Raw genomic sequence first — 113,808 nt, forward strand, 5'->3', positions numbered from 1 at the left:
GACCCTGGCCGTGGCCGCCGAGTGCCGGGTCGACCCCGAGGGCGACCTGGGCATCGGCAGCGTCCACTTCCCCGAGCCGCACCTCGTCGGCGCCGGCCGGCGCACCGCCCAGCGGACGCTCGCCTCGCGTGCGACGGCCGGGATGCTGCGGCTCGGGTACGGCACCCGGCGTGCGTACTGGGAGCGGATGCACCATGAACTGGACATCATCGCCCACCACGGATTCGCCTCGTACTTCCTGACGGTCGCCCAAGTGGTCGACGACGTAAGAAAGATGGGGATCCGGGTGGCCGCGCGTGGCTCCGGGGCCGGATCGCTCGTCAACCATCTGCTCGGGATCGCGCACGCCGATCCGGTCGAGCACGGGCTGCTGATGGAGCGCTTCCTGTCCAAGGAGCGCGTCGTGCTGCCCGACATCGACATCGACGTGGAATCCGCGCGGCGGCTCGAGGTGTACCGGGCGATCATCGGCCGGTTCGGTACGGAGCGGGTGGCGACCGTCTCCATGCCGGAGACCTACCGGGTGCGGCACGCGATCCGTGACGTGGGTGCCGCACTGTCCATGGACCCGGCCGAGATCGACCGGGTGGCCAAGTCGTTCCCGCACATCCGGGCGCGTGATGCCCGTGCGGCGCTGGAGGAGCTGCCCGAGCTGAAGCGGCTCGCGGGGGAGAAGGAGAAGTACGGCAGGTTGTGGGAGCTGGTGGAGGCGCTCGACGCCCTGCCGCGCGGAATCGCCATGCACCCGTGCGGGGTGCTCCTGTCCGACGCCTCCCTGCTCGCCCGTACGCCGGTGGTGCCGACCAGCGGTGAGGGGCTGCCCATGTCGCAGTTCGACAAGGAGGACGTGGAGGACCTCGGGCTGCTCAAGCTGGACGTGCTGGGCGTGCGGATGCAGTCGGCGATGGCGCACGCGGTCGCCGAGGTGGAGCGGGTGGCCGGGGAGCGGATCGACCTGGACGCGGTGCCGGCCGGGGACCCGGAGACGTACCGGCTGATCCGGTCCACCGAGACGCTGGGGTGCTTCCAGATCGAGTCGCCGGGACAGCGGGACCTGGTGGGCCGGCTCCAGCCGAGCACCTTCCACGACCTGGTCGTGGACATCTCCCTGTTCCGGCCCGGGCCGGTCGCCGCCGACATGGTGCGGCCGTTCATCGAGGCGCGGCACGGGCGGGCGCCCGTGCGCTACCCGCACCCGGACCTGGAGGAGTCGCTGAAGGGGACGTACGGGGTCGTCGTCTTCCACGAGCAGGTCATCGACATCGTCGCCGTCATGACCGGCTGCGGCCGGGGTGAGGCCGACCGGGTGCGGCGCGGGCTGTCGGACCCGGAGTCGCAGGGGCGGATCAAGGTGTGGTTCGCGCAGCAGGCCGCGGCCAGGGGGTACGGCGCGGAGACGATCCAGCGGACCTGGGAGATCGTGGAGGCCTTCGGGTCCTACGGCTTCTGCAAGGCGCATGCCGTGGCCTTCGCCGTGCCCACCTACCAGTCGGCCTGGCTGAAGGCGCATCACCCGGCCGCCTTCTACGCGGGGCTGCTCACGCACGACCCCGGGATGTACCCGAAGCGGCTGCTGCTGGCCGACGCCCGGCGGCGCGGGGTGCCGATCCTGCCGCTGGACGTGAACGTCTCCGGGGTCGCACACAGGATCGAACTGGTGTCTGAATCCAAGGGGGTGTGGGGGCTGCGGCTCGCCCTGTCCGACGTGCACGGCATCAGCGAGGCCGAGGCGAAGCGGATCGCGGACGGGCAGCCGTACGCCTCCCTGCTGGACTTCTGGGAGCGGGCCCGGCCCAACCGGCCGCTCGCGGGACGGCTCGCCCAGGTGGGCGCGCTGGACGCGTTCGGCGCCAACCGGCGCGATCTGCAACTGCACCTGACCGAGCTGCACCGGGGTGCCCGGGGCGGTGGCGGCGGGCAGCTCCCGATGGCGGGCGGCCGGAAGACCGCGCCGGCCGGCCTGCCGGACCTGACGTCGGCGGAGAAGCTCAGTGCCGAGCTGGGCGTGCTGTCCATGGACGCCTCGCGCAACCTGATGGACGACCACCGGGAGTTCCTCGAGGAACTGGGCGTGGTCTCCGCGCGCCGGCTGCGCGAGGCCCGGCACGGTGAGGCCGTGCTGGTCGCGGGCGCCAAGGCGGCCACCCAGACCCCGCCGATCCGTTCCGGCAAGCGGGTCATCTTCTCCACCCTGGACGACGGTACGGGCCTGGTCGACCTCGCGTTCTTCGACGACTCGCACGACGCCTGCGCCCACACCGTCTTCCACTCCTGGCTGCTGCTGGTGCGCGGAGTGGTGCAGCGGCGCGGCCCGCGCAGTCTGAGCGTGGTCGGCTCCGCCGCCTGGAACCTCGCCGAACTGGTCGACGTGCGGCACGAGGAGGGGCTCGACGGGGTCGCGGCCCGCCTGGCCGGAGCCGACGGCTCGGCGGGGGACGGGCCGTCGGCACGGAACGGGTCGTCGGCGGGGGACGGGTCGGGGAACGGTCCGTCGGTGGGGGACGGTTCGTCGGCGGGAGACGGCGGCGGACCCTCCCGGGCCCGGCTCGCCGGTTCCGACGGGCTGCCCGCGCCGGCCGGTTCCGCGGCCCGGGACCCGATGGAGGGCCGGACGATCCGCATGCCCACGGGGTACGAGATGCACCCCTGGGCCGATCTGCGGCCCGCCGGCGAGGACGCCGCGCAAGGGCCCGCGGCGATACGGAAGTTGTGGCACCAGAGTCCGGGGAGTGCGGGATGACCATCCTCTGTGTACGTTTCCAGCTGCCGCCGATGTACGAGGCGGCCCTGCCGGGACTGCTCGGCCTCCTCGAGGAGTTCACCCCGGTCGTGGAGGCGCTGCCACCGGACGGGGGGCTGGCCGATCTGCGCGGCGCCGAGCGGTACTTCGGGCGCAGCGCGGTGGAGCTGGCCTCGGTGCTCCGGGTGCGGGCCCTCGCGCGGTACGGCGTCGACTGCGTGATCGGCGCCGGACCAGGGCCGATGCTGGCCCGCGTGGCGCTGCGCGCCGCCCGGCCCGGGGTGACCTGCGCGGTGCCCGAGGACCCGGACGGCATCGCGGAGTTCCTCGCCGGGCGGCCGGTGTCCGTGCTGCCCGGCATCGGCGCGGCGACCGCCCGCACCTTGAACGAGTACGGCCTGGACACCCTGGGCCGGGTCGCCGCCGCGCCGCTGTCCACGCTCCAGCGGCTGGTCGGGGCGAAGGCGGGCCGGGAGCTGCGCGAGAAGGCGAGCGGCATCGACCGCGGCCGGGTCGTCCCGAACGCCGTCGCGCGGTCGCTGGTGACGGAACGGGCCTTCGGCATCGACGAGCTGGACCCCGGCCGGCACCGCAAGGCGCTGCTGTCGGCAGCCGAGGAGATCGGTGTCCGGCTGCGCGCGGTGGAGAAGGTCTGCCGCACCCTGACCCTCACCGTGCGGTACGCCGACCGGTCCTCGACCACCCGCAGCCGCACTCTGAAGGAGCCGACCGCGCACTCGGCGGCCCTGACGAAGGCGGCCTACGGCATGTACGAGGCGCTCGGCCTGCAGCGCGCCCGGGTCCGCGCGCTCGTCCTGCGCGCCGAGGGCCTGGGCCCCGCCGATCAGGCTTCCTGCCAGCTCACCTTCGATCCCGTGGACGAGAAGGTCCGCAGGATCGAGGAGGTCGCGGACCGCGCGCGGGCCAGGTTCGGGCCGCGGGCGGTGATGCCGGGCGCGCTGGCGGCGTGACCCGGGCCGCCCGAGCCTCAGTTGGCCCAGGGCGGAGTGAGGGTCGTGCCGTCGGTGAGCTGTGCCTCCAGGCCGACGGAGGTGGTGACCCAGGAGATCGCGGTGTGGTCGGTGGGGTTCTCGACGGTCAGGGTGGCACCGGGGTTGATGATCACCGTGTCGCCGGCCGAGATGCGCTCGGCGCGGCCGTCGAGGGTGATCAGCAGTTCGCCGACGAGCAGAAGGAAGATCTCCTCCCGGCTGACGGTGTGGGCGGGTGCCCTGGTCCCGGCCGGGATCTCGCCGCGCCAGGCGCACAGCTCCTTGCTGCCGGAGCGCGGGGTGGCGTACGAGACGAAGCGGGCTCCGTGGATCTCATGGGTCACGGCCTGCGAGGAGCGGACGACGGGCATGGGTGATCTCCGTTCGTGAAGACAACTAGTCAAGTGGCTTGTCTATATGGTCAAGTTACTTGACTGTTCTGTCAAGGGTGTTCAATGCCCCTGTGCAGAACTCCGAAGCCATGGCCCTGTCCGCCGCCCTGCTCGCCGTGGCGGGCGACCTCACGCAGCGCATCAACGACGGGGTGGCCGCCCGGGGTTTCACGGACATCCGCCCCGCCCACGGCTTCGCCTTCGCCCGGCTCGCTCCCGGCGGGGCCACCGCCACCGAACTGGCCGCTCACCTCGGGGTGACCAAGCAGGCGGCGAGTCAGCTGGTGGACGAGATCGTGCGCAAGGGGTACGCGGAGCGGCGGCCGCATCCCGGGGACGCACGGGCTCGGCTGGTCGTCCTGACCGAGCGCGGCCGGGCCTGCACCCGGGCGGCGGAGGAGGCGGCCGTCGACGTGGTCGGGGGGTGGGCCGAGCTGATGGGTGAGGGTGAAGTGCGCGCACTGTGGGGCCGGTTGGCGCGGATCGCCCCCCACGGCCCGATCAAGCCAGCGTGGTGACGGCCCGTCAGGGGGCGGGATTGCGGGGGCGGGTAGCGGGCCGGGGGGCGTCGGTTATCACTGGAAGTTTTTACTGACGCGTAACTTCACACTTGCACTACTCGCCCGTAACTTGACGAATGAACAGCATCCCGTGATCCGGATCACAGGGTTAGGCCGTGCACCTCCCTTGAGCCGCAAGGAGATCACACGATGCTGCCCTGGAAGCGAGTGCTCAGACCCCTCGCCGCGCTGCTCCTCACCGCCGCCGTCGCCGTCGTCCCCGCCGCCACCGCCAGCGCCTCCGACGCGCCCGACAGCGGATCCCTCCAGGCGAGCGAGGCCGGGAGCGGGGGCGGGTGGAACGACTACTCCTGCAAGCCCTCTGCCGCCCACCCCCGCCCGGTCGTCCTCGTCCACGGCACCCTGGGCAACTCCGTCGACAACTGGCTGGGCCTCGCCCCCTACCTGAAGAGCCGCGCGTACTGCGTCTACTCCCTCGACTACGGCCAGCTGCCCGGGGTTCCGTTCTTCCACGGCCTCGGGCCCATCGACAAGTCCGCGGGGCAGCTTTCCGCCTTTGTCGACAAGGTGCTCGCCGCGACCGGAGCCGACAAGGCCGACCTGGTCGGACACTCCCAGGGCGGCTTGATGCCCCGCTACTACCTGAAGTTCCTCGGCGGGGCGGACAAGGTGAACGCCCTCGTCGGCATCGCCCCCGACAACCACGGCGCCACCCTGAGCGGGCTGACCAACCTGCTGCCGTACTTCCCCGGAGCCGAAGACCTGGTCAAGGCCACCACCCCCGGCCTCGCCGACCAGATCCCCGGCTCCGACTTCCTCACCAGGCTCAACGCGGGCGGTGACACCGTCCCCGGAGTGCACTACACGGTCATCGCCACCAAGTACGACGAGGTGGCGACCCCCTGGCGCAGCCAGTACCTGAGCGGTTCCGACGTCCACAACGTCCTGCTCCAGGACCTGTGCTCGCTCGATCTCTCCGAACACGTCGCGATCGGCCTGCTCGACCGGATCGCGTTCCACGAGGTGGCCAACGCGCTCGACCCGGCGCACGCCACCGCCACCACCTGTGCGTCGGTGTTCAGCTGACCCACCGCCGGGGCCCGTCCGGCCTGAGCCGCCCGACGGGCCCCGGAACCCCTACCGGCGGTGGCCGCCACCCGCCGCGCGCCGCCGCACGGACAGGAACAGCGCCGCCGACCCGGTCGCCAGCGCCGCCGCGCCGCCGATCGCGAGGTACGAGGTGCCGGCGGAGGCACCCGTCTCGGCGAGGTTCTCCGAGGTCCCGGCCGCCTTCGGCCGGCTGGCCGGGGCCACGGCGGACCGGCTCGGACCGGCGGTGGGCTCCGCCGAGGTGCGGGCGTCGTCGTCCCCGTGGCCGTGGTGCTCGACGGTCGACTTGTCGCTGCCGGCCTCGATCTGCTCGTCCGAGGGGGCGGAGGCGGTCGGCGCCGAGGTGGTCCCGGTGCTGCCGCCCGCGCCACCGCCCCCCTCCGCGCCACCGCTCCCGCCGCCGAACACCACGTCCGAGCAGGAGTAGAAGGCCTCGGGGCTGTCCGAGCGCTGCCAGACCGCGTACAGCAGCTGCCGGCCGGACCGCTCGGGCAGCGTGCCGGAGAAGGTGTAGAAGCCGCCCGAGGGCACCGGGTCGGTGGCCGTCGCCACCGGGTGCGCCAGGTCCAGGTCGGACCAGGCGAGCGGCTTCGCCGGGTCGTAACCGGACTTGGTGAGGTAGACCTTGAACGTCCCCTTGTGCGGGGCCGTCACGCGGTACTTGAAGGTGTACGAGCCGCTGCGCACGCTCGTCGCCGGCCAGTCGGCGCGGGCCAGGTCGAGGCCCTTGAACTCGGCGTTGTTCGCGCTGCACAGCTTGCCGTCCGGGATGAGCTGCCGGTGCCGTCCGGCGGCGTTGCCGATCCGGATGCCGTTCCAGTCGTACAGCGCCTGCGTGCCGCCGGCCGCCACGGCCGCCTTGCACGCGGCCGACTTCGGGCTCTCCGGCCCCTCCGCGTAGCACTGCGAGACCCGGCTGACGGGGTCGCCCATCGAGCCGTGCGCGGACGCGGGGGTGGCGGCGAGTGCGGTCAGGGCGAGCGGTGCCAGGCCGAGCACGGCGACGGCGGACGCCCTGGCCTTGCGGCTGGTGGACATGCGGAACTCCTCGGAACGGTCCGTGGGGTGGGGTGAATCCCGTGGGGGTGATCAGAAGCTAGCCCCGAAGAACCGCGAATTCGCCTGCTGAGGGCGGTGGGAGGAGATCCTTATGGTTCGCTTAAGGAGGCGCTCAGGCTCCGCTCAGGCAGATACCGTGCGTGCATGACCGACAGCGCCGACGGGGTACGGATACGTGGTCGTGGAGCCCCGGGCCGACGCCCGTACGGCCGCACCTACCGCAAACGGCTGGACCGAGGGCTGGATCGAGACGTCCAGACGGCACTGGACCGAGACGTCCAGGCGTCAGCCGTCGGGCCACCAGGTTCGTGCGATGGACCGAGACGTCCAGGCGTCAGCCGTCGGGCCACCAGGTTCGTGCGATGTCCTTGCGCACCTCGGGGCGCCCTGCGGGGCGCTCTTCCGCCTCCTCGCGGAGTCGGCGGGTGTCCGTCCTCTTCAGGGGCTTCTGCACGGTCACGCGGCGCATGGCTGCCTCCTTCAGCGCCCACCGAGTTCCGTGTTCTCACGGGGACAGGCGCTTTTGGGGAGAGTTCCTCATCGGTTTCGGTTTGTCAGTGGCGGCTGTCACGTCCGCACTGTCAGTGGCGTGTGTCACTTTGAGGTCATGACGAGCGAGAACCGGCACACGGTTGCAGACGCCCCGGAAGTGGACTGGGATGCCCTGTCCGCATCCTTCGACGAGGAGCCGGACCACGGCCTGCGGGACCCCGCGGTACGGGCCGCCTGGGCGGCCAGGCTGCGATCCTGGCTGCCCACCGGCCCCGCCGACATCCTCGGCCTGAGCTGCGGCACCGGCACCATGTCACTCCTCGCGGCCGAACAGGGGCACCGGGTGACCGTGGCGGCAGTGGTGTGACCGCCGGGCGGGATCCCGGCCGGGCGTCGCGGACCGGAACCCGGGCAGGGCGGCGACGGGCGGTCCGCGGTGGCCGGGGTGTGTCAGCTCAGCAACTGTGTGAAGCCGTCCTTGCGGGCCGCCAGTGCCTCCAGCGTGTCCAGGGCGGCCACTGCGGCGGACGCAGCCTCCGGGTCCGTCTCGCCGAGCCCGCTCTCGGCGAACTCGTCCTCGTCCAGCCGTCGTACGTCCCGGCCGTCGGCGGAGCGCCACAGGTCCAGGTCGAGGTCCTCCACGACGAGGTCGGTGCCGGACAGCACCGCGGGGCGGGTGACGTCGCAGTACCAGCCCTTCACGGCACCGTCCGCGGCGCGGACCTCCTTCACCGAGTACCAGCGGTCCCGCCAGTAGTACTCGGTGAACACGTCACCGGGCTCGAACCGCACGAACCCGAAGTCGCGCACCCCGGAGCCCGCCCAGGGAGCACGCACGGCGATCCGCACGCCGTCGTCGTGCAACAGCTCCGCCGGGTAACGGATCTTCGTGCGCCCCGCCTTGACCAGGACGACCTCCAGCCGGTTCACCGGCTCAGCCGAGTTCGCGGACATAGCGCACCTCCGTCGCACACTTCTCGTACCCGAGCCATTCGTTGATGGCGATCATCGGGGCGTTCCCGGTGTCGTTGCCGGTGAAGGCCTCGGTGACACCGGCGGCGCGGGCCCGGTGCAGCCCATGGATCTTGGCGAGCTTGGCCAGGCCCCGGCCGCGATGGGCGCGGGCGGTGCCGGTCATCGCCGTGACGTAGCGCGTGTCGCCGTCGGTGTGGGCCACGGTGAAGGCGACCGGACGGCCGTCGGCACAGGCGACCGTGGTCAGCTCCCGGTCCAGCAGCGGGTGGTTCCAGGTCTGCGCGAGCCAGGCGTCGTAGTCCGTGAACTCGGCCTGGATGTCGCCCGGTTCGTCCAGCACCGTCTCCGCGTCCAGGTCGAACAGCGGCCGGGGATCGCCGGCGAAGTCGGCGGCGGTGCGCAGTTCCACGCCGGCCGGGACCTCCAGCGGCGGCGGAAGGGTGCCGTGCGCCAGGTCGAGCCGGAGGAAGAAGCCGCTGCGGCCCTGCCGGTAGCCGCGCCGCTCGGCGAAGGCCCGGTTGGCCGGCTCGTCCAGCGCCCACGCGAACAGCTTGGTCGCGCCCAGGGACGCCAGGTACTCCTCGGCGGCCTGCACCAGCAGCCGGCCCGCACCGCGCCCGGTCCGGTCCGGCCGGACGTAGACGTTCAGACAGCCCTGGCCCGGTTCCGGGCTGTCATGGGCCAGATAGACCTGGGCCGTGCCGATCACCTCACCGTCCTCCTCCGCCACCAGCGGCCGGTAACGGGCACCGGGGTGGCTGTGTACGGCCGTGTGCCGGACCGACTCCGGCGTGAACAGGATGTACGGGAGGGCGAGGCGACGGACGCGGACGAAGCCCTCGGCGTCGGCCTGGTCGGCGGGGCGTAGATCACGTACGAGGACGGTCATGGTGAGGCACCGTACGGGGCGGGGAGGCGGGGCTGCCTCTCATTTTCCGGCGGGTGCGGGAGAATCGGCCTCGTGAGCCTGAAGATCCGCATCGATGACAGCGCGCCTCCGTACGAGCAGGTGCGGGCGCAGATTTCCGAGCAGGCACGGTCCGGTACGCTCCCGGTGGGGTACCGGCTGCCGACCGTGCGGGGGCTGGCCGAGTCCCTGGGGCTCGCGGTGAACACGGTGGCCAAGGCGTACCGGGCGCTGGAGGGCGACGGGGTGATCGAGACGCGGGGGCGCAACGGCACGTTCGTGGCTGCCGCCGGCTCGGCCGCGGAACGGGAGGCGTCGTCGGCCGCGCAGGCCTATGCGGAGCGGGTGCGCCGACTGGGGCTGGGGGAGGACGCGGCACTGACCGCGGTACGCGACGCCCTGCGGGCGGCATACGGGGAGTAGGGGGCGCCGGGCGAGGAACCGGGGCCGGGCAGGGTCCGGCACCGCCGGGCTGCGCCGTCGTGGCCGACCGCCGTTGCGGCGGCGAAGAAGAAGCCGGCGGGGAACGAGCCGGCGGGGAGCGCGTCGGGACGCGAGTGGCCGGTGGGGAGCAGGTTGGTGTGGGAGGGGCCGCTGGGGGAGTGGCCGGTGGGGAGCAGGTCGGCTTGGGGTGGCCGCGTGGGAGTGGCCGGAGGGGAGTCGGGGGGTGGGTCAGGGAAGTCTGGTGGGTTCCGGGGTGCGGGTGACCGTCAGGCCTGCCCGCGATGCCGCCCGTCCGAACACCACCGCATCCTGGACCGCCGCGCCCCCGGGGTCGTTGTTGAAGTACGCGTACACGTCCTCCTGGTCCGACCAGGTCGTCGCGATGCGGTCCACCCAGGTCTCCAGGGACCGCCTGCCGTAGCGGGGCCACGGCTGGGCGCGGCCCTGGTGGAAGCGGACATAGCCCCAGTCGGCGGTGCGCCACAGCGGAGCGACCGGGCGGGCCAGCACGTCCGCCCAGCACAGGGCAGCGCCCCGGGACTCCAGGACCCGCCGCAGTTCCGGCGTCCACCAGGAGTCGTGACGGGGCTCCACGGCGACCCGGGTGCCGGACGGGAAGCGGGCCAGACAGGCGTCCAGCAGGGCGGGATCGGCGCGCAGGGTGGGCGGGAGCTGGAGGAGGACCGGGCCCAGGCGGTCGCCGAGCCCTTCCGCATGGCTCATCAGGCGGTGGACCGGCTCCTCGGGTTCCTTGAGGCGCTTGATGTGGGTGAGATAGCGACTGGCCTTGACCGCGACGACGAAGTCCGGCGGCACGCGGTCCCGCCACGCCTCGAAGGTCTCCCGCGACGGCAGCCGGTAGAACGCGTTGTTGATCTCCACGGTCGCGAACAGCCGGGTGTACTCCTCCAGCCACAGCCGCGCCGGGACCCCGGCCGGATAGACCAGGTCCCGCCAGTCCTTGTACTGCCACCCCGACGTGCCGACGAACAGGGTCATACCCTCATGAAAGCACTACAGGTACAGGCCCGCGTCCGCGCCCTCGCGGGCTCCCGGCACCGATGTCGGGGCGGTCCCGCGGCGCAGCGCGTACAGCTCGGCCAGGGTCGCCCCGTCGCGGCCGACGCCCTCCTCGGCGCCGAGCCAGTTGACCGCCTCCCGGCGGGTCAGCGGGCCCACCTCGATGCGGGCCAGGCAGCGGCCGGGGCGCACCACGGCCGGGTGCAGGCGCTCCAGGTCCTCGTTGGTCGTGACGCCGACCAGGACGTTGCGGCCCTGGCCGAGCAGGCCGTCGGTGAGGTTCAGCAGCCGGGACAGGGCCTGGCCCGCGGTGTGCCGGGCCTCGCCGCGGATCAGCTCGTCGCAGTCCTCCAGCAGCAGGAGCCGCCAGCGGCCCTTGCCCGCGCCGTCGTCCTCGCCGATCGCGATGTCCATCAGATAGCCGACGTCGGAGAAGAGGCGCTCCGGGTCCAGGACACAGTCGACCTGGCACCAGTCGCGCCAGGAACGGGCCAGGGTGCGCAGCGCGGAGGTCTTGCCGGTGCCGGGCGGGCCGTGGAGCAGCAGCAGCCGGCCGGCGATGTCCTCGGGGGTCGTCTTCATCAGGCGGTCCATCGCGTCCGCCACCGGCGCCGTGTAGTTGGGCCGCACCTCGTCCCACGTGCCCGCCGAGATCTGGCGGGTGGTGCGGTGCGGGCCGCGCCGCGGGGAGACGTACCAGAACCCCATCGTCACGTTCTCCGGCTGTGGTTCCGGCTCGTCGGCCGCGCCGTCCGTGGCCTGGTCCAGGATCCGCTCGGCCAGTTCCGCGCTGGTCGCGGTGACCGTCACGTCCGCGCCCCGGTTCCAGCGGGAGACCAGCAGGGTCCAGCCGTCCCCCTCGGCGAGGGTCGCGCTGCGGTCGTCGTCGCGGGCGACCCGGAGCACCTGGGCGCCCTCCGGCAGCAGGGTCGCGCCCGAGCGCACCCGGTCGATGTTCGCGGCGTGCGAGTACGGCTGCTCGCCCGTCGCGAAACGGCCGAGGAACAGCGCGTCGACGACGTCGGACGGCGAGTCGGAGTCGTCGACGTGGAGCCGGATCGGCAGAGCGTCGTGCGGGTTGGCAGCCATGCCGCCATGATCCGGCACGGATGCCGTCCGCGCACGGCATTTCCACCGCAAAACGCTCCGCCGGAAGAAGGGTCCGGTACCGCGGGTCCCCTGTGGCCGGCCGGCCACGCGCCGCGCGGGCTCGGGGCCGGAACAGCGCCGTGCGGTGCACGCGGTGCCGTGCTCGCCCGGGTGTTCCCAAGACCTGCTCCCCGGCGGGCTCCGGCCATTACTGTGTCCTCGATGCGACGTGATGGGTGGGATGCGCGGAATCGGCGGTGGCGGCTCGCCGCCCTGCTCGGTGTGGGTGCGGCCGTGCTGGCCCTGGCGGTGACCCTGATCGGCACGCTGCCCGGCGGCCCGAGCACCGCCGGCACCACACGCGACGGCGACAAGGTGCACGGCACCCCGGCCACCCCGGCCGGAAAGCCGGAACCGTACGTCGGCTGGGGCTTCACGCACACCCAGTACAGCGCCGACCAGGGTCCGGCGGCCGCCACCGCACGCGTGCAGCAACTCCTCGGCCAAAGCCGCGGGCTGCCGCAGAACCAGCACATCATGGGCTGGGGCGCCGACAACCCCGAACCGGTCGAGGGACACTACGACTTCGGCGCGCTGGACCGCCGCATCGACTTCGTCCGCGCCTCCGGCGGCACCCCGGTGATCACGCTGTGCTGCTCACCGGACTGGATGAAGGGCGGCAGGGCCGGCGCCGGCCGCACCGACTGGAGCCAGGCCGCGCTGGAGACCCCGCCCACCCCCGGCCACTACCAGGACTTCGCCGACCTCGCCGCGACCGTCGCCCGGCGCTACCCGGACGTGCGGCACTTCATCGTCTGGAACGAGTTCAAGGGCTTCTGGAACGACGCCGAGGCCCGCTGGGACTACGAGGGTTACACCCGGATGTACAACCTCGTGTACCGGGCGCTGAAGAAGGTCGACAAGGACATCATGGTCGGCGGCCCGTACCTGGTCATGGACAGCGTCGACCCACGCGACCCGAACGCCTCCACCGCGCTCGAGGGTGCCTGGGGCGCCATGGACCGGCGGGTCCTGGACGCCTTCTCCTACTGGAACGCCCACAAGGCGGGCGCCGACTTCACCGTGGTCGACGGCTCCAGCTACACCCGGGACGACGAACTACTCCCGGACGAGTTCGCGGCCACCGGGAAACTCACCGCCGTCAGCGCATGGGTACGGCGGCAGACCCACGACCTGCCCCTGTGGTGGGCCGAGTACTACGTCGAACCCGGCGACGGCAACGACGAGCGCAAGGGCTGGTCCGAACCGCACCGGGTCGCCGTCCAGGCCACCGGCATGATCGCCATGGTGCGGGGCGGCGCCGACACCGGCTTCTACTGGAACCCGGAGGAGAGGACCGGCGGTTGCCCCGGCTGCCTGTGGTCCCCGACCGACACCGCCGGCGGCGGAAAGCCCCTCCCCATGTACGGCCTGGTGACCCGGTTCGCCGCGGAGTTCCCGCCGGGCACGCGGTACGAGACCGTCTCCGTCGCCCCCGACGACGCGCCCAACGTCCGCGTCCTGGCCACCGACAAGACCGTCCTCGTCGTCAACACCCTCGGCCGGACGATCGACGCCCAGGTCGACGGCGAGCGGTTCGACCTGGGCGCCTACGAGGTGAAGTGGCTCGACCGCTGAGCCGCCCCGCCCTCACTTCATCGTCAGGAACCGCTGCACCAGCGAGGCCAGCACCACCGCCAGCAGCGGCAGCGAGAACCAGAAACTGCCCTGGAGCAACCGCAGCTGGCGCACGCTCGGCCGGACCGCGACCCGGACCAGCTCGCGGACGGCCAGCAGCACGACCAGGACGACGGCGGCCAGCGCCCCGACCACCGACCAGGGCGTCCACGTCACCTGCGGCCCGATCGGCCCCGGAGCCGGCTCCGGCACCGGGGCCGCCGGCTGCTTGCGCAGCGCATAGACGGTGACGTCGTCGTTGGTGAGCACCCTGGTCAGCTCCTGCCGGGCGTCCAGGTTCCCGATCAGCCGGGGCGCCCAGGTCACCGGGTAGCCCGCGTCCATCTCCAGATAGGTCACCTGACTCCGGTTGATCATCAGATAGGAGTTCGGACCGGCGTCCTTGAGCGCCTTGACCAGGCCCGACACCAGCATCGGGTCGACCGGCGCGAGCGTCGGCACATAGTTCACCCGCTCCATGTCCCGTGCGCCCCACGGCAGCGCCGGCGTCACGTCGTTGACCTCGTCCTGGGTGAGCCACAGCAGTCGTGCCGTCGGCTTGTCGTGGGCGTACACCCAGTTCATCGCGGCGACCTCGCCGGGCCGGGTCCGCTCGAACGGCTCGTTGCCCCAGCGGGCCACCAGGAAGCCGCCCATCAGCAGCAGCCCGGCGAGCAACGCGGCCGGCACGGCGAGCCACCGCCGCTCCTGTGCGCGTTCCCGCGCCGTGGCGCCGGCGCGCGGGAAGAGCGCGAGCCCGCCGAGCAGGGCCGCACCCGGCACCGCGAACATGAAGACCCGCAGCGCCATCTCACCGCCGTAGGACTGCATCCCGAAGCCCAGGAACGGTACGAAGGTGAGGACCAGCAGGGACCGTTCGCGGTACCGGAGCCGGCGGCGGCGCAGCCAGCCCCAGCAGGCCAGGGCCAGCACCGAACCGGCCAGCAGCACCCGCACGTAGAGCACCAGCTTGTGGGTCGGATCGCCGCCCTGGATACGGCCGGAGACCGACGTCGAGACATTGCTGCCGACGCCGCCGATCCCGCCGAAGAGGTCGTCGAAGTGCCCGGACCAGTACGGCTCGGCCATGAAGCCGACCCAGACCGCGACCAGCACCGCGAACAGCAGCGGCAGGCCGCGCAGTTCGGACCGGCCGAGCAGGACGAGGGCCGCGAGCACGCCCAGCATCACGAACGGGGTGAGCTGGTGCGCCGGCACGCTCGCCGCGTAGAGGCCGATCAGCACCAGCAGCAGCACGGCCCGCTGGCGCCGGCCGGCCGGCTCCACCTCGGCCTCGCCGGGGCGGAACTTCGCCCAGATCACCCGGGGCGGCCGGAACCAGACCAGCAGGATCGCCACGAACGCCAGGTACAGCAGATAGGTGAAGCCCTGCGGGGAGAAGTAGTCCTGGCCGACCCAGCCGCTCAGCACGAAGATCCACACGCCGGTCCATTTCGCCCGCCAGCTCGCCCGCAGGGTCCGGGCCAGCAGGAACATGGGTGCCAGGTAGGCGAGTTGGACGGCCGTCGGCCACCAGCGGATGACCTCGGTGAAGTCGGACACCCCGCACGACCGGCCGACGAAGGCCGCCACCGCGAAGAAGCCCGGCCAGCTCCAGCGGGCGTCCAGGTCCGGTACGGCCGAGCCGGTCCGGTCGATGTAGTCGATGAACCCGAGGTGCTGCCAGGCGGTCGGGAACCGCGGCTCGGCCTCGATCACCGCGGGCAGCGCGTGCAGCGAGACCACGGTGGCCAGCAGTGTGACCAGCAGCAGCGCCCGGTGCTCGCGGCGCAGCCAGAGCAGCGCGGCGAACACCGTGATCAGCAGCGCGGCCCCGGCCAGGGTCGGCAACGGCAGCACCGAGACCAGTCCCAGTCCGCCCATCCGGTCCAGGTCCGTCTCGCCGAGCCGCAGCGCCGGCCCCCAGTACAGCAGCAGCGCGGCGACCAGCAGACAGCCGAGGACGACACCGGCCCGGGTGGGCAGCGGGCGCCCGCGGGCGGGGGCCGACGCCGGCCCGCCAGGCACGGCGCCCCCACGCACGGCGTCATCGGCTGCGGCGCCCTCGGGCACCGCGTCCTCGGGTTCGGCGTCCTCGCGTACGGCGTCCACCGGTATGGAATACACCGGTCTGGCGTCCTCCGGTTCCGCTCCCGCCGGTTGGTGCCCGGCCGGCAGCGGAATCCGGGTGCCCGCGGGAGGTGTGCCCGGCCCAGGGCGGACGTCCGGCCGGCGCTCCACATGGTCGAAGTCGACCGGGATGCCGAGGGCCAGGGTGTCGGGATCCAGCGCCCAGGCCGGGCCGGGCCGGTGCTCCGCGGCGGCGGCCGGGTCGACGGCGGTCGTCTCGCCGGCGTGCAGCCGGGAGTGGGGGAGCGAGGTCCCCAGGTCGGCGAGGTCCCCGTCCGGTGCCGTCGCTTCGGGCGCGTCGGCGGGCGCGGTCCTGAGCGTCTTCCACAGCCTCGGCGCCGCGATCGCCGCGATCACCGCGAGGCTGGCGGCCTCGGCGACGCCCGCGCCGGTCAGCCCCATACGGGGCAGGAGCAGCATGGTCAGGCCCAGTGTGAGCACGCACAACAGGCCCTGCAGCCAGGCGAGTCCGGCGGTGCGGCTCCGTGCGCGCAGCACCGCGAAGTACGTCTCGATGACGACCCTGAGCACGGATCCGACCGCGAGCCAGCGCAGCAGCGGGGTCGCCGCGTCCGCGTAGCCGCCGCCGAAGACACCGAGGATCAGGGGCGCCCCGATGATCCACAGGCCCGCGATCGGCAGCATGATCCGGGCCATCCGCTTGAGCGCGGCCCGGGTGTTGGCGGCCAGCCGGCCGGGGTCGTGCGAGCCCTCGACCGTCAGGGACGCGCCCATGTTGATGGCGAGCAGGTCGGTGGTGCCGCCGATGGTGGTGGCGATGTAGAAGAAGGCGTTCTCCGCGGAGCTGACCTGCGAGGCGACCAGGACCGGCACCAGGTAGACCACGGCGAGCGAGAACAGCGAACCGGTGTAGTCCCCGGCCAGGAACCTGCCGACCTGCTTCGGCGTGGGCGGTTCGACGTGCCCCGCGGTCGCCTCGACGTGCCGGGGCACCAGCCGCCGGAAGACCAGCCAGCCCAGCGGCACCACCGACGTCGCGATCGCGGCCACCCAGGAGACGAACACCCCGGTGGCCGGAATGGCGACGGCGAACGCGACGAGCAGGGCCAGCTTCACCGCCGAGAACACGGTGTTGCCCACCGGGACCCAGGTCGCGCTGCGCAGCCCCGTCAGCACGCCGTCCTGAAGGGTGAGCACGTTCCAGGCGATGACGGCCAGGACGAAGCCGAGCCCGTTGACCGTCCCGTGCAGGAACCGGTACGACGGCCCCCAGGCGTCCAGGGTCAGCAGGAAGACGCCGCCCGCGAGCGCCACGATCAGGGAACTGCTCGCGTACGTACGGAAGATGAGCCTGCCCGTACGCCGTCCGGAGACCGGGATGAACCGGGCCAGGGCGCCGGTCAGGGTCACGGCGGTCAGCCCGGCCAGGAACTTCATCGCGGCGATGGCGGCCGAGCCCTGGCCGACCGCCGACTCGGAGTAGTAGCGGGCGGCGGCCAGCCAGAAGCCCAGTCCGAGCACGGCGGAGATGCCGGTGTTCAGCATCAGCGCGTACGCGTTGCGGAACAGCGGGCTGCCGCCCGCGGACCGGCCGGTGCCGGGCAGCCGCAGCCGGCGCCCGTTCTTCTCGGGCGCCGGCGCGCCGGGCGTCGCGGTCTCGGTCGTGGTGGTCGTGTCAGACACGGGTACGGATGGCCTTCCGGCGGACCTGGCGGGCTCTGCGGACGAGGGCGTAGCCCTTGGTGAGGGCGCGGTCCCTGGCGAAGGTGCGGGCGATGGCACGGCCGTCGAGCAGCCGCTCGAACTCCCCGGGGTCCGTGCTCCGGCGGACCGTGAGCCGCCGCAGCGCGTACGGGCCCTGCCGGCGGCGGGCGAGTCCGTTGCCGACGGCGAGCGCCTGGGCGTACCCGGCAGCGCGCACGGCCAGGCGGACCCGGCGGCTCGAGTAGCCGTACGGGTAGGCGAACGACACCGGGGGCGCGCCGAGTTCGGTCCTGACGATCTCCGTGCAGCGGGTCAGCTCCGTGCGCAGCGCGGGGCCGGGGAGCTGGTCGAGCTGCGGATGGGTGTGGCTGTGCCCGCCGATCTCGACGCCTGCCGAGGCCAGTTCGCGCACCTGGTCCCAGTCGAGCATGGTGTCCAGGCCGCCCCCGGTGTGGTGGGTGCCCCTCAGCCAGCCGGTGGTGACGAACAGGGTGGCCGGGAAGCCGTGTCCGGCGAGTACGGGCAGCGCGTGCCGGTGCACGCCCTCGTAGCCGTCGTCGAAGGTGATCAGCACCGGCCGGGCGGGCAGCGGGCGGCCGGAGCGCCAGCGGGCCGCGAGGTCGGCGGTGCTGACCGGGGTCAGACCCAGGTCGGCGATGAGCGCCATCTGTTCCGCGAACGCCTCCGGCGGGACGGACAGCGCGCGGGTGGCGTCGTTGGGTGCGTCGGCGACGGAGTGGTACATGAGGATGGGCACGGGCGCGTCATTCATGCGCACCGCCGGAAGCCGCCACGCCCGAAGCTGGTTCGCCGCTTGCCGGGGCCGGTGTGCTCGCGGTCGGTTCGCCGCTTACGGGGGTCGGTGTGCTCGCGGTCGGTTCGCTGTTTGTGGGGGTTGGTGTGCTCGGGGTCGGTTCGCTGTTTGTGGGGGTTGGTGTGCTCCGGGTCGGTTCGCCGTTTGCCGGGATCCGTTCGCTCGAGGTCGGATCGTCGCTCTGCGGGATCGGTGACGACGAGAAGGCCGTACCGGCGCGCCGCGCGCGCAGGCTGCCCACCGCGTAGCCGCCGGCGGCGCTCAGCACACCCGCGACGATCGCGCCCGCCCGTCCTGCTCCGCCGCGCCGGCCGAGCAGCGCGTCCCGCAGGCCCCGGGCGACCCCGGCCGGCAACACGCGCGTGGTGTACCGGCGTTCGGACTCCAGGCCCTTGTCCGCGCCGACGCTCCTCGTCACCAGCGCCTTGGACAGGCCCTCGGCATACGTGCGGGTGCGGAAGTAGGCGAAGTGCTCGCGGGGTGCGGGCACCCGGTGGTGGATCACCGCACGGTCGTCGATGAGCAGGACGGCGTCGGGGCGGGCCCGGGTGAGGCGGATGCACAGTTCCGTCTCCTCGCAGCCCAGCGGGCGGCGGTCGCCGTCGCGGCCGATGCCGGTGGCGAAGCCGCCCGCAGCCTCGAACGCCGTACGCCGGAAGGAGGCGTTGCCGCCGAGCACGTTGCGCACCCGGACCCGGCCCGCCGGCAGCCCCCGGTAGGTGCAGCCCACCACCCAGTCGAACTCCTCCGGGAACCAGGCCGGCCGCCGGCCCGACGCCCAGACCGGCTCGGTACGGCCGCCGACCGCCAGCACCCGCGGATCGGCGTACCCCTCGGCGAAGCGGCGCAGCCAGTCCCGTTCGGCGACGGCGTCGTCGTCCAGGAAGGCGATGACCTCGCCGCGGGAGGCGGCGATGCCGGTGTTGCGGCCCGCGGAGAGGCCGCGCGGCCCGGCGTTGGGCAGTACCCGGATGCCGTCGGTCGCCTTGTACTCGTGGTCCAGCCGGTCCTTCAGGGCCGGGTTGTGGTCCACGACCAGGAGCGTCTCCAGCGCCGGGTACGACTGCGCGCGCACCGAGGAGACCGCCGCGAGGATGTCCCGCCAGCGGTCCTCGGTGTACACGCAGATCACGACGGAGATGCCGGGATCCGTCAAGACACCTCTCCCCCGACCGTGTCGAGCAGCGGGGAGTGGTGTTCCTGGCGGCGCAGCTCGCGCCGGTTGGAGCGCTCGCCGAGGATCACCTTCAGCACCCGGAACCCGTCGCGCACGGCCCGCAGGTTGCTGGTGCCGTGGATGCGGAGGTACTCGTGGCTCGGGATCTCCTGGACCTTCAGGCCCGCCTTGACCACTCTGATGTTCATCAGCGTCTCGACCTCGAAGCCGGTGCAGTCGAGTTCGATCTTGTCCAGGCAGTGCCGCCAGAACGCGTTGTACCCGTAGCACAGGTCGGTGTACCGGGCGCCGAACTTGCGGTTGACGATGGTGCACAGCGCCCAGTTGCCGAGCTTGCGGATGAAGGTCATGTCGTCCGTGCCGCCGCCGTTGGCGAAGCGCGAGCCCTTGGCGAAGTCGGCGCCGGATACCAGCGCGGAGACGTACGACACGATCTCGCCGCCGTCGGCCGAGCCGTCGGCGTCGACCATCACGATGATGTCGCCGGTGCAGGCCTCGAAGCCGGTGGTCAGGGCGTCCCCCTTGCCCTTGCCCTGCTGGCCGACCACCTTGACGTCCGGCCGGAGGGAGCGTGCCACGTCGACGGTGTCGTCCGTGGAGTTGCCGTCCACCAGGACCACTTCGTGGATCCAGTCGGGCAGCGTCTTGAAGACGTAGGGCAGATTCTCCGCCTCGTTCATGGCGGGGATCACCACGCTCACCGGCGGAGTGATCGCCAGGTGAGAGGAGATGGGGCGGTAGTGGGCGGCGAACAGAGGATCTTGACCCGCACTGGGCGGGCGCAGAACGGAACTCATGTCGGTGTTTCCCTCTCGTCCGGCGGACCGCCCGCCCGGGGGCGGCCCGGCTCTGTGTCCGGTTCGAAAGGGGGGTTCTCGTCTTCGGCACGGCGAGCCGGTCTCCGGGCCGGTGCCCGGAGCGGTCTCCCTGTCCGCAGAAGAGCTGGCAAAGCTGGCCGGCCTGCCGGAAAACGACGGCAGCCGGTCGCGCGGCACGACTCGGTCACAGTTGCGGTCACCGAGCACGGCACCCCCCTACCGCGCCCCGCTCCGGAGCCGCCGTGGCCCTGAGCCCTCCCCTGAGCCGTGTGCCGACGATCCGGTGCGGGTGAGATGTATGACGGTATTGACGGTTGAACCCGAAACGCAAGACCCGGAACGGTGCCTTACGTTTTTACTGGTTTGACCCTTACATAACCTTGGCCCACCTCGTTCACTTCTGCGGGCGTTTTCCGGAAATTCGCTCCCGGAGCAGCACCAGGAGGAGGAGCACCAGGCTCAGCCCGGTCACCGCGACCAGGCCGCCGCGTGCCGACCAGCGGTGCACGGCCAGCATGCCCTGGGCAACCAGCATGTTCACGGCGACCGAACCCGCAAGAGCGGCCACCGCGCGGCCGAACGGATCCAGTCCGCGCAGTGCGGCGGCGATCGCCACGGCCGGCGCCATGAGCAGGAAGAACAGCGTGCACGGGGCGCGCAGCGGTGTGGCGGTGTCGGCGAGCGCGAGTAGCGCACCGGCCACCGCGACGGCGGTGGCGGCCCCGGCGAGCAGCGGCGACAGGTCCCTCCCCGGTCCTGGCCGTGCCCGGCCGGCGTCCGCTGCGGAGCCGTCCGGCGAAGGTGTCTTGATGCGTAAGGTCTGCATTGGCGACTTTGCCCCCCGACGCGCCGGATGCCGGGCTTCAATGTGGCGCAGACCCCGGTGGGCCGTCAAGAAGACGGCTCCTCGCACACAAACGTTCCCTTCCGGTCGGTTGACCCGGCGTCAACTGACCTGACATGCACACGTAATACATGCACGGTGAACGATGTGAGCCGATCCGGTTGAGACCGAAAAAGTTTTGGCATGGACACTTCCCGTCAACACGCGTAGTTGCTACGAAAGTTGAGGCAGAGATCCTGCTAAAGGGAGGTTCCATGAGACGTTCCCGACTTACCGGATTCGTGACCTCGCTCCTTCTCGCCGCCGGCCTCGGTCTCTCCGGGGCCGCTTCGGCGCAGGCCTCCTCGACAGCCGCGGCCGGCGGCTATGTGGCGCTCGGCGACTCCTACTCCTCCGGGGTGGGCGCCGGCAGCTACATCAGCTCCAGCGGCAGCTGCAACCGCAGCACCAAGGCGTACCCGTACCTCTGGAACGCCGCCCACGGCCCGTCCTCGTTCGCCTTCAACGCCTGCTCGGGCGCGAAGACGGACGACGTGCTCGCCAACCAGCTCGGCTCGCTGAACTCGTCCACCTCACTGGTGTCCATCACCATCGGCGGCAACGACGCCGGATTCGCCGACGTCATGACGACCTGTGTTCTCCAGTCCGACAGCGCCTGCATCTCGAAGATCAACACTGCCAAGGCGTACGTCGACTCCACGCTCCCCGGCAAGCTGGACACCGTCTACAACGCGATCAGCGCCAAAGCCCCGTCGGCCCGGGTCGTCGTCATCGGCTACCCGCGCTTCTACCTGCTCGGCCAGTCCTGCCTGGGCCTCTCCGAGGCCAAGCGGTCCGCGATCAACGGCGCCGCCGACTACATCGACGCCGCCGTCAAGGCCCGCGCCACCGCCCACGACTTCGTCTTCGGCGACGTGCGCACCACGTTCACCGGCCACGAGATCTGCTCCAGCAACTCCTGGCTGCACAGCGTCAACTGGCTCAACATCGGTGAGTCGTACCACCCCACCGCGGCCGGCCAGTCCGGCGGCTACCTGCCGGTGCTCACGAACGCGGCGTGACCCGTACGGGCTCGCCCGTGAGGGTGAACGTCCCGGGGCGTCGCTCAGGGCGAACCGGACGGTGAGGCGGAGGCCCCGCCCGACGGGGTCTCCGTCGCCGCCGTACAGGTGACCGAGAACGGCACCGCGTTCGACGTGGCCCGCACCGGGCTGCGCACCTCCACGCTGATCTCGTTCGTGACCGTCCCGCCCCCGGGATACGCCCTCACCGTCACCTGCTGCTGCCGGGTGCGCGGCCCGGCCGCCGGGAACGGCAGCGTCTTCCAGCCGGGGTCCGACACCGACCCGTGCGCGAGCACCCACCGGTACTCCACCTGCGCGGGCAGCCGCCGCACCGTGAACGCCGCCGTGAACTCCGGCGCCTGCCCGTCCGCAGGCGGACAGGTCCCGGCGTACGTCGTGTGCGCGCCGGTCAGGGTGACGGTCACCGACTGGGCCGGCCCGCCGCTCGCCGAAGCGCTGCTGTGCGCGGGTGACGCGCCCCCCGTGTCCGTGTTCGCGTCCGTGTCGGTGGCGGCACTCGGTGTGGGGGAGCGCACCTCGCGGCTCGCCCCGCCCTTGCTCGCGGTGTCGGTCTCCCGCCCGTCACCGTGGTCGCGGTGCAGCAGGGCGTACGTCAGTCCCGCCAGTGCCAGCGCGACCGCGACCACCCCCGCCACCAGCACGACTGCGGCACGGCGGTTGCGCTCCGTTCCCCGCTCCGGCCCTCGCCCGGGAACGGCTGCCGTGGTGCCGGGTCCGGGGTGTCCGCCGGGCAGCGGCACCGGCGTGGTGCCGGCCGGCTCCGCGGGCCGGGCCGCCGTCGTCGGCGTGTACGGCGTGTACGGCGACGCCGTGGGCGCGGTGTCCGACCGGGGCGTCCCGCCCGCCGCGACCAGCCGCAGGTCCCGCTCCGCCTGCTCGGCCGGCAGCCGTTCCGCGGGGTCCTTGCGCAACAGCCCTCTGATGACGGGCGCGAGCGGACCCGCCCAGCGCGGCGGCGGCAACTCCTCGTCCACCACCGCCCGCAACGTGCTGAGCGGGGTGTCCTGCCGGAACGGGGAGATGCCCTCGACGGCCGCGTACAGCAGCACACCCAGCGACCACAGGTCCGACTCCGGGCCCGGCGTGCGCCCCAACGCGCGCTCCGGCGCGAGGAACTCGGGCGACCCGATCACCTCACCGGTCATGGTCAGCGCGGAACTGCCCTCCACCGTGGCGATCCCGAAGTCGCTGAGGACCACCCTCCCGTCGTCGGCCAGCAGCACGTTGGCCGGCTTCACGTCCCGGTGCAGCACGCCGGCGGAGTGCGCGGCGCGCAGCGCGGACAGCACCTCGGCACCGATGTGCGCGGCCCGCTGCGGCGGCAGCGGACCGTCCGACTCCAACTGGTCGGCGAGCGACAGCCCGCGCACCAGCTCCATCACGATCCACGGCCGGCCGCCCTCCATCGCCACGTCGTACACCGTGACCACGTTGCGGTTCGCGACCCGGGCGGCCGCCCACGCCTCCCGCTCCAGGCGTGCGTACATCCGCTCGACCTCGGAGGCGGGCAGCCCGGCCGGGGCCCGCACCTCCTTGACGGCCACCTCGCGGTGCAGCACTTCGTCGCGGGCGCGCCAGACGGTCCCCATCCCGCCCTCTCCGAGCGGGGACAGCAGACGGTAACGGCCCGCGATCACACGTTCACGGCCCGGCTCTTCGGACACGGGCGCCCCCCAAGGCATCTCGCGCGAATTCTCCACAAAAGTAGCTCAGCCCAGCGCGGATGCGGCCCCCTTGAGCACCAATCCGGTACCCAGCGCGACGACGACGAGCGCGGACACCAGCGGCAGGGTCCGGCGCACCAGGGCTGCCATCGGGTGCGCGGTCCAGCGCGGGCGCCGCTCCAGCACCCGTGCCGCACCCGAACCCAGCCGTACGACGGCGAAACCGGCCGCCGTGAGTGTCAGCGCGAGCCCCGCTCCGTAGGCGGTGACCAGCAGCAGCCCGAACCACGCCTTGCCGAGCGCGGCGGCACCGACCAGCACGACCACCGCGGACGGACTGGGCACCAGCCCACCGGCGAACCCGAGCAGGATCGTGCCGCGGACTGTGGGCGCGACGGGGTGGGTGTGGGTGTACCCACCGTGGCTGTGGGTGTGGCCTCCATGGGTGTGGCCCCCATGGGTGTGGCCTCCATGAGTGTGGCTCCCATGGCTGTGATCGCCGCTGTGGGTGTGCTCCCCCTGGCCGTGACGGTCGCTGTGGCTGTGGCTGTCGTCCTGGTGGTGAGTGTGGCTGCGGCTGGCGTCGTGGTCGTGGGTGTGGCTGTCGTCGCGGTCGTGGTCGTGCTCGTGGTGGTGATGGTGGTCGGAGCCCTGGCCGGCGGAGCCGTCCGCGCCGACCACGGCCAACTGCCGCTGCCTGACCTCCTCGTGCGGGTGCGGGTGCGGGTGAATACGTGCATGGGCGTGTGAGTGGGGGTGCGCGGGGCCCTGTGCCCGGAGGTGCCAGGCCCGGCGGAGCAGGGTGACACCCGCCGCCAGCACCAGGGCGCCACTGGCCAGGCCGAGCCAGGCGATCACCGTCGGCGTGGCGGCGGAACCGGCCGTGACCAGCAGGCCCAGGGCGACCACGCCGAGGGTGTGGGTCACGGTGACCGACGCGGCCAGCGGCAGCACGTCCCGGAGCCGCGCGCGGCCCCCACGAGCCGCTGCCGTGGCGGCCATCAGGGTCTTGCCGTGGCCCGGCGCGAGCGCGTGCATCGCACCCAGCGCGACCGCGATGAGCAGGGCGAGGGCCGCGAAGCCGATGGTGAGGTCCTGCCGGGCCACCAGGTCGTCCAGGGCTCGGGTCCAGCGGTCGGCACCGCGGGGGAGCACCCCGGCACCCGGGGCGGCCTGCGCCGCCACGTCGTCGGCGAGGGCGGGACCGCCGGTCCGTACCCGCAGCGATGCCGTGCTCGTGTCGGCGGGCGAGGACAGCAGGTCCTTGGGATAGGCGGTGAGTTCCCGCGACACCGACGTCTTCGGCACGTCCGTCGCGGTGAGCGTCATCCGGTCGCCCCGCGCGGTGATCTCCCGCCAGCCGGGCCCACCGGCGGCGCCCGCGCCGTGGAAGCCGAGGGTGACGGTGCCGCCGCGGGGCAGTGGCGCGGTCAGCCGGCACACCACACGCAGGGTGTGCAGCCCGGCCTGGCCGGGACGCAGGTGCGCGCTGCTGCGGGCGGCCGTCAGCGTGGTCGTACGGCCGTCGACGGTGAGCCTGCTGCCCGTGGCGGCCCGCGTGCACCGCTGTTCGGCCCACGCGGTCGGTCCCAGCCGCTCGAACTCGGGCTCGACCTGCGTGGCCGGGATCTCGGCCAGGTCCTCCACGTGGTCGATGCGGAGCTGCCCGGGAGCGGCGACGAGGCCGTCGTAGCGGTTGACCGTGAAGTTCCCCAGGGGGTGGGCGCCCGCGGTGCCGGCCGGCAGGAGCGCGAGGCCGCACGCGGCGAGGAGGACGCACAGCAGACGTGGCTTCACTTGGTCTCCTCCAGCGCCTTGCGGGCCTGCGCGGCGCCCAGCGGGGAGAAGCCGGGGTTCAGCTTCAGGGCCGAGGCCAGCGAGGCGCGGCCGGCCGCACGGTGGCCGGTGGCCAGTTCGACGACTCCGCGGTGGTAGCGGAAGACGGCGTTGCGGTAGCCGGTCTCGGTGGCCCGGCGGGCGTACGGCAGGGCCTCGTCGTCGTGGCCGTTGACGTGCAGTGCCCAGGCGAGGGCGTCCGCGGTGTGCACCGTGTGCCGGCGTGCCCACTCGGCGCGGGCCGCGCGCAGGGCGGCCGCCTTGTCACCGTGGTCGGCGGCGGCCAGCGCGGTGTCCAGGTCGGCGTTGACGCCGTTGGCGCGGGCCAGCCCGGTCCAGGCGTCGACGAGCGCGTACTGCCGGCGGGCGCGCGCCCGGTCGCCGGCCGCGCCCCGGGCCTCGTACAGCTCGCCCAGTTCGACGAGCGGGCCGGGCAGCGGGGAGCGGGCGACCAGCGCCTCCATGTCCTTGATCGCCGCGGAGCGGTCGCCGTTCGCCGCCCGCGCGCGGGCCCGGCCTTCGAGCGCCGGGAGATAGGCGTCGTCGGCGGCCAGGGCGCGGGCGTAGTAGTGGAGTGCGGTGCTGTAGTCGCCCTGGTTCCAGGCGAGCTGGCCGAGCTGCGTGGCCACGTACGCGGTGTCGCCGGGGGCGGTTGCGGCGGTCAGGGCCTGCTGGAGGACCCGGCGTGCCGTACCGACGTCCCCGCGCAGCTCGTGCACGTACGCGTACCGGGTGAACACCGGCACGCCCGGCTTGCGTGTGTCGGCGGTCCTCGCGGCCTCGGACGCGTCGGTGTACCGGCCGAGTTCGACCAGGGCGTCGACCCGGGAGGACAGGGCGCGCTCGCTGTACGGGTTCTGCCGCAGGGCCGCGTCCGCCTGGGCCAGGGCGCCGGTGAAGTCGTGCCGGGCGGCGGCGAGGGCGGCGCGGCCGGCCAGGGCCTGGTCGTTGTCCGGTGCCAGCGACAGGGACCGGCGCAGCGCCTGCTCCGCCTGCGGGTACCGGGAGGGATCGGCCCTGGTGCGCGCCTGCTCCACGTAGGCCAGGCCGAGGGTGGCCCAGCCGCCGGAGTCCTTCGGCTGGGCCCGCAGATGTGTCTGGAGCGCGGCGATGCCCGCGTCCAGGTTCCCGCCGCCCAGGACAGCGGGGTCGACGGCATCGGCGACGACCGGCTCGGACGCCGGCGTCCGCTCCGCACCGAGGGCGAGCGCACCGCCGGTCAGCGCGACCGCCAGCAGGGCGGCGCACCCCAGCATCCGCCCGGCCCGCCGACGCCGTCCGGCGTCCCGCACCCGCCGCACGGCAGCGACCCGCTCGTCGTCGCCGGGTCCGTCGCCCTCGCCCCTGCGGGCGGTTCCGGGTTCGGCGCCGCCGTCGTCATCGTCCCGGGTCAGGCGTTCCCCGGCGGTCCCGCCCGCCGGCGCCGGCACCCCGTCACCGGCGCCTCCGCTCCGCGTGCTCTCCGTGTCCCGGGTGCCCTCCATGTCCTGTGCGTCCTGTGCGTCCTGTGCGTCCTGTGCGTCCTCCGTGTGTCCGGCCGTCCCGGAGGTCTCCGTCACCGGAGCTGAAGGCGGTGCCGTGCTCGGGCTTCGGCCGTCGTTCTCGTCGTCCTGCGTGCGCGGGCCCATGCCCTCTCCTCCGTCGGTCGTGTGGGAGGCGCGGCCCGCCGTGGGGGAGGGGGAAAACGGGCCGCGCCGGTCTCGAGGGGTGCGCGTGTCAGTACGCGCGCTGCATGCGCCGGCGCCACCACGCCAGGGCGGTGACGATCAGCAGGATCCCGGCCGCACCGGAGGCCGCGGAGGCGGCGATCAGCACGGTGTCGCCGGAGCCGCCGGAGGAGGAACCGGCCGGCTGCAGGGCGTCACCGAGCTGGCTGCGCACGTCCGCGCCCGCGGTCGTCCCCTTGGCGAGCCGGCCGCGCGAGCCGGCCGTGGGCTCGGCGACGTACGGGAAGTACTTCTCGAACTTCTTGTCGTTCTTGTCGACCGCGTCACCCAGGTCGTTCTTGGAGCCGACCAGTTCGCCCTCGACGACCTGCAGCGCCTCGTCGATCACGTCGTCGCTGAGCCGGCGGCCGTTCGGGAAGCCCGCGTTGTCGCCGTCCAGGACACCGAGCCGCTTGGGATGCATGGCCGGCTTGATCGAGGTGTTCAGCCGCAGCTGCTCCGAAGCCTTCACGTTCGGCGGCTGGTTGAGGCCCTTGACGCCCTTGAGGAACACGTCGACCAGGTCGTTGCGCGGCTCGGCCGGCGCCTTGATCTTGTAGATCCCCTCGATGAGCTTCGGCAGCTCCGGGTTGGTGACGTTCTTCAGGAACTGCGCGTCGTACCAGGGCTGGGACGCGTTGAACTTGTCCTTGTCCTTCTGCGGGTTCACGACCTCGTTGACCAGCGGATTGCCGAGGCGCGAGACCTGGCTGTAGTAGCCCTGCGCGTTGCGGCGCTGGGTGGTGGACCAGATGCCGACGATCGGCTGGTGCGACGACTCGCGGATCAGGTCGTTGGGGACCTGGAGGGCGATCGTGTTGACGTTGTAGCCCTTGAGCGTGTCCCGGCCGACCTCGGTGAGGTTGCCGCCGTACAGCAGGTCGAAGACGCGGAGGTCCAGGAAGAACGGGTCGTCCGCCTGGCCGGCGAAGGTGGCCGCGCCGCCCGCCGTCTTGTGCACCGCCTGCGCCCGCAGTTTGCCGTAGTCCGGCATGGACGCCTTGCCGACGTTCGACGGCGCCACCGGTACGTCGTCGGCGAGCTTGGTCTTCGACATCTCGTGCTGGTTCTTCAGCCGGATGAGGTCGATGTCGTACGTCTGCGTGATGTTGAGGTCCGGGTCGTCCAGGCTGGTGACCGGACCGGTGTTGTAGAGGAACGTGTTGCCGTTCTTGGTGTGGGTCTTGAAGGTGTAGCGGAACACCAACTCGCCCTGTGCGTCCCCGTTGTTGTCGATGTGGAGGTCGTACTGGGCGTCGTCGGCGAACGTGTAGAAGTTGGGGCCGCCCGCCGGCTCCTCGAACGGGATCCAGTTCGCCACGATCGTCGTGGTGTCGGGCTTGTCCGGGCTGACGAACGCGTACAGGTCCGTGTTGTCGTACTGCGGGGTGCCCGAGATCAGCGGGGCCTCCCGGTGGGAGGAGGCGGATGCCGCCCCGGGTTCCAGCGTGGCGACGCCGGCGGCTGCGAGCCCTCCGGCTGCCAGCGCGCCACAGATGAGCGTGACCAGGCCCGTGCGTCCCGTGCCGCTCCTGGAGAAGAGAGGTGTCATGCCGTCCGTCCTCAGTGCCGACTTGCTTTGACGGACGGGTATACGGAGCCGGCACGCGATTCGGATTGGTCGGCGGCAAAAAACTTTTCACCGGCCCGGGACCCGCGTTTTCGGCGCGTTGATCCGTAAGTCCTTGGGGAGGTGTGTCTCGGTGCGGATGCGCGGTGCGCGAGGAAGGGCCGGCTGCGGCCACGGAGAGGGGGCCCGCATGCAGGCGGACGAGCTGCTGCTGCTCGTGGCGGGCGGTGACCAGAGGGCGTTCGAGGAGCTGTACGGGCTGGTCTCCGGGCCGGTCTTCGGACTGGTCCGGCGAGTGGTCCGCGACCCCGCCCAGTCCGAGGAGGTCGCCCAGGAGGTGCTGCTCGAACTGTGGCGCTCCGCCGCCCGGTTCGACCCCGGCCGGGGCAGCGCGCTGTCCTGGATCCTCACCCTCGCCCACCGCCGAGCCGTCGACCGGGTGCGCAGCGCCCGCGCGGCCGGGGAACGCGAGCAGCGGGAGGCGCTGCGCGCCGGGGAACCCGCGTTCGACCAGGTCGCCGAGGAGGTGGAGGCTGGTCTGGAACGCGAGTGGGTGCGTCGCTGCCTGAACCGGCTCACCGCCCTGCAGCGCCAGTCGGTGACCCTCGCCTACTACGACGGCTACACCTACCGCGAGGTGGCCGAGCGGCTCTCGCTGCCGCTCGGCACGGTCAAGACGCGCATGCGCGACGGACTCACCCGGCTGCGCCAGTGCCTGGGAGGCACCGCATGAGCATCCTCGGCAAGCTGCTGCGCCGGGAGGACCTGCACTCCCTCGCCGCGCCCTACGCGCTCGACGCCCTGGAGCCGGGCGAGCGGCGCCGCTTCGAGAAGCACCTCGCGGGCTGTGACCGCTGCGCCGCCGAGGTACGGGACCTGGCCGAGGACGCCGTACGGCTCGCCTGGTCCGCGGCGGCACCCGCGCCCGCCGCCCTGCGCGACCGGGTGCTGGCCGCGGTACGCACCACCCCGCAGGAGCAGCCGCCGGCCCGCGCCTCCCGGCAGGAACAGGCACCGGCCCGCGAACGCGCCTCCCAGCTGCCCCCGCACGTCTGGGGCGCCCAGCCCCCGCCGGGACGCACCCGTACCCCACGGTCGCGCCCGTTGTTCGCCCCGTTCGCCACCGTCACCGCCGCTGCCGCCCTCGTCGTCGCCTCGCTCTTCGCGGTCCAGGCGCACCGCAGCGAGGACCGGCTCGCGGCCGAGCAGGCCCGCGCACGTGAGATCGCCCACGTTCTGGCCGCTCCGGACGCCCGCGCGGCCGGCAGCGAGGACGCGCGCGGCCGCAGTATCGGAGTAATCGCTTCCGCCTCCGAGCGGGAAGCCGTCGTCACCCTCAGCGGATACGGCACCCCGCCCGGCGGACGCGTACACCAGCTCTGGCTCATGCGCCCCCGCGTGCAACCGCGCTCCCTGGGGCTCTTCCGGGGCGACACGCCCTTGGTCGCGAAGGGCCTCGAGACCTCCTCGACGTCACTCGCCGTAACCGTCGAGCCTGACGGAGGGTCAGCGCAACCTACCGGCCAGCCCATTGTCCAACTCACCCTGAAATCGGTCGGATTCGGAGAGTAGTCAAAGGGGGATGGTCAACCCCCTTATAGGGAAGGTGAATCCTGTGGCCGAGATACACGCATGCCCCGCTGGGGCGATAGGGTTACTCTGCCCGGGCCGGGTGGACTCGTACGGGTGGGGAGTGTCATGGAGCAGATAACAGTGCGCAGCAGGGCCAGGGTCCCTGCGATCACCTGCGGGAGCAGCGCGACCAGTTCGCGCCTCGACCGCCACCTGTCGGTGCTGGCGGGTCCCGCCATACCGCAGCGCGAGACGGTCGAGGCGACCTCGCTGATGCTTGAGCTGACGGCGCGCGACTCCGTGCACCAGCGCAGCGACCGAGGTGCGCGGGTCCGCCGCGTCTCCCTCTTCGCGCCGCTGCGCCGACTGCGCCGTTCGCTGTTCGGCAGTCACTGAGCGGTCCCCGAACCGGCCACTGAGCGGTCCCCGAACCGGCCACCTGAGCGGCCGCCGCTCCGGGGCGCCCGCGCTCAGGCCGCCACACCGTCCCGGCGCAGCGCTGCGATCTCGTCGTCCGTCATCCCCACGGCACGCAGCAGTGCCCCGGTGTGCTGCCCGAGCGCGGGCACGTCACCCATCCGTGCCTCGTCCCCGCCCGGCAGCGTGATGGGGGGCAGCAGCGCCTTCAGCGGCCCGACCGGCGATCCCACCTGACGCCACCGCTCCCGGGCCGTCAGCTGGGGGTGCTCCGCCAGCTCGTGCAGATCGCGCAGCCGCGCACAGGCGATGCCCGCCTTCTCCAGCCGGGCCAGTGCCTCCTCGGCGTCCAGCACCGCCAGTGCCTCCGCGACCAGGGCGTCGGTCCGCTCCCGGCGCGCCACCCGCGCGGCATTCGTCGCATATGCCGGGTCCGTGCCCAACTCCGGGCGGCCCATGACCTGTTCGGCCAGCCGTCGCCACTCCCGGTCGTTCTGCACCGACAGCAGCACCCGCCCGCCGTCCGCCGTCGCATAGGCGTCGTACGGCGCGATCACGGCGTGCGCGAGTCCGGTCCGCGCCGGCGGCTCGCCCCCGTGCATCGCATGGTGCAGCGGATGCCCCATCCACTCGGCGAGCGCCTCCAGCATGGACACCTCCACCGGGCCGCCCCGCCCGGTGGTGCCGCGCCGCACCAGAGCGGCCAGCACCCCCGAGAACGCGTACATCGCCGCCGCGATGTCCGCCGCCGGGATCCCCGCCTTCACCGGCTGCTCCGGCGTCCCGGTCACCGACACCAGCCCCGCCTCGCACTGCACGAGCATGTCGTACGCCCGCTTGTCCGTGTACGGCCCCGAACCGCCGTAGCCCGAGATGTCCACGGCGATCAGCCGCGGGTGCGCGGCGCACAGCGTGGCCGCGTCCAGGCCGAGCCGGGCCGCCGCGCCGTGCGCCAGGTTCTGCACGAACACGTCCGCGTCCGTGACCAGCCGCCGTACGACGTCCAGACCGCGGGGGTCCTTCAGGTCCAGCGCGATGGACTCCTTGCCGCGGTTGCACCACACGAAGTGCGACGCGAGACCGCCGGCCGCCGTGTCGTACCCCCGCGCGAAGTCGCCGCCGTCGATCCGCTCCACCTTGACGACCCGGGCGCCCAGGTCGGCGAGCTGCCGGGTCGCGAAGGGCGCGGACACGGCCTGTTCGACGGCGACGACGGTGAGTCCCGCCAGGGGGAGGGGCTGCTGCAGGGGCTGGTCCATCGGTGGGTCCATCGGCTGATCCATGACCGGATCATGGCCCCTGAGCGGCGGCTCTGTCAGCAGTGCGGCATCACTCGGCTCGCGCGTACCTGCGCACGGCGAGCGGCAGGAACACCGCGATCAGGGCGAGGCTCCAGGCGAGCGACCCGGCGACGGGATGGGCCACCGGCCAGGCCGCGCCCGCGGGCACGGGCGCGTTGCCGAACAGGTCGCGCAGGGCGGTCGTCACCGCGCTGATCGGATTCCACTCGGCGAGCGTGCGCAGCCAGCCGGGCAGGTTGTCGGTCGGGATGTACGCGTCGGACAGCAGCGGCAGCACGAAGGAGGACGCGCCCAGCTGGCCCGCGGCCTCCTCGCTGCGGGTCAGCAGGCCCAGCCAGATCCCGGCGCAGGTGCAGGCGAACCGGAAGAGCAGCAGCAGCCCCACGGCCGCCACCGCACCGGCCGCGGACCCGTCGACCCGCCAGCCCACCGCGAGCCCGGTCACCAGCAGCGGCACGGTTCCGGCGGTCGTGACCACGAGGTCCGCGACGGCCTGTCCGAGCGGTACCGCGGCCCTGCTCACCGGCATCGTGCGGAACCGGTCCATGACGCCGCGGTGGGTGTCCTGGGCGGCCTGGAACATGCCGGTCATCAGGCCTCCGGCGGCCGTCGCGACGAGCAGACCCGGCACGAGGAACGAACGGTACTCACGGCCGGGCATCGCCAGTGCGCTGCCGAACACGTAGCCGAAGAACAGCAGCAGGTTGACCGGCATCATCTGGGTCAGGACGGCCAGACCGGGGTTGTTGCGGACCCGGCGCAGCTGCCGGCCCGTCATCGCCAGCCCGTCGGGCACCAACATGCTCATGCCACCAGCTCCTTGCTGTCGGTGGTCTCCCCGGTGAGCCGCAGGAAGACGTCGTCGAGGGTGGGCGGCCGGATGCTCGCGTCCAGCAACGGCACACCGGCCGCGTCCAGTTCGCGCACCAGCCGGGGAAGGGTCAGGGTCGGGTCGGTGCTGACCGCGCCGACGGCGTTCCGCTCGCGGTCGGACACCGGCTCCCTGCCCGTCAGCCGGTCGAGCACGGCCGCGGCCCGCGGCATCGCCTCGGCGTCCGCGACCACCGCCTCCGCGTACGACCCGATGAGGGCCTTGAGCCCGGCGGGCGAACCGGTGTGGGCGATCCGGCCCCGGTCCACCAGGGCGATGTCGTCGGCGAGCCGGTCGGCCTCCTCCAGGTACTGCGTGGTCAACAGCACGGTCGTGCCGTCCGTCTTCAGCTCGTGCACGGCCTGCCAGATGCGGGCGCGGCTGGCCGGGTCGAGTCCGGTGGTCGGCTCGTCCAGGAAGAGCACGTCGGGCCGCCGCAGCAGGCTCGCCGCCAGGTCCAGGCGGCGGCGCATGCCGCCCGAGTACGTCGCCGCCCTGCGGTCCGCGGCCTCGGCCAGGCCGAAGCGCTCCAGCAGTTCGTCGGCCCGGGCGGCCGGTCCCCGCACCCGGTGCAGCCGGGCGAACAGCCGCAGGTTCTCCCGGCCGGTGAGGTCCCCGTCGACCGAGGCGTACTGCCCGGTGACCCCTATCCGGCTCCGCACGGCCGCCGCCTCCCGGACGAGGTCGTGCCCGGCGACCCGGGCCGAACCCCCGTCCGGCCGCAGCAGCGTGGTCAGCAGTCGCACCGCCGTCGTCTTGCCCGCCCCGTTCGGCCCGAGCAGCCCGCAGACCGTGCCCTCGGCGACGGCCAGATCCAGCCCGCGCAGGGCGTGCACGGTGCCGAAGCGCTTCTCCAGCCCCTCACTAAGTACAGCGTACGTAGAAGACATGTGCTGACCATAGCGCACTACGTACGTCGTACGTAACTACGATGGTGAACCGAGGTGATGACCGATGACCGTCCGAGGGGCCGTCCCCGCAGTGATCTGGGCGCGCCCCGAGCGCACGGGCCGGGGCCCGAAACCGGCCTACACGCGCGACGACATCGCCGCCGCGGCCGTCCGGATCGCCGACGCGCAGGGGCTCGACGCGGTGTCGATGCGGCACGTCGCCGCCGAGCTGGGCTGCGGCACCATGTCGCTGTACAACTACGTCCCCCGCAAGGAGGACCTGTACGAGCTGATGGTCGACGCGGTCAGCGCCGAGCACGAGCTGTGGGAGCCGAACGGCGACTGGCGGGCCGACATGCTCCGGGTGGCCCACCAGACGCGCGCACTCATGCACCGGCACCCGTGGGTACCGCGGCTGATGTCACCGGTGTACGGCTTCAGTCCGCACGCCCTGCGCTATCTGGAGCACTGCCTGGCCTGTCTGGACCCGTTGCAGGCGGCCTACGGCACCAAGCTGGAGCTGGTCGCGATGCTCAACGGCGTGGTGACGACCTATGTCCGCAACGAACTCGACACCGCCGAGCGGGTGCGCGCCCTGCCCTGGTCGGAGGACGAGGAGAACGCGGTGCGGATCGCGTATCTCGCAGGACAGATCGCATCGGGGGCGTATCCGCGGATGGCGGCGGCGTTCACCGAGGACGCGGGTCCGGTCGATCTGGAGGCGGTCTTCGAGCGGGCGCTGGATCGCGTGCTGGACGCGTTCACGCCGCGCGGGCCCGGGGGATGACCCGCGGCGGGTGACTCCGGGGTTGCCGCAGGACCGGCTAGAGCAGGGCGAACTGGCCGTCCGGGCCCTCCTCGTGGTGGTCGAGGACCGAGGCGGGGCGGCGGGACGGTTCCGACGGCGGAAGGACGCCCGCCCGTCCCAGATCGGTCGCCGAGACCGTTGCCCGCACTTCCAAGCCGGCCCGCAGTGGCCGGAGTTCCGCCAGCAGGGCCAGCACCGTGATCAGCTCCAGCAGCTCCGACGTCCAGCCCTGCGGCCAGAGCGCGGGACGGATCGCGGCCAGGGTGCCGGGCTCGGCCGGGTCGGTGCGGACGGCGAACCAGGTCTCCAGGACCCGGGTTCCGGCCAGCTCGAAGTCCCACGCCTCCGGCGGGACGGGGGAGATGCGGCCCTCGTCGAGGTGCAGGGTCTCCTCGTCGCGGTCGTAGGAGAGGGTGACGGGGCGGCTGGGCAGGGGGGCGCGGACGTACGGGCGGCGGCCGCCCGGCAGCTTGGGGCGGTCGCCGTCGCGGCGCATCAGCCACAGCATGCGGCGGCCCAGGTCCACCCCCGCCGACCACAGGCCGGGGTCGTCCGTCAGCGGGACGGTCAGGTCCGGGCGGACCGCCGCCAGGATCCAGGCCAGCACGTCCGGGGCCGTGGGGCGGGCGCCCAGCCGGACGCCCAGGTGGTCCAGCAGGCCCGGGGCCAGGTTGGGTTCGCTGCCGCCGGGGCGCCGGTACAGCGGGCGGATGCGGCCGGTGCGCACGGTGGGCAGGAGTGACGTCGCCAGCAGCGGGGTGTCCTCGGCGCCCGTCTCCACCGTGAACACCTGGAGGGGGTCCGCCACCCGCCACAACTCCGGGCGGGCCGTGTCGATCAGCCGGTGGTCCGGGATCAGCCACTGCTCGTCGAAGGGCGCGGCCAGGACCCGGACGGGCTCCGCACAGGCGCCCTCCGCGCGGGCCAGCCGTCCCGTGCCGCCGGCCCCGCCGGGCAGCTGGCCCACGGCCGAGGTCAGCGTGCGGGCCCGGGTCGGCTCGAACAGGGCCTCCCGGTCCGGGCCATCGGCCTTCAGCAGGGCGTCCCACCGGGCCCTCAGCGAGGCCGGATCGGGCCCCTGCGGCCAGGCGCGGCCCGGCCGCAGCGGTGCGACGGACCACGGCATGAGGTCCGCCAGCGGCGGAGCGTCGTCGTGCGTCACGCAGGGCATGGTACGGCCTGACCGCCACTCGCCATCAGGTCGCCTCGAGAGTGACGGTGAACGAGAAGCGGTCGCCCCGGTAGTGGATGACCGCCACGTCCAGCACCCGGCCGTCGGCGTCGTACGTCACTCCCGTGTAGTGCAGGATCGGGCTCAGCAGCGGGACGCGCAGCAGCCGCGAGGTCTCCGGGTCGGCGAGGCGGGCCTCCACGGTGTCCGTGATGCGGCCGATGTCCGCCTTCACGATGTCCCGGAGCACCTTGGTCATCGGCCAGCGGACCAGGTCGTCCGGGTCGATGCGCGCGGCCAGTTCGGGCCGCACGTGGTTGACGGCGTGGTTGGTCGGCTCGCCGGTCTTCGCGTCGCTGCGCAGCCGGTGGTACGTCGCCACCTCCGGCACGTCCGGGAAGTACTCGGCGAGCCCCGGCGGCACCGGCACGCGCCCCTGGTCCAGCAATTCGGCCGTCATGCCCGACTGCTGGGCCACGATCGCGTCCACCGAGCCCAGCAGCCGCACCGGCGCCCCGCGCCGGACACCGGGCTCGATGAACGTGCCGCGCCGCCGGTGCCGGCTGATCAGCCCCTCGTCCTCCAGCTCCTTCAGCGCCTGCCGCATGGTCAGCACGCTCACGCCGTAGTGCTCCGCGAGCTGTTCCTCGGTGGGCAGGCGCAGCGGGTCCTCGGGCGAGCGGCCGAGTATCGAGGCACGCAGCGACTGCGACACCTGGTACCAGAGCGGCAGCTTGCGGTTCAGGACGATCGAGTCCGGGGCGAATGAGGTCACGCGGCTATCCGTACCTGTCGGAGAACGTTCGGCGCAACGCGCGCGTCACACCCGGAAGTGCCGTTCCAGGCCCTGCCACACGTCGTCGTAGCGCTGCTGCAGGTGTCCGGCCCCGGCCGCCTGCGGGGTCAGGATCACCGGCCAGCGGGTCTCGAACATGAAGGCCAGGCCGTCGTCGATCTTCTGCGGCTTCAGCTCGGCCGCACCGGCCCGGTCGAAGGTCTCCCGGTCCGGGCCGTGCGCCGACATCATGTTGTGCAGCGAGCCGCCACCGGGCACGAAGCCCTCGGCCTTGGCGTCGTACGCACCCTCGATCAGGCCCATGTACTCGCTCATCACGTTCCGGTGGAAGTACGGCGGCCGGAAGGTGTCCTCGCCCACCAGCCAGCGCGGTGCGAAGACCACGAAGTCCACGCCCGCCAGGCCCGGTGTGTTCGAAGGCGAGGTCAGCACCGTGAAGATGGACGGGTCCGGGTGGTCGTACGAGATGCTGCCGATCACATTGAAACGGCGCAGGTCGTAGACGTACGGCACATGGTTTCCGTGCCAGGCGACCACGTCCAGGGGAGTGTGGTCGTAAGTCGCCGTCCAGAGGTTGCCGCAGAACTTGTTCACCACCTCCACCGGACCCTCGGCGTCCTCGTACGCGGCGACGGGGGCGCGGAAGTCACGCGCGTTGGCCAGCCCGTTGGCGCCGATGGGGCCGAGGTCGGGCAGCTGGAACGGCGCCCCGTAGTTCTCGCAGACGTAGCCGCGAGCCGTCGGGCTCTGCCCGCCGTCCGGTGCGGTGTCCAGCAGTTCCACCCGGAAGCGCACCCCGCGCGGGATCAGCGCCACATGTGCCGGCTCCACATGAAGCCGGCCGAACTCGGTATGCAGCAGCAGGCCGCCCCGCTCCGGCACGATCAGCAGTTCCCCGTCGGCGTTCGAGAACACCCGCTCCATCGAGGCGTTGGCGTGGTACAGGTGAACGGCCATGCCGGTGCGCTGGGTCGCGTCGCCGTTGCCGCCCAGCGTCCACAGGCCGGCGAGGAAGTCGGTGCCCGGCGCGGGGTCCGGCAGCGGGTTCCAGCGCAGCCGGTTGGGGTCGGGCACCGTCTCGGTGAAGGGGGCCGTGCGCAGCGCGCCGTTGTCGGTGCGGGTGAACGCGGGGTGCGCGGCCGACGGGCGGATCCGGTAGAGCCAGGAACGGCGGTTGTGCGCCCGCGGCTCGGTGAAGGCCGAGCCGCTCAGCTGCTCCGCGTACAGGCCGAGCGGCGCGCGCTGCGGCGAGTTGCGGCCCTCGGGCAGGGCGCCCGGCACCGCCTCGGAGGCGTGCTCGTTGCCGAACCCGGTGAGATACGTCAGCCCCTCGGCGGTCTTCCTGGCGTCCCCGCTCATGATCGCTCCCTTTGCGCTCCCGATTCCTATGCATCACCGTAGGAATGGATGGAGGGCTGCGCAAGAGGGCTGCCCGTCCTCCCTCCCAGGGAGGACGGGAACCAGACTTCAGGGGGATACGGGGGGAGGGGGCGTTGTCCTACGCTCCTGATCCATGTCGTGGACGAAGTGGAGGCGTGGACGGCTCGCCGCGCTCGTGGTGTGTGTCCTGCTGCCGCTCGGCGCGGCGGCCTGTGCGACCGGGGAGGCGCACGGGGGCACGGTCTCGTCCTCGCCGGTGGGAGAGGTGCTGGACGACACCGACGAGACGGGCCGGAACCTGCGTGAGATGACCAAGGCGGACGCGCCCGAGGTCGGCATAGAGGTGACCCCGGCCGCCGGGAGCGGCTGGGACGTGCGGCTGGCCTTCCGCCGCTTCCGCTGCTCGGCGCCCGGCGCCCAGCCGGCGGCCGTCCGCGGCAGGGGACTCGTCTCCCTCTTCGTCGACGGCCACCGGGTCGCCCGGCTGCGCACGCCGGCGTACCACCTGGCCGCCGGCGTCGTCCCGCACGGCACCCACCACGTCACCGCGCGGCTGTACGCCGACGACGGCACGGTGTGGGCCGTGCACGGCAAGCCGGTCGAGAGCACCGCCGACGTCACGGTGTCGGACGCGCAGCCGTAGACCGCCGCCGGGTGAGTGCAACGACCACCGTTCTTCGTACTGTGGGGCGAGGTTCACCTGACACCGGCGGAAAGGCATCATGAAGCCCGTGCCCCACGCGACATCCCTCCGTCGTGCGCCCGTCCAGCGGCGCAGCGCCGAACGGCTGACCAGGATCCTGGACGCCTGCGCCGAACTCCTCGACGAGGTCGGCTACGACGCCCTGAGCACGCGCGCGGTCGCCCAGCGCGCAGGAGTGCCCATCGGCTCGGTCTACCGCTTCTTCGGCAACAAACGGCAGATGGCCGACGCCCTCGCCCAGCGCAACCTGGAGCGGTACGTGGAGCGCGTCACCGAGCGGCTGCGGCAGGCGGGCGGCGACCACCCCGGCGGCCGGCCGGGCGGGGCCGGGAACGCGGGGGACTGGCGGGCCGCCATGGACGCGGTGCTGGACGAGTACCTGGCGATGAAACGCACCGCTCCCGGTTTCTCCCTGGTCGACTTCGGCAACCAGATACCGGTCGGCGCGCGGAACGGCGAGCCCAACACCCGGGTCGCCGACCGGCTCACCGACCTGCTCTCCGGAGTCCTCACCCGCACCCCGGACGAGGGTCTGCGCCGGGTCTTCCTGGTCGCCGTGGAGAGCGCCGACACCCTCGTCCAACTTGCCTTCCGGCTCGACCCGCAGGGCGACGAAGCCGTCATCACCGAGACCCGCGAGCTGCTGCGGGCGTATCTGGGGCGCGTGCTCGACTGAGCCGGGCGCCGGCATTCCCGAACTGTTCGGCTCCGGGACTCCCCGCCGTGCATACCGGTCGGTATGCTCACCGCGAGCCTGTCCGTGCTCGGGCGACCCGCCGCCGACCCCTCGGGAGGACCCGTGTCCCGCACCGCCCTGCGAATCTGCCCCCTGTGCGAGGCCACCTGCGGGCTGACCCTCACCATCGAGGGCACCCGCGTCACCGGCGCCCGCGGCGACCGTGACGACGTCTTCAGCAAAGGCTTCATCTGTCCCAAGGGTGCCTCCTTCGGTGCCGTCGACGGCGACCCCGACCGGCTGCGCACCCCGCTCGTCCGCCGGGACGGCGCACTGCGCGAGGCCACCTGGGAGGAGGCCTTCGACGCGGTCGCCGCCGGACTGCGCCCGGTCGTGGAGGAGCACGGCCCGGACGCCGTCGGTGTGGTCCTCGGCAACCCCAACGTGCACACCATGGCCGGCGCCCTCTATCCGTCCGTCCTGCTCGGCGCCCTGCGCACCCGTAGCCTGTTCACCGCGTCCACGGTCGACCAGATGCCCAAGCACGTCTCCAGCGGACTGCTGTTCGGCGACCCGAACGCCATCCCGGTGCCGGACCTGGACCACACCGACCATCTGCTCCTCATCGGCGCCAACCCCCTGGAGTCCAACGGCAGTCTGTGCACCGCCCCCGACTTCCCCGGCAAGCTCAAGGCCCTCAAGGCCCGCGGCGGCCGGCTCACCGTCGTGGACCCGCGCCGCACCCGCACCGCCAAGCTCGCCGACCGGCACCTGGCGATACGGCCCGGCACCGATGCCCTGCTGCTCGCGGCGATGGCCCACACCCTCTTCGCGGAGGACCTGGCCGACCTCGGGCAGCTGGCCCCGCACGTCGAAGGCCTCGACGAACTCCGCGGCGCCCTCGCCGACTTCAGCCCCGAGGCCGTGGCCCCCGCATGCGATCTGGACGCCGGTGTCGTCCGTGCCCTCGCCCGGGAACTCGCCGCGGCCCCCACCGCCGCCGTCTACGCCCGCATCGGCAGCTGCACCGTCCCGCACGGCACCCTGGCGAGCTGGCTGGTCGACGTCCTGAACATCCTCACCGGCAACCTGGACCGCCCCGGCGGCGCCCTCTTCCCGCGGGCCGCCACCGACAGGACGCCCCGCCCGGCCGGCCCCGGCCGCGGCTTCGCGCTCGGCCGCTGGCACTCCCGGGTCGGCAGGCACCCGGAGGCCAAGGGCGAGCTGCCGCTCTCCGCGCTCGCCGAAGAGATCGACACCGCGACCGAGGAGGGCACGCCGGTCCGTGCGCTGATCGCCGTCGCCGCCAACCCCGTGCTCTCCGCGCCCGACGGCGACCGGCTCGACAAGGCCCTGGGCTCCCTGGACTTCATGGTCAGCGTCGACCCCTACCTGAACGAGACCTCGCGCCACGCCCATGTCGTACTGCCCCCGCCGCCGCCCTCCCAGAGCCCGCACCACGACTTCGCCTTCAACACCCTCGCCGTGCGCAACCAGGTCCGCTACACCCGCCCCGCGGTCCCGCTGGAGCCCGGCCGCATGGCGGAGAGCGAGATCCTCGCCCGGCTGATCCTCGCCGCCGCCGGCATGCACGGCGCCGACCCGGGGGCCGTCGACACGATGGTCGTCGACCAGACCCTCGGCAAGGCCGTCCAGGACGAGCACTCGCCGGTGCACGGCCGCGACCCGCGCGACCTCGCCGCCCTGCTCACCGGCGACACCGGCCCCGAACGGCGGCTCGACCTGATGCTGCGCCTCGGCCCGTACGGCGACGGCTTCGGCGCCCGGCCCGACGGGCTGACCCTGGAGAAGCTGCTCGCCCACCCGCACGGCATCGACCTCGGACCGCTGCGCCCCCGCCTGCCGCAGCCGCTCAAGACCCGCAGCGGCAAGGTGGAGCTGCTGCCCGAGCCGATCGCCGCCGACCTGCCCCGGCTGCGCCGGGCGCTGGCCGAGCGGCCCGAGGGCCTCGTCCTCGTCGGCCGCCGCCATCTGCGCTCCAACAACAGCTGGATGCACAACGTGCCCGCCCTCACCGGCGGCAGCAACCGCTGCACCCTGCACATCCATCCGGACGACGCGGCCCGCATCGGCGTCCTGGACGGAGCGGCCGTACGCGTCAAGGGCGCCGGGGGAGAGGTGGTGGCCCCGGCCGAGGTCACCGACGGCGTCCGGCCCGGAGTGGTGAGCCTGCCGCACGGCTGGGGACACGACCGGCCCGGCACCCGGCTCAGCCATGCCACGGCCGACCCCGGCGTCAACGTCAACCAGCTGCTCGACGGCAGCCTGCTCGACCCGCTCTCCGGCAACGCGGTGCTCAACGGCATCCCCGTCGAACTCGTCGCACTGCCGTGACCAGGACTTTTGCGCTTATTGCTCGTACGTCAACCACTTGTTAACGCCGTTTGAACGGACCTAACGTCATCGCACCGCCGACCCCCAGGTGGGATGTTCAAGGGCGAACGTTAGGTATCCATTCATGCTGACCATCCTCGGCTTCGCCATGATCGCGACCTTCCTGGTCCTGATCATGCTGAAGAAGATGTCGCCGATCGCGGCGCTCGTGCTCATACCCGCGCTGTTCTGCGTGTTCGTGGGCAAGGGCGCCAAGCTCGGCGACTACGTCATCGACGGCGTCACCGGCCTCGCCCCCACCGCGGCGATGCTCATGTTCGCGATCGTCTACTTCGGTGTGATGATCGACGTGGGCCTCTTCGACCCGGTCGTACGGGGCATCCTGAGGTTCTGCAAGGCCGATCCGCTGCGCATCGTCGTCGGTACGGCGGTCCTCGCCGGGATCGTCTCCCTGGACGGCGACGGCTCCACCACTTTCATGATCACCGTCTCGGCGATGTACCCGCTGTACAAGCGTCTGAAGATGTCCCTGGTGGTGATGACCGGCGTGGCCGCGATGGCCAACGGCGTGATGAACACGCTGCCGTGGGGCGGCCCCACCGCCCGGGCCGCCACCGCGCTGAAGGTCGACGCCGGCGACATCTTCGTGCCGATGATCCCCGCCCTCGCCGTGGGCCTGCTGTTCGTCCTCGCCCTCGCCTACGTCCTCGGCCGCCGCGAGCGCAAGCGGCTCGGCGTGCTCACGCTGGACGAGGTGCTGGTCGAGGAGCAGGAGACGGTCCTGGTCGGTGCCGGTTCCGGCACGGAGACCGGGCAGGCAGGCGGCTCCGGGCAGGCAGGCGGCTCCGGGCAGGCCGGCGGCTCCGGGCAGGCCGGCGGCTCCCGTGCGGGCGTGGAGCTTCCCGGCGAGGGCGAGGGCGAGGACGAGGGCTTCCGGGTCCTGGACCCCGACCGGCCCACCCTGCGCCCCGGCCTGTACTGGTTCAACGCGCTGCTCACGGCCGTCCTGCTCACCGCCATGATCATGGAGTGGCTGCCGATCCCGGTGCTGTTCCTGCTCGGCGCGGCCCTCGCCCTGACCGTCAACTTCCCGCACATGCCGGACCAGAAGGCCCGCATCGCCGCTCACGCCGAGAACGTCCTCAACGTGTCCGGCATGGTGTTCGCCGCCGCCGTCTTCACCGGCGTCCTGCAGGGCACCGGCATGGTGGACCACATGGCCACGTGGCTGGTCGGCAACGTACCCGACGGCATGGGCCCGCACATGGCCCTCGTCACCGGCGTACTGAGCATCCCGCTCACCTACTTCATGTCCAACGACGGCTTCTACTTCGGCGTCCTGCCGGTGCTCGCCGAGGCGGGTCACGCACACGGCGTCTCCTCGCTGGAGATCGCCCGCGCCTCGATCGTCGGCCAGCCGCTGCACATGTCCAGCCCGCTCGTCCCGGCCGTCTACGTCCTGGTCGGCATGGCCCGGGTCGAGTTCGGCGACCACACCCGGTTCGTCGTCAAGTGGGCCGCGCTCACCTCGCTCGTGGTCCTCGGCGCGGGACTCCTTTTCGGCATCATCTGAACACATCGGGAAGGACTCGCCCCATGGCGCCCGGTGGGAACCGCGGCTGGCTGCTCCGCCTCGTCATCGCCTTCGGCTTCGCGCAGGGGGCGGTGTCGATGGCCCGGCCCGCCGTCTCCTACCGGGCCCTCGCGCTGGGCGCCGACGAACGGGCGGTCGGTGTCATCGCCGGCGTCTACGCCCTGCTGCCGCTCTTCGCCGCCGTACCGCTGGGCCGCCGCACCGACCACGGCCGCTGCGCACCCCTGCTCCCGGCGGGCGTGGTCCTGATAGCCGGCGGCTGCGTCCTCAGCGGAGCCGTGAACTCCCTGTGGGCGACGGCCCTGTGGAGCGGGGTCATGGGTGTCGGCCATCTCTGCTTCGTGATCGGCGCCCAGTCACTGGTGGCCCGGCGGTCCGCCCCGCACGAACAGGACCGCAACTTCGGCCACTTCACCATCGGCGCCTCCCTGGGCCAGCTCGCCGGGCCCGCCGCTGCGGGCGCCCTCATCGGCGGCCCCGGCATGGGGCGCAGCAGCGTCCTCGCCCTCGTCGTGGCGGGCGCCGGTGCGGCGGCCTCGTTCACCGCGCTGTGGCGCATCGAGGACGGTAGGCCGCCGGCTCCCGCCCGCGGCACGGCGAACCGGTGCCGGTGGCCGCCACCCTGCGGGCCCGGGGCGTGCCCGCGGGGATGCTGATCAGCCTGTCGGTGCTGTCCGCGACCGACATCCTCACCGCCTACCTGCCGGTGGTCGGCGCGCACCGGGGCATCGCCCCCTCGGTGATCGGCGTGCTGCTCAGCCTCCGGGCCGGCGCCACCATCGCCTGCCGGCTCGTCCTCACCCCGCTGCTCCGGCTGCTCGGGCGGCCCGCGCTGCTCACCGCGACCTGTCTCCTCGCGGCCGTGCTGTGCGCGGGGGTCGCGCTGCCGGTGCCGGTGTGGGCCCTGGCGGTGATCCTCACGGCCCTCAGCTTCTGCCTCGGCGTGGGCCAGCCGCTGTCGATGAACGTCCCGGCACGAGCCTGAACGTCCCCGGCGCGACCCCGAACGACCCCGGCATGAGCCCGACCGGGTGGCGCGGGAGCGGCCCGGGCGCTCCGGATTGCGCCGCACGGGCGATCTCTGACGGCGCGTCGGGCGTCGGTGCCGCACGGCGCGCGGTGTATGACGCAGAGTCCAGGCGAAAGAGCGATTTGTATGAAAATCGTCTGAACTCGGAGGATTGCGCATGCCCACCCTGACACTCCCACGTGCCGTCGGCTCCCGCGCGGGCGCCACAGTCGTTCTCACCGCCCTCGCCGCGGCGGGCGCGTCATGGGTGGCAGCGCCGAGCGCGGTTGCCCAGGGCGAGAACGGCGACATCCGGATCCACAACGCGCGTTCGACCAACCCGCCGTCGTTCGTCGGCTCGGCGAAGGACGATCCGGTGGTCTGCAAGTTCTTCCTGGAGGCCGTCAACTTCGACACGTTGACCACGATCGCGTACACCATCACGCCGCAGCCCCCGCTGCCGACGGCTGCCACGGTGACGGGCATCATCCAGCTCGCCGGCGGGGCGGGGCACACCGACCCGCTGGGCCTGGCGGACGGGCAGTACAAGATCAGCTGGACGGTGGGGGCGCCTCCCGCCCTGAAGGAGAAGGTCTTCCGCGTCAACTGCCACGACGGCAAGCTGAACGGCGAGCACGGCCCGGACGGGCAGATCGCCGACCACCAGCAGCAGAACGACGGCGCCTGGGGCCAGGGCGGCGACCACGACGGCCCCAAGGGCGGTGTGCACGCGGGCGGCGGCGGCCTCATCGACACCGCGGCCGCCTACGCACCGGTGGCCGGCGCGGCCGCCGTGGGTCTGGTGGCCCTCGGTGGAGTGGTGTACGTCCGCAAGGCCCGCCGGCGGCCCCATGGTGTCGCGTAGGTACCGACGCAGGCCCTGGCACCGGACCCGCGCCTACCGCCTCGCCAGGACGGCCCTGCTCGTGGTCGTCCTGGTGACGGTGGTGCGGTGCGGCGGGCACGGCGGACCGGCGGCGCCGGACCGGCCGGGCGGCCCGGACGCGGTGGCGGCCCACGGCGGGAGCGCCGCCCGGGCCGACGGACGAGGCGCCGGCCGGGAGGGCTCCGAGACCTCCGGCCCCACGTCCTCCGCCCCTCCGGCGCCGCCGCCCCGGCCGCTGCCCCGGTCCCGGCCGACATCCTTCCGCGTGGCCTCCCTGGGGATCGACGCCCCGGTCACGCCCCTCCGGCTCGACGGGAACCGGCAGTTGGAGTCGCCGCCCGTAGAAGCCCCCAGACTGGTCGGCTGGTACGAGGGCGGCCCCACGCCGGGCGAGCCGGGCACCGCGATCGCCGTCGGTCACCGCGACACCAGGGTCGGTCCCGCCGTGTTCGCCGGCCTCGCCCAGGTCAAGCCCGGCAAGCCCGTCGAGGTACGGCGCGCGGACGGCCGTACCGCCGTCTACACCGTGGACCGGGTGAAGGTCTTCGACAAGGCCGGCTTCCCCGACAAGGAGGTGTACGGCTCCAGCGGGCGCCCGGAGCTGCGGGTGATCACCTGTGGGGGCCTCTTCAGCCGGCGCACGGGCTACACCAGCAACGTGGTGGTCTTCGCCCACTTCTCCGCCGTGAAGTGACCGGCGGGCCGGCCGGTGTCCGCACCGGTCGGCCCGTTCGCCATGATGTCCCGGAACGTCTGCGGCTCAGGACCGTCTGGCGCACGAAAACTATCGCCGCTAGTTTGTGTGCCGGACGACGCAGACCCGCCGGGAGGAAGCACCATGAAGGCACACGACGGCCTGTACATCGACGGCGCCTGGCGCTCCGCCGAGAGCCCGGACGTGATCGAGGTCGTGAACCCCGCCGACGAGCAGATCATCGGCCGGGTCCCCGCGGCCGGCCCCCTCGACGTGGACACCGCCGTACGCGCCGCGCGTGCCGCCCTGCCCGCCTGGTCCGCCACGCCCCCGGCCGAGCGCGCCGCCCGCCTGACCGCCCTCCGGGACGCTCTCGCCGCCCGCAAGGACGAGATCGCCGAGACGGTCACCGCCGAACTCGGCTCGCCCCTGGGATTCTCCCAGGCCGTGCACGCCGGCGTGCCGATCGGGGTCGCGGGCTCCTACGCCGACCTGGCCGCGGCCCACCCCTTCGAGGAGAAGGTCGGCAACTCCACCGTCCTGCACGAGCCGATCGGCGTGGTCGGCGCCATCACCCCCTGGAACTACCCCCTCCACCAGATCGTCGCCAAGGTCGCCCCGGCACTCGCCGCCGGCTGCACGGTCGTCCTCAAGCCCGCCGAGGACACCCCGCTCACCGCCCAGCTGTTCGCCGAGGCGGTCCACGAGGCCGGTGTGCCCGCGGGCGTGTTCAACCTGGTCACCGGGCTCGGCCCGGTCGCCGGACAGGCCCTCGCCGAACACCCCGGCGTCGACCTGGTCTCCTTCACCGGCTCCACCGCGGTCGGCCGGCAGATCGGCGCGGTGGCCGGCGCGGCCGTGAAGAAGGTCGCCCTCGAACTCGGCGGCAAGTCCGCCAACGTCATCCTGCCGGACGCCGACCTCGCCAAGGCCGTCAACGTGGGTGTCGCCAACGTCATGTCCAACTCCGGCCAGACGTGCAGCGCCTGGACCCGCATGCTGGTCCACCGCGACCGGTACGAGAAGGCCGTCGAACTGGCCGCCGGCGCCGCTGCCAAGTACGGCGACCGCATCGGCCCGGTGGTCAGCGCCAGGCAGCAGGCGAGGGTGCGCGGATACATCGAGAAGGGCATCGCCGAGGGCGCCCGGCTGGTCGCGGGCGGCCCCGAGTCCCCGCGCGAGAAGGGCTACTTCGTCAGCCCGACCGTCTTCGCGGACGTCACCCCGGAGATGACGATCGCCCAGGAGGAGATCTTCGGTCCGGTCCTGTCGATCCTGCCCTACGACGACGAGGAGGACGCCCTGCGCATCGCCAACGGCACGGTGTACGGCCTCGCGGGTGCCGTCTGGGCCGCGGACGAGGCCGCGGCCGTGGCCTTCGCCCGCCGCATGGACACCGGCCAGGTGGACATCAACGGGGGCCGGTTCAACCCCCTCGCGCCCTTCGGCGGTTACAAGCAGTCCGGAGTCGGCCGGGAACTCGGCAGCCACGGACTCGCCGAGTACCTGCAGACCAAGTCCCTCCAGTTCTGAGGAGTCCGACACTCATGGCCGTACGAGCCGCCGTCCTGCCCGCCATCGGCGCCCCGCTGGAGATCACCGGCATCGAGCTGCCCGACCCGGGCCCCGGACAGGTCCGGGTCCGCCTCGCCGCCGCCGGTGTCTGCCATTCCGACCTGTCCCTGTCCAACGGCACCATGCGGGTGCCGGTGCCGGCCGTCCTAGGCCACGAGGGCGCCGGCACGGTCGTCTCCGTCGGGGAGGGCGTCACCCACATCTCGCCCGGCGCCCCCGTCGTCCTCAACTGGGCGCCCTCCTGCGGAAGCTGCCATGCCTGCGCGCTCGACGAGGTCTGGCTCTGCGCCAACGCGATGAACGGCGCCGCCGGCGTCCACGCCCGCACCAGCGACGGCACCGACCTCCACCCCGGCCTGAACGTGGCCGCGTTCGCCGAGGAGACAGTGGTCCCGGCATCGTGCGTGCTGCCCCTGCCGGACGGGGTTCCGCTGGTCGACGCCGCCCTCCTGGGCTGCGCCGTCCTCACCGGATACGGCGCCGTGCACCACTCGGCGCGGGTCCGGGCCGGCGAGAGCGTCGCGGTGTTCGGCGTCGGCGGGGTCGGCCTCGCCACCCTCCAGTCGGCCCGGATCGCGGGCGCGTCCCGGATCATCGCCGTGGACGTGTCGCCGGCGAAGGAGGACCTGGCCCGCGCGGCCGGTGCCACCGACTACGTCATCGCCTCCGACACCACCCCCCGCGAGATCCGCGCCCTCACCGGCAAGCAGGGCGTCGACGTCTCCGTGGAGTGCGTGGGCCGCGCGGTCTCCATCCGCGCCGCCTGGGAGTCCACCCGCCGCGGCGGCCGTACGACGGTCGTCGGCATCGGCGGCAAGGACCAGCAGGTCGTCTTCAACGCCCTGGAACTCTTCCACTGGGGCCGCACCCTCTCCGGCTGCGTCTACGGCAACACCGATCCGGCCCGCGACCTGCCGGTGATCGCCGGACACGTGCGCGAAGGACGCATGGACCTGGCGGCCCTGGTCACCGAACGGATCGGCCTGGACGGCATCCCGGCAGCCTTCGAGAACATGCTCGCGGGCAAGGGCGGCCGGGCGCTCGTGGTCTTCTGACCCCCGTCCCCCGACCCCGTTTCCCCGACCCCCGTCCCCGTTTCCCCGACCCTCGCCCCCGACCCTCGCCCCCGGCCCTCGTCCTCCGGGCTCGCCCGCCCGGGCGGGCCCCGCTCGTCCTCCGAAGCTCAGGACACCTTCTCGGGTCGCGGCTGTCCGGCCGCGACCCGGGTCGTCCGGCCGTCCCGGGCCCGGGACCGCGACACCGCCACACCCGCCAGACACAGCACCCCGCCGGCCAGCGTGAGCACCCCGGGCACCTCGCCGAGCGTCAGCCACGACATCAGCACCACCAGCGCGGGCACGGCGTACGTGGTCGCACCCATCCGGCTGGCGGTGGTACGGGCGAGGGCGTAGGCCCAGGTGGTGAAGGCGAGCGCGGTCGGGAAGACGCCCAGGTAGACCATGTTCAGGGTGGCCGGCACGGGGGCGTGGGCGACCTCGTGCGCCAGTTGCCCGGCGAACGGCAGGCAGCCCACCGCGCCGACCAGACACCCGAACGTCGTCACCTGCAAGGCGCTCGCCTGCCCCAGGGCGGGCTTCTGCGCGACGACCCCGAAGGCGTACGCGACGGCCGCGAGCAGGCACAGCAGCACGCCGAGCACGGACGAGCCACCGCCGCCGGACATCGAGAGCCCCACCGTCACCGCGCCGGCGAAGGACACGGCCATGCCGGCCAGCAGTCTCGGCGGCATCGGATCACCGAGCAACCGGCTGCCCAGCAGGGCGATCAGCAACGGGCCGACGTTGACGACGAGCGCCGCCGTACCCGCGTCCACCTGCTGCTCGCCCCAGTTCAGGACGACCATGTACAGCCCGAACCACAGCAGCCCCGACAGCAGGATCCCGCGCCAGGCCGACCTCGGCGGCAGTCCCTCCCGGCGTACGGCCCAGATCACCCCCAGCGCGATCACTCCGGCCGCCAGCCGGCCGAGGGCCAGCGCGCCGGGGGAGTAGGCCTGGCCCGCACTCCGGATCGACACGAAGGCGGAGGCCCACAGCAGCACGGAGACGGCCGCGGCGGCCGGCGCGAGTATGTGGGCACGGTTCCGGATGACGTTCATCATGCTCCCGAGGCTAGGCAGCGGACACAACCAGGTCCGGCGGAAATCGGACGGCGCCTTGCAGGGGCGCCGGGGACTGCGCGATCGGCGGGGGTGAGGCGCCTTGAAGGGGCGCGGGGAACTGCGCGATCGGCGGGGGTGACGGCGCCCTGAAGGGGCGCGGGGAACTGCGCGACCAGCCACGACGGGCCCGCGTCCGGCACGCGACGGAACTGCCCGCCACGACGGGCCCGCGCCCGGCACGCGGCGGAACTGCCCGCCACGACGGGCCCGCGTCCGGCACGCGGCGGAACTGCCCGCCACGACGGGCCCGCGCCCGGCACGCGACGGAACTGCCCGCCACGACGGGCCCGCGCCCGGCACGCGGCGGAACTGCTCGCCACGACGGGCCCGCGCCGGGCACGCGGCGGTGCTCCTCTCCCCGGCGGCCGGACGATCAGCGCAGCGCACTGGGCGGGATGCCGAGCAACGAACCCAGCACCCGCTCCCCCGACGCCGTCACCTTCACCGCCCGCCCCGACCCGATCCGCACGCACCACCCCACGTCCAGCGCATGCCGGCACAGCGCGGCCCCCGCCGCCCCCGCGAGGTGCGGCCGCCGCTCGGTCCAGTCGAGGCACGCCCGGGCCGGCGACCGGCGGCCGGAGAGGTCCAGCGGGACACCTGCCGTACGGAACCACTCCACCCCCGCGTCCGTCAGCGCGAAGCCCGTGTCCTGCCGCAGAAGCCCCCGGAGGGTCAGCGCGTCCGTGACCGCGATGCCCAGCCGCCCGGCGAGATGGTCGTAACAGGTACGGCCACGCGCCATCGCTGAGTCCGCGCTCGATTCCCGCAGGGTGCGGGCGGGCTGCCCTGCCTCCGCGGGAGGCACCTGCGCCGCGAGGTCCTCGACGAGCTGCGCCACGCGCGCGCCGGCCAGCCGCACGTACCGGTGCCGGCCCTGCCGTTCCTCCGCGAGCAGCCCGCCGGCGACGAGCTTGCCGAGGTGCTCGCTCAGTGTCGACGCGGCCACTCCGGCGTGCCGGGCCAGTTCGCCGGCCGTCCAGGCCCGCCCGTCGAGGAGGGCCAGCAGGCACGCGGCCCGGGTCCGGTCGGCGATCAGCCCGGCCAGCGAGGCGAGGCCGGCCGCCCGGGGGTCCTTGATGCTCATGCACCCAGCATGGGGCACCGACATTTCGGCACCGGCCGAACCGTCCTCACGCGCCCACGCCTACGCCCCCGCGCTCGCCAACGCCCCCGCGCCCGCCCACGCCCCGCGCCCGCCCACGCCCCCCCGCACCCGAACCCAGACCCGCACCCGAACCCAGACCCGCACCGGAGCCCAAGCCCACACTCAAGCCCAACCCGATCACAGCCCCGAACCCGGACCGGCCCCCAGACCTCAACCCGAACCCCAGACCCCGACCCGAACCCCCACCCCCCGGCGCTACATCACACCCGCACCTGCTCGTACTGCTGCGCGAGTCCGTCCAGCAACGCGCCCAGGCCCGTCTCGAAGGCCCGTTCGTCGATCTTCTCCTGCTGCTCGGCGAGGAGGTGGGCCTGGCCGAGGTGGGGGTAGTCGGCCGGGTCGTACGCGCTCGCGTCGTCCACGAAGCCGCCCGCGAACGAGCCGAGTGCCGAGCCCATGATGAAGTACCGCATCAACGCGCCGATGGACGTCGCCTGCGACGGCGGCCAGCCGGCGTCGACCATCGCGCCGTAGACCGCGTCGGCGAGCCGCAGCGCGGCCGGGCGGCGGCCGGGGCCGCGGGCGAGGACCGGGACGATGTTCGGGTGGTCGCGCAGGGCGGCCCGGTAGGAGACCGCCCAGTCGTGCAGCGCGGTCCGCCAGTCCCTGCACTCCTCGAACATGGACAGATCGACCAGCGCGCTCACCGAGTCCGCCACCGCCTCCAGGATCTCGTCCTTCGTGCGGAAGTGGTTGTAGAGCGAGGGCCCGCTCACCCCCAGCTCGGCGGCGAGCCGCCGGGTGGAGACGGCTGCCAGACCCTCCCGGTCCACGAGTTCCCGGGCCGTCTCGACGATCCGGTCGGTGCTGAGGAGGGGCTTGCGCGGTCGGGCCATGGCGCACATAGTAGGGCTGCGGTCAGAAACTAGCAGTGCTAATTTAAATGTACGGTTTTCAAGATCCGACGACGGATCCGTTCGGTAGGGGTGATCTCGTGGTGAACCTGGGGCTCAGCGAGGAGCAGACGGCCGTACGGCAGCTCGCCCGGAACTTCGTGGCGCGCGAGATCGCCCCGCACGTGGTCGCCTGGGACCGCGCCGAGGAGGTCGACCGGGGCATCGTGAAGAAGCTCGGCGAGGTCGGCTTCCTGGGTCTGACCGTGGATGAGGAGTACGGCGGCTGTGGCGGCGACCACCTCGCGTACTGCCTGGTCACCGAGGAACTGGGCCGCGGTGACTCGTCCGTGCGCGGCATCGTGTCCGTCTCCCTCGGCCTCGTCGCCAAGACGATCGCCGCCTGGGGGAGCGAGGGTCAGAAGCGGCGCTGGCTGCCGGGGCTCACCGCCGGCGACCTGGTCGGCTGCTTCGGCCTCACCGAGCCCGGCACCGGCTCCGACGCGGGCAACCTCAGTACCCGGGCCGTGCGTGACGGCGGCGACTACGTCGTCAACGGCACGAAGATGTTCATCACCAACGGCACCTGGGCGGACGTCGTCCTGCTCTTCGCCCGCTCCACCGACGCTCCCGGCCACAAGGGCGTGTCCGCCTTCCTGGTCCCCGCCGACACCCCGGGTCTGACCCGCCGGACCATCCACGGCAAGCTCGGTCTGCGCGGCCAGGCCACCGCCGAGCTGGTCCTGGAGGACGTCCGCGTGCCGGCGTCCGCGATGCTCGGGGAGGAGGGCAAGGGCTTCTCCGTCGCGATGTCCGCGCTGGCCAAGGGGCGGATGTCGGTGGCCGCTGGCTGCGTCGGGATAGCCCAGGCCGCGCTGGACGCGGCCGTGCGCTACGCCGGCGAGCGCGAGCAGTTCGGGGGGCCCATCGCCCGGCACCAGCTGGTGCAGGAACTGATCAGCGACATCGCCGTCGACGTCGACGCGGCCCGGCTGCTGACCTGGCGGGTCGCCGACCTCATCGACCGCGGCGAGCCGTTCGCCGTCGAGTCCTCGAAGGCCAAGCTGTTCGCGTCCGAGGCCGCGGTCCGCGCCGCGAACAACGCCCTCCAGGTGTTCGGCGGCTACGGTTACATCGACGAGTACCCGGCCGGCAAGCTCCTGCGCGACGCCCGCGTGATGACCCTGTACGAGGGCACCAGCCAGATCCAGAAGCTGCTCATCGGCCGTTCCCTGACCGGGATCTCGGCCTTCTGAGGCAGCGGAGCCGCCTGCCGGGGACGACCCCGCCGAGAGGGTTCCCGGTGGCTGCGCTAAGCGCTCGCTCACCGTCGGCGGTATGGTGGTGCTCCTGTCATCGAGAGGGGCGAGCGAGCGAATGAGTACCGCGGAGGAGACGACCGGCGGCGAAGTGGAGCCGTGGGAAGAGGTCACCCCGGACGCGGCCCGGCGGCTGCTCGTCGCCGCCGTGGAGGCCTTCGCCGAGCGCGGCTACCACGCGACCACGACCCGCGACATCGCGGGCCGTGCCGGCATGAGCCCGGCCGCCCTCTACATCCACTACAAGACCAAGGAAGAGCTGCTCCACCGGATCAGCCGCATCGGTCACGACAAGGCCCTCGACATCCTGCGCAGCGCGGCGCAGCGGGAGGGCACCGCGACCGAACGGCTGGCCGACGCCGTCAGCTCCTTCGTCCGCTGGCACGCGGGACGGCGCACCACCGCGCGGGTCGTGCAGTACGAACTCGACGCCCTCGGTCCCGAGGCCCGCGCCGAGATCGTCGCGCTGCGCCGCCAGGTCGACGCCGAGGTGCGCGGGATCGTCGAGGACGGCGTGGCCTCGGGCGAGTTCGACGTGCTGGACGTGCAGGGCACCACGCTCGCCGTGCTGTCGCTGTGCATCGACGTGGCCCGCTGGTTCACCGTGGACGGCCCGCGCACCCCCGAGGAGGTCGGCGCGCTCTACGCCGACCTCGTGCTGCGGATGGTGGGGGCGCGCTAGCGGGCCTGCGGGCTCAGAGGTAGTAGCGGGCGACCGACTCCGCGACGCACACCGGCTTGTCGCCGCCCTCGCGCTCCACGGTGAAGGCGACGGCGACCTGCACGCCACCGGTGACGTCCTCGACGCCGGTGATCTTCGCGGTGGCGCGCAGCCGGGACCCGACGGGGACGGGGGCCGGGAAGCGGACCTTGTTCGTCCCGTAGTTGACGCCCATCTTCACGCCCTCGACCCGGATCAGCTGGGGCCCGAAGAGCGGCAGCAGTGACAGGGTCAGGTAGCCGTGGGCGATCGTGGTCCCGAACGGCCCGGTGGCGGCCTTCTCCGGGTCCACGTGGATCCACTGGTGGTCCCCGGTCGCCTCGGCGAACAGGTCGATCCGCTTCTGGTCGACCTCCAGCCAGTCGGTGTGGCCCAGCTGCTCGCCCACGGCCGCCCTCAGCTCATCGGGGGAGGTGAAGGTCCTCGGTTCTGCCATGTTCCCGGCCTCTCGCTCGCGTCTCTAAGCAACTGCTTAGCATGGTCGGGTGGGGAGCGTCTGTCAACGGACCGGCGGCCGGGTGGGTGGGCGGTCTCTGTAATCTCTGCGGAGTGCCCCAGATTCCCGAGAAGATCCACGAGCTGACCGTGGGCCAGCTGGCCGCGCGCAGCGGTGCCGCCGTGTCCGCCCTGCACTTCTACGAGGCCAAGGGGCTGATCTCCAGCCGGCGCACCTCCGGAAACCAGCGGCGCTACGGCCGCGACACCCTGCGCCGGGTGGCGTTCGTCCGTGCGGCCCAGCGGGTCGGCATCCCGCTCGCCACGATCCGGGAAGCGCTGGCCGAGCTGCCGGAGGAGAGGACGCCGACCAAGGAGGACTGGGCGCGGCTGTCCGAGAAGTGGCGCTCGGAGCTGGAGGAGAGGATCCGGCAGCTGAACCGCCTGCGGGATCATCTCACCGACTGCATCGGGTGCGGATGTCTGTCGCTGGAGACGTGCGTGCTTTCCAATCCGGACGACGTGTTCGGCGAGCGGCTGACGGGGTCGCGGCTGCTGGCGGAGCGGCCCGGGAGCTAGGGCGCCGCTCCCGGGTGCGGGTGGGGATGGCCGGTCGCGCAGTTGCCCGCGCCTCCTGCGGGGCGGTTCCGCCGTCTTCCGGGTGCGGGTGGGGATGGCTGGTCGCGTAGTTGCCGGCGCCCCTTGCGGGGTGGTGGCTCACTCGTATTCCGTGCCGCCCTTGCGGGTCAGGTAGGCCGGGCTCACGGACTTGGCTATGGCACGGCCCCCGGTCACCGTGCTGTAGCGCTCCACGGCGCTCCGTATCACCACGCCCTCCCGCACGTGCAGCCCCCGGCCGGACACCGTCTCCCGCCCGCCGGTGAACTCCAGGACCCGCTCGAGGTCGTACGGCCCCGCGTACAGCCGCGGCACCACCGGCAGCTCCCCCTCGAGGAGTTCCGCCGCGTCCAGCCAGCGCACGGCTCCGTCCACCTCCGCCGACACGTCGAACGCCGCGTACCCGAGCGTCTCGCGGCGCCCGTCGGCCCCGTACGTGAGGTCCTGCACCCCCGCCCCGTACACCTCGCCGAAGACGCCGACCCGGGCCGCGCCCAGCCGCTCGCAGAGCCGTGCCGCCGCCTCGGCGACCCCGTGCGCGCGCACCGCCCGCCAGTACAGGTTGCGTGGATCCTCCTTCAGCGCCAGGGACTTGGCGCCGAAACCCTTGGAGGAGACGTACACCTTCCCCTCCCCGGCGACATAGGTCAGCAGGCACGCCGAACCGTGCAGCTTCTCCGTCAGCACGACCTGTTCGCCCGGTGCGAAGATGCCCGGGTAGCGCTGGATGTTCTCGATGTCGACCCAGGGCAGCAGGTCCGGCGCCGGTTCGACGTCGCCGCTCATCGTGGGCGGGATCGGCGGCACCCACTTCGTGATGCCCAGCCGCTCCGCGAAGTCGGTGCCCTCGGCCGCCGCCCGCGCCAGGTCCACGTCCGCGAGTTCCTCCGGCCGGCACACGATGCCCTGGGACAGTTCACCGCGCAGCCGCACCGCCTTGACCCGGTTCGCCTCGCCGCCCGCCAGTCGTCCGGTCAGCCCCAGCTCCTCGATCAGCCCGGCCGGGAGGACGGCCTGCTCGGGGATGTAGACGGCGGTCTCACCGGTGCGGTACGCCCCCTTGGCGACGACGGCCCGGTACAGACCCACCTGGGCCAGCTCCAGCGCGTCGGCGTTCGGATGCTCGTGGACGGTCAGCACTTCGGCGGTGACGCGCAGCGTCGACATCACAACTCCTCGGGGACATGGGCGGGTCCGAGCCCGTCAGGCGTCTTTCATCGCCTCCCACTCTCCGGGCGGGAAAGGGGTGGAGCGAGCCGATTTGCGTCTGGTAGCGTCGCGATCTTCGGCCGGCGGAGACGCCGTGCACGGAGTCACGACGGGACCGCCCCATGCCCTCGACCGCCCTCACCGCCGCGCTGGCGGACATCGACACCGTCTTCAACGGCTTCGCGAGCCCGCGTGAGACCCCCTGCCCCCAGTGCCACGTGGACGAGGAGACCGCGTACCTGCGCACCCCGTACGTGCCCGTGCCCCTGAAGGTGGTGCAGTTCTACCTCTACGAGGTACCCGACCACTTCGACGACCACGAGGCCTCGATGCGCCGTCTGCTGCCCCCGGCCGCACGGGCCCTGGCCGAGGGCACCCTGGACGTCATCGGTCACCTGGCGATCGGCCTGGCCAGGGTGGACTGGCGGTCCTGGCCCCCTCGGCAGTCCGCCGCCCTCGACGTCTTCCTGCACGCCTGGTGGCAGGACGTCCTCGCGACGACCGACCCGCCCTACGCTGTCGAGGACGTCTTCGACACCTGCGCCACGATCGCCCGGTCCGTGGCGCCCTTCCTGGACTCGTGGTGCGACGGCCCCGCCGCCGACGCGCACCTCGTCGCCTGCGCCGACAGCTGGCTCTACGACCTCCTGAGCGACCGGTCCCCCTTCCCCTGGTGGTACGACGAGGAGGCGGGAACCGCCGAACTGCGCACCTGGCTGTCCGGTCCCGGCGCCGCCCGCCTGCGCGCCCTGGGCGAGCACGACCTCGCCATCCGCTGTGAACTCCTCGCGCTGCCCGAGGACGAGCTGTGGCGCCACCCGTACTGGTCCGGCGCCTCCGCCGGCGACTGAGCGTGGGGCCCCGCGGCAGCGGCCCGCGGCCACTTCTCGGAAGGGGTGCGGCATCCCCTGCGCACCCCCTTTGCCAGGTGCCGGCCCGCCATCGGGGCCGCACCCGGTGACACCCGGCCGTTCAGGCCGACATCAGCAGGCGTTCCCGCCTGGCGAACTGCAGGGCCTGCGGGCTGAGCACGGGCCGCGGTACCAGGATTCCGCAGTCGGCGCAGACAGGTCCCGAGGACGGCTCGTGGTCCAGGCCGTACCTCCAGACCAGCCGCTCCCCGCCGCACACCGGGCAGCACGAACCCGGTTCCCGCTCCAGCGCGGCGATCAGCCGGCGCAGCACCTCCGCCAGCGGGGCCCCGGGGTGGACCAGGGGGTCGTCGCACCAGGCCACGCCGAACCCGCCCCAGGTCAGCCGGTGCCAGTCGTCCACGCTGCCCGGCCGGCGCAGCCCGTCGTGCTTCTCCTTCTTCCGCCGCTCGGTGAAGTCGGTCTCGTAGGCGAGCCAGACGTCACGGGCCGCCTCCAACTCCTCCAGCGCGGCCACGAGCCGCGCCGGATCGGGGGAGCGATCCTCCGGTCCGAACCCCGCCCGGGAACACAGATGGTCCCAGGTCGCCCGATGCCCGTAAGGGGCGAACTTCTCGAGGCACTTGCGCAGCGAGTACCGCCGCAGTGCCAGATCACAGCCCGGATCGCGTACCTGTCTCGCCAGACTCCGGAAACCTGCCATCGCCCTGCACCTCCGTCACACCTGCACCTGTACTCCGGTCACTTCGGCGTCGTCGCACGGACGTCGCCGAATAGACGTATCGACAGGCGATTCGGCTCCATCTCTTCTCGGGATCTGCTTGTGCACTCCAGAAAGTGACGCATGTTCATCTTTGAACTTGGGGATACCGGCGGTAACGTTCGGCCACCCCAGTCGCTTGGAGCTGCCATGCCACGGCGAACCCCACGTACCGCCCTTGACAGACTGAGAACGTTCCGCCGACTCCCCGGGTTCCTGAAGACCGCGTCCGTATGCGTCCTGATAGCCGGTCTTCTCTCTCCCCTCACCCAGACCGCATCGGCGGCGGCCGGCGCCACGGCCGCCAACGACTACTGCGGCGGCCGGTGTTCCGACATCGTCCCGCCCGGTGAGAACGGCAACGCGACGCTCGCGCAGATCCTGCTCAACCAGGTCTTCGGCACCCAGCCCGCACACGCCGAGGACCAGCTCGGCCCGTACGCCGGCCTCGCCACCGGCTACCCGGGCCTGACCGACGCCAAGATCAACACCTTCTTCAACGACGCCTCCTTCGGCGTCCCTTCCGACCAGGTCGCCTCCACCGAGAAGCCGGCCGGCCGCAGCGACGTGACGATCGTCCGCGACAAGAAGACCGGTGTGCCGCACATCACGGGATCCACCCGCTACGGCACCGAGTTCGGTGCCGGTTACGCGGCGGCCGAGGACCGGCTCTGGCTGATGGACGTGTTCCGGCACGTGGGCCGCGGCCGGCTGACCTCCTTCGCGGGCGGAGCCGCCGCCAACCAGGGCCTGGAGCAGCAGTTCTACCGCAACGCCCCCTACACCGAGGCCGACCTCCAGGCGCAGATCGACAACGCCGTGGCCCACAACGGTGCCCGCGGCCAGCAGGCCCTCGCCGACGTCAACGCCTACCTCGCCGGCGTCAACGCCTACATCGACGCCTCCGACAGCGGCCGTTACTTCCCCGGTGAGTACGTCCTGACCGGCCACAAGGACTCCATCACCAACGCCGGCACCATCGAGCACTTCAAGGTCACCGACCTGGTGGCGCTCGCCTCCGTGATCGGCTCGCTGTTCGGCTCCGGCGGGGGCGGCGAGGTGAACAACGCCCTGTCGCTGCTCGCCGCCCAGGCCAGGTACGGCGTCGAGGAGGGCACCCGGGTCTGGGAGTCCTTCCGTGAACGCAACGACGCCGAGGCCGTCCTCACCCTCCACGACGGCCGGAGTTTCCCCTACGGTGCCAGGCCCGCCGACGCCCAGGGCCAGGCCCTGCCCGACGCCGGCTCCGTGACCCAGGAACCGCTGGTCTACGACCGCACCGGCAGCGCGGCCACAGCCGCCGCGAAGAGCACCTCGGCGAGCGCGGCCAGGGGCACGCTCAGCTCCGCCAGGCGCGGCATGTCCAACGCCCTCGTGGTGAGCGGCGAGCACACCGCGAGCGGCCACCCGATCGCCGTCTTCGGGCCGCAGACCGGCTACTTCGCCCCGCAGCTGCTCATGCTCCAGGAGATCCAGGGCCCGGGCATCAGCGCCCGCGGCGCCTCCTTCGCGGGCCTGAGCATGTACGTCGAACTGGGCCGCGGCCAGGACTACTCCTGGAGCGCCACCACCTCCGGCCAGGACATCATCGACACCTACGCGGTCGAACTGTGCCAGGACGACTACCACTACCTCCACCACGGCACCTGCACCGCCATGGAGAAGGTCGAGCAGAAGAACGCCTGGAAGCCGACCACGGCCGACGGCACCGCCGCGGGGTCGTACACCATGCGTGCGTGGCGGACCGCGTACGGTCCGGTGGAGTACCGGGCGACCGTCGGCGGCAAGAAGGTCGCCTACACCACCCTGCGCTCCTCCTATCTGCACGAGGCCGACTCGATCATCGGCTTCCAGATGCTCAACGACCCGGACTACGTCAAGGGCCCGCAGGACTTCCAGAGCGCCGCGCAGCACATCAACTACACCTTCAACTGGTTCTACGCCGACTCCCAGCACACCGCGTACTACAACAGCGGTGACAACCCGGTCCGGGCGAGCGGCGTCGACGCCGAGTTCCCGGTGTGGGCGCGGCCGGAGTACGAGTGGCGGAACTGGGACCCGGCCACCAACACGGCCGACTACACCCCGGCCTCCGCGCACCCCGGCTCGGTCGACCAGGACTACTACGTCTCCTGGAACAACAAGCAGGCCAAGGACTACACGACCGCGTCCTGGGGCGACGGATCCGTGCACCGCGGCAATCTGCTCGACGACCGGGTGAAGAAGCTGGTCGCGGCCGGCGGGGTGACCCGTACGAAACTGGTGCAGGCCATGGCCGACGCGGGCCTCGCCGACCTCCGCGCGGAGGACGTGCTGCCCGAGCTGCTCAAGGTCGTCAACTCCTCCCCGGTCACCGACCCCGCGGTCTCCGCGGCGGTGGGCAAGCTGCAGACGTGGCTGACCGCGGGCGCCAGGCGCACGGAGACGTCGGCCGGCTCGAAGACGTACGCCCATGCCGACGCGATCCGCATCCTGGACGCGTGGTGGCCGTTGCTCGTCAAGGCGGAGTTCCAGCCAGGACTCGGCGACGACCTGTACGCGGCGATCACCGCCAACCTGCCGGTCGACGAGGCGCCGTCCGCCGGACACGGCCCGACCGGCTCGCACGCCGGAAGCTCCTTCCAGTACGGATGGTGGTCGTACGTGGACAAGGACCTCCGGGCGGTGCTGGGCGAGTCCGTGCAGGGCGGTCTCGCGCGGAAGTACTGCGGTGGCGGCAGCCTCGGCGCCTGCCGGGACGCCCTGACCGGCACCCTGAAGCAGGCGGCCGGGCTGACCGCCGCGCAGGTGTACCCGGGCGACGACCAGTGCTCGGCCGGCGACCAGTGGTGCGCCGACTCGATCGCCCAGCGCACCCTCGGCGGCATCAAGCACGGCAGGATCAGCTGGCAGAACCGGCCGACGTTCCAGCAGGTCGTGGAGTACACGTCACACCGGTGACAGCAGGCCGGCCTACGGCCAATGGCAAACGTCCGTGGGCCGACGTCCGTAGGCGTACGGACGTCGGCAAACGACCGTAGGTAAACCCGCCCGGCGACGAACGGTCGTCGGCAAACGGTTGTTGGCCAACGAGCGGCGGCCAACGAGCGGCGGCCGACGACCGTAGGCAAGCGTCCGTCGGCGGCGGGTCAGGTGATGCGGCCCGCCGCCAGTACCACCCGCGCCAGTTCGGGGTGCACGATGTCGCTGTGCGCCCCGGACGGCGCGCCGCCGCGTCTGACCACGGCCGCCGCGTCCACGTTCACACACCCCGACGCGGGCAGCCGGCCGGCGAGTGCGGCCGCCAGATCCAGGCGGGCGGTGCCCGGCACCGCCTGCACCCCGTCGTGTCCCATGGCGCCCCACGCCGGCCCCAGCACGGCCGCGATCTCGTCGCCCGCGCACGAGCGGTCGTCCCCGGCGAGCCGGGAGGCCAGCGGATAGAACGTGCCGAGAGCCGCGTCGAAGTGCGAGTGGCAGCACACCAGCGGGCCGTCGATGCGCCGCTGCCGGTCCCGGAGTGCCCCCGACCGGTCCGGGGCGTGCGGCAGCCGGGCCGCGAACGCGTAATGCGAGAACGCGCCCTGGAGCAGGGTCACCGACTTCACCGCGGTCACGTCCGGGGGCAGCCCGCGCAGCGCGAACGCCACCAGCCGGCCGCCGAAGCTGTGCCCCACCAGGTGCACCCGGACCCCGGGGGCCGCCCCGGCCAGCTGTCCGAGCAGCGGCCCGAGTCCGTGTTCGCCGACCGTGCCGGCCCGCCGTTTCATCTGGTAGTACGTCACCTGCCGCAGCAGCTCCTTGGCGCCGTCCCAGGGATTCGGCAGGCTGAACCGGGCACCGCTCGCCGACGCGTCGAGCGCGGCCAGGGCGTCCGCGAACTGCTCGCAGGCGGTCACCGGATCCCCGTCGAACACGGCCGGTTCGCCCGGCTCGTCGGTGTCGGCCGCCCCTGGCCGCTCCCCGGCCGGCAGCAGCCGTGCCAGCCGCCCGAACTCGGTCAGGCCCTCGGTCCCGCCGGACGGTTCGTCCAGCATGCGGGCCAGCTGGTCCACGATCGCCGCCCGGCCGGGGAACGTCTCCAGCAGTGCCCGCCGGGTGTCCTTGTCCAGCGCCGGACGCGGCGCCGCCGCCACCGCCTCCCCGGCCGCCACGGACCTCGGGAAGTCCGGGACGGGCTCGTCGCTGAACCGCATCGACGGCCAGACCACGCCGACGTACCCGAGCCGGGCCCTCGGGGCCAGCTTCGGGACCGGGGCGAAGAAGCGGCGGTACAGCCGGGTCGCGCCCGAGCGGTCGTTGTTCCAGCCGTGCGAGAAGACGATCAGGTCACGGACACCGTGCTCCCTGACCTGGGCCAGCAGCCGGTCGCGTTCGGCGCCCTCGGCGTCCCCGTCCGCGTCGAAGGTCAGCTCCCAGTAGGGGGTCACGCTCATCCCAGGCTCCGCCATGACAGGCTCCCTCATGCCCCGAAACGGTGCGATGCGCGCGTATCGTCCTGCGGCGACCCGGAGTTGGCCATACGGCGGGGCTCACTTGTAGAGCAGATACTCCTTCCGGGTCCGCCGGAACGCGGACAGCTCCTCCTGCCAGGCGCCCGTCACCTCGTCCGGGCCGGCACCCGCGTCGATCATCGTGCGCACCCGCGCGGAACCGGTGAGCTTGTCGATCCAGTTGTCGGACCGCCAGGCGAAGCCGCTCCACACCTTCCGCGCGGTCACCAGCAGCGCGATCCCGGTGCGTACGGGGTCGTAGGCGGCGCGGTCCAGCACGTGGATCTGCACACCGCCGACGGTTCTGCCCTGGAACTTGGAGAACGTCGGCGTGAAGTACGCCTCCCGGAACCGCACGCCGGGCAGCCCGAGTGCGTTCGCGGCGGCGGCCCAGCGGCCGTCGACGCCCTCGGCGCCCAGGAGTTCGAAGGGCCGGGTCGTGCCGCGGCCCTCGGAGAGGTTGGTGCCCTCGAACATGCAGGTGCCGGAGTACACCAACGCGGTGTCGGGCGTGGGCATGTTGGGGCTCGGCGGCACCCAGGGCAGGCCGGAGGCGTCGTAGAACGCGCTGCGCTTCCAGCCCGTCATCAGGACGGTCTCCAGGGGCACGGGCGTGGTCAGGAACTCCCCGTTGAACAGGCGGGCCAGCTCCGCCACGGTCATGCCGTGCGCCTGGGCGATCGGCTGCCGGCCGACGAAGGTGGCGAACTCCTTGTGCAGGACCGGGCCCTGCGCGGAGCGGCCCGTCACCGGGTTCGGGCGGTCCAGCACGACGAAGCGCTTGCCGGCGAGCTGGGCCGCCTCCATGCAGTCGTACAGGGTCCAGATGTACGTGTAGAAGCGGGCGCCGACGTCCTGGATGTCGAAGACGACGGTGTCGACGCCGGAGGTGGTGAACACCTCGGCGAGCGGCCGGCCGTTCTTCAGGTACGTGTCGTACACCGGGAGTCCGGTCGCCGGGTCGTCGTAGCGGCCCTCGGAGCCGCCCGCCTGCGCGGTGCCGCGGAAGCCGTGCTCGGGACCGAACACCGCCGTCAGCCGCACCCGGGGGTCCTGGTGCATGACGTCGACGATGTGGCGGGCGTCCGTGGTGACGCCCGTGGGATTGGTGACGACACCGACTTTCCGGCCGTCGAGGGCCGCGTATCCGTCGGATGCCAGGCGCTCGAAGCCGGTGCACAGGCGAGGGCCGGCAGCGGCGGCGACCGGTGCCTGCGGCACGGCCGCCGTGGCGGCCGATGCCAGAAGGGTCCGTCGGGACAGGCGCATGAGTACCTCCGGTCAGGTGAAGGTGCAGGCCGTGGGGTGGCTGGTCGCGCGGTTCCCCCGCGCCACTTAGGTTGGAGCACTTCCCCTTCCTTCACACATACCGACCGGTTAGTCTGGCGTGGACGAGCCGAGTCGTGCCATGCCGAAGGAGACCGATGGTGGAAGCCGTGCAGGATGCGGGAGTGGTCGTCACCGGAGCGGGCGGGGGCATCGGTGCCGCGCTGGCCCGGCGGTTCGCCGCCGGGGGCGCCCGGGTCGTGGTGAACGACCTGGACGCCGGGAAGGCGCGCGCGGTGGCCGAGGAGATCGGCGGGATCGCGGTGCCCGGCGACGCCTCCGCGATCGTCCCCGAGGCCCGCGACGCGCTCGGCGGCACGGTGGACGTCTACTGCGCCAACGCGGGCGTCGCCTTCGAGGACGGCGAGCCCGGCGGTGCCCTGGACGAGCAGTCCTGGGCCACGTCCTGGGACGTCAACCTGATGGCCCACGTCCGCGCGGCCCACGCGCTGCTGCCCGGCTGGCTGGAGCGGGGCGGCGGGCGGTTCGTGTCCACCGTCTCCGCCGCGGGGCTGCTGACGATGATCGGCGCGCCGTCCTACAGCGTCACCAAGCACGGCGCCTACGCCTTCGCCGAGTGGCTGTCGCTGACGTACCGTCATCGGGGGATCAAGGTCCACGCCATCTGCCCGCAGGGCGTGCGCACCGACATGCTGGCCGCCACCGGCAGCGCGGGCGACCTGGTGCTGCAGCCCACCGCGATCGAACCCGAGGACGTGGCCGAGGCGCTGATGCAGGGCATCGCCGACGACCGCTTCCTGGTCCTGCCGCACCCCGAGGTCGCCGGCTTCTACCGGCTGCGGGCCGCCGAGCCCGACCGCTGGCTCGCTACCATGAACCACATCCAGCAGAAATGGGAGGCCGGCCGGTGACCAGCCCGGGGTACGCCGACCGCCCCTGGCGTGCACTCCTCAACGAGGCCCAGCGCGCCCCGGCCGGCCCGGCCGACTCGCTCGTGCACGCCCTGCGCACGGCCGTCGCCGAGGCCCCGGACCGCACCTTCCTCGCCTACTTCGACGCCCGCCTGAGCTACCGCGAGGTCGACGAGCTGAGCGACGGCGTGGCCGCCCACCTCGCCGCACGCGGCCTGGAGCGCGGCGACCGGGTGGCCGTCCTGCTGCAGAACTCCCCCCACTTCGTGCTGGCGGTGCTCGGCGCCTGGAAGGCGGGTGCGACCGTCGTCCCGGTCAACCCCATGTACAAGTCGGGGGAGGTGGCGCACGTCCTGCGGGACGGCGAGGTGGCCGCGCTGATCTGCTCCGAACGGGCCTGGGAGTCGTACCTGGCGCAGACGGCCGCCGGCTCGCCGGTGCGGATCGTGCTGACCGCCTGCGAGCTGGACTTCCAGACGCGGAACGACCCGCGGGTGCTCACCTTCGAACGGCTGCCCGAGGCCCCGGGCACCGACGACCTGGTGGCCGTCGCTCGCCGGGGCGGCCGGGCTCCCGAGGGGCGTGCGCCGCGCCCGGAGGACCTCGCGCTGATCAGCTACACCTCGGGGACCAGTGGCACGCCCAAGGGTGCCACCAACACACACGCCAACATGATGTACAACGCCGAGCGGCAGGGCGCCGGGCTCGGTCTGCCCGTGCCGCCCGTCTACCACGCCCTCGCGCCGCTGTTCCACATCACCGGCATGGTCTGCCAGTTCGGCTCCTGCCTCAACAGCGCGGGCACCCTGGTGCTCACCTACCGCTTCGAGCCCGGCGTCGCGCTGGAGGCCTTCGCCGAGCACCGCCCGCACTACACGGTCGGCCCCGCCACCGCCTACATGGCGCTCGCCGCCCACCCGGACGTCACCCGCGAGCACTTCGCCTCCTTCGTGAACCTCTCGTCGGGCGGCGCGCCGGTGCCGCCGGCCCTGGTGGAGAGGTTCCGGGAGCGCTTCGGGCCGTACATCCGCGTCGGCTACGGCCTCACCGAGTGCAGCGGCCCCTGCGCCTCGGTCCCGCCCGGACGGACGGCGCCCGTGGACCCGGTCTCGGGGACGCTGTCCGTCGGCGTGCCGGGCACCGACACCCTCGTGCGCATCCTTGACGAGCAGGGCGCGGAGGTGCCCTTCGGGGAGCGCGGCGAGATCGTGGTCCGCGGGCCGCAGGTGGTGTCCGGCTACTGGCGGCGCCCGGACGCCACGGCCGAGACCTTCCCGGACGGCGAGCTGCGCACCGGGGACATCGGGTTCATGGACGAACAGGGCTGGCTGTACGTCGTCGACCGCAAGAAGGACATGATCAACGCGTCCGGTTTCAAGGTGTGGCCGCGCGAGGTCGAGGACGTCCTGTACACCCACCCGGCGGTGCGCGAGGCGGCCGTCGTCGGCGTGCCCGACGGATACCGCGGCGAGACCGTCAAGGCCTACGTCAGCGTGCGCCCGGGGGCCGCGGCGGACCCGGATGAACTCGCGGTGTACTGCAAGGAGAGACTGGCCGCGTACAAGTACCCGCGGCAGGTCGAGATCCTGTCCGACTTGCCCAAGACGGCGAGTGGGAAGATCCTCCGTCGGGAACTGCGTTCCCGGACCCCGAACGAGCAGCAGCAGATCTGAAAGGCAGGTGGCGGCAGTGCCCAGGACGACGGACGGTGACGGCACGCCCGTCCCGCAGCGGCTGCTCGCCGCCGCCACCCGGCTCTTCGCCGAGCAGGGCTACGACCGCACCTCCGTGCAGGAGATCGTGGAGGCGGCCGGCGTCACCAAGGGCGCGCTGTACCACTACTTCGGATCCAAGGACGACCTGCTGCACGAGGTGTACGCGCGCATGCTGCGCGTCCAGCAGGAGCGGCTGGACCACTTCGCCGGGCTGGACGCGCCGGTGGAGCAGCGGCTCAGGGCCGCGGCGGCCGACGTGGTCGTCACGACCATCGAGAACCTCGACGACGCGATGATCTTCTTCCGGTCCATGCACCATCTGAGCCCGGAGAAGAACAAGCAGGTCCGTGCCGAGCGCCGGCGCTACCACGAGCGCTTCCGCGCACTCATCGAGGAGGGCCAGAAGGCGGGCGTCTTCTCCACGGCTACCCCGGCCGACCTGGTGGTGGACTACCACTTCGGCTCCGTGCACCACCTGTCGACCTGGTACCGCCCGGGCGGCCCGCTCACCCCCCAGCAGGTCGCCGACCACCTCGCCGACCTGCTGCTGCGGGCGCTGCGCGTGTGAACCCGGCGCCCTGCGGACCCGGCCGCGCAGCCGGTGCCCCGGCGGCCCGCCGGTCAGGACCGGCGGCGTCGCCCGTCAGGCGTCGAAGCGGCGCCGGGACGACTCGATGTCACCCAGATACCGGCGGGTCCATGCGCACATGCCGTCGATCGTGACGCGCAGGGCCCGGCCCGGCTCGGTGAGCGTGTACTCGACCCGGGGCGGCACGGTCGGGTGCACGGTCCGCTCGACCAGGCCGTTGCGCTCCAGCATGCGCAGGTTCTGGGTGAGCATCTTGTGGCTGATGCCCTCGATGCTGTCGCGCAACCCGCTGAAGCGGAGGGTGCGGTCGGCGATCTCCTCGATGATGAGCAGCGCCCACTTGTTGGCGATGTCGGAGAAGATCTCTCTTCCCAGCGAGTCCGCCCGGGTCAGGTCCGCGTCCTCGGGCGAGCCCGTGAACTGCTTGGTCACCATGAGGTTCCCCAGTCACTGAAAAGTGCGTTCTTCCAGGTCAACGTCAACTCTCTTACGGTGCCCCGGTAACCACAAGAGAGCATGGAGGACGGCATGGCCATCACCCTGGTGAACCCCCGCGGACTGCCCGAGACCGGCGCCTACCGGCAGGTGGCGGTGGCGAGCGGGTCGAAGCTGGTCTTCGTGGCCGGGCAGGTCGCCTGGGACGCCGACGGGACCACGGTCGGCGCGGGCGACCTCGCCGCCCAGGTCGAGCAGTGCTACCTGAACATCGCCACCGCCCTGGCGGCGGCCGGCGGCTCCTTCGCCGACGTGGCGAAGCTGACCGTGTACGTCGTCGACTGGACCCCGGACAAGATGCCCCTGCTCATGCAGGGCGTCGAGCGGGCGGCGGCGCGGCTGGGAGCCACCCCGGTCCCGCCGGCCAGCCTGCTGGGCGTCGCGGCACTGGACGTCCCCGAGCACCTCGTGGAGGTGGAGGCGACCGCGGTCCTGGACTGACCGGGGGCCGGCGGGGCCGGGAGGCGGGGCACGCCGGGGCGGTTCCGGGCGAGCGCCCGGAACCGGAACACCGGCCGTGCGGACCGGTGTCCGTCAGAGGTACTTCTTCAGCTCCCGCCGCGCCAGCGACCGCTGGTGCACCTCGTCCGGGCCGTCGGCCAGCATCAGCGTGCGAGCGCTCGCGTACAGCTCGGCCAGCGGGAAGTCCTGGCTCACGCCGCCCGCTCCGTGCAGCTGGATCGCACGGTCCAGGATCCCGGTCACCGCGCGCGGGGTGGCGATCTTGATGGCCTGGATCTCGGTGTGGGCACCCTTGTTGCCGACGGTGTCCATCAGCCAGGCCGTCTTGAGCACCAGCAGCCGCAGCTGCTCCACGGTGACCCGGGCGTCGGCGATCCAGTTCTGGACCACGCCCTGCTGGGCCAGCGCCTTGCCGAACGCGGTACGGGACACGGCCCGCCGGCACATCAGCTCGATCGCCCGCTCGGCCATGCCGATGAGCCGCATGCAGTGGTGGATCCGGCCGGGGCCGAGCCGGGCCTGGGCGATGGCGAAGCCGCCGCCTTCCTCGCCGATCAGGTTCGACACCGGCACGCGCGCGTGGTCGAAGACGACCTCCGCGTGCCCGCCGTGGGAGTGGTCCTCGTAGCCGAAGACCTGCATCGCACGCCGGACGGTGACACCCGGCGTGTCCCGCGGCACCAGGACCATGGACTGCTGGCGGCGGATGTCGGCGCCGTCCGGGTCCGTCTTGCCCATCACGATGAAGATCTTGCAGTCCGGGTTCATCGCCCCGGAGATGTACCATTTGCGGCCGTTGACGACGTACTCGTCGCCGTCCCGCTCGATGTGCGTGGTGATGTTCGTGGCGTCGGAGGAGGCCACGTCCGGCTCGGTCATCGCGAACGCCGAGCGGATCTCACCGGCGAGCAGCGGTTCCAGCCACTGCTTCTTCTGCCGCTCGTCGCCGAACTGCGCGAGCACCTCCATGTTGCCGGTGTCGGGCGCGGCGCAGTTCGTCGCGGTGGGCGCGAGGTGCGGGGAGCGGCCGGTGATCTCGGCGAGCGGCGCGTACTGCAGGTTGGTCAGCCCCGCACCGTACTCGGTGTCCGGCAGGAAGAGGTTCCACAGGCCCTGCTCACGGGCCTTCGCCTTCAGCTCCCCGACCACGGCCGGCGTGTCCCACGGTGAGGCCAGCGCGGCACGCTGTTCCTCGGCGACCGCCTCGGCCGGGTAGACGTGCTCGTCCATGAAGGCGAGGAGCCTGGTACGCAGCTCCTCGGTGCGCGCGTCGAACGCGAAGTCCATGTGCGGTCAGCCTTCCTGAAGAGTCGTCAGTCCGTGGTCGATGAAGACGGGCACGAGGTCGCCGATGCGGTCGAAGCCGCGGCCCACCGTCTGGCCGAGCGTGTACCGGTAGTGGATGCCCTCCAGGATCACGGCGAGCTTGAACCAGGCGAACGCCTCGTACCAGGAGACGGCGGAGACGTCGCGCCCCGAGCGCGCGGCGTACCGCTCGACCAGCTCCTGCGGGGCCGGGTGCCCCGGCGCCTCGGCGGTGGTGGAGACGGGGGAGTGGGGCATGCCGAGCGACCGGCTGTACATCACCAGCAGACCGAGGTCGGTGAGCGGGTCGCCGAGGGTCGACATCTCCCAGTCGAGGACGGCCCTGATCCGGTCGTCGTCACCGATCAGCACGTTGTCCAGCCGGTAGTCGCCGTGCACGACGGTCGCGGCCGGCGAGGAGGGCAGCTCGCGCCCGAGAGCCGCGTGCAGCTCGTCGATGCCCGCCAGTTCGCGGTTGCGGGAGGCGTCCAGCTGCTTGCCCCAGCGGCGCAGCTGGCGGTCCAGGAAGCCCTCCGGGCGGCCGAAGTCGGCGAGGCCCACCGCTGCCGGGTCCACCGCGTGCAGCTCGACCAGCGTGTCCACCAGGGACAGCACCGCGTTCCGGGTGCGCTCCGCGCCCAGCGGGGCGAGCTGGCCGGCGGTGCGGTAGGGGGTGCCCTCGACGAACTCCATGACGTAGAACGGTGCTCCGAGCACCTCGTCGTCCTCGCACAGCAGCACCGGCCGCGGCACCGGCACGTCGGTCGGGTGCAGGGCGCTGATGACCCGGTGCTCGCGCTTCATGTCGTGCGCGGTCGCCAGCACATGGCCGAGCGGGGGCCGGCGCACGACCCACTTCGAGACGCCGTCGGAGAGCAGGTAGGTGAGGTTCGACCGTCCGCCCTCGATGAGCCGGCCGGTCAGGGGGCCGTTCACCAGACCGGGGCGCTCGCGGTCGAGCAGGGCGCGCAGCCGGTCCAGGTCGAGTCCGGGCGGGTGGTCGGCGCTCATTCATCACTCCTGTGGCCGGGAGAACAAGAACAGGACTCATGATGCCGACCGGTCGGTATGCCGTCCAGTGCAGAGGGCGAACCGGGCGGGAAACGTGACCGGGGCCACGAAGGGGCCGACGGCTCCCCGGCGCGCTGTCCGGGGAGGCGTCGGCCCTGATACCCCGCGGATCAGTGGTCGTCCCAGTGGTCCCCGTGCTCGGCGTGCCGGTGGCCGTCGTGCAGGTAGTCGACGTGGTCGCCGTGCGGTACCTGGGCGTGCCCGCACTCGTCGTGGTGGACGTGCTCGTGGCGCTCGTGGACGGAGTGCCCGGCCGGCTCGCACTCGTCCCAGTGGCCGTCGTGCTCCCGGTGCAGATGGCCGTCGTGCACGTAGTCGGTGTGGTCGCCGTGCGGCACCGTTGTGCCCGCAGTCCGGACCGTGGCTGTGCGTCCCGTGGGCGGTGTGTTCCTGGTGAAGCGTGGTCATGGTGCTCACCTTCGGGGGTACGGGGAGTCGAATGGCGTGTCGCCGACGGACAGGCTGCCACGCGAAAGCCACGTAAAGGGGCATCCCGGTTGCGTGGCGTTCGAGTACCCCGGAGGGTCGAGGGCATGAAGGGCATCAGCTACAGCCGCTACGGCGGACCCGAGGTGCTGGAGTACGGCGAGGTCCGCGACCCCAAGGTCGGCCCCGACCAGGTCCTGGTGAAGGTGCGCGCGGCGGCCGTCAACCCCGTCGACTGGAAGTGCCGCGAGGGCCATCTCGACGCGGTACTCGACCCCGTCTTCCCGGTGATCCCCGGCTGGGACGTCAGCGGAGTGGTCGTACAGCCCGGAGTCGCCGTCACGGAGTTCACCGTCGGCGACGAGGTCATCGGCTACGTCCGCGAGGACTTCCTCTCGCGCGGCACGTTCGCCGAGTACGTGGCCGCGCCCGTGCGCACCCTGGCCCGCAAGCCCCGCAACCTGTCCTTCGAGGAGGCCGCCGGACTCCCGCTGGCCGGCCTCACCGCCTACCAGGTGCTGGTCAAGGCACTGGACGTCAAACAGGACGAGACCGTCCTGGTGCACGCCGCGGCCGGCGGGGTCGGCTCGCTCGCCGTCCAGATCGCCACCCACCTCGGCGCCCGCGTCATCGGCACCGCCGGCGAGGCCAACCACGACCACGTCCGCGCCCTGGGCGGCGAGCCGGTGACCTACGGCGAGGGTCTGGCGGAACGGGTGCGTGCACTGGTCCCCACGGGGGTGGACGCGGTGTTCGACACCGTCGGCGGCGACGCCCTGAAGGTCTCGGCCAACCTGCTCGCCCCCGAGGGCCGGCTGGTGTCGGTCGCCGACCCGGAGGTGCTGGGCTACGGCGGCCGGTACGCCTTCGTCCGCCCCGACGCCGAGGACCTGCGGAAGCTGGCGGAACTGGCGGAACAGGGCGTGGTGTCCGTGCACGTCCAGGAGACGTTCCCGCTGGAGCGCACGGCGGACGCGCAGCGGCTGAACCAGGAGGGCCACACCCGCGGCAAGATCGTGGTCACCGTGGACTGGGAGACCGAGGAGGGCGGCGCCTAGACCGCCAGGACCGCCGCGCACACCGCCATCGCCACCGCGCACAGCACGGCCGTCGTCGCGTGCCGCGGGGCGAGCGCGGGCGGCGGGGTCCCGGCCGACAGGGTGCGGATGCGGTCGTGGGCCACCCGGAGGAAGCCCAGCCACAGCCCGCAGCAGAGCGCGCACAGGACGACCCCGGAGACCGACGCGCCCCCGTGCAGGGCCGTCTTCACGGCCAGGACGGCGGCCACGGTGGCGGACAGGGTGGTACGGCGCCAGGCCAGCCGGGTGCGCTCCGGCTGCAGTCCGGGGTCCCGGCCCGCCGGACCCGGCTGGGCCGTCACCCCTCCCACCCGACCAGCACCACCACGACCATCGCCACGGCCACCACCGCCACGACCAGACTCAGCAGCGCGGGGAACCGGGACGCCGGCAGGTCCTCGCCGCGCCGGATCGCCCGCTCGCACCGCACCCAGTGGTTCACCGCGCGCAGCGAGCACAGCACACCGGCGGCGAGCAGCGCGAGCGCGAGACCGACCCGGGCCCCCCAGCGCAGGTCCGGCAGGAACTGGTCCACCGCGAATCCGCCGCCGATCAGCGCGAGCGCGGTCCGCAGCCAGGCGAGGAAGGTGCGCTCGTTGGCCAGCGAGAACCGGTAGTCGGGCGTAGCGCCCTCGTCCCGCACCCGCTCCGGCGCGAACCACAGCCGGATGTTCCGTACGAATTCGCTCACCCGGCCGACCCTACCCGGCGATCACCGGCCCGCCCGGAACGCCCGCAGCCGCTCGTACGCCGCCAGCCCGTCGGGCACCCACTCCCAGGCGCCGAGCCTGCGCTCGACCTCCTCCTCGGACAGGAAGTCGTACCACTGGACCTCCTCCGCCTGCGGCCGCACCGGAAGCTCGCAGCGCACCTCGTACACCGCCGACCACCAGCTGTTCCCGGCGCCGTCCTCGTACAGGAACTTGAAGAGGAACTCCGGCCGGGGCAGCCCGTCGACGCCCAGCTCCTCCTCGGCCTCCCGCAGCGCCGCCGCGTCGTAGGACTCGCCCGCGCCGACGACCCCGCCGACGAACATGTCGTACAGGGAGGGGAACACCAGCTTGCCGGCCGTGCGCCGGTGCACGAAGAGCCGGCCGGCCGCGTCCCGGGCCTGGACGAACACGCAGCGGTGGCGCAGCCCGCGGGCGTACGCCTCACCGCGCGGCCGCCGGCCCACGACCCGGTCGTGCTCGTCGACGACGTCGAGGATCTCGTCGGCGGGGTTCACGGCACCGGCACCGGAGGCGTCCGTCCGGGCGGGGTTCACGGCACCGGCACCGGAGGCGTCCGTCCGGGCGGGGTTCACGTCAGGAGGGGTCATGCCCTCATCCAAGCAGGCGCGTCCGAGCGGGCGGGCGGTTCAGCCCCGCTGGTAGCTCCGGACGGGGACCCGTGTCCCGGTCGGCCCGCACGGCATCGCCGGGTGCAGCCCGAGCAGCACGATGCCCACGACCACGGCCGCGAGCCCGGCCGCCTCCCAGGCCAGCGCCCCGGTGTCGGCGCGCAGCCGGTCGCCCATGAAACCCACCCCGCACAGGATCCCGGCGAGCGGCTCGGCCGCGGTGAGCGCGGGCAGCGACATGCGCAGCGGGGCCGTCTCGAACGCGCTCTGCACCAGTACCAGGCCGGTGACCCCGCAGGCCACCACGCCGTACGGCTGCCACCCGGTGAACAGCTCCGAGAAGCCGCCCGTGGAGAAGCGGGTGCCGCTCACCCGGGTCAGCGCGTCCTGGATGCCGTACAGCAGCCCGGCCGCCAGGGCCAGCAGTACCGGGCCCCAGCTCAGCCGGGAGCGTTTGGCGCAGGTCGTCAGGAGCAGGGCCGCGCCCACCACGGCCCCGATGATCAGCCAGTGCCGCAGCGGATCGTCGACCGCGCTGCCGCCGCGCGGCTCGCCCGCCACGATGAACGCGCTCACCCCGCCCGCGAGCAGCAGCAGACCGCCCCAGCCCTGGCGGCCCAGGGGCTGTCGGGTCTGGTGCCGGGAAAGGGCCAGGGCGAACAGCAGGTTGGTCGCGAGCAGCGGCTCGACCAGGGAGATCTCCCCCTTGCCGAGGGCGATCGCACCCAGCACCATGCCGGCGATCATCAGCCCGAGACCGCCCAGCCAGCGCGGTACCCGCATCAGGTCGAGCAGCAGCCGGAAGGACAGGAAATCGCCGAGCGGTGCCTTCTGTGCCGCGTTCTGCTGGAGCACGAAACCGAAGCCCAGGCAGCAGGCCGCGCTCACGGCGAGAAGGAGAACCAGTACGGACACGCTGTGTACCTCGATCATCCGGCCGTACCACGGACGCGTAGTGGCCGACTGTAGCGCTCCGGGCACGACCTGTCCCGGAGTGCCCGGAACCGGGCGGTTGACTCGTCATGCTCCGGGCCCGGGCCGCCCGGCGCCATGGCGTACGCCACAGCGGGCCGGGGTGCGCGCTCCGGAACCCCATGGCATACGCCACAGGGAAATCCGCCCGGCCTGCGCAAACCGGTCCCGTCCACCTGCGCCGGAGCACTCAAGTTCCGCTGGAGCCAGAGAAGTTGAAGCCCCAAGGACCCGGGTTCCGCTTGACGCGGCCCATGGCTGCGGGTTTGCTGTGCGTGATCGGTCGATAGCAGCCCGAGAAACAGGAAGCCCCGCGGTGTCCCCTCTCCCGCCTCTGCTCGGTACGCGCCGGGCCCTGACAGACCCGTCCGGCGACACCGCCGCGGACGACTCCGCCGCCGGCGATTTCGCCGCCGATGACCCCGCCTTCGACGACGCTCTCGGCGACGCCGGACTCCGCACGGCCCGTGCCGCGCTGGCCCAGGGCCGGCGGCAGGCCGCCCGCGCCCTGCTGCTGCACACCGGCGACGACTGGGACCGACGCGGCCACCGCCTGACCGTCCTCGCCCGGGATCCCTACGCCGCCGCCTGGGCGAGCGACTGGCTGGCCGCCGAGCCCGGGTCCGCCGACGCCGCCGCGCTGCTGGCCCTGGCCCTCGTCCACCGGGCTCTGCGCGGCAAGGACGAACCCGGGCGGGCCCGCGAGGCCTGCGACACGGCCGCCGCGCTCGCCCCCGCCGACCCCACCCCCTGGCTCGGCCGGCTGCTCCTGGCCCGCACCCTCGGACCCGAACGCGAGCTGCTCGACGCGTTCGCCGAGGTTCGCCGCCGCCACCCCGACCACCACCACGCCCACCACCTGCTGGTCGCCCGCCTCGCCGAACGTCCCGCGAGCGGCCGGGGCGAGGACCACGAGGTGTACGACCTCGCCGAGCTGGCCGCCGCCGAGGCCCCCGCCGACTCCCCGCTGGCCGTCCTGCCGGTCGTCGCCTACGCGGAGCGGTACCGGGTCCTCGCCGAGACCGGCCCGCCCCCGGCCGGCCCCGCCGCCTGCGCGCACTGGTCCGGCCCGCGGGCCCGGCGCATCCTGCGCGGTTCCTTCGACTGGTGGCTCGAGTGGGAGCACGACGAGCACCCGCGCCGGCACGTCGACCTCAACCACCTCGCCTTCGCCCTGACCCGCGCCGGCCGGCCGGCCGAGGCCGCCGCCCTGTTCCGGCGCATCGGCGACCACCCCACCCCGGCACCCTGGTCGTACGGACACCGCGACCCCCTGACGGCCTTCCGCGCCGCCCGTACCCGGGCGTTCGGGCACTGAACGCCGGGGCCCCGCGAGCCGTAGAACGGGACGGGGCGCGTAGGAAGTCTTACGGAACCCTGACCGCAGACCCGGATCCCTGGCCCCGCACGGCCCCGAGTGCTCGAATGAGAACGTGAACCCTGAACAGTCCGAGGATCAGTCCGGCCGGCCGATCGGCCGCCGGGTCTTCCTCGGTACCCTCGGCCTGGGCGCGCTCGGCGTCGTCGCCGCCCCCACGCTCCAGCGCGGCATGGAAAGCCTGCTCGGCGGTGTGGCCGGCCAGGACCCCACCGGCCTGACCGGTCTGCTGCCCAACGGCGGCGGCTTCCGCTACTACTCCGTCGCCGCCTCCGTCCCGCACAGGACCGCCGCCGACTACCGCCTCACCGTCGACGGCCTGGTCGACCACCCGCGCAGCTACACCCTCGCCGAGCTGCGCGCCCTGCCGCAGACCCGGCTGGTCAAGGACGTCCAGTGCGTCACCGGGTGGCGGGTCCCCGGCACCCCCTTCGAAGGCGTCCGCCTCTCCCGCCTGCTGGACGCGGCCGGCGTCCGCTCCTCCGCCAGGGCCGTCCGCTTCACCTGCTTCGACGGCACCTACAGCGAGAGCCTCACGCTGGACCAGGCCGGCCGGCCGGACGTACTGGTCGCCCTGCGCATGCAGGACAAGGACATCGGCCACGACCACGGCGGTCCGGCCCGCCTCTATGTCGCGCCCATGTACTTCTACAAGTCGGCCAAGTGGCTCTCCGGCATCACCGTCACCGACCGCGTGAAGCCCGGCTACTGGGAGAACCTCGGCTACGACGTCGACGCCTGGGTCGGCCGCTCGAACGGACGGACCGATGAGCCTACGAGCTGAGACCCCGGCCCCGCCCGGCGCCCGCGTCCACCGCTTCACCCGGGCCGAACGGTGGGTCCACCGCGGCACGGCCGCACTGATGGGCGTCTGCGTGGTGACGGCGGCCTTCCTCTACATCCCCCAGCTGGCGGTGCTGGTCGGCCGTCGCGAGCTGGTCGTCCGCGTCCACCAGTGGGCGGGCGTCGCCCTGCCGGTGCCCGTCCTGCTGGGCCTGGCCTCCCGGGCGTTCCGTGCCGACCTGCGCTTCCTCAACCGCTTCGGCCCGCACGACAGGGTCTGGCTGCGCGCCGCGCTGCGCCGCGACAAGCGCCGCTCCTCCCGGTCGGCCGGGAAGTTCAACGCCGGCCAGAAGGTCTACGCGGCCTGGATCGCCGGCGCGACCCTGGTGATGCTCGGCACAGGCCTGATGATGTGGTTCACCCACGTCACCCCGCTGATGTGGCGCACCTCGGCCACCTTCGTGCACGACTGGCTGGCCCTGACCATCGGCGTGGTCCTGGCCGGGCACATCGGCATGGCGCTCGGGGACCCGGAGGCCCGCAAGGGGCTGCGGACGGGCCGGGTGAGCGGGGAATGGGCCCAGCGGGAGCATCCCTTGTGGCGCCCCTGAGTTGGCCCCCGCGCGGCCCGCCGTCCCGGGACCGGCGGGCCGACGCCTCGAAGGGCGCCCTCGCGGGGTAACCGGAACCTAGCCTTCCGGAAGGCAAAATGGAACCCCCGATTCCTGTTGACCCCGTGACGTGCCCGGACGCACCCTGAATCCCACGTTCCAGGTGGGACCGGAAGGGAGCAGAGGATGAGCAGAGCCACCGACACGCTCCGTGTCGTCGAGTACTGGACGGACCAGGACACCCATGTGATCTTCCCCGTCCAGCGCAACGAGGAGGTCGACCGCATGAGCGACGCCCAGCTCATCTCGGAGTACGGGGATCCCGCGGCCGGTTCGGTCGTGCGCATCGTCCACTAGGCGCAGCGGGCCGTCGTCGTACGGCTGCTAGATCACCAGGGACAGCAGCAGCACCAGGCCGCCGGCGACCACCGAGATGATGGTCTCCATCACGGACCAGGTCTTGACGGTCTGTCCGACGGTCAGCCCGAAGTACTCCTTCACCAGCCAGAATCCGGCGTCGTTGACCTGGCTGAAGAAGAGCGAGCCCGCGCCGATGGCGAGCACCAGGAGAGCCGCGTGGGTGGTCGACATGTCGGCCGCGAGCGGAGCGACCAGGCCGGCCGCCGATACCGTCGCCACCGTCGCCGAGCCGGTCGCCAGCCGGATCGCCACCGCGATCAGCCAGCCCAGCAGCAGTGCCGGGATCGACCAGTCCTTGGAGACGTCCAGGATCATCTGGCCCACACCGCAGTCGATCAGCGTCTGCTTGAAGCCGCCCCCCGCGCCGACGATCAGGAGGATGCCGGCGATCGGCATCAGGCCCCGCTCGACGGTCTGCTGGAGGCGGTCCCTGGTGAACCCGGCGGGCCGGCCCAGCGTGAAGAAGCCGACGAGCACGGCGGCGAGCAGGGCGATCAGCGGGGAGCCGACGACGTCGAAGACACGCTGGGTCCTGTTCGCCGGGTCGTCGACGACGATGTCGACCAGGGCCTTGGCCAGCATCAGCACCACCGGCAGCAGGACGGTGCCGAGCGTCGCGCCGAAGCCCGGACGGCGCTCCAGTTCCTCGGAGGCGCGCTGCGGCAGCATCCGCTCGGGTGCGGGGACGTCCACCCAGCGGGCCGCGACCTTGGAGAACAGCGGACCGGCGATGATCACGGTCGGGACGGCGACCAGGATGCCGAGCGCCAGGGTCACGCCCAGGTTGGCGTGGAGCGCGTCGATCGCGACCAGCGGGCCGGGGTGCGGCGGGATGAGCCCGTGCATCACGGACAGGCCGGCCAGGGCCGGGATGCCGATGCGCATCAGGGAGTAGTTGCCCCGCCTGGCGACCATCAGCACGACCGGGATCAGCAGCACGATGCCGACCTCGAAGAACAGCGGCAGACCGATCACCGAGGCGATCAGCACCATCGCCCAGGGCATCGCGCGTCCCCCGGCCTTGGCCAGGATCGTGTCGACGATCTGGTCGGCGCCGCCGGAGTCGGCGAGGAGCTTGCCCAGGATCGCCCCGAGCGCGATCAGGACGCCCACGCCGGCCACGGTGGAGCCGAGCCCGGTGGTGAAGCTGAGGATGGCCTTGTCGAGCGGTGCCCCGGCGACCGCTCCGAGCGCGAGCGACCCGATGGTCAGCGCCAGGAAGGCATGGAGCTTGAACTTGGTGATGAGCAGGACGATGGCGGCGATGCCCACCAGGACGGCGATGCCCAGCTGGGCGTGTCCGGCGGAGGTGATCGGCGCGGGCGCGTCCGCTGCCAGCATCTCGACGCTGAGTCTGGTCACGGGGGTTCCCTTGCGGTTACGGGGGAGCTGAAGGGGATGTCCTGGAAGGAGCTGCCGGGAGCGACCGGGGCTACTGGGAGCCGCCCGTGGTGTCGGCGAGCGCCGCGAGTGCCCGCACGGCGCGCTCGGTGATCTCCTGCGGGCTGCCGCCCACGTCCACGGCGACGCCCGCCTCGTCCGCCTCGAGCGGCTGGAGCGTGGCGAACTGGGAGTCCAGCAGCGCGGTGGGCATGAAATGCCCCTGCCGCTGTGTCATCCGCTCCTCGATCAGCCGGCGGTCGCCCGTGAGGTGCAGGAACACCGCCCCCGGGGCCACGGACCTCAGCCGGTCGCGGTACGCCCGCTTCAGTGCCGAGCTGCTGACCACCCCGCCCAGTCCGGCCCGGCCGTGCGCCCAGTGCCCGATGGCGTCGAGCCACGGCCACCGGTCGGCGTCGTCGAGCGGGATCCCGGCCGACATCTTGTCGATGTTGGCCTGGGGGTGGAAGTCGTCGCCCTCGGCGTACGGGACGCCCAGCCGCGCGGCGAGCAAGGGACCGATCGTCGTCTTGCCCGTCCCCGCGACGCCCATCACGACGACGACCTGGGGGGTTCGCATCACTGCCTCGCTGTCTTCCTCGACATCCGACGCCGCTGCGGCGTCGCCACACTGAAACCCATTAGGTACGACGAATTCAAGAGTCTGTGACTTATAAGTCTGACTTTTTGTCTCTGTGATCCACGCCGTACGCTGAGTGCATGACCACACCGGGCCGGGGGCTGCACGGCCATGTACTCGACACCCTCGGCCCCGCGATCACTGCGGGCGAGTACCCGCCGGGCAGCGTTCTGCGCACCGACGAACTGGCACAGCACTTCGAGGTGTCACGTTCCGTCATGCGCGAGGCGGTCCGCGTGCTCGAGTCGATGCACCTGGTCGAGTCCCGCCGCCGGGTCGGGGTCACGGTCCGCCCGAAGACCGAGTGGAACGTCTACGACCCCCAGGTCATCCGCTGGCGCCTCGCCGGCGCCGACCGCCCGCACCAGCTGCGCTCGCTGACCGTGCTGCGCTCCGCCGTCGAACCCGCGGCGGCCGGCCTCGCCGCGAAGCACGCCACGCCCGAGCAGTGCGCCGAACTCACCGAGTGCGCCCTCGGTATGGTCGCCAACTCACGAGGCCACAAGCTCGAGGAGTACCTGGTCCACGACGTCGCCTTCCACCGGGTGATCCTCGCCGCCTCCGGCAACGAGATGTTCGCCCGCCTCGGCGACGTCGTCGCGGAGGTGCTGGCCGGACGCACCCACCACGAGGTGATGTTCGAGGACCCCGACCCGGCGGCCGTCACCCTGCACGTGCAGGTGGCCGAGGCGGTCCGCGCGGGCGACGAGGCACGCGCCGAGGAACTGACCCGGCAGATCACCGCGGGCGCCCTCCAGGAACTGGACATCCTGGCGCCCTAGCCCGGCCGCCCCGTGCGGGCCGGGGCCGGAGGTTTCCACGGGACCGGATGTTCCCGGGGAGCCCTACACCCGTTGTTCCCAGGGCGAGCCGGGGCCGGCTAGTCGTCCAGGAAGTCCCCGTCGACGTACACCCACGCCCCCTCCACCCGCTCGAACCGGCTCCGCTCGTGCAGCGAGCCGCCCCGGTAGGAGGCCCGGAAAGTGACCGTGCCCGTGGTGTGGAACGCGGACCCGTCGGTGCCGCCGAGGATCTCCAGACCCGTCCACCGCATGCGCGGGTCCAGCTCCAGCCGCTCGGGCCGGGTCCGGGGATGCCAGGTGCGCAGCAGATACCCCGCGTCCCCCCGCACGAACGCGCTGTACCGCGACCGCATCAGTGACTCGGCGGTCGGCGCGGGCGCCGAGCCGACGGGGAGGAAGCGGCCGCAGCAGGCGTCGTAGGAACGGGGGAGTCCGCAGGGGCAGGAGCGCGAGGTCATGGGCTCATTCTGCCCGGCGCAGGGGAGGCGTCCGCCGCAGGCCGGGTGCACAGTGGAAGGGGCCGGACGCACGCGCCACGGAAGGACGCCGACGCCCCGCTCCGCAGCACAGGGAGGCGAGACGGACCATGACCGATCCCTTGCTCAGCCGTCCACCGGCCGTGAAGGAATGGCGGCTGAACCTGTACCTGTCCGAGCACGATCCCGACACCACCGCCCGGATCGTCCTCGACACCGGCGACAACGTACTGGAGAGCCACGCGGAGGCCCGCCGGAGCCCCTACGACCGGGCGATGCCCGACATCGGTGACGAACTCGCCGCCGGACGCGCGCTGATCGCCATGGGCCGCCTGCTGCTGCGCGCCGCCGACGGCGACATGAAGGCGACCGGCGCGGCCGACACGGACGGTCCGACACCGCTCTGGGCGCCGCGGGAGTGAAGGAGCCCCACCGTGCGCTTCGGCAACCGGCTCGAAGCGGGACGCCGGCTGGGCGCCCGCCTGGAATACCTGCGGGGCCAGGACCTGGTGGTGCTCGGCCTGCCACGGGGAGGGGTGCCCGTCGCGGCCGAGGTCGCCGCGGCCCTCGACGCACCCCTGGACGTCTGCCTGGTGCGGAAACTGGGCGTGCCGTACCAGCCGGAGCTGGGCATGGGAGCGATCGGCGAGGGCGGCGTCCGCGTGATCAACCAGGAGGTGCTGCGCGGCACCGGCGTCTCGCCGGACGATCTCGCCCGCGTCGAGGAACGCGAACGCCGGGTCCTCGAGGAACGAGGCGCCCGCTACCGCGGTCAAGCGCCCCCCGTCGACGTCGCCGGCCGGACCGCGGTGGTCGTCGACGACGGCGTGGCCACCGGCTCCACCGCCCGCGCCGCCTGCCGTATCGCCCGGGCCCGGGGCGCCGCCCGGATCGTACTGGCGGTCCCCGTCGCCCCGCGGGACCTCGCCCACCGGCTGGGCGGGGACGCCGACGACCTGGTCTGCCTGGAGAAGCCCTTCGCCTTCGCCGCGGTCGGCCAGTTCTACGCCGACTTCGACCAGGTCGCCGACGAGGAGGTGACCACCTGCCTGCGGCAGGCGGCCCACCGCCACCGGCACGCCGCGGGCGCCGGATCCGCCGACCGGGAGGTGACCGTGACGGCCGGTGCCGTACGGCTCGGCGGGCGGCTCACCCTGCCCGACGACGCCACCGGCGTCGTGGTCTTCGCCCACGGCAGCGGCAGCAGCAGGCACAGCCCACGCAACCGGTTCGTCGCCGGGGGACTGCACCGGGCCGGCCTCGGCACCCTGCTGTTCGACCTCCTCACCGACGCGGAAGAGGCCGACCGCGGCAACGTGTTCGACATCGCCCTGCTGGCCGGCCGGCTGCTGGACGCCACCGACTGGCTGCGCGACGAACCCGACGCCGAGGGCCTGGCCGTCGGCTGGTTCGGCGCCAGCACCGGCGCGGCCGCCGCCCTGTGGGCCGCCGCCGAACCCTCGGCACGGCCCGCCGCGGTCGTCTCCCGGGGCGGCCGGCCCGACCTCGCCGGAGTCCGGCTGCCCGAGGTGACCGCACCCACCCTGCTCATCGTCGGCGGCGCCGATCCGCTCGTGCTGGACCTCAACCGCGACGCACAGGCCCGGCTCCGCTGCGAGAACCGGCTGGAGGTCGTCCCCGGCGCCACCCACCTCTTCGAGGAGCCCGGCACGCTGGAGAGGGTGACCGAACTGGCCCGCGACTGGTTCGCGGACCACATGGCACCCGCGCACGTATAGCCGCGGACCGTGCGCGAGGACGCCGTCACCCTGTTCCTCGCCGGAGACGTCATGCTCGGCAGGGGCGTCGACCAGATCCTCCCGCACCCCGGTGACCCGGCCCTGCGCGAGGATTACGTGCGCGACGCCCGCGAGTACGTCGCCCTGGCGGAGGCGGCGAACGGGCCGATACCCCGGCCCGTCGACCCCGCCTGGCCCTGGGGCGAGGCCCTGGCGGTCCTGGAGCGGGCCGCGCCGGACGTGCGGGTGATCAACCTCGAGACCGCCGTCACCCGGGACGGCGACTTCGCACCGGGCAAGGCCGTCCACTACCGCATGCACCCCGCCAACCTGCCCTGCCTCGCCGCCGCCCGCCCCGACGTGTGCGTCCTCGCCAACAACCACGTCCTCGACTTCGGACTCCCCGGGCTCGCGGAGACGCTCGGCTCCCTGGCGGCGGCCGGGCTGCGCACCGCCGGGGCCGGCCACCGTGCCGCGGCGTGGCACCCGGCGATCGTCCCGCTGCGGCCGGCCGGACGCGTCCTCGTCTTCGCCTTCGGGATGCCGTCCAGCGGGATCCCGCACGGCTGGGCCGCCACCCCCGAACGGCCCGGCGTCGCCCTGGCCGCCGCGCCGACCGCGGCCGCCGCCCAGGACTTCGCCGACCGCCTCCGGCGGACCGGGCGGCCGGGCGACATCGTCGTCGCCTCCGTCCACTGGGGCCCCAACTGGGGCTACACCCCCTCCCGCGACGAGGTCCGCTTCGCCCACGCCCTGATCGACGCGGGCGCCCACGTCGTCCACGGACACTCCTCGCACCATCCGCGCCCCCCGGAGGTCTACCACGGCAAGCTCGTCCTGTACGGCTGCGGCGACCTCGTCGACGACTACGAGGGCATCGGCGGCTACGAGCGCTACCGCGACGACCTGCGGATGCTGTACCTGGTGTCGCTCGAGCCCGGCACCGGCCGGCTGACCGGTCTGCGGATGGTGCCGCTCCAGGCACGCCGGATGCGTCTGGAACACGCCTCGGCCGACGACACCGCCTGGCTGTGCGGCGTCCTCGACCGGCACGCCCGCGACCTCGGCACCCGCGTCGAGCAGACGGACGGCGGCACCCTCACGGTCCGGCCCCTGCGCGCCGGCGCGCCGCCGTGAGACCCGGGGTCAGCTCCGGCCCGGTCTGCGCAGGAACCGGCGCAGCCGGGTCAGCGGCCATGTGTTGACCACGTCGTCCCGGGTGAGCCAGCCGCGCTGCGCGGTGGCCACGCCGTACCGCAACTGCCCGAGGTGCGGCACGGCATGCGCGTCCGTGTTCACCGCGAACTTCACCCCGTACGCCTTGGCCCGCAGGATGTCCTCGTCGCGCAGATCGAGCCGGTCCGGCTGGGAGTTGACCTCCAGCGCGGTGCCGGTGCGCGCACAGGCGGCGAACACCTCGTCCCAGTCCGCGTCCACACCGGGACGCCGGCCGATCAGCCGCGTCGTCGGATGCCCGATGACGTCGACGTACGGGTTCTCGCAGGCCCGCACCAGCCGGCGGGTCATCGCCTCCCGGCTCAGGTCGAAGTGCGAGTGCAGCGAGGCCACGCACAGATCGAAACCGGCCAGGAACTCCGCCGGCCAGTCCACCTCCCCCTCCGGGCCGATGTTCAGCTCGGTGCCGTGCAGCAACCGCATCCGCCGCCGGGTGCCGTCCAGTTCCCGCACCCGCTCCCGCTGCGCGAGGATCTTCTCCTCCGTCATGCGCTGCATGTACAGGTCGGGCGCGTGATCGGTGACCGCGTAGTAGGCGTAGCCGCGCTCGGCGGCCGCCTCCACCATCGCCTCCAGCGACGCCAGGCCGTCCGTGAGATCGGTGTGGGTGTGCAGATCACCCCGCACGTCCCGCTCCGTCACCACCTCGGGCAGCTCGCCGCGCAGCGCCGCCTCGATCTCCCCGCGGTCCTCCCGCAGCGTCGGCGGGATCCACGGCAGACCGAGCCGCGCGTACACCTCGTCCTCGGTGCGGGAGGCGACCGACTCCCCGCTCTCGGCGTCGAACAGGCCGTACTCCGAGAGCTTCAGCCCCAGGTGCACGGCGATGGTCCGGGTACGGATGTTGTGCGCCTTGGAACCGGTGAAGTACTGCATCGCCGCCCCCCACGACTCCGGCGGCACCACCCGCAGGTCCACCTGGAGCCCTTTGCCGGTGCGCACCGACGTCTTCTTCGTGCCCCGCGCGACGACCTCGGCGGTGACCGGCAGCTCGCACAGCGCCTCCATGAACCGCGCCGACCGCTCCGCCGCGACCAGCACGTCCAGGTCACCGACGGTCTCCCGCATCCGGCGCAGCGAACCCGCGTAGGCACAGCGCCTGCAGCCCGTCACACCGGACAGCTCGGCGACGATCTCCTCGGCGGTGTCCAGGGCCGACGGGAGCGGCACCCGGGCGCCCGCCCGCCGGAGCAGCTCGATCCCGTGCCGGATGTTCTCCTGCGTCTTCTCGCCGAAGCCCTTCAGATCGGCCAGCGCGTCCGCCTCGATCGCCGCGGCCAGCTCGTCCACCGACGAGATGTGCAGGTCCTCGTAGAGCCGCAGCGCCTTCTTCGGCCCCAGGGCCGGGATCGAGATCAGCTCCCGCACCCCGGCGGGGATCATCGCGCGCCGCTCCTCGACCACCGCCATCCTGCCCGTGCGCAGGTACTCGGCCACCTTCTCGGCGATCGACCGGCCCACGTTCGGGATCTCCCGCAGCCCCTCCGCGTCCAGCGCGGAGACGTCGGCCGGGTACCCGCCGATCGCCCGCGCCGCCTTCTCGTAGGCGCGGGCTTTGAAGGCGTCGCCCCCGGTGATCGCGACGAGATCGGCGTACTCCCGCAGGAGCGCCTCTACCTCCTCGTTGCGCCTGGCCACGGAGACCGGTTCAGGCCCTCGCGCAGACCCTCTCGGCGAAGCCGGCCGGCTGCCGCTCCGTCGCGTGCGCGGAATGCCTGGTGTCTGCGGCGGTGCTCATCCGTTCAACCTCCTGGAACGCACGCCCCCTCGCCCGTGCAGGGCGTCTCCCACCACCGTACGAGCGTGCCCGCCGCCCCGCGCGACGTCCCGGACCGGCACCGCCCCGAGGTCTAGCCGGCCGCCCGTGCGCCCGGCGCCGGCAGCGGGGGCAGGGCCGTCCCGTACAGCCAGGCCCCGAACAGTCCGTCCAGCGGCTCGTCCGCGAACCGGGCCGCATGCGCGGTGAACGTCTCCGTCGTCACCGACCCGTTCCGGTGCAGCCGCACCCAGCCGCGCACCATGCGGAAGAACGCCTCGTCGCCCAGCGCGCAGCGCACCGCGTGCACGGTCAGTCCGCCCCGCTCGTAGACCCGGTCGTCGAACATCGACTTGCGGCCCGGGTCGGCCAGTTCGAGGTCCTGCGGCAGCGTGCCCAGCAACCGGTGTGCGGCGGCGGCCAGTTGCTGCGCGCTACGGCCACCCGAGCGCTCGGACCACAGCCACTCCGCATACTTCGCGAAGCCCTCGTTCAGCCAGATGTGCCGCCAGTCGGCGATGGTCACACAGTTGCCGAACCACTGGTGCGCCAGCTCGTGCGCCACCAGCCGCTCCGAACCCCGCGCACCGTCCACGTGGTTGGAACCGAACAGCGACAACCCCTGCGCCTCGACGGGCACATCGAGTTCCTCCTCGGTCACCGCGACCGCGTACTCGTCGAACGGGTACGGCCCGAACAGCTCCTGGAACAGCTCCATCATCGCGGGCTGCCGCGCGAAGTCCCGGGAGAACTCGGGGAGCAGCTGCGCCGGAATGTGCCCGTGCTGCGGAATGCCCCCGGGACCCGGGTCGCCGAGGAGCACCGTCTGGTACTTGCCGATCACCAGCCCGACGAGATAACTGGACGTGGGCGCGGACTGCTCGTACACCCAGGTGGTCGTCGAGGCCTTCGTCGTACGGGTCAGCAGCCGCCCGCCCGCGACCACCGCGTACGCGGACGGCGTGGTCACCGAGATCTGGTACGAAGCCTTGTCGGCGGGCCGGTCGTTGCACGGATACCAGGACGGCGCCCCCACCGGCTGGCTGGCCACCAGCGCCCCGTCCTCCAGCTCCTCCCAGCCGAGCCCGCCCCAGGGGCTGGCCACCGGCCGCGGATTGCCGGACCAGTGCACCTCGACCGTGAAGGCGGCCCCGGCCCGCACGGGCTTGGCCGGGCGGATGCGCAGCCTGCCGCCGCGGTGTGTGTAGTGCGGCTGCCGGCCGTCCACCCGCACCCGGCCGATCCGGAAGTCGGCCAGGTTGAGCTGGAACTCGGTGAGCGCCGCCCGCCCCGCGATGGCGTTGATCCGGGCGGTGCCGGCCAGCCGGTTCGGGCCCGGGCGGTAGTCCAGCGCGAGTTCGTAGCGGTGCACCCGGAAGCGGGCGTCACCGTTGTCCGGGAAGTACGAGTCCCGTCCGGCCGACTGCTGAACTGCCACTGCTGTGTCCGCTCCCTGCGCTGTGCCACCACTGCCTGCCGGCGCCCCTGCCTCACCCACGAGGACCCCGGTGGCCCGCGCTCACGGACGCCATGCCTCGATCGGGTTGCCGAGCCAGCGGGTGTCGTCCGGGACGGACTCCGCGGCCATGACGAGCGACGCGGGACCCAGGGTCGTACGGGCCCCGATCGTGCTGCCGGGCAGCACGATTCCGCCAGGACCCAGCGTGGCGCCCTCACGGAGGACCACAGTATCCGTCCGCAAGATCCGGTCATGGAAGAGGTGAGTCTGCAGGACACAGCCGCGGTTCACGGTGGCCGCGTCCCCGAGGGTCACCAGGTCCGTCTCCGGCAGCCAGTAGCTCTCCACCCAGACGCCCCTGCCGATGCGGGCACCGAGCCCGCGCAGCCACGCCGTCATCACCGGCGTCCCCGGCACCGCCCCGGCCAGCCACGGCACCGCCAGCACCTCGACGAACGTGTCCGCCAGCTCGTTGCGCCACACGAACGCACTCCACAGCGGATGCTCCCCGGCCCGGTGCCGCCCCACCAGCAGCCACTTCGCCACGACGGACACGACCCCCGCGCAGACCCCCGCCGCCACCAGCACCAGCCCCGCCAGGGCCCAGGCCCACACCCCCAGCGCACCCAGCGCCAGCACCGTCACCGCGGCCAGCGCCGCCGAGCACAGCACCGGCACGATCCGGCACAGCTCCACCAGACCACGCGCCCACAGCAGCCGGGCCGGCGGCTCGTACGTACGGCTCTGGTCCCCGCCGGCCGCACTGCGCGGCAGCTTCACCGGCGGCAGCCCCAGGTACGACGTGCCCTTCTTCGCCTTCTTCGGCGTCGCCGAGAGCACACCGACCAGGCCGCCGTCCGGCACGCTCCGCCCGGGCGCGGTCATCCCGGAGTTGCCGAGGAACGCCCGCCGCCCGATCTCCGCACGACCGATCCGGACCCAGCCGCCCCCCAGCTCGTACGGCGCCGTCAGCGTGTCGTCCGCGAGGAACGCCCCGTCCCCGACGGTGGTCAGGCTCGGCAGCGCCAGCACCGTCGACACCTCGGCGCCCCGCCCGATCCGCATCCCCAGCAGCCGCAGCCACACCGGCGTGACCAGACCCGCGTACAGCGGGAACAGCGTCTCCCGGGACCGGTCCATCAGCTGGGTCACGGTCCACGCCTGCCAGCCGACCCGGCCGTGCGTCGGATGCGTGCCCTCACGCAGCCCCAGGCTGAGCACGCGCACCCCGGCCAGGATCAGCAGCGCGTACGCCAGCCCGTAGGCGAGTGTCGCCGGCACCAGCCCGAGCGCGACCCCCCGCAGCGCCTGCGCCGGCGAGCCGCCCGGTGCCACGAACACCCGGGCGACCAGCAGCGCGGCCACGCCCGCGACCAGCGGCAGGGCACCGTGCGCGAAGCCCGTCACCCCGTACATCACCCGCCAGTACGTGCCCCGCTGCGGCCGCTCCCTGGGCCAGTTGCGCTTGGCCTTGCCGAGCTTGACCGCGGGCGCGCCCGCCCAGCGCTGCCCGGTGGGCACCTGCCCGGTGACCGCCGACCCCGCCGCAACCTCGGCCCGCTTGCCGACCCGCGCGCCCGGGAACAGCACGCTGCGCGTCCCGACGACGGCGTGCGCCCCGACCTTCACCGGACCGATCTCCAGCCGGTCGCCGTCCAGCCAGTACCCGGAGAGGTCCACCTCGGACTCCACGGCCGCGCCCCGGCCCAGCTTGAGCATGCCGGTGACCGGCGGCAGCGAGTGCAGGTCCACCTCGGGCCCCACCCGGGCGCCCAGCGCCCGCGCGTACCGCTCCAGCCACGACCCGGTCAGCGCGGTGGCCCCGCTGAACTCGGCCAGCCGCTCGGCCGCCCACAGCCGCAGGTGCACGCCGCCACCGCGCGGATACCGCCCGGGCGCGACCCCGCGCAACAGCAGCCGCGCCCCGCCCGCCGCGAGCGCGATCCGCCCGGGCGGGGTGAAGAACAGCAGGGCGCCGGCCGTGAGCAGCCACCAGGGGGCGGTCGGCAGCCAGGCATGCCCGGGCAGCAGGTTCCCGGCCGCGGCCAGGACCAGCATCCAGCGCAGCCCGAGCAGCGTCACCAGCGGCAGGAGCAGCAGGAGCTGGACGACCTGGGCGCGGACCGGCACCGGGGCGACGGTGCGCCGGGCGCCGTCGTCCGGCGCCGAGGCTTCCAGCCGCCGGGCCAGCTTGCGCAGGACGGGCTGCTGGTAGATGTCGAGGACGGCGGCGCTCGGGTAGCGGGCGCGCAGCCGGGTGGTGAGCTGGGCGGCGGCCAGACTGCCGCCGCCGATCGCGAAGAAGTCGTCAAAGGCGCCGGTCACCGGGATGCCCAGCACCTCGGCCCACTGCTCGGCGAGCCAGGCCTCGGTGCCGTACAGGTCGGCCCTGGGCGTCTCCACGCCCTCCAGCGGCCACGGCAGGGCGGCCCGGTCCACCTTCCCGGAGGTCCGGGTCGGCAGCTCGGCGACCGGCGCGAGCAGCGGCACCAGCGCGGCGGGCAGCACGGCCCGCAGCTTCTCCACGGCGGCCGCCTGGTCCCAGCCGTCCTGGGTCACCACATAACCGACGAGGAGCTGATTGCCGCTGCGGGCGGTGCGCACGGCGGCGGCGGCCCCGGCCACGCCGGGCAGCGCCTGCAGCGCGGCGTCCACCTCGCCCAGCTCGATGCGCCGGCCGCCGAGCTTGATCTGCTCGTCGGCCCGCCCCAGGAAGACCAGCCCCTCGGGCTCGGCCCGTACCAGGTCACCGCTCCGGTACGCCCGCTCCCAGCCCAGGGACTGAAGCGGCGCGTACTTCTCCGCGTCCTTCCCTGGGTCCAGGTACCGCGCGAGACCGACCCCGCCGATCACGAGCTGCCCGCTGTCCCCCATGGCGACGGGCTCCCCGGCGTCGTCGACGACGGCGAGTTCCCAGCCGTTCAGCGGCAGACCGATCCGGACCGGCTCCTCACCCGTCATCAGCGCCGCACAGGCCACCACGGTCGCCTCGGTCGGCCCGTAGGTGTTCCACACCTCGCGCCCCTCGGTGACCAGCCGCTGGGCCAGCTCGGGCGGGCAGGCCTCACCGCCGAAGATCAGCAGCCGAACGTCGTTCAGGGTCTCGGGTTCCCAGAGCGCGGCCAGTGTCGGCACGGTCGAGACCACGGTGATCTCCTGCTCGACCAGCCAGGGCCCGAGATCGGCACCGCTCCTGACCTGCGACCGGGGCACCGGCACCAGACAGGCGCCGTACCGCCAGGCCAGCCACATCTCCTCACAGGACGCGTCGAAGGCGACGGACAGCCCCGCCATGACCCGGTCCCCGGGACCGATCGGCTCCTCGGCCAGGAACAGCGCGGCCTCGGCGTCCACGAAGGCGGCGGCGCTGCGGTGGGTGACGGCGACGCCCTTCGGCTTGCCGGTGGACCCGGAGGTGAAGATGATCCAGGCGTCGTGCTCGGCACCCGGACGGCCGGCCGGGACCGTGGAGGCGCCGTTGACGGTGATCCGGTGCCCGGCCCCGACGACGGCCCGTACGTCCGCCTCGCCGAACACCAGCTCGGCCCGCTCGTCCGGGTCCTCGGCGTCGACGGGCACGTAGGCGGCACCGGCGGCGAGAACCGCGAGGATCGCGACGTACAGGTCATTGGTCCCGGAGGGGACCCGCACCCCGACCCGGTCGCCGAGCCCGACCCCCGCGGCGGCGAGCCGCAGCCGCAGCCGGTCCACCTCCGCGGCCAGGGCACGGTAGGTGAGGCGGCGGGTACCGTCGTCCAGCGCCGGCTCGTCCGGATAGGACCGCACGGACGCGTCGAAGACGTCGACCAGGGTGCGCGGCGAGGCGGCGGGCCCCGCCGAGAAGCGCGCCCTGTCGCCGAACTGCGTGCGGATCTCTTCCTCGAGCAGGCCGAGAGCACTGCTCTCGTCTATGGCTGCCATCAGGTCCTCACGTCGGGTCCGGCCGGGTAACAAACCGGAAATCTTAGTACGACGCTAGGCTCGGCCCCTTCGTCCGACCACTCGGACGGGGCTGTTCGGATGCGCTCGGTGACCGGCCCGGGCCGCTGACCTGCCGATCTGCACGGCGGACGAGAGATGGCCCACACGGTCGCCAAAATGCGGACATCTGGGGTCAGTTGGTGTGGCGGTCGGACGCCCCGCGCGTGCGGCGCCGGCACGAGGGACGTGCGTCCGGCCGGTGCGGGAGAAGCGTTCCCGGGGGGTGGAGGAGAAGCGTTCCCGGGGGTGCGGGAGAAGCGTTCCCCTGGCGGGGGAAAAGCAGAGGGCCCCTGATGATCAGGGGCCCTCACTGGTGTCCGAGGGGGGACTTGAACCCCCACGCCCGATAAAGGGCACTAGCACCTCAAGCTAGCGCGTCTGCCATTCCGCCACCCGGACAAGGTGTCTGTCGTGCGAGTTCTTCCCTTTCGGCGGGGTTTCCCTCGCGGCGACGAAGGAAACATTACCAGGCTTTCGGAGGTGGCTGATCACCCCCCGCCCCGCGTGAACGCCGCGTGACGGGCCGGCACCGGTCTTGGGCCCGGACCCGGGCCGGAGAGAGGATGAGGGCGACCACCAGCAGTGACAGCGGGAGGAAGCAGCGTGAGCGACACGGACACGGCCAGGGGCGTCACCGGCGAGGACGAGGTCGTGGACCTCTGCCGCGAGCTGATCCGGTTCGACACCAGCAACTACGGCGACCACTCCGGCCCGGGCGAGCGCAAGGCCGCCGAGTGGGTCGCGGAAAAGCTCGCGGAGGTCGGGCTGGAACCCCGGATCTACGAGTCGCACCCCGGCCGCGCCTCCACGGTGGCCCGCATCGAGGGCGAGGACCCGTCCCGGCCCGCCCTGCTGATCCACGGCCACCTGGACGTCGTGCCGGCCAACGCCGGCGACTGGACCCACCACCCGTTCTCCGGCGAGATCGCCGACGGGTGCGTGTGGGGGCGTGGTGCCGTCGACATGAAGGACATGGACGCGATGACCCTCGCGGTCGTCCGCGACCGGCTGCGCAGCGGGCGCCGGCCCCCGCGGGACATCGTGCTCGCCTTCCTCGCCGACGAGGAGGCGGGCGGCACCTACGGCGCCCGGCACCTGGTCGACAACCACCCCGAGCTGTTCGAGGGTGTCACCGAGGCGATCAGCGAGGTCGGCGGTTTCTCGTTCACCGTGAACGAGCAGCGGCGGCTCTACTTGATCCAGACGGCCGAGAAGGGCATGCACTGGATGAAGCTCACCGTGGCCGGCACCGCCGGGCACGGGTCGATGATCCACCGCGACAACGCCATCACCGAGCTGTCGGAGGCCGTCGCCCGGGTCGGCCGGCACACGTTCCCGGTACGGGTCACCAAGACCACCCGGGCCTTCCTCGACGAGCTGGGCGACGCGCTCGGTACCGAGCTGGACCCGGAGGACATGGAGGCCACCATCGCCAAGCTCGGCGGCATCGCCAAGCTGATCGGCGCCAGTCTGCGGAACACCGCCAACCCAACCCAGCTGGCCTCCGGGTACAAGGTCAACGTGATCCCGGGCGAGGCCACCGCCCACCTCGACGGACGGTTCCTGCCGGGTCACGAGGAGGAGTTCCTGAGCGACCTCGACCGGCTGCTCGGACCGCGCGTCCGCCGCGAGGACGTGCACACCGACAAGGCCGTCGAGACCAGCTTCGACGGCGCCCTGGTGGAGGCCATGCAGTCCGCGCTGCTCGCCGAGGACCCCGCCGCCAAGGCGATCCCCTACATGCTCTCCGCCGGTACGGACGCCAAGTCCTTCGACGACCTCGGCATCCGCGGTTTCGGCTTCGTCCCGCTGAAGCTGCCGCCGGAGCTGGACTTCGCCGGCATGTTCCACGGCGTGGACGAGCGGGTGCCGGTGGACGGGCTGAAGTTCGGTGTGCGGGTCCTCGACCGGTTCATCGACGCGTCGTGATGCTCTGCCCTCAGGTAATCGGGCAGCCGTGCGAGGCCGACTGAGAAGGGTGAATGCGACGATCGGTTCGTAGCTTCATCAGCCCCTCCTCGTTACAGGTGATGTGATCCCGAACCTTGGGGTCGCATTGCCAATGAGGAGGAAGAATGATCAAGAAGGTCGTCGCTGCTGCGGCTGCCACCGGTGGGCTGGTTCTCGCGGGCGCGGGCCTCGCCGTCGCCGACTCCGGTGCCCAGGGTGCCGCCGTGCACTCCCCGGGTGTCGTCTCCGGCAACGTCGTCCAGGTGCCCGTGCACGTTCCGGTGAACGTCTGCGGCAACACGGTCAACGTGATCGGGCTCCTGAACCCCGCCTTCGGCAACACCTGCTTCAACAAGTGACGCCGACTCCCTGAGGGGGGCGTCTTGCGGGCCGTCGGCCTCGGAGTGCGTGCCATGCGCTCCGAGGCCGACCGGTCTTTCGAAACGAAGGTACGGAAGGCAGGGGGGATCAGCATGCGACAGGGCACGCGCAAGGGTCTGATGACCATGGCGGCCGCCACCGGCGTGATCGCCGCCGCGAGCGGCTACGCGCACGCCGACGCCGGCGCGGCGGGCACCGCCGCCGGCTCACCGGGCGTACTGTCCGGCAACACGGTGCAGGCGCCGGTGCACGTTCCGGTGAACGTCTGCGGCAACACCGTGAACGTGGCCGGGCTCCTCAACCCGGCGGTGGGCAACAAGTGTGCCAACCACGGCGACACGTCGGGGGGTTACGGCGACTCGGGCGGCCACGGCGGTTCCGGCGGTTCGCACGCCGACGGCCACACCGGCGGCTCGCCGGGCGTGGGCTCCGGCAACACGGTGCAGGTGCCGGTCGACGTACCGGTGAACGTGTGCGGCAACGGCGTCGACGTCATCGGCGCCGGCAACGCCACCGCCGGCGACGACTGCGCCAACGGAGGCGGCCACCACAACCCGCAGCCGGGCGGCGAGCACGGCAACCCGCCGGGGAAGCCGGGACAGCCAGGACGCCCGGGACAGCCGGGGCATCCGGGACAGCCGGGGCATCCGGGGCACCCTGGTCACGACGGTGACTCCGGTCACAACGGTCACACCGGTCACCCGGGTTCCCCGCAGCACCCCGGCACGCCGGGCCACACCGGCACGGGAGGCGAGAAGGGCACCACCGCCCAGGGTTCCACCCAGGTCAAGGCGGAGGGGAACCGCTCCGAAGCGTCCCTGGCCACCGCCCAGCTCGCCCACACCGGCAGTGAGGTGCCCCTGGGCCTCGCGCTGCCGGTCGGCGCGGGCGCGCTGCTCACGGGCGCCCTGCTCTACCGCAAGGCGCGCGCCGCGGCGTAGCGGAAAACGCCGGGTGGAAGGGCGGTACGGCCCGGCACGAAGGCGGTACCGCTCTTACCCGAGAAGGCGGTACCGCCCTTACCCGAGAAGGCGGTGCCCACTCGAGAAGTGGTACCGCCCGGACGACGGAGCGGGCCCTGCCATGTCGGCCGGGCCCGCTCCGTTCAGGTTTCCCGCCTCACCACGTGGCTCGCACCTGGCGGATGATCCGCCGCCGCAGCCGCACCCTGCGGCTGCCGTCACGCAGCAGGCTCAGTCGGTCCAACTCCCAGTGTCCGTACTCGGCATGGTCCGTCAGCAGACGCGTCGCCTCCTTGCGGGAGACCCCGCGAGGTACATACACGTCGACAAATTCGTATTCCGGCATCGCATCTATTGTGCGGGCTGGTGCCCGGTACGGATAGCGTCTGCACTATGTCTGATGCTGCGCAGCCCACCGCTGCCGAGGTACGCGCCGCCGCCGAGGCGATCAAGACCGCGCTCGACCGTCATCTGGCTGCGGTCGAACGCAGGTCGGGGGAGGACGACCCGGCCGTCTCGGAGGCGTTCAACCAGCTGGCCGCTGCCGCCGAGGCCTACGACGAGCTGCTCTACGACCGCTACGACGAGGTCACGCCCTTCGAGATCCCCGGAGCGGAGGACGCGCTGCCGCCGTACGCCGGCCCGGAGGAACCGAACGCGGTCAGCGTGCTTATCCGCCGCGACTACACCGTGGCGGAGCCCCAGCGGCTGCTCGCGCAGGCCCAGCGGGTCGAGGCGGCGGAGTTCGAGGACGCGACCGACGACGCCGAGGCGGCCGGCACCGTTCCCGGGGCGCTGGGCGTTCTCTTCGGCGAGTTCGAACCGGACGAGATCGCCTCCCGGCACAAGGAGTTCGGCCTGGAGGAAGGCGACTCCACGCTCTGGGTCACCGCGGCCGAGGAGCCGCCCGAGGCCGGGGAGTGGCTGGAGGCGCCGTTCGAACAGGTCGATCCGCAGCAGGTGGTGTGCCGGTTCGACGTGAGCGCGGTGTTCGACGAGGACGAGGGTTCCGACGATGACGACGACGACCTCGACTTCGTGGAGGACGACGAGGACGAGCTGGAGCCGATCGACGCCGAGAAGTGACCGGGGCGGCGGTGCCGTCCGGGCCTGAGGCCCCCACGGCACCGCCCGCACCGTCCCCACCGCCTGAAGGAGGCGGAGGAACCCCGGGCCTGCTTCAAGGAGGCGGAGGAACCCTGGGCCTGCTTCAAGGACGCGGAGAGCACCCCAAAAGCCTGCTTCGAGGGTGCGGGGGATCCACGGAGGCCGCCCTCGTGGTGGTCCGCCGTCACGGGGGCGGGGACGAGGGCGGCTGAGCACCGGCGGCGGGGACGGTACGGGGCAGAGAGTCAGTCCGCTTCCTGCGTGCGCAGCAGCGTCCGCAGACGGGTCGTGCGTGACTTGGCCGGCACCTCCGCGACCGCCTTCGGCAGGGCCTGCTCCACCCCGTGCACCACGGACAGATGCCGGTCCGCCCGGCCGAACGCCGTGTACACCCATGGCCTGCTGAGCGCCTGCGCCGCGTCCCCGGGCAGCACCACGACCGCCGCCGGCCAGCGGGCGCCCACCGCCTGGTGCGCGGTCAGCGCCCAGCCGGGCCGGACACAGCTCTCCACCCGCTCGCGCGGTACGACGACCGCAGCGCCCGCGCACGACAGGTGCAGCCCGTCCGTGTCGGCCCTCACCACCACGCCCGGCACCGTGCGGCCCGGCGCTGGGGAGTAGGCGATCCGGTCGCCGGGGTCGAATCCGCCGAACCGGCCGGGGCCGGGGTTGAGCCGTTCCTTCAGGGCGGTGTTGAGCGCGCGGGTGCCCGCGGCGCCACCGTGCCCCGGGGTGATCACCACGGTCTGGTCGGCCGGGATGCCGATCGCCCGCGGCACCGAGTCCGCGACCAGCTGCACCGTCCGGTGCACGGCCTCGCCCGCGTCCCGCACGGGGACGATGACGATCTCCTTGCCGGGCGCGTCCACCTGGTTCAGCTCGCCGGCCCCGACACCGGAGACCAGCTCCCCGAGGGGACCCGGGTCCGGGACGCGGGAGGCGGTCTGCGGGCAGACGCGGGACGCGAGCAGGTCGGCGAAGACGCGGCCCGGACCGGCCGACCACAAGACCCCCGGGTCCCCGCTCAGCACCAGCCGGGCGCCGTCGGGCAGCGACTCCACCAGCATCGCGGCGGTCTCCACATCGAGCTGGGGCGCGTCCAGCACGATCAGCAGGTCGAGTTCGAGCGCGCCCTCGGCGTCCCGGCCGGGGCCCTCGGCGCCGGACAGCAGACCGGCGACCGTGCCCACGCCCTGCTCCGCGCCCGGCAGCGCGGCCAGGCGGCGGTGCCCGTCCGGCGTGTGGCAGGCGGCGAAGGCCCGCAGACCGGTGGCGCGGGCGGCGCCGAGCAGCGCGGCCGGTTCGGCGCGGGCCGCCTCCCCGCCGGTGTGCAGCACGAGGCCGTGCCCGGCGACCGCGCGGGCCAGCTCGGCCGCACCGCCGGACAGCCCCGCTGCCGTCGCCTCCCAGGCCTGCCCGGCTTCCTTGGCCGGCGAGTTGACCAGCCGGGCCAGGCCGTCAGCGAGGCTCTCCTCGGCCAGCGCGTACCGCTCGAGACCGACGAGGACCCGGACCGGCCGCTCCTCTTCCACGTCCTCGTCCGTGTTCTGGGGTGCGGGGGTGCCGGGCTCCTCCAGGGCGTCCTGGAACACCAGGGCCTCGCCCTCGGCGAGCGTGCTCTGCACCGCCGCGTCCGGGTCCGGCACGCCCTGCCGGCCCAGCGCCGCGGTGAGCGCGGGCAGTTCCAGGGCGGTGTGTCCGGCCAGCGCCGCCTGCTCCAGCAGCCAGCCGGTCAGGGCGCGGCCCCGCCGTTCGTCGTCCGGGCCGCAGGCGGCGCCGAGCAGTGCCCGCGCGAAGCCGTCGGCCTGGTCCGGCCGCACGCCGCCGACCCGGAGCAGCTGCCAGGGGTCCTCGCGGAGCGAGGCGGCAGCGCCTTCGCCGAGAGCGGCGGCCACCTGCGGGGCCAGGGCGTCGGGCGCGCCGCCCTCGCCGAGCACGCGGCGCACGGCGTCGACGGACTCCACAGGGGGCGCGGCGGGTGCGGCCGGGGCGGGGGCGGGCTGGGGCCTGCGCACGGGCTCCGGTGCGGGGCGGCGGGGCTCCGGTGCGGGCTCGGCGAACACGGTGGCCGTCGGCTTCTCGCCGCTCTCCACGGCCCGGACCGCCGCGAGCAGATCGGCGGCCTTGCCGCTCAGCTTGGCGCCGCTGGCGATCGGGCCCTGCTTGTCGGCCTTGCGCCGCTGGATCCGCTCCCGCTCGACCTTCTGCGCGGCCAGCTCGGCCTCGGCCTCGGACAACTGCGCGCCGCCCTCACCCCCGGCGGCGGCACCGGAGTCGCCCTCACCCTCGGCGGTGCCGGAGCCCGCCGCGGCGCCGCTACCCGCGGAGTCGCCCTCGCCCTCGGTGGCACCGGAGTCGCCCTCACCCCCGGCGGTGCCGGAGCCCGCCCCGGCGCCGCTACCGGCCACGTCACCCTCGCCCTCGGCGGCACCGGAGTCCGTCTGGCCCCTGCCGTCCGCGGAGTCGCCCTCGTCCGCGGCGGCTTCGGTGCCCTCGCTCCCGGGTGCAGCGGGGCCGTCCTCTGCCGTGCCGTCCTCGTCCGGCGCCGTGTCCGGGCCCTGGACCCTCGGGTCCCCGGCCGTGTCCGTGGTCTCCGGGGTCCCCGGCCCGGCTTCCTCCGTGGTCTCCGGCTCCGTGCTCACAGCGTGCTCCAGTCGTGATCGGGATAGCGGTGCACGGGCGCCGACACATCGTCGAGCGCCCGGCAGATCTCGTCAGGAAGACTAAGGGCCTCCACTGACAACGCCGCCGTGAGCTGCTGCGCGTTGCGTGCGCCGACGATCGGCGCGGCCACCCCGGGCCGGTCCCGGACCCAGGCGAGGGCCACCTGGAGCGGGGTGACCGCGAGCCCGTCGGCGGCCGTCGTCACCGCGTCCACGATCCGGCTCGCCGTGTCGTCCAGGTACGGCTCGACGAACGGCGCCAAGTGCTCGGAGGCACCCCGGGAGTCCGGGGGAGTGGTGTGCCGGTACTTGCCCGTCAGCACGCCCCGGCCGAGCGGGGAGGAAGGCAGCAGGCCCACGCCGAGGTCGAGCGCGGCGGGCAGCACCTCGCGCTCCGCGCCCCGCTGCAACAGCGAGTACTCCAGCTGCGTACCGGCCAGCCGGGTGCGCGTGCCCGGCGCCGCGAGCTGCCAGGTGGCCGCCTTGGCCAGCTGCCAGCCGCAGAAGTTGGAGACGCCGGCGTAGCGGGCGCGGCCGCTGCTGACCGCTATGTCGAGGGCCTGGAGCGTCTCCTCGAGCGGGGTGTCCGGGTCGTAGGCGTGTACGTGCCACACGTCGACGTAGTCGGTGCCGAGCCGGGCCAGGGAGGCGTCGAGCGCGGCGAGCAGGTGGCCGCGGGAGCCGTCGAAGCGGCGGTCGGGATCGGGGACGCTGCCCGCCTTCGTGGAGACGACCAGGTCCCGGCGCGGTACCAGGCCCTCCATAAGCCGCCCGAGCAGGTACTCCGCCTCTCCGTCGCCGTACACGTCGGCCGTGTCGACGAGGGTGCCGCCGGCCTCCCAGAACGTCTTCAGCATGTCAGCGGCGTCGTGCTCGTCGGTGTCCCGTCCCCAGGTGAGGGTGCCGAGTCCGATCCGGGACACGCGCAGGCCGGTACGGCCGAGATGCCTCTGCTCCATGCGGGCGAGATTACTGGCCAGAACCGGTGCGGTGGGTTGCCTGTGGACAACCTGACCGGCCGGTGCGGCGCGGGCCCCACCGGCCCGCACGCGCCGTCGCGGAGCCGACGCCACCACGGCTCCCCGGAACACCCGGAACCGCCCGCCCCGCCTTCACCCCCGCCCCGACCGGCCTCCGTACCCGCCCCGCCCGCCCGCCCCGCCTTCACCCCCGCCCCGACCGACTTCCGCACCCGCCCCGCCCGCCCGACCCGCCTTCACCCCTGCTCCGACCGGTCTCCGCACCCGCCCTGCCCGCCCGACCCGCCTTCACCCCTGCTCCGACCGGTCTTCACTCCCGCCCTGACCGGTCTTCACTCCCGCCCCTGGCTCCGGCCGGCCTTGACCTCGCCCCGCCCGCCCGGCCGGCCTCCGTACCCGGTCCGGGCGGCGACTCGGCGGACCCTCGCTCTGCCCCCGGCCCCCCTCCTCGCGCTAGGGTCACGCCCAAAGGGACGTTACTCATCGGTAAGGGGATCGCGTATGCAGCTCGGTATCAACCTCGGCTACTGGGGCGCCGGAATGGACGGCGACAACCTGGCAGTGGCGCAGGAGGCCGACCGGCTGGGCTACTCCGTGTGCTGGGCCGCCGAGGCGTACGGCTCCGACGCGGCCACCGTGCTCAGCTGGGTCGCCGCGCAGACCGAGCGCATCGACGTCGGCTCCGCCATCTTCCAGATCCCGGCTCGGCAGCCCGCGATGACCGCGATGACCGCGGCCACGCTCGACTCGCTCTCCGGCGGCCGGTTCCGGCTCGGCCTCGGCGTCTCGGGCCCGCAGGTCTCCGAGGGCTGGTACGGCGTCAAGTTCGACAAGCCGCTGGCCCGCACCCGCGAGTACGTGGACATCGTCCGCCGGGCCATGACCCGGGAGCGGCTGACCTACGAGGGCGAGCACTGGACCCTGCCGCTGCCCGGCGGCCCGGGCAAGCCGATCAAGCTGACCGTCCACCCGCAGCGCGAGCACATCCCGCTGTACATCGCCGCGATCGGCCCGAAGAACCTGGAGCAGACCGGCGAGATCGCCGACGGCGCGCTGCTGATCTTCCCCTCCGCCGAGCACCTGGAGGAGACCACCATCTCGTACCTGCGCGCCGGCCGGGAGAAGGCCGGACTGACCCTCGACGGGTTCGACGTCTGCCCGACCCTGCCGCTCGCCCTGGGCGACGACAAGGACGTGGCCCGGCTCGCCGACACCTTCCGCCCGTACACCGCGCTGTACGTCGGCGGCATGGGCAGCGCCAAGCAGAACTTCTACAACAAGCTCGCGCAGCGCATGGGGTACGAGAAGGAAGCCGCCGAGATCCAGCAGAAGTACCTGTCCGGGGACAAGCAGGGCGCCGCCGCCGCGGTCCCGCAGGACCTCATCGACAAGACCACGCTGCTGGGCTCCGTCGACCGCATCGCCGACCGGATGAAGGCCTACGCGGCCGCCGGGGTCACCACCCTCAGCCTCGCCCCGGCCGGCTTCACCCTGGAGGAGCGGCTCGCCTCCCTGCGGGCCGGCAGCGAGGCCCTGGAGCGCGCCGGTCTCGCCTAGTCGCCCGGGGACGGCCGGCGGAGGTTCAGCGGCCGTGGTGGGGGCTCGGGGGTCTTCCCCGCCACGGCCGTCACCGGGAACAACGCGCCGGGCGCCGCGCGGTTACGACCCGCGCGGCGCTTCTTTCCCGTCCCGTCTCCCACCGCCGTCCCGTACACCGTCGCCGTCCCGTCCCCCACCGCCATCCCGTCCCCCGTCGCCGTCCCGTCCCCCGTCGCGTGGCGGCCCTTTCCTCCCGGGCCGCCGCTCCTTCGTTCGGCCGAGTCGCCCCACATCCCTGTTGCGACGCCCCTGTGTCCGCATTTGACTCGTTCTCTGCGGGAACCCGCGGAATGCTGCGGAGGTGGCGTCCATGCTCTCGGCCAAGAGTCTGTTCCAGGAGATCCTCGACAACGACGAGTCCTTCCGGCTCTTCTGCTCCATCGCCGCCAGCGGAGAGTCCCAGGGCGGCTGGGAGAACGGGCGGATCGCCGCACTGGTCCCGCCCGCAGAGCGCGCGCTGGCCCCCAGGATCGCCCGCCACGGCGCCGACGAGGACAAGCACGGCCGCATCTTCAACGCCCTGTTGCGCAAGCGCGGGCTCACCCCCGTCCCCGTACCGCCCGAGACCGACTACACGATGCTCCTGGAACGGCACGGCATCGGCCTCGCCCACGACAAACTCCGCCGCGACGAGCCGCTCACCGTGCGGGACCTCATCGTCTACCTCGCCCACAGCAGGGTCACCGAACAACGCGCCGCCGAGCAGATGGCGATGCTCCGCGCCCACTTCGCCGACCACCCCGACATCGGCAGGGCGGTCCGCATGATCTCCCACGACGAGGACAACCACCTCGCCTACACCCACGAGGAACTGCTGCGATTCGCCGCCGCCGGACACGGCCGGCTGATCCAGCGCACCCTGCGCGAGTGCGCCCTCGCCGAGATCCGCGTCCACCGGGACGTCAGCCTCGCCGTCATGGCCCGCATGGGCCGCATCCTGCACTGGTCCCGCGCCAGGTCCGCGGTGCTCACGGCCGCCGTCCACGCCGCCTACGCCTACGAACGCCTCGCCGGCTGGCACCGCATGGTCACCCTCAGCATGCCCCGGCACCGCGACGCCCTGGGCGGACCGGAGACCCCCGCCCCCGAGTTCGCCTAGCGCGCCTCACAGCCAGCCGCGCCGCTTGAACAGCCGGTACAGCAACACCTCCAGGGAGGCCATGAGGGCGAGCACCCCGGGATACCCCCACGCCCATCGCAACTCCGGCATGTGCTGGAAGTTCATGCCGTAGATGCCCGCGATCAGCGTGGGCACCGCGGCCATCGCCGCCCACGCCGAGATCTTCCGCATGTCGTCGTTCTGCCGCACGCCCGTCTGCGCCAGATGCGCCGACAGGATGTCCGAGATCAGCCGGTCCAGGGCCTCCACGGACTCGTTCACGCGCGTGAGGTGGTCGCTCACGTCCCGGAAGAAGGGCCGCGCCTTGTCGTGCACGAAGGGCACCTCGGTGCCCATCGGACCGGTGCCGGCCAGCTTGATCAGCGGCAGTGCCAGCGGCCCGGTGGCCCGCCGGAACTCCAGCACCTGCCGCTTGAAGGTGTAGATCCGCGACGCGGTGTTGCGCGAACCCCCCAGCTCCGGCTGGAACACCTCCGCCTCCAGCTCGTCCAGGTCGGTCTGCAGCTCGGTCGCCACCTCCAGATAGTGGTCGACGATGGCGTCGGCGATCGCGTACAGCACGGCGGTCGGACCCTTGTCGAGCATCTCGGGCTCGTGCTCCAGCCGCCGCCGCACGGCAGCCAGGGGCGAACCCTCGCCGTGCCGCACGGTCACCACGAAACCCTCACCGACGAAGACCATCACCTCGCCGGCCGAGACGGTGTCGCCCTCGGGCTCGTACACCACCGGTTTCAGCACCATGAAGAGCGAGTCGTCGTACACCTCCAGTTTGGGCCGCTGATGTGCCTTGAGGGCGTCCTCCACGGCCAGCCGGTGCAGCCCGAACTCCTGGGTGACCAGGTCGAACTCCCGCTCGGACGGCTCATGCAGCCCGATCCACACGAAACCGCCCGCCGCACGGGCCTCGGCGAGCGCGTCCGACAGGTCGTCCGGGCCCTCTGTACGGTGCCCGTGCCGGTAGACGGCGCAGTCCACGATCACTCGGCGCATTCTCCCTTCGCCCGGCCATCAGTGCATTCCCTGATGCGCCTACCCTGTCCGCATGCCCACGCTGATCCTCGTAAGGCACGGACGCTCCACCGCCAACACCTCGGGCGTGCTCGCCGGATGGACGCCCGGCGTCTCCCTGGACGAGCGCGGGGCGGCGCAGGCCGCCGCGCTGCCCGGACGGCTCGCCGGCCTGCCGCTCTCCGAGGTCGTCACCAGCCCCCTGCAGCGCTGCCAGGAGACCGTACGGCCCCTGCTCGAGGCCCGCCCCGGCCTGCGCTCCCACACCGACGAGCGGATCGGGGAGTGCCACTACGGCGACTGGTCCGGCCGCAAGCTCGCCGAGCTGACGGACGAGCCGCTGATGGAGGTCGTGCAGGCCCACCCGTCCGCCGCCGCGTTCCCCGGCGGTGAGTCCATGCGGGCCATGCAGACCCGCGCCGCCGAGGCCGTACGCGAGTGGAACGCGCGCGTGGAGCGCGACCACGGCGCCGACGCCGTCTACCTCATGTGCTCCCACGGTGACATCATCAAATCCCTCGTCGCCGACGCCCTCGGCCTCCATCTCGACCTCTTCCAGCGGATCTCCGTGGAACCGTGTTCCATCACCGCCATCCGCTACACCCGCCTCAGGCCGTTTCTCGTCCGCCTCGGCGACACCGGGGACTTCGCTTCGCTCGCCCCGCGCGAGGAACCCGGCGAGGGCGACGCACCGGTCGGGGGCGGTGCGGGCGCACCGTGATCGTCGGCCGCAGTAGGGTGAAGCGATCCACCCAGTCGCTTGTCCGTACGGCCCACCCCGCCGAAACTCTCGAACTCAATGGAGACAGGACGTGTCCCGTCAGGTGTTCCTCTACGACCAGCCGGACCGGTTCGTGGCCGGCACGGTCGGACTGCCCGGGCGCCGTACGTTCTTCCTCCAGGCCACCGCAGGCCCCCGGGTGACCAGCGTGGTCCTGGAGAAGACCCAGGTCGCCGCGCTCGCCGAGCGCATGGACGAACTGCTCGACGAGGTCGTACGGCGTAGCGGCGGCAGCGCCGCCGTCCCCGCCATGGCGCCCTCGGAGATCTCCGACACCGCCCCGCTGGAGACCCCCGTCGAGGAGGAGTTCCGGGTCGGCACGATGGCGCTGGCCTGGGACGGTGAGGACCAGCGCATGATCGTCGAGGCGCAGGCCCTGGTGGAGCTGGAGGCCGACACCGAGGAAGACCTCGCCGAGGCCGAGGAACGCCTGCTCCAGGACGAGGAGAACGGCCCCCCGATGCTGCGGGTCCGGCTCACCGGCGCGCAGGCCCGGGCCTTCGCCAAGCGCGCCCTCGACGTCGTCAACGCCGGGCGGCCGCCGTGCCCGCTGTGCAGCCTCCCGCTCGATCCGGAAGGACACGTATGTCCGCGCCAGAACGGATACCGCCGCGGAGCGTGACGCCCACGGACCCGGCGGCCGACCCGGCCGCCGTCGCGTTGATCACGCACGGGGAACTCACCGTGCGCGGCCGCATCCGTGAGGCGTCCAACGCGGCGCTGTTCTGCACGGTCGCCCACGACGGCCGGGAAGCCACCTGCGTGTACAAGCCCGTGGCCGGGGAGCGCCCCCTGTGGGACTTCCCCGACGGCACGCTCGCGGGCCGGGAGACGGCCGCCTACACCGTCTCCGAGGCCACCGGCTGGGGGCTGGTGCCGCCGACCGTGCTGCGCGACGGACCCTATGGCGAGGGCATGGTCCAGCTGTGGATCGACGCCACCCCGGATGCGGAACTCCTCGCCCTGGTCGACGGCGAGGAGCCGGAACCCGGCTGGAGGGCCATCGGCCTCGCCGACGTCGGCGAGGGCCGGACCGCACTGCTGGTGCACGCCGACGACGAACGGCTGCGCCGGCTCGCCGTCCTCGACGCGGTGATCAACAACGCCGACCGCAAGGGCGGCCACCTGCTGCCCACCGCCGACGGCCGGCTCTACGGCATCGACCACGGCGTCACCTTCAACGTCGACGACAAGCTGCGCACGCTGCTGTGGGGCTGGGCCGGGGAACCGCTCACCCCGGAGGCCGTCGACGTCCTCGAGGGGCTGCGCGACGGCCTGCGCGGGGAGCTGGGCGAGCGGCTGGCCCGGCTGATCACCGCGGCCGAGATCGACGCCACGCGCGCGCGGGTCGACGCACTGCTCGCCTCGGGCCTCCACCCCGAGCCGAACGGGCAGTGGCCGGCCATCCCCTGGCCGCCGGTGTAAGCACACCGGGCGCCGAGACACAAGAACGCGGAACCGGTCATCCGGCTTGATCCCGTTCGTATCCGCCGCTCGGAGCCGGTTAGGCTCATGTACATGCATGCCTGGCCCGCTTCCGAGGTCCCCGCCCTGCCTGGTCAGGGCCGCGACCTGAGGATCCACGACACCGCGACCGGCGGTCTGGTCACCCTCGACCCCGGTCCCGTCGCCCGCATCTACGTCTGCGGCATCACCCCGTACGACGCGACCCACATGGGTCACGCGGCGACCTACAACGCGTTCGACCTCGTCCAGCGCGTGTGGCTCGACACCAAGCGGCAGGTCCACTACGTCCAGAACGTCACCGACGTCGACGATCCGCTGCTGGAGCGCGCGGTCCGGGACGGCGTCGACTGGGTCGCCCTCGCCGAGAAGGAGACCGCCCTCTTCCGCGAGGACATGACCGCCCTGCGGATGCTCCCGCCGCAGCACTACATAGGCGCCGTCGAGGCGATACCCGGCATCGTCCCGCTCGTGGAGCGGCTGCGTGAACTCGGCGCCGCCTACGAGCTGGACGGCGACATCTACTTCTCCGTCGAGTCCGACCCGCACTTCGGCGAGGTCTCGAACCTGGACGCGGCCGCCATGCGGCTGCTCTCCGCCGAGCGCGGCGGCGACCCCGAGCGCCCCGGCAAGAAGAACCCGCTCGACCCGATGCTGTGGATGGCCGCCCGTGAGGGCGAGCCCAGCTGGGACGGCGGCTCCCTCGGCCACGGCCGCCCCGGCTGGCACATCGAGTGCGTGGCCATCGCCCTCGACCACCTCGGCATGGGCTTCGACGTCCAGGGCGGCGGCTCCGACCTCGCCTTCCCGCACCACGAGATGGGCGCCTCGCACGCCCAGGTGCTCACCGGCGAGTTCCCCATGGCCAAGGCCTACGTCCACGCCGGCATGGTCGCCCTGCACGGCGAGAAGATGTCCAAGTCCAAGGGCAACCTCGTCTTCGTCTCCCGGCTGCGCCGGGACGGCGTCGACCCCGCCGCCATCCGGCTGGCCCTCCTCTCCCACCACTACCGCGCCGACTGGGAGTGGACCGACCAGGTCCTGCAGGACGCCCTCGCCCGCCTCGGCCACTGGCGCGCGGCCGTCTCCCGGCCCGACGGCCCGTCCGCCGACGCGACGGTCGAAGAGATCCGCGAGGCCCTGGCGAACGACCTGGACGCCCCCGCGGCCCTCGCGGCGGTGGACCGCTGGGCGGCCCGCCAGGAGTCGGAGGGCGGCACCGACACGGCCGCCCCCGGCGTCGTCACGCGTGCCGTGGACGCGCTGCTCGGGGTGGCTCTCTGAGCGGAGCGAGCGGGAGCGCCCCTTGAGCGGTGCGGGGAACTGCACGAGCAGCCAGGACGGGCCCGCAGCCGCGCAACGGTCCGAAGCGGCACCCGTAGCGCATCGCCGACGAGCAAGAAGGGGCGCTTCCCCCAGGGGAAGCGCCCCTTCTCCGTACCCTCAGTCCTCCGAACCGTCCTCGTCGTCCTCCCTGCCCCCGCCGCCACCGGCCGGAGGCCGCTGCTTCCCGCCCGGAGGGCCCACGTCCCGCCGCCGCAGATACCGCTCGAACTCGCGGGCGATCGCCTCACCCGACGCCTCCGGCAGCTCGGCCGTGTCCCGGGCCTCCTCCAGCGTCTGGACGTACTCGGCGACCTCGCTGTCCTCCGCGGCCAGCTGGTCCACGCCCACCTGCCAGGCACGCGCGTCCTCGGGCAGCTCACCCTGCGGCACACGCAGGTCCAGCAGGTCCTCCAGCCGGTTCAGCAGGGCCAGCGTGGCCTTCGGGTTGGGCGGCTGGGAGACGTAGTGCGGTACGGCCGCCCACAGCGACACCGCCGGGACGCCGGCGTGCGTGCACGCCTCCTGCAGGACGCCGACGATGCCCGTCGGGCCCTCGTACTTGGTCTCCTCCAGGTCCATGCGCTGGGCCAGGTCGGGATCGGACGTGACCCCGCTGACCGGCACCGGACGCGTGTGCGGGGTGTCACCGAGCAGCGCGCCCAGGATGACCACCAGCTCCACGCCCAGCTCGTGCGCGAAACCGAGCAGCTCGTTGCAGAACGAGCGCCACCGCATGGACGGTTCGATGCCGCGGACCAGCACCAGGTCGCGCGGCTTCTCGCCGCCGACCCGGACCACCGACAACCTTGTCGTCGGCCACGTGATCTTTCGCACACCGGCGTCCATGAACACCGTGGGCCGGTTCACCTGGAAGTCGTAGTAGTCCTCGGCGTCGAGCGCCGCGAAGACCTCGCCCTTCCATTCGCGTTCCAGATGCGCGACCGCCGTGGAGGCGGCGTCACCGGCATCGTTCCAGCCCTCGAACGCGGCCACCATGACTGGGTCGATCAGCTCGGGAACCCCCTCCAGCTCGATCACCCAGTGCCTCCTTCCGACGTGCCCTCGCTTGACTCACCAACCTTACGGCGTCCGGCGGGGGCGCCCGCAGCCCCCTTGTGTGGGGGAGTGACCGGATCACTGCCCCGTTCGCCGGGCGGGAACACCCGGCGCCCGCACTCGGAGGCGTACGACGGCCACGGCTCACGGCGTGGACCGCAGCCCCCGCTCCACGCTCGCGATGTGTGTGAGCCCCCGCCAGATCCGGGCCCGGGTGGCGGGCCCCGCCAGGCCGTCCGGCGGCGAACACGGCACCGAGTTGCCGGCACGGCGCACGATGCCCTGGTGGAACTCCACGTACATCGCGACCAGTTGCTCCCCCGACGGCCCGGCCTCCCGTCGCCCGGACACCGGATGTCCCGGCGGCCTTGATACGGCCGGGGCGCCGGACCCCGGACAGGCGCGAGGGGCGGCTCCAGCGGTGTGGAGCCACCCCTCGCGGTGTTCCGGACCCGGTGCGGCGGGGCCCGGCGCTGCGGTGCCGGACGGTTCCGGTCAGGGAGGTGAACCGGCCGGCGCCGAGGCCTACTTCTTGTCGAGCAGGTCCTTGACCTTCGCGCGGACGTCGTCCGTGGCGAGACCACGGATGGTCAGCGTGGTCCGGCGGCGCAGCACGTCGTCCGGCGTCTCGGCCCACTCGTGGTCACGGGCCCACACGACCTGCGCCCAGATCTCCGGCGCGTCGGGGTGGACGCGCTCGGCCAGTCCCGGGTGCTCGTTCGCCAGGCGGGCGATGTCGAAGGCGAGGGAGCCGTAGTGCGTCGCCAGGTGCTTGGCGGTGTCGGCGGCCATGCGCGGGCCGGGCGCCGGGTTGTCCACCAGCAGACGGTGGGCCACCGCGCGCGGGTTGGCGACACCGGGCAGCGGCAGCTTCTTCGGCAGCGAGGCGATCGGCTCGAAGTCGTCGCCGAGCGGGTGACCCGGCAGCGCCTCCAGCTTCTTCATGATCGTCCGGCCGATGTGGCGGAACGTCGTCCACTTGCCGCCCGCGACCGACAGCATCCCGGCCTTGCCCTCGGTCACCACGGTCTCGCGCTTGGCCTTGGCGGTGTCGCCGGGGCCGCCCGGCAGCACCCGCAGACCGGCGAAGGCGTAGGTGATCAGGTCGCGCTGGAGCTGCTGGTCCCGGACGGAGAACGCCGCCTCGTCCAGGATCTGGGCTATGTCCTTCTCCGTGACGGACACGTCCGCCGGGTCGCCCTCGAACTCCTCGTCGGTGGTGCCCAGCAGCAGCATGTCCTCCCACGGGAGGGCGAAGGTGATGCGGTACTTGTCGATCGGGGTGGCGAGCGCGGCCTTCCACGGCGAGGTGCGCTTCAGGACCAGGTGCGCGCCCTTGGACAGGCGGATGGACGGCGCCGCGTTCGGGTCCTCCATCTTGCGCAGGTGGTCGACCCACGGGCCGGTCGCGTTCAGCACCAGGCGGGCGTTGACGCCGAACTCGTCACCGGAGGTCCGGTCCTTCAGCTCGGCTCCCGTCACCCGGCCGTTGGTGAAGCGCAGCCCGGTGACCTCGGCGTGGTTCAGGACGACCGCACCGGACTCGACGGCCGCACGGACCGTCATCAGGGCCATGCGCGCGTCGTTCATCTGGTCGTCGCCGTACACGGCCACGGCCTTGAGGTTCTCGGTGCGCAGCTCGGGCACGTCCTGCGCCGCCTTGGCGGGCGAGAGCAGGTGGCCGACGCCGTCACCGAAGGCGGAGAGCGCGGAGTAGGCGAAGACGCCCGCGCCGAGCTTCGCCGCGCCGTGCGGCCCGCCCTTGTACACGGGGAGGTAGAAGGTGAGCGGGTTCGCCAGGTGGGGGGCCACCTGGCGGGAGACCGCACGGCGCTCGAAGTGGTTCTCCGCCACCAGCTTCACCGCGCCGGTCTGCAGGTAGCGCAGACCGCCGTGGAGCAGCTTGGAGGAGGCGGAGGACGTGGCACCGGCGAAGTCGCCGGCGTCGACCAGCGCCACCCTGAGCCCGGACTGCGCGGCGTGCCAGGCGGTGGAGATGCCCAGAATGCCGCCGCCGATCACAAGAAGGTCGTACGACGCCTTGGCGAGCTGCTCCCGGGTCTCGGCCCGGCTCGGGTTCGAGCCGGAGGCCGGGTGCGTGCCCAGGGCAGGCACGGACTGCAGGGTGGACTGACTGGTCATGTCGGGTACTTACTCCTCGTCAGAGATGTCTGAGCCGTCTCGGGGCACTCAGCTCTCGTCCTCGATCCAGCCCATGGTCCGGTCGACGGCCTTGAGCCAGTTCTTGTACTCACGGTCGCGGGTCTCCGCGTCCATGCGGGGGGTCCACTCGGCGGCCCGGCGCCAGTTGGCGCGCAGTTCGTCGGTGCTGGACCAGAAGCCGACGGCGAGGCCGGCGGCGTAGGCGGCGCCGAGGCAGGTGGTCTCGGCGACCATCGGGCGCACCACCGGTGCGTCGAGGACGTCGGCCAGGGTCTGCATCAGCAGGTTGTTGGCGGTCATGCCGCCGTCGACCTTGAGGGCCACCAGCTCGTCGCCGGAGTCCTTCACCATGGCGTCGGCGATCTCCCGCGTCTGCCAGGCGGTGGCCTCCAGGACGGCGCGCGCGAGGTGCGCCTTCGTGACGTACCGGGTCAGGCCGGCGATCACACCGCGGGCGTCGGAGCGCCAGTGCGGGGCGAACAGGCCGGAGAAGGCCGGCACGAAGTAGGCGCCGCCGTTGTCCTCGACCGAGAGAGCGAGCGTCTCGATCTCGGCGGCGGTGGAGATGAGGCCCATCTGGTCGCGCATCCACTGCACCAGCGAGCCGGTGACGGCGATCGAGCCCTCCAGGGCGTAGACCGTCGGCTGCTCGCCGATCTTGTAGCCGACGGTGGTCAGCAGACCGGCGTAAGAGTTGATGATCTTGTCGCCGGTGTTCATCACCATGAAGGTGCCGGTGCCGTAGGTCGACTTGGTCTCGCCCTCGGAGAAGCAGCACTGGCCGAACAGGGCCGCCTGCTGGTCGCCGAGCGCGGAGGCGACCGGGATGCCGCCGAGCAGCTCGCCCAGCTTGCCGCCGGTGATCTCGCCGTAGACCTCGGCCGAGGAGCGGATCTCCGGCAGGATCGCCAGCGGGACGCCGATGGACTCGGCGATCTTCTCGTCCCACTGCATCGTGTGCAGGTTCATGAGGAGGGTGCGGGAGGCGTTGGTGACGTCGGTGACGTGCTTGCCGCCGTTGACACCACCGGTCAGGTTCCAGATGACCCAGGTGTCCATGGTGCCGAAGAGGATGTCGCCCGCCTCGGCGCGCTCGCGCAGGCCGTCGACGTTGTCGAGCAGCCAGCGGGCCTTCGGGCCGGAGAAGTAGGAGGCCAGCGGCAGGCCGGTCTCACGGCGGAAGCGGTCCTGGCCGACGTTGCGGCCCAGCTCCCGGCACAGGGCGTCGGTGCGGGTGTCCTGCCAGACGAGCGCGTTGTAGACGGGCTCACCGGTGTTCTTGTCCCACAGCACGGTGGTCTCGCGCTGGTTGGTGATGCCGATGGCCTTGATGTCGTCGCGGGTGATGCCGGCCTTCTGGACGGCTCCGGCGACGACCTCCTGGACGTTGGTCCAGATCTCGTTGGCGTTGTGCTCGACCCAGCCCGGCTTCGGGAAGATCTGCTCGTGCTCCTTCTGGTCGACGGAGACGATCCGGCCGTCCTTGTCGAAGACGATGCAGCGCGAGGAGGTCGTGCCCTGGTCGATCGCGGCGATGAACGGGCCTGCGGTGTGGGCGTCAGTCACTTTGTGCTCCTGAAAGGTCCGTGGTGATGGGGCTGTACGTACGGCGCGTGCTGTAAGACTCGGGGCGTCCTGAATCTTTCTAAGCAAAAGCGACGTTGTAGAGGCCTGCAGCGATGGCGCCGCCGATCAGCGGACCGACCACCGGGATCCAGGCGTAGCTCCAGTCGGAACCGCCCTTGTTGGGCAGCGGCAGCAGGGCGTGCACGATGCGCGGACCGAGGTCACGGGCCGGGTTGATCGCGTAGCCCGTCGGGCCGCCGAGCGACAGACCGATCGACACCACCACGAGGGCCGTGATCAGGCCGCCGAGGATGCCGAGTCCGTTGCCCTTGTCGTTCAGGCCCTGGGTGAGGACCGCGAGGATCAGCACGACGGTGCCGATGATCTCCGTGGCCAGGTTCTGCGCCACGTGCCGGATCTCCGGACCGGTGGAGAAGACGCCGAGGACCGGGCCCGCACCCTTCTCCTGGGCCTCGACCGCCTTGGCCGAGGTGGTCTGCGCGCCCGGACCGCCGACGATCTCCTTGTCGGTCAGGTGGGCCTGGAACTGGCCGTAGTAGGCGACCCAGACCAGAGCCGCGCCGATCATCGCGCCGAGCAGCTGGCCGGCGAAGTAGGTCGGAACGTTGCTCCAGTCGCTGTCCTTGATGGCCAGGGCGACGGTGACGGCCGGGTTGAGGTGTGCACCGGAGAGCGGCCCGGAGATGTACACCGCCGTCAGGACGGCGAAGCCCCACCCGAAGGTGATGGCGAGCCAGCCGGCGTTACGGGCCTTGGAGGCCTTCAGCGTCACGGCGGCGCAGACGCCGCCGCCGAGCAGGATGAGTATGGCGGTACCGATGGTCTCGCCGATGAAGATGTCGGAGCTGGACACCCGCGACTCCTTTGTCCTTCGTCCAGGGATAGCCCGAACCCCTGGTCCCGCCGGGGGTTCTGGCGCCCTCGGGGGTGAGAGCGATGCCGGCCCTTGGCGTTGTCACACTCTAGCGCGTATTGCCGGTAGGTGTTCGACAATGCCGACCGATGGACGGGAGTCTTGCTTCGGCGTTACGCGTGCGTCAAGAGTTCTGTTATCGAAAGCAGGATCGTTATTGATCGCCGTGGGTTATCGACCTTCGTGTACGGACGTGCGATCTAGGGTCATTTGTCCGTTTCAGGGTAGGCCGAGGGCCGGAACGCCGCCCGGCGTCCCGGCCCTTTCCACACAGGAGCCGCCGGGGCTCAGAACCGCCCGGCGCCCAGATCCCGGGAGACCGCGCGGGCGCAGTCCCGCACCGCGGCGATCAGCTCGGGCCGCAGCTCGCCCTCCGGGCACAGCCGCTCCACGGCGCCCGTGATGCCGACCGCACCCACCGGCATGCGACGCCGGTCGTGGATGGGGGCGGCGATGGACGCCACGCCCTCCCAGGTCTCCTCCACATCGGCCGCGTACCCACGCGCGCGCGTGATGTCCAGGAGGTGCTCGAAGTCACCGGGATCGCACACCGTGCGGTCGGTGAAGGGCTTACGGTCGCTCTCCAGCGCCTCGCTGTGTGCCACCGGGTCGTACGCCGACAGCACCTTGCCCAGCGCCGTGGAGTGCAGCGGCTGCATGGCCCCGATCTCCAGCACCTGCCGGCTGTCGTCCGGCCGGAAGACGTGGTGCACGATCAGGACGCCCTGCTGGTGCAGGACGCCCAGGTACACGCTCTCGCCGCTGGACCGGGCCAGGTCGTCGGCCCACACCAGGGCCCTGGCCCGCAGTTCGTGCACGTCCAGGTACGTGGTGCCGAGCCGCAGCAGCTCCGCGCCCAGCTGGTAGCGCCCGGAGGCGTCGTCCTGCTCCACGAACCCCTCCTGCTGGAGGGTGCGCAGGATGCCGTGGGCGGTGCCCTTGGCGAGGCCGAGCGACGAGGCGATGTCCGAGAGGCCGAGCCGCCGCTCGCCGCCCGCGAGCAACCGCAGCATCGCGGCCGCCCGTTCGAGCGACTGGATGTTCCGTGCCATCGCCGTTCTGCCTCCGTCCCCTTCGACCGCCGTCGACGCCATTACCGCCGTTCGGCAATGTCGAACACTACCGGTCCATGCCGACCTCCCGCTAACGGTTGGACGGCACCTGTTACATCACACGTGAACTGTGCGTGACACAGCAGCCACCCACATCCGGTTCCCAGGCGCCGGCCGCGTCCGCTTCACAGGAGCGATCCACCCCGGTGCACGGGAATCATTCCCGTCCGGTTCGTGGACGCCGCTGCCCATCCAAGCCCACTCCCGGTTACTCTGGCGCCGTGCGACAAGCCCCGCCCGACGGGGAAGCCGCATAGCCGACAGCCGTCGCATCCCAGGGAGCCCCTTCATGGCCTCGTTGCCAACGTCCCCTTCCGCCGACAGCCGGACCCGTGTGTCCGCGCTCCGCGAGGCCCTCGCCACCCGTGTGGTGGTCGCCGACGGAGCGATGGGCACCATGCTCCAGGCCCAGGAGCCGACCCTCGACGACTTCCAGCAGCTCGAGGGCTGCAACGAGATCCTCAACCTGACCCGCCCCGACATCGTCCGTTCGGTCCACGAGGCCTACTTCGGCGTGGGCGTCGACTGCGTGGAGACCAACACCTTCGGCGCCAACCACGCGGCGATGGCCGAGTACGACATCGCCGAGCGCGTGTACGAGCTGTCCGAGGCCGGCGCCCGCATCGCCCGCGAGACCGCCGACGAGTACACCGCCGGCGACGGCCGCCCGCGCTGGGTCCTCGGCTCGATCGGCCCCGGCACCAAGCTGCCCACCCTCGGCCACATCCCCTTCCTCACCATCCGGGACGGCTTCCAGGCCAACGCCGAGGGCCTGCTCGCCGGCGGCGCCGACGCCCTGATCGTGGAGACCACCCAGGACCTGCTGCAGACCAAGGCCTCCATCCTCGGCGCCCGCCGCGCCATGGACAACCTCGGCGTCGACGTCCCCCTGGTCTGCTCGATGGCCTTCGAGACCACCGGCACCATGCTCCTCGGCTCGGAGATCGGCGCGGCCCTGACCGCGCTGGAGCCGCTCGGCATCGACATGATCGGCCTGAACTGCTCGACCGGCCCGGCCGAGATGAGCGAGCACCTGCGCTACCTCGCCCGGCACTCGCGCATCCCGCTGCTGTGCATGCCGAACGCGGGCCTGCCCATCCTCACCAAGGACGGCGCCCACTTCCCACTCGGCCCGGAGGGCCTCGCGGACGCGCAGGAGAACTTCGTAAGGGACTACGGCCTGTCCCTGATCGGCGGCTGCTGCGGCACCACCCCCGAGCACCTGCGCCAGGTCGTGGACCGCGTCCGTGGTCTGGCTCCGGGTGAGCGTGATCCGCGTCCCGAGCCGGGTGCCGCGTCCCTCTAC

Annotated in this window: 99 protein-coding genes, 1 tRNA gene and 5 pseudogenes (1 of these 105 cut by a window edge); 50 read left to right on the plus strand and 55 right to left on the minus strand. The window is 72.7% G+C overall.

Features of this window, described 5'->3' with window-relative positions; genetic code table 11:
* Together JK359_RS30380 and JK359_RS30385 are read left to right on the plus strand one after the other, a co-directional pair.
* Positions 1 to 2,740, plus strand: the 3' portion of a protein-coding gene (locus tag JK359_RS30380) for a DNA polymerase III subunit alpha (protein ID WP_201842415.1). 842 nt of this gene lie to the left of the window's left edge; 2,740 of the gene's 3,582 nt are visible here — the last part of the coding sequence; its start codon lies off the left edge, out of view; it ends in the stop codon at positions 2,738 to 2,740.
* Positions 2,737 to 3,711: a DNA polymerase Y family protein gene (locus JK359_RS30385; RefSeq protein WP_201842417.1), complete on the plus strand. Its 975-nt coding sequence runs from the start codon at positions 2,737 to 2,739 to the stop codon at positions 3,709 to 3,711. The genes JK359_RS30380 and JK359_RS30385 overlap by 4 nt, the downstream gene beginning before the upstream one ends.
* Positions 3,712 to 3,728: 17 nt before the next feature.
* Here the strand turns inward: JK359_RS30385 and JK359_RS30390 are convergent, their stop codons facing one another.
* Positions 3,729 to 4,103 (minus strand): cupin domain-containing protein, encoded by a 375-nt coding sequence (locus JK359_RS30390; RefSeq protein WP_201842419.1) that lies wholly within the window; start codon positions 4,101 to 4,103, stop codon positions 3,729 to 3,731.
* Positions 4,104 to 4,195: 92 nt separating this feature from the next.
* Between JK359_RS30390 and JK359_RS30395 the strand changes: the two genes are divergently transcribed.
* On the plus strand, positions 4,196 to 4,642 hold the full coding sequence (locus JK359_RS30395) for a MarR family winged helix-turn-helix transcriptional regulator (protein ID WP_201842421.1): 447 nt from the start codon (positions 4,196 to 4,198) through the stop codon (positions 4,640 to 4,642).
* 192 nt (positions 4,643 to 4,834) lie between these two features.
* On the plus strand, positions 4,835 to 5,731 hold the full coding sequence (locus JK359_RS30400; RefSeq protein ID WP_201842423.1) for an esterase/lipase family protein: 897 nt from the start codon (positions 4,835 to 4,837) through the stop codon (positions 5,729 to 5,731).
* Between the two features lie 51 nt (positions 5,732 to 5,782).
* Here the strand turns inward: JK359_RS30400 and JK359_RS30405 are convergent, their stop codons facing one another.
* A complete protein-coding gene (locus JK359_RS30405; protein WP_201842424.1) occupies positions 5,783 to 6,793 on the minus strand; it encodes a lytic polysaccharide monooxygenase auxiliary activity family 9 protein in 1,011 nt (336 codons plus the stop codon).
* A 355-nt stretch (positions 6,794 to 7,148) separates the two neighbouring features.
* Positions 7,149 to 7,283, minus strand: a complete 135-nt coding sequence (locus tag JK359_RS39975) for a hypothetical protein (RefSeq protein WP_269139052.1) — start codon at positions 7,281 to 7,283, stop codon at positions 7,149 to 7,151.
* A 138-nt stretch (positions 7,284 to 7,421) separates the two neighbouring features.
* Between JK359_RS39975 and JK359_RS30410 the strand changes: the two are divergent.
* Positions 7,422 to 7,655 (plus strand): annotated as a pseudogene (locus tag JK359_RS30410) (class I SAM-dependent methyltransferase); the annotation flags it as partial.
* A gap of 101 nt (positions 7,656 to 7,756) precedes the next feature.
* Here the strand turns inward: JK359_RS30410 and JK359_RS30415 are convergent.
* Both JK359_RS30415 and JK359_RS30420 read right to left on the minus strand, forming a co-directional pair.
* Complete coding sequence (locus JK359_RS30415) at positions 7,757 to 8,260, minus strand: ribonuclease FAU-1 family protein (RefSeq protein WP_201842426.1); 504 nt, start codon at positions 8,258 to 8,260, stop codon at positions 7,757 to 7,759.
* Positions 8,241 to 9,170, minus strand: coding sequence for a GNAT family N-acetyltransferase (locus JK359_RS30420; RefSeq protein WP_201842428.1), 930 nt, complete (start codon positions 9,168 to 9,170; stop codon positions 8,241 to 8,243). The genes JK359_RS30415 and JK359_RS30420 overlap by 20 nt, the downstream gene beginning before the upstream one ends.
* A 72-nt stretch (positions 9,171 to 9,242) precedes the next feature.
* On the opposite strand from JK359_RS30420, the gene JK359_RS30425 reads away from it, so the two are divergent.
* Positions 9,243 to 9,611, plus strand: a complete 369-nt coding sequence (locus JK359_RS30425) for a GntR family transcriptional regulator (protein ID WP_201842430.1) — start codon at positions 9,243 to 9,245, stop codon at positions 9,609 to 9,611.
* Between the two features lie 249 nt (positions 9,612 to 9,860).
* Here the strand turns inward: JK359_RS30425 and JK359_RS30430 are convergent, their stop codons facing one another.
* Positions 9,861 to 10,631 (minus strand): DUF72 domain-containing protein, encoded by a 771-nt coding sequence (locus JK359_RS30430; RefSeq protein ID WP_201842432.1) that lies wholly within the window; start codon positions 10,629 to 10,631, stop codon positions 9,861 to 9,863.
* A gap of 15 nt (positions 10,632 to 10,646) precedes the next feature.
* On the minus strand, positions 10,647 to 11,741 hold the full coding sequence (locus JK359_RS30435) for a DUF5925 domain-containing protein (RefSeq protein ID WP_201842434.1): 1,095 nt from the start codon (positions 11,739 to 11,741) through the stop codon (positions 10,647 to 10,649).
* Positions 11,742 to 11,963: 222 nt separating this feature from the next.
* On the opposite strand from JK359_RS30435, the gene JK359_RS30440 reads away from it, so the two are divergent.
* Positions 11,964 to 13,379, plus strand: coding sequence for a GH39 family glycosyl hydrolase (locus JK359_RS30440; protein WP_201842436.1), 1,416 nt, complete (start codon positions 11,964 to 11,966; stop codon positions 13,377 to 13,379).
* 12 nt (positions 13,380 to 13,391) lie between these two features.
* On the opposite strand, the gene JK359_RS30445 is transcribed toward JK359_RS30440, so the two are convergent.
* From JK359_RS30445 to JK359_RS30465, 5 genes and pseudogenes are all read right to left on the minus strand, one after another.
* Positions 13,392 to 17,192 (minus strand): lipopolysaccharide biosynthesis protein, encoded by a 3,801-nt coding sequence (locus JK359_RS30445; RefSeq protein WP_201842438.1) that lies wholly within the window; start codon positions 17,190 to 17,192, stop codon positions 13,392 to 13,394.
* Positions 17,185 to 17,985, minus strand: coding sequence for a polysaccharide deacetylase family protein (locus tag JK359_RS30450; RefSeq protein ID WP_201842440.1), 801 nt, complete (start codon positions 17,983 to 17,985; stop codon positions 17,185 to 17,187). The genes JK359_RS30445 and JK359_RS30450 overlap by 8 nt, the downstream gene beginning before the upstream one ends.
* Positions 17,986 to 18,214: 229 nt before the next feature.
* Positions 18,215 to 19,183 (minus strand): annotated as a pseudogene (locus JK359_RS30455) (glycosyltransferase family 2 protein); the annotation flags it as partial.
* Entirely contained in the window at positions 19,180 to 20,001 is an 822-nt protein-coding gene (locus tag JK359_RS30460; RefSeq protein WP_201842442.1) for a glycosyltransferase family 2 protein, read from the minus strand. The gene JK359_RS30460 and the pseudogene JK359_RS30455, both read right to left, overlap by 4 nt.
* A gap of 415 nt (positions 20,002 to 20,416) precedes the next feature.
* A complete protein-coding gene (locus tag JK359_RS30465; RefSeq protein ID WP_236678677.1) occupies positions 20,417 to 20,848 on the minus strand; it encodes a hypothetical protein in 432 nt (143 codons plus the stop codon).
* A 272-nt stretch (positions 20,849 to 21,120) separates the two neighbouring features.
* Between JK359_RS30465 and JK359_RS30470 the strand changes: the two genes are divergently transcribed.
* On the plus strand, positions 21,121 to 21,927 hold the full coding sequence (locus JK359_RS30470; protein ID WP_201842444.1) for an SGNH/GDSL hydrolase family protein: 807 nt from the start codon (positions 21,121 to 21,123) through the stop codon (positions 21,925 to 21,927).
* Between the two features lie 44 nt (positions 21,928 to 21,971).
* Here JK359_RS30470 and JK359_RS30475 read toward each other — a convergent pair whose 3' ends face one another.
* The 4 genes from JK359_RS30475 to JK359_RS30490 form a co-directional block, all read right to left on the minus strand.
* Positions 21,972 to 23,615: a serine/threonine-protein kinase gene (locus JK359_RS30475; protein WP_201842446.1), complete on the minus strand. Its 1,644-nt coding sequence runs from the start codon at positions 23,613 to 23,615 to the stop codon at positions 21,972 to 21,974.
* A 45-nt stretch (positions 23,616 to 23,660) separates the two neighbouring features.
* Positions 23,661 to 25,412 (minus strand): sulfite exporter TauE/SafE family protein, encoded by a 1,752-nt coding sequence (locus tag JK359_RS30480; protein ID WP_201842448.1) that lies wholly within the window; start codon positions 25,410 to 25,412, stop codon positions 23,661 to 23,663.
* Positions 25,409 to 27,079 carry a tetratricopeptide repeat protein gene (locus JK359_RS30485; protein ID WP_236678679.1) on the minus strand — a complete coding sequence of 557 codons (1,671 nt, stop codon included), beginning with the start codon at positions 27,077 to 27,079 and terminating at the stop codon, positions 25,409 to 25,411. The genes JK359_RS30480 and JK359_RS30485 overlap by 4 nt, the downstream gene beginning before the upstream one ends.
* 88 nt (positions 27,080 to 27,167) lie before the next feature.
* Positions 27,168 to 28,709 (minus strand): DUF4331 domain-containing protein, encoded by a 1,542-nt coding sequence (locus tag JK359_RS30490; protein ID WP_201842450.1) that lies wholly within the window; start codon positions 28,707 to 28,709, stop codon positions 27,168 to 27,170.
* A 208-nt stretch (positions 28,710 to 28,917) separates the two neighbouring features.
* Between JK359_RS30490 and JK359_RS30495 the strand changes: the two genes are divergently transcribed.
* The 3 genes from JK359_RS30495 (at position 28,918) to JK359_RS30505 (ending at position 30,695) form a co-directional block, all read left to right on the plus strand.
* Complete coding sequence (locus JK359_RS30495) at positions 28,918 to 29,460, plus strand: sigma-70 family RNA polymerase sigma factor (protein WP_201842452.1); 543 nt, start codon at positions 28,918 to 28,920, stop codon at positions 29,458 to 29,460.
* Positions 29,457 to 30,299: an anti-sigma factor gene (locus JK359_RS30500; RefSeq protein WP_201842454.1), complete on the plus strand. Its 843-nt coding sequence runs from the start codon at positions 29,457 to 29,459 to the stop codon at positions 30,297 to 30,299. Before JK359_RS30495 ends, JK359_RS30500 begins: the two co-directional genes overlap by 4 nt.
* A 126-nt stretch (positions 30,300 to 30,425) precedes the next feature.
* A complete protein-coding gene (locus JK359_RS30505) occupies positions 30,426 to 30,695 on the plus strand; it encodes a hypothetical protein (RefSeq protein WP_201842456.1) in 270 nt (89 codons plus the stop codon).
* Between the two features lie 74 nt (positions 30,696 to 30,769).
* On the opposite strand, the gene JK359_RS30510 is transcribed toward JK359_RS30505, so the two are convergent.
* Genes JK359_RS30510 through JK359_RS30520 form a run of 3 tightly spaced genes read right to left on the minus strand, consistent with a single transcriptional unit; the run spans position 30,770 to position 33,778 of the window.
* On the minus strand, positions 30,770 to 31,999 hold the full coding sequence (locus JK359_RS30510) for a CaiB/BaiF CoA transferase family protein (RefSeq protein WP_372445506.1): 1,230 nt from the start codon (positions 31,997 to 31,999) through the stop codon (positions 30,770 to 30,772).
* A gap of 46 nt (positions 32,000 to 32,045) precedes the next feature.
* Positions 32,046 to 32,825 (minus strand): ABC transporter permease, encoded by a 780-nt coding sequence (locus JK359_RS30515; protein WP_201842457.1) that lies wholly within the window; start codon positions 32,823 to 32,825, stop codon positions 32,046 to 32,048.
* A complete protein-coding gene (locus JK359_RS30520; RefSeq protein ID WP_201842460.1) occupies positions 32,822 to 33,778 on the minus strand; it encodes an ATP-binding cassette domain-containing protein in 957 nt (318 codons plus the stop codon). Before JK359_RS30520 ends, JK359_RS30515 begins: the two co-directional genes overlap by 4 nt.
* Before the next feature lie 64 nt (positions 33,779 to 33,842).
* Between JK359_RS30520 and JK359_RS30525 the strand changes: the two genes are divergently transcribed.
* Entirely contained in the window at positions 33,843 to 34,565 is a 723-nt protein-coding gene (locus JK359_RS30525) for a TetR/AcrR family transcriptional regulator (protein ID WP_201842462.1), read from the plus strand.
* 37 nt (positions 34,566 to 34,602) lie between these two features.
* Here JK359_RS30525 and JK359_RS30530 read toward each other — a convergent pair whose 3' ends face one another.
* From JK359_RS30530 to hmgA, 3 genes are read right to left on the minus strand one after another with little or no spacing between them, the layout of a single operon-like run.
* Positions 34,603 to 35,757: a type ISP restriction/modification enzyme gene (locus JK359_RS30530; protein WP_201842464.1), complete on the minus strand. Its 1,155-nt coding sequence runs from the start codon at positions 35,755 to 35,757 to the stop codon at positions 34,603 to 34,605.
* Between the two features lie 25 nt (positions 35,758 to 35,782).
* Complete coding sequence (locus tag JK359_RS30535; protein WP_201842466.1) at positions 35,783 to 36,532, minus strand: GntR family transcriptional regulator; 750 nt, start codon at positions 36,530 to 36,532, stop codon at positions 35,783 to 35,785.
* 45 nt (positions 36,533 to 36,577) lie between these two features.
* Positions 36,578 to 37,912, minus strand: a complete 1,335-nt coding sequence (gene hmgA / locus JK359_RS30540; RefSeq protein WP_201842468.1) for a homogentisate 1,2-dioxygenase — start codon at positions 37,910 to 37,912, stop codon at positions 36,578 to 36,580.
* Positions 37,913 to 38,066: 154 nt separating this feature from the next.
* Here hmgA and JK359_RS30545 point away from each other — a divergent pair, with 154 nt between their 5' ends.
* The 9 genes and pseudogenes from JK359_RS30545 to JK359_RS30585 all read left to right on the plus strand — a co-directional run bounded on the left by JK359_RS30545 (position 38,067) and on the right by JK359_RS30585 (position 48,480).
* Positions 38,067 to 38,576 carry a hypothetical protein gene (locus tag JK359_RS30545; protein ID WP_201842470.1) on the plus strand — a complete coding sequence of 170 codons (510 nt, stop codon included), beginning with the start codon at positions 38,067 to 38,069 and terminating at the stop codon, positions 38,574 to 38,576.
* Between the two features lie 79 nt (positions 38,577 to 38,655).
* Positions 38,656 to 39,312 (plus strand): TetR/AcrR family transcriptional regulator, encoded by a 657-nt coding sequence (locus JK359_RS30550; RefSeq protein ID WP_201842472.1) that lies wholly within the window; start codon positions 38,656 to 38,658, stop codon positions 39,310 to 39,312.
* 123 nt (positions 39,313 to 39,435) lie between these two features.
* Positions 39,436 to 41,667, plus strand: coding sequence for a molybdopterin oxidoreductase family protein (locus tag JK359_RS30555; protein ID WP_201842474.1), 2,232 nt, complete (start codon positions 39,436 to 39,438; stop codon positions 41,665 to 41,667).
* Positions 41,668 to 41,791: 124 nt separating this feature from the next.
* Positions 41,792 to 43,240 (plus strand): CitMHS family transporter, encoded by a 1,449-nt coding sequence (locus tag JK359_RS30560; protein WP_201842476.1) that lies wholly within the window; start codon positions 41,792 to 41,794, stop codon positions 43,238 to 43,240.
* Between the two features lie 23 nt (positions 43,241 to 43,263).
* Positions 43,264 to 44,243, plus strand: a pseudogene (locus JK359_RS30565) (MFS transporter); the annotation flags it as partial.
* A 205-nt stretch (positions 44,244 to 44,448) separates the two neighbouring features.
* A complete protein-coding gene (locus JK359_RS30570) occupies positions 44,449 to 45,135 on the plus strand; it encodes a hypothetical protein (protein WP_201842478.1) in 687 nt (228 codons plus the stop codon).
* A complete protein-coding gene (locus JK359_RS30575) occupies positions 45,122 to 45,850 on the plus strand; it encodes a class F sortase (RefSeq protein ID WP_201842479.1) in 729 nt (242 codons plus the stop codon). Before JK359_RS30570 ends, JK359_RS30575 begins: the two co-directional genes overlap by 14 nt.
* Before the next feature lie 144 nt (positions 45,851 to 45,994).
* Complete coding sequence (locus JK359_RS30580; protein ID WP_201842481.1) at positions 45,995 to 47,383, plus strand: aldehyde dehydrogenase family protein; 1,389 nt, start codon at positions 45,995 to 45,997, stop codon at positions 47,381 to 47,383.
* 14 nt (positions 47,384 to 47,397) lie between these two features.
* Entirely contained in the window at positions 47,398 to 48,480 is a 1,083-nt protein-coding gene (locus JK359_RS30585; RefSeq protein ID WP_201842483.1) for a Zn-dependent alcohol dehydrogenase, read from the plus strand.
* A 128-nt stretch (positions 48,481 to 48,608) separates the two neighbouring features.
* Here JK359_RS30585 and JK359_RS30590 read toward each other — a convergent pair whose 3' ends face one another.
* The 3 genes from JK359_RS30590 to JK359_RS30600 form a co-directional block, all read right to left on the minus strand.
* Complete coding sequence (locus tag JK359_RS30590) at positions 48,609 to 49,547, minus strand: DMT family transporter (RefSeq protein ID WP_372445507.1); 939 nt, start codon at positions 49,545 to 49,547, stop codon at positions 48,609 to 48,611.
* A gap of 433 nt (positions 49,548 to 49,980) precedes the next feature.
* Positions 49,981 to 50,694, minus strand: coding sequence for an ArsR/SmtB family transcription factor (locus JK359_RS30595; RefSeq protein ID WP_201842485.1), 714 nt, complete (start codon positions 50,692 to 50,694; stop codon positions 49,981 to 49,983).
* Between the two features lie 281 nt (positions 50,695 to 50,975).
* Complete coding sequence (locus JK359_RS30600) at positions 50,976 to 51,611, minus strand: TetR/AcrR family transcriptional regulator (RefSeq protein WP_201842487.1); 636 nt, start codon at positions 51,609 to 51,611, stop codon at positions 50,976 to 50,978.
* A gap of 101 nt (positions 51,612 to 51,712) precedes the next feature.
* On the opposite strand from JK359_RS30600, the gene JK359_RS30605 reads away from it, so the two are divergent.
* Complete coding sequence (locus JK359_RS30605; protein WP_201842600.1) at positions 51,713 to 52,864, plus strand: acyl-CoA dehydrogenase family protein; 1,152 nt, start codon at positions 51,713 to 51,715, stop codon at positions 52,862 to 52,864.
* 121 nt (positions 52,865 to 52,985) lie between these two features.
* A complete protein-coding gene (locus JK359_RS30610; protein ID WP_201842489.1) occupies positions 52,986 to 53,609 on the plus strand; it encodes a TetR/AcrR family transcriptional regulator in 624 nt (207 codons plus the stop codon).
* A gap of 13 nt (positions 53,610 to 53,622) precedes the next feature.
* Here the strand turns inward: JK359_RS30610 and JK359_RS30615 are convergent, their stop codons facing one another.
* Complete coding sequence (locus tag JK359_RS30615) at positions 53,623 to 54,084, minus strand: MaoC family dehydratase (protein ID WP_201842491.1); 462 nt, start codon at positions 54,082 to 54,084, stop codon at positions 53,623 to 53,625.
* Positions 54,085 to 54,197: 113 nt separating this feature from the next.
* Between JK359_RS30615 and soxR the strand changes: the two genes are divergently transcribed.
* On the plus strand, positions 54,198 to 54,662 hold the full coding sequence (gene soxR / locus JK359_RS30620; protein WP_201842493.1) for a redox-sensitive transcriptional activator SoxR: 465 nt from the start codon (positions 54,198 to 54,200) through the stop codon (positions 54,660 to 54,662).
* A 138-nt stretch (positions 54,663 to 54,800) separates the two neighbouring features.
* Here soxR and JK359_RS30625 read toward each other — a convergent pair whose 3' ends face one another.
* Positions 54,801 to 55,868: an RNA ligase (ATP) gene (locus JK359_RS30625; RefSeq protein ID WP_201842494.1), complete on the minus strand. Its 1,068-nt coding sequence runs from the start codon at positions 55,866 to 55,868 to the stop codon at positions 54,801 to 54,803.
* Positions 55,869 to 56,032: 164 nt separating this feature from the next.
* Between JK359_RS30625 and JK359_RS30630 the strand changes: the two genes are divergently transcribed.
* Positions 56,033 to 56,761: a hypothetical protein gene (locus tag JK359_RS30630; RefSeq protein ID WP_201842495.1), complete on the plus strand. Its 729-nt coding sequence runs from the start codon at positions 56,033 to 56,035 to the stop codon at positions 56,759 to 56,761.
* Between the two features lie 121 nt (positions 56,762 to 56,882).
* Here the strand turns inward: JK359_RS30630 and JK359_RS30635 are convergent, their stop codons facing one another.
* Entirely contained in the window at positions 56,883 to 57,485 is a 603-nt protein-coding gene (locus tag JK359_RS30635; protein ID WP_201842497.1) for a hypothetical protein, read from the minus strand.
* 207 nt (positions 57,486 to 57,692) lie between these two features.
* Here JK359_RS30635 and JK359_RS30640 point away from each other — a divergent pair, with 207 nt between their 5' ends.
* Positions 57,693 to 60,482, plus strand: coding sequence for a penicillin acylase family protein (locus JK359_RS30640; RefSeq protein ID WP_201842499.1), 2,790 nt, complete (start codon positions 57,693 to 57,695; stop codon positions 60,480 to 60,482).
* Between the two features lie 188 nt (positions 60,483 to 60,670).
* Here the strand turns inward: JK359_RS30640 and JK359_RS30645 are convergent, their stop codons facing one another.
* Positions 60,671 to 61,972, minus strand: coding sequence for a serine-threonine protein kinase (locus tag JK359_RS30645; RefSeq protein WP_201842501.1), 1,302 nt, complete (start codon positions 61,970 to 61,972; stop codon positions 60,671 to 60,673).
* 81 nt (positions 61,973 to 62,053) lie between these two features.
* A complete protein-coding gene (locus tag JK359_RS30650) occupies positions 62,054 to 63,283 on the minus strand; it encodes an exo-beta-N-acetylmuramidase NamZ family protein (protein ID WP_201842503.1) in 1,230 nt (409 codons plus the stop codon).
* Between the two features lie 155 nt (positions 63,284 to 63,438).
* Between JK359_RS30650 and JK359_RS30655 the strand changes: the two genes are divergently transcribed.
* Genes JK359_RS30655 through JK359_RS30665 form a run of 3 tightly spaced genes read left to right on the plus strand, consistent with a single transcriptional unit; the run spans position 63,439 to position 66,495 of the window.
* On the plus strand, positions 63,439 to 64,212 hold the full coding sequence (locus tag JK359_RS30655; RefSeq protein WP_201842505.1) for an SDR family oxidoreductase: 774 nt from the start codon (positions 63,439 to 63,441) through the stop codon (positions 64,210 to 64,212).
* Positions 64,209 to 65,885 carry an AMP-binding protein gene (locus tag JK359_RS30660; RefSeq protein WP_201842507.1) on the plus strand — a complete coding sequence of 559 codons (1,677 nt, stop codon included), beginning with the start codon at positions 64,209 to 64,211 and terminating at the stop codon, positions 65,883 to 65,885. Before JK359_RS30655 ends, JK359_RS30660 begins: the two co-directional genes overlap by 4 nt.
* A 16-nt stretch (positions 65,886 to 65,901) precedes the next feature.
* Positions 65,902 to 66,495, plus strand: coding sequence for a TetR/AcrR family transcriptional regulator (locus tag JK359_RS30665; protein WP_201842509.1), 594 nt, complete (start codon positions 65,902 to 65,904; stop codon positions 66,493 to 66,495).
* A gap of 75 nt (positions 66,496 to 66,570) precedes the next feature.
* Here JK359_RS30665 and JK359_RS30670 read toward each other — a convergent pair whose 3' ends face one another.
* Positions 66,571 to 66,951, minus strand: a complete 381-nt coding sequence (locus JK359_RS30670) for a winged helix-turn-helix transcriptional regulator (RefSeq protein WP_201842511.1) — start codon at positions 66,949 to 66,951, stop codon at positions 66,571 to 66,573.
* Positions 66,952 to 67,044: 93 nt separating this feature from the next.
* On the opposite strand from JK359_RS30670, the gene JK359_RS30675 reads away from it, so the two are divergent.
* On the plus strand, positions 67,045 to 67,452 hold the full coding sequence (locus tag JK359_RS30675) for a RidA family protein (RefSeq protein ID WP_201842513.1): 408 nt from the start codon (positions 67,045 to 67,047) through the stop codon (positions 67,450 to 67,452).
* A gap of 93 nt (positions 67,453 to 67,545) precedes the next feature.
* Here the strand turns inward: JK359_RS30675 and JK359_RS30680 are convergent, their stop codons facing one another.
* The 3 genes and pseudogenes from JK359_RS30680 to JK359_RS30690 all read right to left on the minus strand — a co-directional run bounded on the left by JK359_RS30680 (position 67,546) and on the right by JK359_RS30690 (position 70,257).
* Positions 67,546 to 68,760 carry an acyl-CoA dehydrogenase gene (locus tag JK359_RS30680; protein WP_201842515.1) on the minus strand — a complete coding sequence of 405 codons (1,215 nt, stop codon included), beginning with the start codon at positions 68,758 to 68,760 and terminating at the stop codon, positions 67,546 to 67,548.
* Positions 68,761 to 68,766: 6 nt separating this feature from the next.
* On the minus strand, positions 68,767 to 69,789 hold the full coding sequence (locus JK359_RS30685) for a phosphotransferase family protein (protein WP_201842518.1): 1,023 nt from the start codon (positions 69,787 to 69,789) through the stop codon (positions 68,767 to 68,769).
* A gap of 170 nt (positions 69,790 to 69,959) precedes the next feature.
* A pseudogene (locus tag JK359_RS30690) lies at positions 69,960 to 70,257 on the minus strand (hypothetical protein).
* A 125-nt stretch (positions 70,258 to 70,382) separates the two neighbouring features.
* Between JK359_RS30690 and JK359_RS30695 the strand changes: the two are divergent.
* Positions 70,383 to 71,333: an NADP-dependent oxidoreductase gene (locus JK359_RS30695; RefSeq protein WP_201842519.1), complete on the plus strand. Its 951-nt coding sequence runs from the start codon at positions 70,383 to 70,385 to the stop codon at positions 71,331 to 71,333.
* On the opposite strand, the gene JK359_RS30700 is transcribed toward JK359_RS30695, so the two are convergent.
* From JK359_RS30700 to JK359_RS30715, 4 genes are all read right to left on the minus strand, one after another.
* Complete coding sequence (locus JK359_RS30700; protein WP_201842521.1) at positions 71,330 to 71,656, minus strand: DUF202 domain-containing protein; 327 nt, start codon at positions 71,654 to 71,656, stop codon at positions 71,330 to 71,332. The two genes, JK359_RS30695 and JK359_RS30700, sit on opposite strands and share 4 nt — an antisense overlap.
* Entirely contained in the window at positions 71,653 to 72,045 is a 393-nt protein-coding gene (locus JK359_RS30705; protein ID WP_201842523.1) for a YidH family protein, read from the minus strand. The genes JK359_RS30700 and JK359_RS30705 overlap by 4 nt, the downstream gene beginning before the upstream one ends.
* A 21-nt stretch (positions 72,046 to 72,066) precedes the next feature.
* A complete protein-coding gene (locus JK359_RS30710; RefSeq protein ID WP_201842602.1) occupies positions 72,067 to 72,582 on the minus strand; it encodes an NUDIX hydrolase in 516 nt (171 codons plus the stop codon).
* Between the two features lie 132 nt (positions 72,583 to 72,714).
* Entirely contained in the window at positions 72,715 to 73,611 is an 897-nt protein-coding gene (locus JK359_RS30715) for a DMT family transporter (RefSeq protein ID WP_201842525.1), read from the minus strand.
* A gap of 373 nt (positions 73,612 to 73,984) precedes the next feature.
* Between JK359_RS30715 and JK359_RS30720 the strand changes: the two genes are divergently transcribed.
* The 4 genes from JK359_RS30720 (at position 73,985) to JK359_RS30735 (ending at position 76,797) form a co-directional block, all read left to right on the plus strand.
* Positions 73,985 to 74,986 (plus strand): hypothetical protein, encoded by a 1,002-nt coding sequence (locus tag JK359_RS30720; RefSeq protein ID WP_201842527.1) that lies wholly within the window; start codon positions 73,985 to 73,987, stop codon positions 74,984 to 74,986.
* A 115-nt stretch (positions 74,987 to 75,101) separates the two neighbouring features.
* On the plus strand, positions 75,102 to 75,830 hold the full coding sequence (locus JK359_RS30725; protein WP_201842529.1) for a molybdopterin-dependent oxidoreductase: 729 nt from the start codon (positions 75,102 to 75,104) through the stop codon (positions 75,828 to 75,830).
* Positions 75,814 to 76,440: a cytochrome b/b6 domain-containing protein gene (locus tag JK359_RS30730; RefSeq protein ID WP_201842531.1), complete on the plus strand. Its 627-nt coding sequence runs from the start codon at positions 75,814 to 75,816 to the stop codon at positions 76,438 to 76,440. Before JK359_RS30725 ends, JK359_RS30730 begins: the two co-directional genes overlap by 17 nt.
* Positions 76,441 to 76,626: 186 nt before the next feature.
* Positions 76,627 to 76,797 (plus strand): hypothetical protein, encoded by a 171-nt coding sequence (locus JK359_RS30735; RefSeq protein WP_201842533.1) that lies wholly within the window; start codon positions 76,627 to 76,629, stop codon positions 76,795 to 76,797.
* Between the two features lie 27 nt (positions 76,798 to 76,824).
* Here the strand turns inward: JK359_RS30735 and JK359_RS30740 are convergent, their stop codons facing one another.
* Positions 76,825 to 78,222, minus strand: coding sequence for a GntP family permease (locus JK359_RS30740; RefSeq protein ID WP_201842535.1), 1,398 nt, complete (start codon positions 78,220 to 78,222; stop codon positions 76,825 to 76,827).
* A gap of 70 nt (positions 78,223 to 78,292) precedes the next feature.
* A complete protein-coding gene (locus tag JK359_RS30745) occupies positions 78,293 to 78,820 on the minus strand; it encodes a gluconokinase (RefSeq protein WP_201842537.1) in 528 nt (175 codons plus the stop codon).
* Positions 78,821 to 78,960: 140 nt separating this feature from the next.
* On the opposite strand from JK359_RS30745, the gene JK359_RS30750 reads away from it, so the two are divergent.
* Complete coding sequence (locus JK359_RS30750) at positions 78,961 to 79,662, plus strand: FadR/GntR family transcriptional regulator (protein ID WP_201842539.1); 702 nt, start codon at positions 78,961 to 78,963, stop codon at positions 79,660 to 79,662.
* A gap of 98 nt (positions 79,663 to 79,760) precedes the next feature.
* On the opposite strand, the gene JK359_RS30755 is transcribed toward JK359_RS30750, so the two are convergent.
* Positions 79,761 to 80,141, minus strand: a complete 381-nt coding sequence (locus JK359_RS30755) for a YchJ family protein (protein WP_201842540.1) — start codon at positions 80,139 to 80,141, stop codon at positions 79,761 to 79,763.
* 128 nt (positions 80,142 to 80,269) lie between these two features.
* On the opposite strand from JK359_RS30755, the gene JK359_RS30760 reads away from it, so the two are divergent.
* Genes JK359_RS30760 through JK359_RS30770 form a run of 3 tightly spaced genes read left to right on the plus strand, consistent with a single transcriptional unit; the run spans position 80,270 to position 83,035 of the window.
* Entirely contained in the window at positions 80,270 to 80,581 is a 312-nt protein-coding gene (locus JK359_RS30760; RefSeq protein WP_201842543.1) for a dsRBD fold-containing protein, read from the plus strand.
* 12 nt (positions 80,582 to 80,593) lie between these two features.
* On the plus strand, positions 80,594 to 81,898 hold the full coding sequence (locus tag JK359_RS30765; RefSeq protein ID WP_201842545.1) for a phosphoribosyltransferase family protein: 1,305 nt from the start codon (positions 80,594 to 80,596) through the stop codon (positions 81,896 to 81,898).
* A 9-nt stretch (positions 81,899 to 81,907) separates the two neighbouring features.
* A complete protein-coding gene (locus JK359_RS30770) occupies positions 81,908 to 83,035 on the plus strand; it encodes a CapA family protein (RefSeq protein ID WP_201842547.1) in 1,128 nt (375 codons plus the stop codon).
* Positions 83,036 to 83,044: 9 nt separating this feature from the next.
* Here JK359_RS30770 and polX read toward each other — a convergent pair whose 3' ends face one another.
* The 4 genes from polX to JK359_RS30790 form a co-directional block, all read right to left on the minus strand.
* Complete coding sequence (gene polX, locus JK359_RS30775; protein WP_201842549.1) at positions 83,045 to 84,772, minus strand: DNA polymerase/3'-5' exonuclease PolX; 1,728 nt, start codon at positions 84,770 to 84,772, stop codon at positions 83,045 to 83,047.
* A 212-nt stretch (positions 84,773 to 84,984) separates the two neighbouring features.
* A complete protein-coding gene (locus JK359_RS30780) occupies positions 84,985 to 86,328 on the minus strand; it encodes a M1 family metallopeptidase (RefSeq protein WP_201842551.1) in 1,344 nt (447 codons plus the stop codon).
* Positions 86,329 to 86,409: 81 nt separating this feature from the next.
* Complete coding sequence (locus JK359_RS30785) at positions 86,410 to 90,270, minus strand: Pls/PosA family non-ribosomal peptide synthetase (protein WP_201842553.1); 3,861 nt, start codon at positions 90,268 to 90,270, stop codon at positions 86,410 to 86,412.
* A gap of 371 nt (positions 90,271 to 90,641) precedes the next feature.
* Positions 90,642 to 90,729: transfer RNA gene (locus JK359_RS30790), tRNA-Leu, on the minus strand.
* Positions 90,730 to 90,933: 204 nt separating this feature from the next.
* Here JK359_RS30790 and JK359_RS30795 point away from each other — a divergent pair.
* The 3 genes from JK359_RS30795 (at position 90,934) to JK359_RS40245 (ending at position 93,602) form a co-directional block, all read left to right on the plus strand.
* Positions 90,934 to 92,259, plus strand: a complete 1,326-nt coding sequence (locus JK359_RS30795; protein WP_201842555.1) for a M20/M25/M40 family metallo-hydrolase — start codon at positions 90,934 to 90,936, stop codon at positions 92,257 to 92,259.
* A gap of 146 nt (positions 92,260 to 92,405) precedes the next feature.
* Positions 92,406 to 92,639, plus strand: coding sequence for a chaplin ChpH (gene chpH / locus JK359_RS30800; RefSeq protein ID WP_201842557.1), 234 nt, complete (start codon positions 92,406 to 92,408; stop codon positions 92,637 to 92,639).
* A gap of 114 nt (positions 92,640 to 92,753) precedes the next feature.
* Positions 92,754 to 93,602 (plus strand): chaplin family protein, encoded by an 849-nt coding sequence (locus JK359_RS40245; protein ID WP_201842559.1) that lies wholly within the window; start codon positions 92,754 to 92,756, stop codon positions 93,600 to 93,602.
* Between the two features lie 178 nt (positions 93,603 to 93,780).
* Here the strand turns inward: JK359_RS40245 and JK359_RS30810 are convergent, their stop codons facing one another.
* Complete coding sequence (locus JK359_RS30810; protein ID WP_014671721.1) at positions 93,781 to 93,969, minus strand: DUF5703 family protein; 189 nt, start codon at positions 93,967 to 93,969, stop codon at positions 93,781 to 93,783.
* Positions 93,970 to 94,016: 47 nt separating this feature from the next.
* Between JK359_RS30810 and JK359_RS30815 the strand changes: the two genes are divergently transcribed.
* Positions 94,017 to 94,709: a hypothetical protein gene (locus JK359_RS30815; protein WP_201842561.1), complete on the plus strand. Its 693-nt coding sequence runs from the start codon at positions 94,017 to 94,019 to the stop codon at positions 94,707 to 94,709.
* 266 nt (positions 94,710 to 94,975) lie between these two features.
* Here JK359_RS30815 and JK359_RS30820 read toward each other — a convergent pair whose 3' ends face one another.
* Together JK359_RS30820 and JK359_RS30825 are read right to left on the minus strand one after the other, a co-directional pair.
* On the minus strand, positions 94,976 to 97,372 hold the full coding sequence (locus JK359_RS30820; protein WP_201842563.1) for a helix-hairpin-helix domain-containing protein: 2,397 nt from the start codon (positions 97,370 to 97,372) through the stop codon (positions 94,976 to 94,978).
* Entirely contained in the window at positions 97,369 to 98,352 is a 984-nt protein-coding gene (locus JK359_RS30825) for an aldo/keto reductase (RefSeq protein WP_201842565.1), read from the minus strand. Before JK359_RS30825 ends, JK359_RS30820 begins: the two co-directional genes overlap by 4 nt.
* Before the next feature lie 522 nt (positions 98,353 to 98,874).
* Between JK359_RS30825 and JK359_RS30830 the strand changes: the two genes are divergently transcribed.
* Positions 98,875 to 99,930 (plus strand): LLM class F420-dependent oxidoreductase, encoded by a 1,056-nt coding sequence (locus JK359_RS30830; RefSeq protein ID WP_201842566.1) that lies wholly within the window; start codon positions 98,875 to 98,877, stop codon positions 99,928 to 99,930.
* A gap of 352 nt (positions 99,931 to 100,282) precedes the next feature.
* Positions 100,283 to 101,071 carry a ferritin-like domain-containing protein gene (locus tag JK359_RS30835; protein WP_201842567.1) on the plus strand — a complete coding sequence of 263 codons (789 nt, stop codon included), beginning with the start codon at positions 100,283 to 100,285 and terminating at the stop codon, positions 101,069 to 101,071.
* Between the two features lie 6 nt (positions 101,072 to 101,077).
* Here the strand turns inward: JK359_RS30835 and corA are convergent, their stop codons facing one another.
* Positions 101,078 to 102,073 (minus strand): magnesium/cobalt transporter CorA, encoded by a 996-nt coding sequence (gene corA / locus JK359_RS30840; RefSeq protein WP_201842604.1) that lies wholly within the window; start codon positions 102,071 to 102,073, stop codon positions 101,078 to 101,080.
* A gap of 61 nt (positions 102,074 to 102,134) precedes the next feature.
* Between corA and JK359_RS30845 the strand changes: the two genes are divergently transcribed.
* From JK359_RS30845 to mshC, 4 genes are all read left to right on the plus strand, one after another.
* Positions 102,135 to 102,821: a histidine phosphatase family protein gene (locus JK359_RS30845; RefSeq protein ID WP_201842568.1), complete on the plus strand. Its 687-nt coding sequence runs from the start codon at positions 102,135 to 102,137 to the stop codon at positions 102,819 to 102,821.
* A gap of 91 nt (positions 102,822 to 102,912) precedes the next feature.
* A complete protein-coding gene (locus tag JK359_RS30850; protein ID WP_201842569.1) occupies positions 102,913 to 103,503 on the plus strand; it encodes a DUF3090 domain-containing protein in 591 nt (196 codons plus the stop codon).
* Entirely contained in the window at positions 103,467 to 104,306 is an 840-nt protein-coding gene (locus JK359_RS30855) for an SCO1664 family protein (protein ID WP_201842570.1), read from the plus strand. Before JK359_RS30850 ends, JK359_RS30855 begins: the two co-directional genes overlap by 37 nt.
* 93 nt (positions 104,307 to 104,399) lie before the next feature.
* Positions 104,400 to 105,629: a cysteine--1-D-myo-inosityl 2-amino-2-deoxy-alpha-D-glucopyranoside ligase gene (gene mshC, locus JK359_RS30860; RefSeq protein ID WP_201842571.1), complete on the plus strand. Its 1,230-nt coding sequence runs from the start codon at positions 104,400 to 104,402 to the stop codon at positions 105,627 to 105,629.
* Between the two features lie 159 nt (positions 105,630 to 105,788).
* Here the strand turns inward: mshC and JK359_RS30865 are convergent, their stop codons facing one another.
* The 6 genes and pseudogenes from JK359_RS30865 to JK359_RS30890 all read right to left on the minus strand — a co-directional run bounded on the left by JK359_RS30865 (position 105,789) and on the right by JK359_RS30890 (position 112,442).
* Complete coding sequence (locus JK359_RS30865; protein WP_201842573.1) at positions 105,789 to 106,709, minus strand: PAC2 family protein; 921 nt, start codon at positions 106,707 to 106,709, stop codon at positions 105,789 to 105,791.
* Between the two features lie 177 nt (positions 106,710 to 106,886).
* A pseudogene (locus JK359_RS30870) lies at positions 106,887 to 107,060 on the minus strand (GntR family transcriptional regulator); the annotation flags it as partial.
* Between the two features lie 192 nt (positions 107,061 to 107,252).
* Entirely contained in the window at positions 107,253 to 108,869 is a 1,617-nt protein-coding gene (locus JK359_RS30875) for a glycerol-3-phosphate dehydrogenase/oxidase (protein WP_201842576.1), read from the minus strand.
* A gap of 48 nt (positions 108,870 to 108,917) precedes the next feature.
* Entirely contained in the window at positions 108,918 to 110,456 is a 1,539-nt protein-coding gene (glpK, locus tag JK359_RS30880; RefSeq protein ID WP_201842578.1) for a glycerol kinase GlpK, read from the minus strand.
* A 79-nt stretch (positions 110,457 to 110,535) separates the two neighbouring features.
* A complete protein-coding gene (locus JK359_RS30885; RefSeq protein WP_201842580.1) occupies positions 110,536 to 111,330 on the minus strand; it encodes an MIP/aquaporin family protein in 795 nt (264 codons plus the stop codon).
* Between the two features lie 347 nt (positions 111,331 to 111,677).
* Positions 111,678 to 112,442, minus strand: coding sequence for an IclR family transcriptional regulator (locus tag JK359_RS30890; RefSeq protein WP_201842582.1), 765 nt, complete (start codon positions 112,440 to 112,442; stop codon positions 111,678 to 111,680).
* Positions 112,443 to 112,791: 349 nt separating this feature from the next.
* Here JK359_RS30890 and JK359_RS30895 point away from each other — a divergent pair.
* The coding region (locus tag JK359_RS30895) for a homocysteine S-methyltransferase family protein (RefSeq protein ID WP_201842584.1) at positions 112,792 to 113,808 on the plus strand (1,017 nt) is incomplete at its 3' end.

It is taken from the genome of Streptomyces actinomycinicus (genome assembly GCF_016741775.1).
GTDB lineage: Bacteria > Actinomycetota > Actinomycetes > Streptomycetales > Streptomycetaceae > Streptomyces > Streptomyces actinomycinicus.

Coding starts and splice junctions, on each gene's coding strand:
- JK359_RS30385 (WP_201842417.1), top strand. CDS start 2,737: ATGACCATCCTCTGTGTACGTTTCCAGCTGCCGCCGATGTACGAGGCG.
- JK359_RS30390 (WP_201842419.1), bottom strand. CDS start 4,103: ATGCCCGTCGTCCGCTCCTCGCAGGCCGTGACCCATGAGATCCACGGA.
- JK359_RS30400 (WP_201842423.1), top strand. CDS start 4,835: ATGCTGCCCTGGAAGCGAGTGCTCAGACCCCTCGCCGCGCTGCTCCTC.
- JK359_RS30405 (WP_201842424.1), bottom strand. CDS start 6,793: ATGTCCACCAGCCGCAAGGCCAGGGCGTCCGCCGTCGCCGTGCTCGGC.
- JK359_RS39975 (WP_269139052.1), bottom strand. CDS start 7,283: ATGCGCCGCGTGACCGTGCAGAAGCCCCTGAAGAGGACGGACACCCGC.
- JK359_RS30415 (WP_201842426.1), bottom strand. CDS start 8,260: ATGTCCGCGAACTCGGCTGAGCCGGTGAACCGGCTGGAGGTCGTCCTG.
- JK359_RS30420 (WP_201842428.1), bottom strand. CDS start 9,170: ATGACCGTCCTCGTACGTGATCTACGCCCCGCCGACCAGGCCGACGCC.
- JK359_RS30430 (WP_201842432.1), bottom strand. CDS start 10,631: ATGACCCTGTTCGTCGGCACGTCGGGGTGGCAGTACAAGGACTGGCGG.
- JK359_RS30435 (WP_201842434.1), bottom strand. CDS start 11,741: ATGGCTGCCAACCCGCACGACGCTCTGCCGATCCGGCTCCACGTCGAC.
- JK359_RS30440 (WP_201842436.1), top strand. CDS start 11,964: ATGCGACGTGATGGGTGGGATGCGCGGAATCGGCGGTGGCGGCTCGCC.
- JK359_RS30450 (WP_201842440.1), bottom strand. CDS start 17,985: ATGAATGACGCGCCCGTGCCCATCCTCATGTACCACTCCGTCGCCGAC.
- JK359_RS30460 (WP_201842442.1), bottom strand. CDS start 20,001: ATGAGTTCCGTTCTGCGCCCGCCCAGTGCGGGTCAAGATCCTCTGTTC.
- JK359_RS30465 (WP_236678677.1), bottom strand. CDS start 20,848: ATGCAGACCTTACGCATCAAGACACCTTCGCCGGACGGCTCCGCAGCG.
- JK359_RS30470 (WP_201842444.1), top strand. CDS start 21,121: ATGAGACGTTCCCGACTTACCGGATTCGTGACCTCGCTCCTTCTCGCC.
- JK359_RS30485 (WP_236678679.1), bottom strand. CDS start 27,079: ATGGGCCCGCGCACGCAGGACGACGAGAACGACGGCCGAAGCCCGAGC.
- JK359_RS30490 (WP_201842450.1), bottom strand. CDS start 28,709: ATGACACCTCTCTTCTCCAGGAGCGGCACGGGACGCACGGGCCTGGTC.
- JK359_RS30495 (WP_201842452.1), top strand. CDS start 28,918: ATGCAGGCGGACGAGCTGCTGCTGCTCGTGGCGGGCGGTGACCAGAGG.
- JK359_RS30500 (WP_201842454.1), top strand. CDS start 29,457: ATGAGCATCCTCGGCAAGCTGCTGCGCCGGGAGGACCTGCACTCCCTC.
- JK359_RS30505 (WP_201842456.1), top strand. CDS start 30,426: ATGGAGCAGATAACAGTGCGCAGCAGGGCCAGGGTCCCTGCGATCACC.
- JK359_RS30510 (WP_372445506.1), bottom strand. CDS start 31,999: ATGGATCAGCCGATGGACCCACCGATGGACCAGCCCCTGCAGCAGCCC.
- JK359_RS30515 (WP_201842457.1), bottom strand. CDS start 32,825: ATGAGCATGTTGGTGCCCGACGGGCTGGCGATGACGGGCCGGCAGCTG.
- JK359_RS30520 (WP_201842460.1), bottom strand. CDS start 33,778: ATGTCTTCTACGTACGCTGTACTTAGTGAGGGGCTGGAGAAGCGCTTC.
- JK359_RS30525 (WP_201842462.1), top strand. CDS start 33,843: ATGACCGTCCGAGGGGCCGTCCCCGCAGTGATCTGGGCGCGCCCCGAG.
- JK359_RS30530 (WP_201842464.1), bottom strand. CDS start 35,757: ATGCCCTGCGTGACGCACGACGACGCTCCGCCGCTGGCGGACCTCATG.
- hmgA (WP_201842468.1), bottom strand. CDS start 37,912: ATGAGCGGGGACGCCAGGAAGACCGCCGAGGGGCTGACGTATCTCACC.
- JK359_RS30545 (WP_201842470.1), top strand. CDS start 38,067: ATGTCGTGGACGAAGTGGAGGCGTGGACGGCTCGCCGCGCTCGTGGTG.
- JK359_RS30550 (WP_201842472.1), top strand. CDS start 38,656: ATGAAGCCCGTGCCCCACGCGACATCCCTCCGTCGTGCGCCCGTCCAG.
- JK359_RS30560 (WP_201842476.1), top strand. CDS start 41,792: ATGCTGACCATCCTCGGCTTCGCCATGATCGCGACCTTCCTGGTCCTG.
- JK359_RS30570 (WP_201842478.1), top strand. CDS start 44,449: ATGCCCACCCTGACACTCCCACGTGCCGTCGGCTCCCGCGCGGGCGCC.
- JK359_RS30575 (WP_201842479.1), top strand. CDS start 45,122: ATGGTGTCGCGTAGGTACCGACGCAGGCCCTGGCACCGGACCCGCGCC.
- JK359_RS30580 (WP_201842481.1), top strand. CDS start 45,995: ATGAAGGCACACGACGGCCTGTACATCGACGGCGCCTGGCGCTCCGCC.
- JK359_RS30585 (WP_201842483.1), top strand. CDS start 47,398: ATGGCCGTACGAGCCGCCGTCCTGCCCGCCATCGGCGCCCCGCTGGAG.
- JK359_RS30590 (WP_372445507.1), bottom strand. CDS start 49,547: ATGATGAACGTCATCCGGAACCGTGCCCACATACTCGCGCCGGCCGCC.
- JK359_RS30595 (WP_201842485.1), bottom strand. CDS start 50,694: ATGAGCATCAAGGACCCCCGGGCGGCCGGCCTCGCCTCGCTGGCCGGG.
- JK359_RS30600 (WP_201842487.1), bottom strand. CDS start 51,611: ATGGCCCGACCGCGCAAGCCCCTCCTCAGCACCGACCGGATCGTCGAG.
- JK359_RS30610 (WP_201842489.1), top strand. CDS start 52,986: ATGAGTACCGCGGAGGAGACGACCGGCGGCGAAGTGGAGCCGTGGGAA.
- JK359_RS30615 (WP_201842491.1), bottom strand. CDS start 54,084: ATGGCAGAACCGAGGACCTTCACCTCCCCCGATGAGCTGAGGGCGGCC.
- JK359_RS30625 (WP_201842494.1), bottom strand. CDS start 55,868: ATGTCGACGCTGCGCGTCACCGCCGAAGTGCTGACCGTCCACGAGCAT.
- JK359_RS30630 (WP_201842495.1), top strand. CDS start 56,033: ATGCCCTCGACCGCCCTCACCGCCGCGCTGGCGGACATCGACACCGTC.
- JK359_RS30635 (WP_201842497.1), bottom strand. CDS start 57,485: ATGGCAGGTTTCCGGAGTCTGGCGAGACAGGTACGCGATCCGGGCTGT.
- JK359_RS30640 (WP_201842499.1), top strand. CDS start 57,693: ATGCCACGGCGAACCCCACGTACCGCCCTTGACAGACTGAGAACGTTC.
- JK359_RS30645 (WP_201842501.1), bottom strand. CDS start 61,972: ATGGCGGAGCCTGGGATGAGCGTGACCCCCTACTGGGAGCTGACCTTC.
- JK359_RS30650 (WP_201842503.1), bottom strand. CDS start 63,283: ATGCGCCTGTCCCGACGGACCCTTCTGGCATCGGCCGCCACGGCGGCC.
- JK359_RS30655 (WP_201842505.1), top strand. CDS start 63,439: ATGGTGGAAGCCGTGCAGGATGCGGGAGTGGTCGTCACCGGAGCGGGC.
- JK359_RS30670 (WP_201842511.1), bottom strand. CDS start 66,951: ATGGTGACCAAGCAGTTCACGGGCTCGCCCGAGGACGCGGACCTGACC.
- JK359_RS30675 (WP_201842513.1), top strand. CDS start 67,045: ATGGCCATCACCCTGGTGAACCCCCGCGGACTGCCCGAGACCGGCGCC.
- JK359_RS30680 (WP_201842515.1), bottom strand. CDS start 68,760: ATGGACTTCGCGTTCGACGCGCGCACCGAGGAGCTGCGTACCAGGCTC.
- JK359_RS30685 (WP_201842518.1), bottom strand. CDS start 69,789: ATGAGCGCCGACCACCCGCCCGGACTCGACCTGGACCGGCTGCGCGCC.
- JK359_RS30695 (WP_201842519.1), top strand. CDS start 70,383: ATGAAGGGCATCAGCTACAGCCGCTACGGCGGACCCGAGGTGCTGGAG.
- JK359_RS30730 (WP_201842531.1), top strand. CDS start 75,814: ATGAGCCTACGAGCTGAGACCCCGGCCCCGCCCGGCGCCCGCGTCCAC.
- JK359_RS30735 (WP_201842533.1), top strand. CDS start 76,627: ATGAGCAGAGCCACCGACACGCTCCGTGTCGTCGAGTACTGGACGGAC.
- JK359_RS30745 (WP_201842537.1), bottom strand. CDS start 78,820: ATGCGAACCCCCCAGGTCGTCGTCGTGATGGGCGTCGCGGGGACGGGC.
- JK359_RS30750 (WP_201842539.1), top strand. CDS start 78,961: ATGACCACACCGGGCCGGGGGCTGCACGGCCATGTACTCGACACCCTC.
- JK359_RS30755 (WP_201842540.1), bottom strand. CDS start 80,141: ATGACCTCGCGCTCCTGCCCCTGCGGACTCCCCCGTTCCTACGACGCC.
- JK359_RS30760 (WP_201842543.1), top strand. CDS start 80,270: ATGACCGATCCCTTGCTCAGCCGTCCACCGGCCGTGAAGGAATGGCGG.
- JK359_RS30785 (WP_201842553.1), bottom strand. CDS start 90,270: ATGGCAGCCATAGACGAGAGCAGTGCTCTCGGCCTGCTCGAGGAAGAG.
- chpH (WP_201842557.1), top strand. CDS start 92,406: ATGATCAAGAAGGTCGTCGCTGCTGCGGCTGCCACCGGTGGGCTGGTT.
- JK359_RS40245 (WP_201842559.1), top strand. CDS start 92,754: ATGCGACAGGGCACGCGCAAGGGTCTGATGACCATGGCGGCCGCCACC.
- JK359_RS30810 (WP_014671721.1), bottom strand. CDS start 93,969: ATGCCGGAATACGAATTTGTCGACGTGTATGTACCTCGCGGGGTCTCC.
- JK359_RS30815 (WP_201842561.1), top strand. CDS start 94,017: ATGTCTGATGCTGCGCAGCCCACCGCTGCCGAGGTACGCGCCGCCGCC.
- JK359_RS30825 (WP_201842565.1), bottom strand. CDS start 98,352: ATGGAGCAGAGGCATCTCGGCCGTACCGGCCTGCGCGTGTCCCGGATC.
- JK359_RS30830 (WP_201842566.1), top strand. CDS start 98,875: ATGCAGCTCGGTATCAACCTCGGCTACTGGGGCGCCGGAATGGACGGC.
- JK359_RS30835 (WP_201842567.1), top strand. CDS start 100,283: ATGCTCTCGGCCAAGAGTCTGTTCCAGGAGATCCTCGACAACGACGAG.
- JK359_RS30845 (WP_201842568.1), top strand. CDS start 102,135: ATGCCCACGCTGATCCTCGTAAGGCACGGACGCTCCACCGCCAACACC.
- JK359_RS30855 (WP_201842570.1), top strand. CDS start 103,467: ATGTCCGCGCCAGAACGGATACCGCCGCGGAGCGTGACGCCCACGGAC.
- mshC (WP_201842571.1), top strand. CDS start 104,400: ATGCATGCCTGGCCCGCTTCCGAGGTCCCCGCCCTGCCTGGTCAGGGC.
- JK359_RS30875 (WP_201842576.1), bottom strand. CDS start 108,869: ATGACCAGTCAGTCCACCCTGCAGTCCGTGCCTGCCCTGGGCACGCAC.
- JK359_RS30890 (WP_201842582.1), bottom strand. CDS start 112,442: ATGGCACGGAACATCCAGTCGCTCGAACGGGCGGCCGCGATGCTGCGG.